The organism is Amycolatopsis nivea, from assembly GCF_004522235.1.
GTDB classification, from domain to species: Bacteria; Actinomycetota; Actinomycetes; order Mycobacteriales; family Pseudonocardiaceae; genus Amycolatopsis; species Amycolatopsis nivea.
Genome location: NZ_SDLT01000001.1, coordinates 56,818 through 168,079, shown reverse-complemented (window position 1 = coordinate 168,079; position 111,262 = coordinate 56,818). Strand labels below are relative to the sequence as shown.

Below are 111,262 nucleotides of genomic sequence, written 5' to 3'. Positions count from 1 at the left end.
CCGGTCTCCCGACAGCCGGAGTCGCCAAAACGCCGTTCACCTTCTCGCACAGCCAACCCGGCCCTCTGCGCGGCGATTGGTCACCACTGCTGGAAGGCACGGAAGTGGTCGGCCGCGCCCTGCGCACGCGCGCGGACGTCAAGCCGGTCTTCGTGTCGGTCGGCCACCGGATCGGCCTGGCCGAGGCTTGCGACGCGACGCTGGCGCTGGCCCCGAAGTACCGCTTGCCGGAGACGACCCGCAGAGCGGATTCCTTGTGCCGACGCGCGCTCGCGGAAGCTCTCCGCGGCGAAGCCTGATGAACAGTCCCGAACGACTCGCGTTCATCGCGGAGCGACCGTGCCCCCTCGCGTTCCGGTAGGTCCGCCAAACCGGCCTCGGCCGCTCCGCGGCACCACGCTGAGCGCCAGTTTTCAGCTTGCCTTCAGCCAGTCGCCGATAACCGCGAAATCCGCCTCCGCAAGACCGCGCCCCGGCTCGACGCGGTGCAGCAGCGCACGGCCGGGATGCCGAGCGCGCACCCACTCCCGGTCGCCGTCGGTGATCTCGTCGTCCACCCAGACAAACGGACGCCCGTCCGCCCAGGCGACCAAGGTACGGGTCTTCCAGTGCATGCCGAACCACTGGTCTTCGCGCTCCTCCGCCGGCGAGGGCTCCGGCCAGCGCACGACCGGCAGCGGCGACAGCCCGAGCCGCGCCGCGATCTCGGTGTTGGCCTCGTCTTCCCACGTCGTCGCCCACACCAGTTCGACCGGCAGCGAGGCGAGCCGGATCCCCCACCGGGAATCGAGCCGCCGCAGCGGATCCGCCTCACGCTGCTCGCAGCCCGGTCCGAAGGGAAGCAGCGTTCCGTCGACGTCAAGGAAGAGCACCGAACGGCGATCCAGGGAAGATTTCATCGCGGTGCCAGCTTATCCAGTTGAACCGGCATCACCGTCGCAGCTACGTTCACCGGCGAACGGAGGGATGCCCGTGACGGTCATCGACAAGATCGCCTGGATCCGGTTCGACGCGGGCCGGATCCTCAGCACCCGCTCCCGAGGCAAGGACGTCTATTACCTCCCCGGCGGCAAACGCGAGCCCGGCGAGACCGACCTCCAGACTCTCGTCCGCGAAATCGACGAGGAACTCGCTGTCGCCATCACGCCCGAGAGCGCGAGGCATTTCGGCACTTTCCAAGCCCAGGCGCACGGTCACGCAGCAGGCACCCCTGTCCGGATGACCTGCTACACCGCCGACTACCGCGGCACCTTGACCCCCAGCAGCGAGATCGAGGAAATCGTCTGGCTGACCTACGCCGACCGGAGCCGGGTGTCCCCGGTCGACCAGGTCATCTTCGACCACCTGCGCGAGACCGGCCTGCTAGCAGACGCTCCACATTAGACACTCATCGCGCGCGCCTGGAGCGAAAAGCGCCCGTTAAACCTCCGGCACCCCGTACCCCCCTCCCCCGCCAGACTCGCACCGCAGCACGTCCCCGCGCCGCACGCGAAGGCTGTTCACCTTCAACATCTCCCGCGCCTCCGGCGTCCCCGGATTCAGCACCACTCGCGGCGGCGCGCCCGACGACCCGCCGAACAGGCCCCACGCGGGGGTCACCGAGCGCTCCCACCACAGCGACAGGTCCTGATCCGCTTCCATCACGTACTCCCGGATCACCCCGTCCCCGCCGCGCCAGCGGCCCGCGCCTCCCGAGCCCGTGCGGATGCGGTATTCGTTCACCCGCACCGGATACAGCGTTTCGACCACCTCCACCGGCAGGTCGCGCAGCGAGCCGTTGACGTTGTTGATCAGCGCTGTCTCCCCTTCGCCGCCTTCCCAGGCGCCCCAGCCGCCGACGGTCGCTTCCAGGGTCACGAACGGCTCGCCCGTCCGCGGGTGGTCGCCGGCGAACTGCACGATCATCGAATCGCCGTAGCTGGCCGCGGCGACGCGGTCCGGCATCGCGGGCGCGAGCGCGGCCACCACGAGATCGATCAGCATGCCGAGGCTCGAGTAGTAGTACTGGCACGCCGCCGGTTCCCGCGCGCCGAGCATTGACCCGTCGCGGACCTGGACGTCCAGCGGCGCGAACGAACCGCCGTTCAGGCTCACCTGCGGCGAGATCAGCAGCTTGTACCCGACCCGCGCGGCGGAAATCGCCTGGGAGCGGCCGCAGTTGACCGGGCCGGTCGCCTGGTCGGCGCAGTCGGTGAGGTCGATCGTCATCGATTCGCCCTCGACGACGACCCGCACGCGCACCTTCAGCGGCGTGTCCGGGTCGATCGCGTCGTTGTCCAGGTATCCGGTCGCCTCGTATTCGCCGTCCGGGATCGCCGCGATCCGTTCGCGTTCCAGCCGTTCGGTCTGGGCGAAGATCTGCTCGCGCGCGGCGTCGACGGTTTCCGCGCCATAGCGGGCGAACAACTCGCCGAGGCGCCGCACGCCCATCCGGGCACAGGCGATCTGCGCGCGCATGTCCCCCAGGGTCACGTACGGAAACCGCACGTTCGTCTCGATCAATCGCAGGATGTCCATGCATTCGACGCCGCCCGCGACGATTCGCGTCGGACCCATCCGGAGGCCCTCTTGGTAGATGTTCGTCGAATCCATCGAACCGCCGGGATCCTTGGAACCCATGTCGATCCAGTGCGCCCGGGAAGCCGCGAAGCCGACCAGTTCGTCGCCGACGAAAATCGGCGCGTACACGGTGCAGTCGTTGAGATGGGTGCCGCCGATGTAGGAGTCGTTGAGCACCCACACGTCGCCGGGCTGCCAGACGTCCGGGCCGAACAGATCCTCGGTGTGGCTGGTGCAGATCTCCAGGTTCCCCAGGAAAATCGGCAGGCCCGAGGACTGGCCGAGGACGCGGTGATTCCGGTCCAGCAGCGCGACGGCGCAGTCTTTGCCCTCGTAGATCGTCGGCGTGTAGGACGACCGGATCAGGGTCATGTTCATGTCCTCGGCTGCCTGGATCAGCGCCGAGCGGATGATTTCGGTGGTGACGGGGCTGATGCTCACGCGTGTTCCTCCTGCAGGTGGCCGGCGGCCGCGAGGGTGACGACCAGGAAGCCGCGGTCGTCGACGGCGAGTTCGGCGTCCGGCGGTACGACCGTGGTGGCGGTTTCCTCGTGCACGATCGCGGGTCCGGCCAACCGGCTGCCGGGCGCGAGCGACGAGCGCGCCACGATCGTGGTGGGCACTGGCTGTCCGGCGAAGACGACGTCGCGGACCACCGGATCCGGCCGTTCGGCGCTCGCTTCGGCAGCCGCCGCAGAACGGTCGACGACGCCGTGTCCGGTGGTGCGGAGCGCGACGAACTGCACGGGCGCGCCGGGGGTCGCGTGGCCGTACCGCTGGTGGTGGATTTCGGCGAACCGCGCTTCGACGGCGGGCAGGAAATCGGGGCTGTCGACCGGATCGTCGTCCAGGATCGGCACAGTCAGGGTGTAGTCCTGGCTCTCGTACCGCATGTCGACGCCGTGCGTCACCGAGCGGCGGTCCTCGGGGATCCCCTGCTCCTGCAACGCTTCCAGCGCCTGATCGCGCAGCGAATCGAGCGCCACCCGCAACGCGCGCGTGTCGAGTTCGGCTCCGTTGGCGAAGAACTGCATGGTGAAGTCCCGCCGGACGTCCGCCTCCAGCATTCCCCACGCCGAGAACGCGCCGGGAAACCGCGGCACGATCACCTCGGTGATGCCGATTTCCTGCGCGATGAACGCCGCGTGCATCGGCCCGGCACCGCCGAACGCGAGCAGCGCGAACTGGCCCGGCTCGCGACCGTGCTCGACGGTCAGAGTGCGGATCGCCTGCGCCATCTTGGCGTTTCCGACGTCGCAAATCCCGGACGCCAGCTCGATCGGGTCCATGCTCAACTGCTGCGCCAGCGTCGAGACGGCGGTGCGCGCGGCGTCCAGGTCGAGCGGCATTCCGCCGCCGGCGAACGACTCGGGATCGACGCGGCCGAGCACGCAGTTCGCGTCGGTGACCGTCGCCTGCGTGCCACCGCGGCCGTAGCACGCAGGACCGGGCACCGCGCCCGCCGACTCGGGGCCGACCCGCAGCGCGTCGCCCTCGGCGTAGGCGAGCGAACCGCCGCCCGCGCCGACGGTATGCAGGTTGACCAGCGGCATCAGCAGCGGGAAACCCTCCGCCTCGCCGTCCGGCGAAACGTCGGCGGCGTAGTCCATGACCAGGGAGACGTCGAACGAAGTCCCGCCCATGTCGACGCAGATCAGGTCCGGGCGGCCGAGCAGCTTTGCCGCCGCGACGCCGCCCATCGTGCCGCCGACGGGGCCGGACAGCAGTGTCTGCAAGGGATGCCGCCGCGCGAACCCGGCGTTCACCAGACCGCCGGAGGACTGCATGACGTGCACTGGGACGTGCAGGCCCTTCTCGGTGAACCGCGCTTCGATGCGGTCGAGGTAGCGGTGCACCGACGGGCCGGTGTAGGCCTCGAGCACCGCCGTCGACGTCCGCTCGTACTCCCGCCATTCCGGCGCGACCTCGTGGGAGAGCACGACCAGCGCGTCGTCGCCGAGCTCGTCCCGCAGGATCTCCCCGGCCCGGCGTTCGTGCCCGGAATCCAGGTAGGAGAACAGGAAACACACCGCGACGGCCTCGAAACCCTCTTCGCGCACGCGTTTCGCGACCAGCCGCACGGCGTCCTCGTCGAGCGGTTCGAGCTCCGCGCCGGTGGCGTCGAGCCGTCCGGCGACCTCCGCGACCGCTTCCGGGCCGACGAGCGGCGCGGGCTTGCGGTAATGCAGGTCGAACAGCCGGTTCCGGTTGCCGCGCGCGATCCGGTAGACGTCGCCGATCCCCTTCGTGGTCAGGATCAGCACCTTCGCGCCGCGCCGTTCGAGCAGCGCGTTCAGGCCTTGCGTGGTGCCGTGCACGAAGAACTCGATCTCCGCGAACGGCAGGTCGAACCCTTCCAGCGCGCCGAAAACGCCGCGCGCGAGGTCGTCGGGGGTGGTGAGCACCTTGCCCGCGCGCAGCCGCTGCGTCGCGCCGTCGTGGACGACCACGTCGGTGAAGGTGCCGCCGATGTCCATGGCGACCCGGTAGGTCATGGGAACTCCTTGTCGGATAAGGGAACTCAGGTGAGCGCGCGACCCTCGGTCTCGGGCAGCGGAAGGACGGCGAGCAGCGCCACGACGAGGAAGGCGACGATCGACGCGACGGTCAGCGAGGACGCCACCCCGTGGTCCATCATCGCGCCGATCACCGGCACCGAAACGGTGTTCGCCAGCAGGATCGCCGAGGTGGACCAGGAGTAGCCGACGCCGCGCAGCCCGGTCGGCAGCACCTCGGCCGACCAGGTGTTCCAGATGCCCCAGGCGCCGAGCGAGAAGAACGCGAGGATCAGGTTGCCCGCGTACAGCTGCGTGGAACCGGTGGCGAGGCCGAAGAGCACCCCGCCGATCGCCGAGGCCAGCGCGAAGAGCAGGAAGATCCGCTTGCGCCCGTGCCGTCGGGTCAGCCACGCGGCGAGCAGGTAGCCGGGCACGGACACCACCTGCGTCACCGCGACGAACCACAGCGCGCCGGACACGCTCAGCCCGCGGTTCTGCAGCAGGACCGGCAGCCAGGTCTGCAAACCCCAATAACCCCAGCTGAACGTGAACGACGTGAGCAGCAACGGCAGGAACCGCCGCCGCACCGGAGACCGGAACAGGTTCCGCACCGCACCCGCCTTGCGGTCGGCATCCTCGACGGAAAACGTTGTGTCAGCCGGAATTTCCGCGCCGAGACCACGCAAGACCGCGGCGGCCTCCGCGTGCCGCCCGCGCCGCGCGAGCCAGTACGGCGATTCGGGCACCCAGCGCAGCACGGCGAACGCCCACAGCCCGGCCAGCGCGGCGACAACGGCGACCGCACGCCAGCTGATCGTGCCGAGCGACTGGCTCACGCCGATGCACAGCAGCGTGCCGATCGGAAACCCGATGCTGAGCGCGACCGCGCCTTGGCCGCGGCGAGCGGTCGGCAGCAGTTCGAGGAAGTACGGGAACGTGACCGCGTAAACCCCGCCGAACGCGACGCCGGACAGGAACCGCAGCACGACAAACGGCCAGAACGCCGGCGAAAGCCCCGCCGCCAGCGCGAGGACCGCGTAAATCAGCAGGCTCGCGACCGTCACGCGGCGGCGGCCGAGCCGGTCGATCAGCCCGCCCCACAGCAGCGCGCCGGGGACCATGCCGAACGCGACCGCGGACAGGGCCCAGCCCAGTTTCGTGTTGTCCACGCCGAATTCGCCCGCGATCCCGTTCGAGACGTAGACCAGCCCGACCTGTTCCCAGGCCTCGACGACGAACGCGAAGAACAGCACCGATCCGGCGAGCCAATGCCGTCGGGTCAGCCCCATCCCGGTGCAGACGTCGCCGACGGTCGGCGCGGCGGCGGTGGGCGGGGCGGGCTCGTGCGGGGCGGCCATGGCGCCTCCTATCATCATCAAAACGTTTTGATGAGCTTTCGCGGCATCAAACCCGCGCGCCGGTGCGGTGTCAAGACCTCCTGGGCCGGCCGGTGGGCGATACTGGGCCGTCCGGAGGCAGCGCGAAGGGGAACGACGGTGGAGACCGAGGGCGGCAAACGGCCGGTGACGATCCGGGAGGTCGCCGAGCGCGCCGGGGTTTCGATCAGCACGGTTTCGCACGCGCTTTCCGGGCGCAGGCCCATTTCCGCGGCGACCAAGGCGCGGGTGCGCGAGGCCGCGGCGGAGCTGGGCTACGACCCGAACCCGAACGCGCGCTCGCTGCGCACCGGCCGGTCCGGGCTGGTGGGGCTCATCCTGCGGCCGCGCTACGCGGTGGCCGGCACGCCCGACCGCGCCGAGACGTTCAACAGGCTCGTCGGCTCGATCGCGACCGAGATGCTGCGGCACAAGACCGGCCTGATCCACGTCCCCGACCTGCACGACCCGGCGGTGGCGAGCGTGCCCATGGACGGCTGCATCGTGGCCCACCCCTACGGCGGCGACACCGCTCTGGCCGAATTGCTCGGCCGCGGCCTGCCGGTGGTGACCGTCGAGGAGGACCCGGAGCACCCGGACCTGCCGTGGGCGGTGCGGCTGGACTACCCGCCGGTGGTCGAAGCGCTGCTGGACCACCTCTACGACCAGGGCGCGCGCGACGTGCTGCTGCTGTCCGGCACCGAGGACAACGCCTGGAACCGACGGCCGCGCGAAACCTATCTCGCGTGGTGCAAACGGCGCGCGCTGCCGCCGCGGACCGCCTTGCTCAGCGAGGGCTTGACGCCCGGGGACGTGCCCGAACTGGTGCAGCCCTTGCTGTCCGGCCCGGACCGACCGGACGCGATCGTGGTCGCGACCAGCGATTTCGCCCCGCTCATCGCCGACGCCGCGGCCGCACAGGGCCTGCGCATCCCGGACGATCTGCTGCTCGCCGCACTGACCGACAGCGAACACGCCCGCACGAGCACCCCGCCGATCACCGCGATGGACCTGACGCACGAAGCTTTGGCCGAACGCGCGGTCGACCTGATGCTGGCTCGGTTGTCGGGTGCCGAAACGCCTGCGGGGCCGGTGTTCCTGACTCCGGAACTGCGACTGCGGGGGTCGACTCGGCGCGAGGGCTGACTCCCGACGGGATGCACCGCGCTTTTCGCCGCGCGTCCAGCACTCACGAGACTGGCGGCCACCCGTTCCCGCTGCCGAGATGAGCCGCGCTTTCGCCGCACCTCCAACACCCGCGAACCCGGCGGCCGCCCGTTCCCGCCGCCGAGACGAGCCGCGCTTTCCCAGGCGCGTCCAGCACTCGCCAGGTCGAGCCCGGCGGCCGCCAGTTCCCACCGCCGTTTTCGCAGCACCTCCAGCACGCGCGAACCCGGCGGCCGCCAGTTCCCCCTGCCGACATGAGCGGCGCTTCCCCAGGCGCGTCCAGCACTCGCCAGGTCGAACCTGGCAGCCGCCAGTTCCCACCGCCGTTTTCGCAGCACCTCCAGCACTCGCCAGGTCAAGCCTGGCGGCCGCCTTCCCGCTGCCGGTCCGGGACCCGCGCGCACCCCATCAGCCGCAGCCGCCCCCACGGCGAACCGCGCCAGCCCAACGCTGTTCCCCGCCAAGCCAGTACTTGCCCAAGAGGAAAGTGGCAGTGTACTTTCTCCTCAGGCAAGTACTCTCGGACAGACAAGGAGGCGGCCATGGCTGAGCAACCCTCCCCGGAAGAGGCGGCCCGCGCGTTGCGGGACGTCGACCACCGCAGGGATCAGGCGCTGGACGAACTGCAGGGCGCGAAGTGGGTCGACGTCGTCTTCGCGCTCGTCGTCTTCCTGTATCTGGCTTCGGCAGACTTCCTGCCCAGCGCCGCCGAGTGGAAGGGCCTCGTCCTCGCCGTGCTCGTCGTGGGCTACGTGCTGATGCTGCGCACCCGCCGAGGCTCGGCGGTACTGGGTCACCGCGTGCGAATGGACAAGTCCGCGATCCGGCCGAGGTTCGCCATCGCGCTCGTCTTCGTCCTCGTGTGCGTGGCGGCGGCCGTCGCGCTGGCGCTGCTGCACGTGCAGATCCCTTACGGGAACACAATCCTGGGCGCAGTACTGGCGATCGTGCTGATCGGGTTCGGGCAGCACCTGCGACGAGGGCTGGCCGCGCTGATCCGGCGCAGCCGTTCGGGAGGCGCGCCGCATGGCCATGCCTGATCTGGATCCGCTCCTCCTCGACCCCACCCGGCTGTCCATCGCGGCGTTGCTGTCCGGGACCGAGTGGGCGGAGTTCAGCTGGGTCCGCGACTCGGCCGGGCTATCGGATTCCGCGCTGTCCAAGCAGATCGCGAACCTGGCCAACGCCGGATACGTCGAAGTCAAAAAGGGATACGTGGGCAAACGGCCGCGAACTTGGCTCAACCTCAGCGGTTCCGGGCACCAGGCGCTGCGCACGCATGTCGCGGCCCTGAATCAGATCGTCGAGCAGTCGCAGCGGGCGGAACGCCGCGGCTGAGTCTCCCTGAAGTGTCCACTGTGGAGTAAACGGCCGATCGCGGCGACCTGCTGGCCACCGCGATCGGCCGTCCGGCTAGTCCACCGGCGTGACCTCGGCCATTTCCGACCAGGCCGCACCGTCGAGGTTCTGGTAGTTGATCTCGGGCTTCTTCGCGACGACCGTCGACATGAACGGGAAGAACTCCTGCGCGTGCTGGGTCGCGACGTGCGCGTCCCCGGCGGCGCTGTCGGCGAAGACCTCGACCATGACGAACTCGTTCTCGTCGCCGCCGTTCTGGTAGTAGTCAAACGAGACGTTGCCCGGTTCGCTCCGCACGTTCGCGGTGTAGCGCTCGATGCCTTCCAGCCACTCGGCTCGCTTCTCGGGACGGATCTGTGCTTTGAGGACGATCAAGATCATGCCCCGAGTATCGCAAGCGACCGGCTACCCAGCGAGCGCTGCGGCGCGAATCACCCGTGCCCCGGCCAAAGCCGTCGCCAGCAGCACCACTCCTCCCCCGAACACCGCGCTCGCCAGGAACGGCCAGCCGCTGAACGCGGCCGCCGGACCGCCCGTCTTGACGATCGAGAACGGCAGCACGCACAGCACCGAGCCCACGACCGCGACGACGATCGCCAGCACGGCCGCGGCGGCGGTTTCGCGCAGGAGCATGCCGCGGACCTGCCGGACGGTCGAGCCGATCAGCGACAGCGTCGCGAACTCCGTCCGCCGGTCGCCGATCGCGGCCACCAGGTTGTTGGTCAGCGCGATCGCCATGAAGAGCGAAATCAGGACGACCACCAGGTAGTTGATCGACGCCAGCACCTCGCCGGTGCTGCCCGGGACGCTGTGCTGGTTTTCGATGCCCTGCATGGCGAGCGTGCCCGCGGAAACGCCGACCAGCAGGGTTAGGAAAGTGACGATCGGACGGGCGCGTTCCGGAGCCGCGCGCAGGTTCACGCCCGCCAGGTGCGCCTCGGCGTTCTTCGCCCCGTGCGAGAGCCGGCCGACGATCCGGTTGGCCGCGGCGATCAGTTCCGGGGCAAGAATCGCGAACCCGATCGAGCAAAGCACTACGGCCGGACCGGTCAGGCCGGTGGTCGCGATGCTGTCGGCAGGCAGGGCGAGTACCGCACTTGCCGAGCCGAAACCCGCTGCCAGCAACACCATTGCGGAGATCCGCCGCGGCCGCGCCGACCTGGCCCGGCGCGGGCCGGACGACGCCTCTTCCACCGGGCTCCGCCGAGCCGGGCCGCGGCTGCCGATCCACGCGGCGAGAACTCCGGCCAGCAGCACCACCGCGACGCCGAGCAGCGGCAGCCCGATGCCGGGTGCGTACGACGTACGCGGCGAAGTGAGCCCAGTCGACCGCACGCCGGTCAGCAGCAGGAGCCCGAGCAGGTAGCCGAGCCCCAGCCCGGGCAGCGCGGCCACGGCGGTGATCGCGAGGGTTTCCATCGAAACGAGCACGCGGATCTGCCGCGGCGCCGCACCGATCAGCCGCAATCCGCCGATCTCGCCGGACCGCCCGGCGAGCGTGACGCCGATCGTCGACACCATCGCGAACACGACGATCGCCACCACCCAGCCGCCCAGGATCAGCGGGAACTGGGTGAGGAAGCCCCGATCGGCAGCGGCGGTGCCGCCGGAAAGGCCGGTCCCGAGCAGGGCGGTCATCGCGACCACGAGCGCCATCCCGACGAGCGCGACCAGACCGGTGGCCACCGCGGCGGCCCGATGGTGGCCGAAGAGCCGTAGAGCCAGTCTCAGCATGTCAATCCCCCTTCGATCTTGCTGTGGTCACCGGACATTCGCGCCGGATCACCGAGCACCCACGGCATTCGCCGCCCGCTCCGCGGACTCGACCAGCACCGCCATCCGGTTCGCCACCGCCGCCGCGGTGGGCCGGGCCAACTGGTCGACCACCAGGCCGTCGGCCAGGAACAGGACCGCGTCGGCATAAGACGCGGCCACCGGGTCGTGCGTCACCATCACGATCGTCTGCCCCCGGTCCGCCAGATGCCGCAGCAGGCCCAGAACTTCCCGCGCGCTGCGGATGTCCAGCGCGCCGGTCGGTTCGTCGGCGAACACCACCTCCGGGTCCGTCACCAGCGCCCGGGCCACGGCCACCCGTTGCTGCTGACCGCCGGAAAGCTGTCCCGGCCGGTGTCCCCCGCGCTGCGCGAGGCCGACCTGTGCCAGCAACGCCGCAGTGCGCCGCGGGTCCGGAGCACGGCCGTCCAACCGCAGCGGCAGTTCGATGTTCTCCTCCGCGGTCAGTGCGGGCAGCAGGTTGAACTGCTGGAACACGAAACCGATCCGCTGGCGGCGCAGTTCCGCCAGCCGCGGTTCATCCAAAGTGGACAGATCCGTGCCGTCCAGTTCGACGGTCCCCTCGGTCGGGGTGCGCAGACCGGCCGCACAGTGCAGCAACGTGGTTTTCCCTGAGCCCGACGGGCCCATGATCGCGGCGAAAGCACCGCGCGGAACGTCCAGGTCCACGCCCCGCAGTGCGTCGACCGGACCGCCTTCGCCGTCGAAGCGGCAGCGCAGCCGCCGGGTGCGGATCGCGGGTGCGGTCATCTCGAGTCCTCCCAGAGTTATGAACGATCGTTTAAAACGAACGTTTACCTGATACGGTAGCACGCGTGGGACACCGCGAGAACCTGATCACCGCCGCCCGGGAATGCCTCCTCAAGGCCGGTTACGCGCGCACTACGGTGCGCGACCTCGTCGCCGCCTCCGGAGCGAACCAGGCGTCGATCAACTACCACTTCGGGTCGAAAGAACAGCTGCTCACGCAGGCGCTGCAGGACCTCAACGCGGAGTGGGGCGAGCTGCTGTTCGCCGTCCTCTCCGACCCGGACGACGAGAAAGCCGGTCCGGAGCGGCGCTGGGCGCGGATCATCGAGTCCATTCAGGAGCACCGCGAACTGTGGTTCGTGAACTTCGAGAGCGTCAGCTACTTACAGCACGACGAGACGATCCGGAAGATCAACGCGGAGGGCCAGCAACAGGCGCGCGTCTCGCTCGCGAAGGCCTTCGGCGACCTCGGACCGGACGCCGATCCGAAGGACGTCCACGCGATCGGCGCGCACTACTACTCGCTGCTCGTCGGGACCGCGCTGCAGTGGCTGACCGATCCGGAGAACGCTCCCTCGGCGGCGGACGTCGTCCGCGCCGACTGGCGATCGGTCTAAACCGGAGCAAGCGCGGATCTCGTCGGCGACCAGCAAGGCGAACAACCCGAACTGGCCGAGGAAATCCCGCCGTCCGCAGCCGAGTTCGTCCCGCGCGGAGCCGCGGCCGACCGTCGCGCCGCCACACCGGCACACATCACGCTGACGTCACGGATCCCCGGCCCCCGCGGCAGCTCCGTTGACACGTCAGCCATCCGGGTGACATGATTCCGCCACCGCTTGGAAACGTTTCCAAACTAACCAGAGCGTAGCTTGGAAACGTTTCCAACAGCGGTTTCCGCCGCTGTTGCTGTGTCCGACTGGGAGGGACGATGACGTCAACCCGAGCCACGCTGATCCAGGTGGCCGAGCGCGCCGGCGTGTCGCTGGCTTCGACCTCGCGCGCGCTGCACGGGTCCGGCGCGAGCAAGGCGATGGTCGAGCGCGTGCGGGCCGCCGCGGCGGAGCTCGGGTACAGCGCGGACGCGATCGGGCGGTCGTTGCGGCTGAAGAAGACGTCGCAGATCGCGTTCGCGGTGGCGGACATCGGCAACCCGGTCTACGTCGAGATCATGCGCGGCATCCACGAGGTCCTGGCGCCGCACGGGTACCGGGTCGTGGTGATGTCCACCGGGGACACCGCGGCGTCGACCGCCGAGCTCATGCACAGCCTGCACGGCGGGTTCGTCGACGGGATGATCGTGATCCCGCTGCGCACCGACGACGAGCTGATCGAGCAGATCGGCCGGGCCCCGGTGCCGGTCGTGGTGATCGGCCGGGCGATGAGCGACCGCGGGATCAGTTCGGTCTCCACCGATTCCGCGGCCGGGATCGGCGCGGCGGTGCAGCACGTGGTTTCGCTGGGCCGCCGCCGGATCGGGTTCCTCAACGGGCCGCTCGACACCACACCGGGCTCCTCGCGCCAGCGCGGGTTCGACGAGGCAGTGTCCGCAAAGGACTTCTCCGCGCAGACGGACGTCGAGGTCGCCGCCGATTTCACTGTCGCAGCGGGGATCGAGGCGGCGCGGAAGCTGCTCGACCGTCCACAACGGCCGGACGCCATCGTCGCCGCCAACGACCTGCTCGCCATCGGAGCCATCCGCGCCGCCCACGAACTCGGGCTCAGCATCCCGCGCGACGTCGCCGTCACCGGGATGGACGACACCGAGCTCGGGCAGGTTTTCCTGCCCCGGCTGACCAGCGTGTCCCTCGGTTCGGCCGAGCGCGGGCGCGCCGCCGCCCGGCTCATGCTCGGGCTCACCGACGACGCGGAGGCTCCGGCGCAGCAGATCTCGGTCGGGACCGAGCTGTTCGTCCGGGAATCCACCCGGGAATCCACTCCGGACCAGACCGCGGAGGACGCAGAATGACCACCGCGACGCAGCCGCGGGTCGCCCCCGCTCCCCCGCCGCGCCCGAAGAAGACCACCCAGGCCCGCACCCGCCGGCGCGAGGCGATCGCGCTGGTGATGCCGTCGCTGATCCCGATCCTGGTGCTGTCGGTGGCCCCGCTGGTGATCGGCATCGTGCTCGCCTTCACCGACACCCGCCTGGTGCGGCATCCGGACTTCGGCTTCGCCGGGATCGACAACTTCGTCCGCCTCGGCGGGAACTCGCTGTTCTGGGACTCGCTCCGGATCGGTCTGATTTGGACGGTCGGGGTGACAGTCCTGCAGCTGGCCGCCGCGATGGGTCTCGCGCTGCTGCTCAATTCCGGTCTCAAACTCCAGGGCCTCACGCGGGTGCTCGCGCTCATTCCGTGGGCAATGCCGCCGGTGGTCGTCGCGATCATGTGGCAAATGATTTACTCGGCCAACGGCGGTCCGCTCAACGCGTTCCTCGGCAGTATCGGATTGCCGGACGGAATCAACTGGCTCGGCGATTTCAACACCGCGCTGCCCGCGGTGATCGTGGTCGGCGTCTGGGTCGGCATGCCGCAGACCACCGTGACGCTTCTCGCTGGCCTGCAACAGATCCCGGCCGAACTCCACGAGGCGGCAGCAGTGGACGGAGCCGGGGCGTGGCGACGGTTCACCGCGGTGACCTGGCCGAGCATGCGCCCGATCGTCAGTTCCATTACTTCTCTCAATTTTATTTGGAATTTCAATTCCTTCTCGCTCGTTTACGTGCTCACCGCGGGCGGCCCGGGCGGAAAAACCATGGTTCCGGTGCTGTTCGTTTACCTCGAAGCGTTCAAGAACCGCGAAATCGGCTACGCCGCCGCGATGGGGCTGGTCCTCGTGATCGTGGTCGTCGTGCTGCTCGCGATCTATCTGCGGTCGCAGTTCCGCGGCGACCGCCCGGAAAGGGGGCGGTGATCCATGCGCTGGTCCGTGCGCCCCGCGCAGTACCTGGCTCTCGTGCTGTACCTGCTGTTCCTCGGTTTTCCGCTGCTGTGGCTGATTTCCGCGTCGGTGAAGTCGTCGGCGGAGCTGAACTCGCTGTCGGTCAACCTGATCCCGAGCGAATGGCATTGGGACAACTACGGCGAGGCGCTCTCCCGCCAGGGCCTGCTGCATTCGGCGTTCAACAGCCTGCTGGTCGCGCTGGCCAGCACCGTGCTCGCGATCCTGATCTCGGTGCCCGCGGCCTACGTGCTGGCGCGGCTCAAGGGCAAGCTGCGCGTCGCGGGCGTCACCTGGATCCTGGTCAGCCAGGTGTTCCCGGTGGTGCTGGTGATCCTGCCGCTGTTCCTCGTGCTGCGGACGCTCGGTCTCGCCGACAGCCTCGTCGGGCTGACGCTCGTGCACACCACCTACATCCTCCCGTTCGCGCTGTGGATGCTGCAGGGCTACGTCGCGGCGATCCCGGTGGAACTCGAGGAGGCCGGGGCGATGGACGGCGCGAACCGGTTCACCGTGCTGCGCACCATCGTGTTCCCGCTGCTGGCCCCCGGTGTGGTCGCGACGGCGATGTTCAGCTTCGTGTCGTCGTGGAACGAGTTCTTCTTCGCGCTGGTGCTGCTGCAGTCGCCGGAGAACTACACGCTGCCGATCACGCTGACCATGTTCATCGGCGGCGAGGGCAAGGTCGCCCTCGGTCCGCTGGCCGCGGGCGCGGTGCTCGCGGCGATCCCGAGCATCGCCTTCTTCAGCCTGCTGCGGAAGCGGCTCACCGGCGGCCTCATGGCCGGGGCGGTGAAGGGATGAGCCCCAACCCCATCGGAAACAGTTCGAAAGGTCGGTCGATGAAGACACGACGCGCGGCAGTCGCCGCCAGCCTCGCCCTCACCAGCCTGCTCGCGGCCGCGTGCGGCGGCAGCGGCGGGGACAGCGGGGACGGCGGCCCGGTCACCCTCACGTTCCAGTCCCTGTCGGACCAGCCCGCCGCGATCGCCGCCACGAACAAGATCGTCGGGGCGTGGAACCAGGCGCATCCGGACACGCAGGTGAAGGTCGTCCAGGCCGGCTGGGACAGCGCCTACGACAAGCTGATCACCCAGTTCAACGCGGGCACCGCGCCGGACATCGTGCACTACGAGGCGGCCGGGATCGGCCCGTTCGCGACCGACGGCTACCTCGCCGACCTCTCCCCGTATCTGTCCGAGCAGAAGCGCGCGGACATCCCGAAGGGCGTGCTCGACTCGGTGACGGTCGACGGCAAGGTCGTCGCCTACCCGACCGAGCTGCAGTCTTATGTGGTCTTCGCGAACAAGAAGCTGCTGGAGCAGTCCGGCGCGCAGCTCCCGACCGGCGAGACGATGACCTGGGACCAGCTGCGCCAGATGGCCAAGACCGCCACGAAGGACGGCAAGTACGGCCTGGGCTGGGGCCTGTCGAGCCCGACCGCGACGTTCGTGGCGATGGCCCCGGCGTTCGGCGGCAAGTACTTCGAGGGCACCGGCGATCAGGCGCAGATCACTGTCGGCCAGGGCGAAATGGCGCTGCCGCAGCTGGTGCACGACATGAACGCGACGGACCACTCGATCCTGCCGGTGACGCTGACCCAGTCCGGCGGCAAGGCGCTGGCCCCGTTCTACGCGGGCCAGGTCGCGATGACCGTCCAGGGCTCCTACCAGGCGGCGAACATCGAGAAGGACGCGCCGAAGGATCTCGACTGGGTCGCGCTGCCGCCCATCGCGGGCCCGGCCGGACCGGCGCAGGCAGCGAACCCGCAGACGCTGTCGGTCAACAAGGACTCGAAGCACGTCGAGCAGGCCGCGAAGTTCCTGGACTTCTTCACCAGCACCGAGAACCTCGCCGCGCTCAACGAGGCCGACACGCTGATCCCGGCGAGCAACTCCGCTCGCGAAGCGCTGGACAAGAAGCTCGGCGCCAAGAAGGGCTGGAGCACCATCCTGGCCTCGGGCAAGTACCTGACCTCGGCGCCGTATCTGTTCGCCGGCAAGTACGCGCAGTGGAAGGACACCGTCGCGACGCCCGCCTACCAGCGCTTCCTGGCGAACCAGATCGACGCGAACACGCTGGCGCAGCAGCTGAAGGACGGCTGGAAGAGCGTCGGCAAGTGACCGCCGCGCCGGGGCTGGGCGCTTGCTCCGGTCCCGGCGCGCACGACAGGCGCGGGCCGCATGCCCGTGCCGGGGAATGAAGGGACAAGCCGGTGACCTGGCTGGAGGACCGCGCGGTGGCAGTGATCACCGGCGCGGCAGTGGGGGACGCGCTCGGCGGCGCGACCGAAGGGTGGACGCCCGAGCAGATCGAGGAGCGCCACGGCGGCCGGGTGACCGGGATCGTCCCGCCGTGGTACCCGAACTGGCGGGACGCGCGCCCGATCGCGCCGTACCACAAGGGCGACGGGCACATCACCGACGACACCTTGATGACCCGCGCGATCGTGGAGGTGTACGCGAAGCGCCGCGCGCACCTCGACGCGTACTCGATGGCCGAGGACCTGGTGCCGCTGATGATCGGCGAACCGCGCTGGGTGCCGGAGCTGGAGTCGACGGCGCTGTTGCTGCAGCGGGTTTTCCTCGCTGAGAAGTGGATCGTCGCGAAGCTGCATTACGGGCATGTGGACCCGCGTGAGGCGGGCGTCGGCAACATCGTGAACTGCGGTGCGGCGATGTACATCGCACCGGTCGGGGTGGTGAACCCGGGCGATCCGCAGGCCGCGTACGCCGAGGCGATCGACCTGACCGCGCCGCACCAGTCGAGCTACGGCCGGGAGGCCGCCGGGGTGCTGGCCGCGATGGTCGCCGCTGCGGTCGCGCCGGGTGCCTCGATCGACGACGTCGTGCAGGCTGCGCTCGCGGTGTCGCACGACGGGACGTTGGCGGCGATGCGGGCGGTGGTCGACGCCTTCCAGGGGTGGAACGCCGCGCCCAAGACCGACGACGAAGAGCGTGCGCTCGCGCGGAAGATCCGCGAGGTGGTCGCGCCGTTCGATTCGGTCGGGCCGGAGTACCGGCAGATGTCGATGGACGCGCGGCGGCCGTCGCGGACCAAGGCGATCGAGGAATTGCCTGCCGCGCTGGGGTTTGTGCTGGGCCATCAGGGCGATTACCGCGGTGCGGTGCTGGCTTCGGTGAACTACGGCCGGGACGCCGATTCGATCGCGTCGATGGCGGGTGCGCTCTGCGCCGGTCTCGGCGGGGCGGCCTCGGTGCCGGACGAGTGGATCGACCCGATCGGCGAGGCCAGCAAGATGGACCTGCGCGAGACCGGGCGGCTGCTCGCTTCGGCCGCGGCGGACATCGTCAAGGCCGACCGCGCGCGGGTCCAGGCGCGGCTCGCCGCTCTCGACGCGCTGGCCGCGGCATGAGGCTGACCTGGGCGCAGCCCGAAGACCTGCTCGCGCACGAGTTCGTCCAGTCCACTGTGGAGGGCAAGGACGTGACCTCGGTGCGGGAGCGCTGGATCGCCGCCGGCGGTGATCCGGTGCCCGCGGTGAGCGGGGCAGGACCGCGGCCGGCGCCCCCAGCGTTGCGGGCGCTGGCCCGGACGCTGCTGGACGAACTGGCCGCGCTCCCCTGCCCGCCCGCGCCGCACGAGCCGGACGGATGGGACGAGATCGTGGCGCTGCTCCCGCCCGCGCCGGTGCTCCCGGCCCCCGCCGCGGACCGCGCGCTCGGCGCGTGGACCGGCCGGGCGGCGGGATGCCTGCTCGGCAAGCCGGTGGAGAAGATCCCGCGAGAGGGCATCGAGGAGATCCTGCGCGCGACCGGACGCTGGCCGCTGGACCGCTGGTTCACCGCGGTCGGCCTGCCGGACGACGTTGCGGCGCGGTGGCCGTGGAACCGGCGGTCCGCGCCGACTTCGCTGGAGGAGAACATCTCCGGGATGCCGGAGGACGACGACCTCAACTACCCGATCCTCGCGCTCACGCTGCTGGAACGGCACGGCCGCGAGTTCACCGCGGACGACGTCGCGCAGCTCTGGCTGGAGCAGCTTCCGGCCGGGCGGGTGTTCACCGCCGAGCGCGCCGCGTACCGGAATCTGCTGGACGCGCGACCGGTGCCGGAGACCGCGACGCACCTCAACCCGTTCCGCGAGTGGATCGGCGCGTTGATCCGGACCGACGTCTTCGGCTGGGTCTCCCCCGGCGACGTCCGCGGTGCCGCGCGGCTCGCGTGGGCGGACGCGCGGCTCAGCCATACCCGGAACGGCATTTACGGCGCGATGTGGGCGGCTGCGCTCGCGTCGGCGGCGATGGTGTGCGACTCCGTCCACAGTGTCCTCGATGCGGCGGAAACCGTTCTGCCGCCGGACAGTCGGCTGGCCGAAGCGGTGCGGTTCGGGCGAGAAGCCGCGGCTTACGACGACGGGCTGGACCGGTTGCATGCCCGGTACGGCGGCCTGCACTGGGTGCACGTGCTGAACAACGCGGCGGTGATCGCGTACGCGCTGGCCTGCGGCGATGGCGACTTTGGGCAGAGCATCTCGCTCGCCGTCACGGCTGGATGGGACACGGATTCCGCGGCCGCGACGGTCGGCGGCGTGGTCGGTGCGCTGGTGGGGCTCGACGGGATCGGCGAGCAGTGGACGAAGCCGCTCGACAACCGGATCGCGACGTCGTTGCCCGGCGGCGAGCAGCGGATCACCGACCTCGCGGCACGAACGGCCGGGGTGCCGAGATGACTGGGCGAGTGGTGGTGGTCGGGTCGGCGAATGTCGATCTGGTGGTCGACGTTCCGCGGCATCCGGGCGCGGGCGAGACCGTCCTCGGCGGCGATTTGCGGCGCAGTCCGGGTGGCAAGGGAGCCAATCAGGCAGTCGCCGCTTCGCTCGCCGGTGGCGCGGAGACGACCTTCCTCGGCGCGTTCGGGCCGGACGACGGCGCGGACTTTCTGCTGGCGTCATTGACGGACGCCGGGGTACGGACGGACCTGGTGTCGCGAGTGGACAGTGCGACCGGGACCGCGTTCATCATGGTCTCGCCGGACGGCGAGAACTCCATTGTGGTCGCGCCCGGGGCCAACTCGCGGCTCTCGCTTGCCGGGCAGCAGTTGGAGCGGATCGCCGCGGCGGACGTCGTGCTCGCGCAACTGGAGATTCCGATCGAAGCCGTGACCGCTGCCGCCGCGGCCCGGCGAGCTGGCGCCCGGATGGTGCTCAACGCCGCGCCGTCCCGGCCGCTGCCGGATCTCGACCTCGACGTGCTGGTGGTCAACGAGCACGAGGCGGCCGACCTGGCGGGTGCGTCCGGTGCGCCAGAGGAATTGGCCCGGATGCTGCAACAGCGCGCACCCGCCGTGGTGATCACGCTCGGCGCGGCCGGTTGTGTTGTCGCTGAGCAGGACATCGTGCACCTGCCCGGCTTCCGAGTGTCCCCGGTGGACACCACCGGTGCCGGGGACACGTTCTGCGGCGTGCTCGCGGCGGCGCTCGCCGAGGGGCGTCCGCTCCGCGAAGCCGCCGAACGCGCCGGGGCCGCCGCAGCGCTCGCCGTCACCCGGCCCGGCGCGCAATCCGCTGTCCCGACCGTCGCAGAGGTCGCCGAGTTCGCGGCCGGAGGAAACGCCCGATGACCTACGTGTTCGACCCGCTCGTCCCGCGCCCGATCGACCGGCCGACCGAGGTCCCGCTCGGCGCGCCGCTCTCCCCCGAGCAGCTCGCGGCGCTGGACGAGGCCAAGATCTTCGTCGGCCCGGCGGATCCCGCCGACCGGCCGGAATGGCGGGCCCGGCTGCGGCAGTGGCGTGCCGACGCGCACGAGCGGCACAGCTACCACGGCCGCGCCTACGACCGGCCGGAAGCCGCGTGGGCCGCCGGATGCCACACGGTCGCGCAGGTATGGCTGTGGGACGAGTTGCTGTATTCGTTCGAGGAGCACCGGTTCACGCCGGAGCGGTTCCTCGCCGACGCGCACCAGCGGTTCGGCGGCCTCGACGCGGTCGTGCTGTGGCACGCGTACCCGGTGATCGGTCTCGACGACCGAAACCAGTGGGACTTCTACCGCGACGTGCCCGGTCTCCGCGAACTGGTCGAGGTGTTCCACTCGGCGGGCGTGCGGGTGTTCGTGGACTACAACCCGTGGGACGTCGGCACGCGCCGCGGCGAGGACGACGCCGCGGAACTGGCCGCGGTGCTGGCCGATTTAGGCGCGGACGGCGTCTTCCTGGACACCTTGAAGAAGGCTGACCCCGCGCTGGTCGAGCAGCTCGAACGCGCGCGGCCCGGGGTCGTGCTGGAGGGCGAATCGAAGCTGCCGGTCGAGCGGATCGAGGACCATTCGGCGTCGTGGGCGCAGTTCTTCGCCGATTCACCGGTGCCGGGCGTGCTGCGTTCGCACTGGTACGAGCGGCGGCACATGCAGCACCACGTGCGGCGATGGCACCGCGACCACACCGAGGAGCTGCAGTCGGCGTGGCTGAACGGCGTCGGCGTGATGGTGTGGGAAGTCGTGTTCGGCGTGTGGGTCGGCTGGTCGCAGCGAGACGCGGCGACGGTGCGCCGGATGGTGTCTGTGCAGCGTGCGGCGGGTGAGCTGCTGCGCGAGGGCGAGTGGACGCCGTTGGCGCCGCTGACGCCCGAGGCCGAAGCCGCCGGGGTTTACGCGTCGCGCTGGGAACTCGGCGACTGGACACTGTGGACGGTCGTGAACCGCTCTGACTCGGACTATCTCGGGTCCGTTGTGGACGGTCCGGTGATCGATCTGTTCGCCGACGGACGTGTGCCCGCGCGCGGGATTTCGGCGTTGCTGCGGGTCACCGATGGCGCGGCGGAGCCGTCGTGGCTGTCTCAGGTGGCGACGCTCCCCCACGATCCGCACGCGCGTTTCCCGCATCGGCTCGCGACGCGGGTCCGGCCGCAGCCGACGAACGGCACGCCCGACGACGACGCGGTCGTGGTGCCTGCCGGGCACTACGCGCTGACGGTCCGGTACCGCGGCCGCGAGACCGGGATGTACCAGGGCGCGCCGTATGTGGACGAGTGGAAGCCGCTGCCGCCTCGGCTGCACGACGCCCGGACGCTGCAACGCGACGGTTCGCTGGCGTCGCCGGTCGCGGTCGCCGCTGCCGAGGTGACGAACGGCGATTTCGCGGAATTCCTTGCCGCTACCGGGTATCAGCCGGTCGAGCCGCATCGGTTCCTCGCGCACTGGGCCGACGGCCGTCCGCTCGCCCCGGACGAGCCGGTGACCTTTGTGGACCTCGACGACGCACGGGCGTACTGCGCGTGGCGCGGCGGCCGGTTGCCGACCGAGGACGAATGGCAGCTCGCCGGGGAGACCGGCGGGCTGCGGCGCGGCACGCCCGCGGTGTGGAACTGGACCGAAAGCGAACACTCCGACGGGAGGACCCGGTTCGTGATGCTCAAGGGCGGCAGCGATTACCGCGCCGAGGGTTCCGAGTGGTATGTCGAGGGCGGACGGCACGCGCCGGACTACAGCGTGAAGCTGCTGCTGCCCGGGTTCGGGCTGGCGCGCGGCGCGACGGTCGGCTTCCGCTGTGCGTGGGACGTGACGCGATGACCGTGTCGAGGGAGGCGTCCGCCGGGGCGCTGGCCGGGTTGCGGGTGGTCGACGCGTCGACGTTGTTCGCCGGTCCGATGGCCGCGATGCACCTCGGCGACATGGGCGCCGAGGTGATCAAGGTCGAGCATCCGTCGCGACCGGACCCGTCGCGCACGCACGGGGTGGCCAAGGGCGACGTCAACCTGTGGTGGAAGACGTTGGGGCGCAACAAGCGAACCGTCACGGCGAACCTGAGCAGCGACGGCGGGCGCGGGGTGTTCCTGGCGCTCGCCGAGACCGCGGACGTGGTGATCGAGAACTTCCGGCCGGGCACGCTCGAACGCTGGGGGCTCGGCTACGAGGAGCTGTCCGCGCGCAACCCCGGGCTGGTTCTCGCGCGGGTGACCGGTTTCGGCCAGTTCGGGCCGTACTCGCCGCGTCCCGGTTTCGGCACGCTCGCCGAGGCAATGAGCGGATTCGCCGCGGCCACCGGCGAACCGGACGGGCCGCCGACGCTGCCGCCGTTCGGGCTCGCCGACGGGGTCGCGTCGCTGGCCACCGCGTACGCGATCATGGTCGCGCTCGCCGGGCGGACCGCCAGCGGCCGCGGCCAGGTCGTGGACGTCGCGATCATCGAGCCGATTCTCGCCATGCTCGGACCGCAGATCACGCGATGGGACCAGCTCGGCACGGTCCAGCCGCGCACCGGCAACCGGTCCACGAACAACGCGCCGCGCAACACCTACCGCACGAGCGACGGGCAATGGGTGGCGGTGTCGACGTCGGCGCAGTCGATCGCGGAACGCGTGGTGCGGCTGGTCGGCCGTCCGGAACTCGCGGACGAGCCGTGGTTCGCGACCGGCGCGGACCGGGCGGCGCACGCGGACGTGCTGGACGAGGCTGTCGGCGGCTGGATCGCGCAGCACACCCGGGACGAGGTCGTGGCGGCCTTCGAGGAGGCGCAGGCGGCCGTGGCACCGATCTACGACGCGGCCGACATCGTCGCGGATCCGCAGTTCCGCGCGCTGGGCACGATCCACGAGATCGAGGACCCGGAACTGGGCACGACGTTGATGCAGGGGCCGCTGTTCCGGTTGTCGGACAACGACGGCGTCATCGGCTTCACCGGACGTCCGCACGGCGCGGACACCGACGAGGTGCTCGGTTCGCTGGGCTTCACGGCGTCGCGGATCGCTGAGCTTCGGGCGGAGGGAGCGGTATGACACCCGCGCTGACCCTGCTTTACGTCCCCGCCGACCGGCCCGACCGCGTGGCCAAAGCCCTCGCCTCGGACGCCGACGTCGTGCTGGTCGACCTCGAAGACGCCGTCGCTCCCGCGCAGAAGGACGCCGCACGGGACAACGCGATGCGGCTGTTGGCCGAGGTGCCCGCGTCGCGGCCGGTGCAGGTGCGGATCAACCACCCGGACACGCCGTGGCACGCGGCGGACGTGGCCGCGGTCGCCGCACTGCCGGCGTGGGTGGGCGCGCGGCTGCCGAAGGTCGAGAGTTCGCTCGACGTCCGGTCGCACGCCGATGCCTTGCCGGGGCGGGAATTGCACCCGCTGATCGAGTCGGCGCTCGGGGTGGAGCGGGCGCTGGAGATCGCGCTCACTTCCCCGCAGACGGCGTCGCTGGGGCTCGGCGAGGCGGATCTGCGGTCCGACCTGCGGCTCGCCGACGAAGCCGGGCTCACCTGGGCGCGCAGCCGGATCGTGAACGCCGCCCGCGCCGCGCGGCTGCCCCCGCCGGCGATGTCGGTGTACGCGAACGTCCGCGACCTCGACGGCTTGGCGGAAAGCTGCCGGGCCGGGCGAGCGCTCGGCTTCCGCGGCCGCACGGCGATCCACCCGATGCAGCTGCCGACAATCCGCGCGGCTTTCCTGCCGACGGCGGAGGAGGTCGCGCGGGCGCGGGAGGTGCTGTCCCGAATGGACGGTGCCACTCAGGCCGGGGTGGGCGCGATCGCACTCGCCGACGGGACGTTCCTGGACGTCGCGATGCGGGACCAGGCCCTGGCGGTGCTGGCGCTCGTCTCCGACTAGGCCTTGTCCGCGGAAACCAAGCGCAGCAACGGGTCGAAGCGGGCCGGGCCCTCGGTCGTCAGCTGCACCGGTTCCGCGACCGGCTGATATCCGGTCACGACGACGGTGTACTCGCCGGGGAACAGGTCCTCGACGGTGTAGTGGCCCGCCTCGTCTGTCACGGTGACGCGCTGGACCTGGCCCTTCGCGTCCAGCACCGCGACCTGCGCGCCCGGGAACGGACCCCGGACCGCGTGCACGGTGCCGGTGAGCCGGACCGACCGCGCCAGTTCGACGTTCTCGCGCACCGGCTCGGCGCCCACCTGGACATGGCGAGCCACCGGCTCCCGGCCGCCCGCCTGGACCAGCAGCAGATACGAGCCCGCCGGAGCGTCCAGGGCGAACGTGTTGTCCGCGCCGGTGGTGGTGCGGCGTACTTCGTGGGTCTCCAGGGACGTCAACGAAACAGACGCGGTTTCCGCGGGCGCGAGGCCGCTGACCGCACCCGAAATCGCCGCGGGCGGCGCGCTTTGCGTTGTGCTGCGGCGTTTGCGCGTCCGCGACAGCAGGATGTCCACGACGCCGAACAGCAACGCGAGCCCGACCAGCGCGGTCGACCCGATCAGCCCGAGCGCGGTCGCGGAGTGGTAGTCCCCGTGCGAACGCCCGAGCTCGCCGAAGAACAGCGACCCGCCGAGCGCGGTGCCGACCGCGGAACCGATCCGCTGGCCGGTCTGCAGCACGCCGGCCGCGGTGCCGCCTTCCGCGGGCGGGACTTCTTCCAAGGCGAGCGTCGAGTTCGGCGAAATCACCAGCCCGCTGCCGAACCCGCCGACGAACAACGGCGCGGCCAGCACGAACGCGGTGTTCGCGCCGGAGTAGTCGCGGACGAGCCACGCGGTCGCGGCGAGCCCGACCGCGACGAGCAGCGTGCCGAGCACGACCATCGGCCTGCCGAACCGGTGCACGAGCCGCCCGCCGATGGTCGGCGAGATCGCCGAGCCGATCGCGAACGCGAGCATCGCCGCGCCGGCCTGCAGCGCCGTGTAGCCGAGGCCCTGCTGGAAGAAGAGCGTCAGGACCAGGAAAATCCCGGTGAATCCGGCGAAATAGACCATGCCGAGCGCGGAACCCATCGAGTAGCTGCGCACGGTCAGCAGCTTCAGGTTCACCAGCGGCTGCTTGCCGCGGTTGCCGAGCCAGCGCTCCCAGAGCACGAACAGCACGAGCAGCCCGGCCGCGACGCCCATCAGCCACCAGCGCGGCGCGGCCGCCTGTTCCTCTTCCTCGATCAGCGGCAGCATCACCAGCACGACCGCCACGCCGAGCAGCACGCTGCCGACCAGGTCCGGCGTCCGTTTCCGGCCGCTGCGCGCGTCCTTGGGCAGCAGGCGCAGCCCGAACAGGATCGCGAGAATCCCGATCGGCAGGTTGACGTAGAAGACCCAGCGCCACCCCTGGTTGACGCCGATGCCCTGGATCAGCAACCCACCGAGCACCGGCCCGATCGCGGTGGAAAGCCCGACCGTCGCCCCGAACGCGCCGAACGCCTTACCGCGCTCGCGCCCGGAGAACAGCTGCTGCATCAGGCCGATGATCTGCGGATTCAGCAACCCGCCCGCGACGCCCTGCCCCAGCCGCGCGACGACGAGCCAGGTGGCGTTCGGGGCCGCCCCGCAGAGCACGCTGGTCGCCACGAACAACGCCAGCCCGAGCAGGAACATCCGGCGGCGCCCGTAGTCGTCGCCGAGCCGCCCCGACGGCACCAGCGCGAGCCCGAACGTGAGCGCGTAGCCGGACACGACCCACGAGACATCCGCGGGCGTCGCGCCGATCCCGTGCTCCATCGAGGGCAGCGCGACGTTGACGATGCTGACGTCGAGCAGCGTCATGAACCCCGCGATGAGGCACACCCACAAGGCGCGCCAGCGCTGCGGATCGGGCTCGGATGAAGGCGAAGCGTGCACGGACCGTCCTGATTCGAGACCGGTAAGATAATTACTGGTGTTAGAATACTCGCCCATGCCAGCGGAGCGGGACCACGTCGACGGAGTCATGGCGCAGATCACCGGCGTGCGCGAGGAAGACCGGGTGAGCAAGGCGCTGAGCTTCCGCCTGCTGCGCGCCGCCCGGCTGCTGGAAACGGAACTGCGCCGCGAATTCGACGCCTTCGGGGTCGGCCTGTGGGAAGTGGAACTGCTGGGCGCCCTCAAACGAGCCGGTCCCCCGTACCGGCTCTCGGCCGGGCAACTGCTGGACAGCATGCGCCTGACGTCCGGCGGGGTCACCAAACGCGTCGCCGGACTCGAACGCAAAGGCTGGGTCCGCCGCGACATCGACCCGGCCGACCGACGGCAGATCCTGGTGAGCCTCACCGACGAGGGACTGGCGCGGGCGCAGGAGGTGTTCGGGATGAAGACGCAGACGGAGGCACGGTTGCTGGGGGTTTTGCCGCGCGCGGAGCAGGAGCGGATGAATGCCGGGCTGCGGGAGTTGCTGCTGGACTGGGAAGGACCTGACGGGCGGGGGTGATCGGTTGGGGGCCGCAGCCATCGTCGCCACGGCGGATGCGCCGTCACGCGCGCTCACCTGCACCCGGTGCCGCGAAGCTCCCAGCCGGGCAGACTTCCGCACGCCGCGGCAGCCATCGCCGCCACGCGCACTCCCCTGCACACGATGGCAGCGCACCCGCTAGCGCGAAGTCCCTCACCCGGCAGGCTTCCGCACGCGGCGGCAGCCATCGCCGCCACGGCAGACTCGCCGCCACCCGCACGCGACGGCAACTCACCCCGCCACGGCCAACCTCCCGACCCGGCAGACTCCGCACGCGACAGCCGCCATCGCCGCCACGACAGACTCGCCGCCACCCGCACGCCACGGCAACTCACCCCGCCACGGCCAACCTCCCGACCCGGCAGACTCCGCACGCGACAGCCGCCATCGCCGCCACGACAGACTCGCCGCCACCCGCACGCCACGGCAACTCACCCCGCCACGGCCAACCTCCCGACCCGGCAGACTCCGCACGCGACAGCCGCCATCGCCGCCACGACAGACTCGCCGCCACCCGCACGCCACGGCAACCCGCCCCGCCACGGCCACTTCGCACGCGGCAGCCGCCATCACCGTCACGACAGACTCATCGTCACGCGCACGCGGCCACAGCCCGCCTGCCGCGGCGCGCTTCCGTGTCCCGCAGACTCCCCGCACGCGGCTCTCGGCACCCGGCAGACTCGCCGCGCACGGGACCGGCCAACGCCACCGCGGTCTCGCGCGCGGACTGTGTCAGCCTCGCCGTCAGACAGGTTCCCCGCACACGGCAGCAACCAAGTCGGCGACGGCTCGTCGTCCGGCAGACGCCCGTCGGCGCCCGCGAACTCCCGGTAGACAGCTCCGCCGACGACACCCGCCGCGGGATCGGGCCGCGGGCTCAAGCTCCGGCGAACTCCCAGCACGTCGCTCCGTGTGGTTCCTCCGAAGCGACTCCCACCGCGCGGCGCAGGGTGAGCCGGTACAGGTGCCACGGCGGCGGGCCTGCGCTCGGAGCGCTGAAGGGTGCCGTCAGAGCATCCCCGGACGCCGTCGCTGGCCAGCCGCCGGAGCGGTAGACCTCGGCTAGGTGCGCCACGGTGTCGGTGTCCACCACGCGGTGGGCGTCGCCCTCGAGGACCAGGTCCAGGCCGCGCAGGCGTACCGAGATGCTGCACGCCGGGTTGGCCGCGAGGTTCCGCGAGCGGCGCGTGCCCGGGCCGCCGACGAAATACAGGGCGTCGTCCACCCAGACCGCGCCTACGCCCGCCGAGTGGGGGCGGCCGTCTGGGCGGACGGTCGCGACGAAGAACGTCAGGTCGGCGGTCGGGGTGTCGGTGGCCAGGACGTCGCGGGCGCGGCTCCACGGCAGCGGGGCGTTCCCGTAGCGGTCGAGGTTGCGGGTCGAGGTCGGTTCGTAGTCAGTCATGCCTATGCGTCGAACGGAGCGGCATCGAATCGACACGGCCCCGCGAGCAGAGACTCAGGCGGCTCCTAACGGGGCGGGGTGGTAGCGGAAACCGTCGCCGGTGCGGTCGATTCGTCCAGGTCCGAAGTGAGCGGGCAGGAGAAGGGCATCCCGTTCGACGGCCAGTTCGCACAGGGTCCGCCGGGACTCCGCGGCAGCGACTGGGTCTACGTCGCCGCCCTGGGCCAGCGTCAGGTCCGAGAACTGGAACGGGTGGTGCAGCACATCCCCGCTCACCAGCGCGTGCTGACCGCCGCCGCTGAGTTCCGCGATCAGGTGGGCGGTGGTGTGCCCGGGCAGGGAACGCAGGGTGATGCCGTCCGTTACCTCGTACGGGAGGTCGATCAGTTCGACCAGGCCTGCCTCCACTACCGGGAGGACGCTGTCTTCGAACGTCCTCGCCAGGTCGGCTGCCACCCCGCCTTCGGGGGCCGCGGCGTGTACCTCTTGCAGCCAGGCGTATTCGTCGGCCGCGATCAGGTACCGGGCGCGTGGGAAGGTCGGGTCCCACGAACCGTCGACCAGCTGGGTGAAGCCGCCGCAGTGGTCTGGGTGCAGGTGGGTCGCGATGACGACGTCGACGTCCTCCGGCATGACACCCGTCGCGGCCAGGCGGTCCAGGTACGGCGTGTCGAACTGGTGATGCGCCAGCAGGACCGGGCGTTCCTTCGCGTTGCCGTTCCCGGCGTCGAAAAGCACCGTCTGGTCCGGCGTGCGCACCAGGTACGTGGTGATCGACAGGTCGAGGTCGCCGCGGTGGTCCCCCAACTGTTCGGGCGTGACAGCCGGGAACAGCTCAGCGGGGGCGAACGGCCAGTGGTCCAGTTCGGTGACCGCATCGATTCGCAGCGGCCCGAGCGTGACGGTCATCGGGGCACCGCGGCCATCGCCTCGATTTCCACGGCCAGCTCCGGTTTCGCGAGCGCGGACACCACGATCAGCGACTGCGTCGGCCAGTCGCTCTCCGGGAACCAGCGGCTGAACACGTCCCCCGTCGCGGCGCGGAAACCGGGCAGGTGCTCGGTGCCGGCGACCATGCTGAAAACCTTCACCAGATGCTCCGGCCCGGCGCCTGCCGCGGCGAGCACGCGTTCGATGTTCGCCAGCGCCTCGCGCGTCTGTGCTTCCGCGTCCGGCCCGGCGAGCGTGCCGTCCGGTCGTGCGCCGATCTGCCCGGCCACCACGACCAGCTCGTGATCAGCAGGAATCTGCGCGAGGTGGCTGTAGCGGCCGACCGGGCCCGCGACCGTCTCGGGATTCCAGCGCTTGCTCATCAGGGTTCCCCTCCCTTGGTTCGTGCCCACAGTTCACCACGAGGCACCGACAAAAACGGCCGAGGTCAGCCGATCGCGACCACCAGCTTGCCGAACTGGTCCCCCGACGCCAGATCTGCCAGCGCACGCGGCCCGTCGGCCAGGTCGTAGACGTGGTGCACCACCGGACGCACTCGGTGTTCCGCGACCAGCGCGACCATCTGCGCGAACTCCCGCGCGCTGCCCATCGACGTGCCCAGCAGGCTGATCTGCCGGAAGAAAAGATTGCGCAGCGACAGCTCGACGTCCGGGCCGGTGGTCGCGCCGAGCGTCACCATCCGGCCGCCGGAGCGGAGGACGGAGAGACAGGCGTCGAAGGTCGCCGAACCGATGCTGTCCACGACCAGGTCCACTGGTGCGCCGAGTTCAGCGGCCCAGTCGCCGCCGCTGCCGATCGCGCGGTCGGCGCCCAGTTCCGTTGCCCTGGCGAGCTTTTCGGGGCTGCGGGAGGTGACGCTGACCGTCGCGCCCGCAGCTTTCGCCATGGCGAGGGCGAACGTCGCGACTCCGCTGCCGATGCCCGGCAGCAGCACGTGTTCCCCTGCGGTCAGCCCGCCGCGAGTGAACAGCGCCCGGTACGCGGTGAGCGCAGCCAACGGGAGTGCGGCGGCTTCGGTCCAGCTCAGATGTTCGGGTTTCGGCACGACGTTGCCCGCCGGGACGACGACGTATTCGGCCAGCGTGCCGTTCGTCGGCACTCCGAGAATGGCGGGGACTTCCGGGACCGCGTCCGGCTCGGCCCAGTCGAGGGACGGGTTGATGACGACCTCGGTGCCGACCTCGACGGCGGCGTCCGATCCCGCGGCGGCCACCACTCCGGCGCCGTCCGAGCCCAGCACGGTCCAAGGGTCAGCCGGGCCGCGACTGTCCACGATGAACAGATCCCGGTGGTTCAGTCCGGCCGCCTTCAGCCGGACCAGCACTTCACCCGGACCGGGCGCCGGTGCCGGAACCTCCGCGACCCGCACCCCGCCGACTCCCGCCGCGCCCTCGTGGACGACTGCCCGCATCGCGTTTGTTGTCACGTCCGCGAACCTAACAGCCGCCCGCGCCCGCTGCCGACCTGGCGCGAATCCCGTCACAGCAGGGAATTTTCCGCCCCAGGTACGCCGACCATTCCGCGCCGTTATTTTTCACTAGGCTAACTTGGATCTATGACTCCTCGCACCGCCGCCGCGGCCCCGTTCGCCGTGCTCGGCCTCGGGTGCGCGATCGCTGGCGGGCTGGCGTCCGCGGTCATCGCCCCGCAGCCGACCCCGCATGGTGCGTGGGCGGTCGCTTATCTGGTCCTCGTTGGCGGGATCGCCCAGGTCGGCCTCGGGATCGGGCAGGCATTGCTCGCCCCGGCGCTGCCGTCCCGCCGGCTTGTCGTCGCTCAGGTCGCGGCTTGGAATCTCGGAAATGCCGCCGTACTAGGCGGAACGCTCTCCGGGGTGACGCCCGTAGTGGACGTCGGCGGCGCGGTTCTGGTCGTCGGCTTGGCACTGCTGGTTCTCGGCGTGCGCGGCAGTTCGCCGGACGGTCGCGCCCGGTGGGTCCGGCACGGTTTCCAGGCGCTCGTCGTGCTGCTGCTCGTCAGCATCCCGGTCGGGCTCGTCCTCGCGCGGATCGGCCCGACCTGAGTCCCAGGTCACGCCCGCAAGCCCGTCCTTTTGCACTAGTATTCTCGTAAATACTCTTTCCGGGAGGTTCCCGTGACCGGCTCGTCCGAGGTGTACATCAGCGGCACCAGCACCGACCCCGCGTTCCGCGCCAGCGAAGCCCTCCGCGCCGAATCCGGACGCGTGCTGGCTCAATACCGGGAAAAAGCCGCCGTGGTCACGGAACTTCAGCTCGACGGCAGCGCCCGCGAGGAGGCCAACGCCCGGCTGATCGAGTTCGCGACGGGCCGGTTGACCGAGTACCTGTCCGCCGCGGACCGCGTCCTCAACGCGACCGCCGCCGGCGCGCCCGCGACGCGCCTGCTGGTCCGCGCCTTGCGACGGATTCAGGACGCCGTGCTCCGCACCGTCGAGGAACTGCGGGAATCCGACACCTCGGCCCAGGTCAGCCATGCCGCGCAGGCATTGGACGCGCTCCTCGGCGCTTATCTCGACGCCGAAACCAGCGTCCTGCTGCCCGCGCTGGCCGATCTCCCCGGTGCGGACGTCCCCATCCTGGTCGACGACCTCCGCACGCTCCTCGACGGCGGCGAACTGGACCGCGCGGAAGTCCTCGACGTCCGCGAAATCCCGCACGGCACCCGGCATCCGCGCATCTTCGGCCGCTACGCGCGGCTCGCGCCCGGGGAATCGTTCGTGCTCGTCAACAACCACGACCCGAAGCCGCTGCGCCGCGAGTTCACCGCCACGCACGGCGAGGATTTCACGTGGGAGTACGTGGAATCCGGGCCGGAGAAGTGGCAGGTCCGGATCGGCCGCGCCGCGGTCCCGGCCTGACCCCCGATACCCGCGCCGACCCCCCTTCGGCGCGCCTCCCCGCGGCGGCCGGTCTCCCCCGCCCCGGCCGCCGCGGACCGGCTTGCTGTGCAATGGGAAACGCGCACCCGGCTGCTGCGCTTTGCGGGCGGAATTGCCTTGGCCGCCGCGAATCCACGCCCCATGCCTAACCCGCAGCCTCAGACGGATTGCTGGTGCATCAGAAACCCCCGCCCAGCCACGAAACTCGCGGAAGGAAAGCCCATGGCCATCGCGAACTGATTGCCGTGCAACAGAAAACGGTCATCCGGCCACCACTGTTCGCAGGGGGCTCGTCGGCCGCCTCGAATCCGCTCTCTGCGCGTAGCCGTTGCATCTCGCTGGCAGAGTTTCACTTGGTCACCGCGAATCTGCGACCCGCCAGGAATATCCAGCGCCGCGGGGAGCAATGCGCATGGTCAGCGACGACGCTTACCAACAGGCTTCAAATGCGCCAAACACAACGACGGCTCGACAAACGCCTCCAACCGCTCCGCCGTCAGCGGTGCTCGTACCTCCTCCAGCACCCCGCGCATCAGCCCGAGATGCAGGCCGCACACCACGTCCCGGCGTTCTTCCGCGATCTCGCGGAACGGGCAGTGCCGCAACCGGATCACCGGCTGCTCTGGAGAACCCGACGGGTCCGGAGCGAAACCGGCGTCGCTCAGCACGGTGGACAGTCGGCGGATCCCTTCGGCCTCGTCGACGCGGCGGGTCGGGGGCGGGCGGTCGGCCAGGTAGCGGCCCCACGCTTCGCCTGCGGATTCCGCGGCTTTCCCGGGATCGGCGACGTTTTCCGCGATCAGGCCGGTCAGCATTTCGGCGAGCAGGCGGTAGCTGCGGCGGCCCTCGGCTGCTTCCTCGGCGATCGCGGCGTAGACCGTCCGCGGGCGGCCGGGGCGGGTGCGGTCTTCCGTTCGGCGTTCGGCGAGGCCGGATTCGACGAGGCCGTCCAGGTGGAACCGCGCGGTGTTGGCGTGCAGGCCGACCTGCTCGGCGACGTCCTGCACCGCTACCGGAGCGTCCGCCGACCGCAGTGCGGCCAGCACCCGGGCCCGGCTCTCGCCCAGTGCGCGGGAGGCGGGCGGATCGGTCAGCGTCTGCTCGCTCATGCGGACCAGTTTAACCGAGTTGAATGAGGTTTTCTCCGCCATCCGAAGCGGGGTACAGCGGGTGCGCGCTCGTGGAAGTGCGTGGGGCGAGCTACTGCTGCGCGGAAACGTCCGGTCGCGGCTGCCCGGCGACCAAGGGCGTGTCCACCCCGAGGTCGCCGAGCTTCACCGCGCCGCCGGGGCTGTCGAGGGGCGCGTCGCGGCCGGGCAGGGTTTCGCTGAAGAACCGGGCGTTGTCCTCGGCGTAAATCCGCCAGCGGTCCGGAAGGTCGTCTTCGTAATAGATCGCCTCGACCGGGCACACCGGTTCGCACGCGCCGCAGTCGACGCACTCGTCCGGATGGATGTACAGCGAGCGTTCGCCGACGTAGATGCAGTCCACCGGGCACTCGTCCACGCACGCCCGGTCCATCACGTCCACGCACGGCTCCGCGATCACATACGCCACGGCCCGCCTCCTTCCGCCGTCTTTTTCACCAATGTACTCGGCAAAAAGGTCAGCCCAGCGGAATGGCGCGGAAAACCCCGTCCGGGTCGTAGCGGTGTTTAACGTCCCGCAGCCGGGCCGAGTTGGGGCCGAAGACGTTCGCCGAAGGGACGTCCGGGCCCAGCAGGTTCGCGTATGCGCCGGGCAACGCATAGGGGGCCAAGGCCGCCGACGTGGCATCCGCCCAGGCGCGGTCGTCGTTGCCCTCCCCCAGCCCGAGGATCTCGACCATCAGATGGTCCTCCCGCACGGGGAACGCCGTGTCCGCGGCCGGAATCCGGGCGGCCAGGCCGTGGAAGTGGTGGATCGACAGTCCGGACATCGGCGAGGTCCGGCCTTCCGCAGCCGAGGCGAGCACCGACGCGGCCTCGGGCGTGAACGCCGGAAGCGACCGCGTGCGGATGGTGACTGAACGGCCGTTGGGGAACATCGCATCCCGCCGGGCGATCTCCGCCGCGTAGGACGACACCGGCTCGATTTGCGAGGCGAGCGGGGGTCCGAGGCGGGCGAGGAAGCCCTCGGGATCAGCGGCGCCGCACCAGGTGGGCCAGACCAGCACGCACAGCGAGCCGTCGGCACCGGCGAGGATGCCAGTCTGCACGGTGAGTTGGTCCGGCGCGTCGGCCTGGATTTCGGCTACCGCAGCGAAAACCCGGGCCGCGTCCGATGCCGGATACCAGACCGGGCCGGTCGTGATCTGCGGCGCCTCGTGCAAGCGCACGCCGAGCGCGGTCACCACGCCAAAATTCCCGCCGCCGCCCCGCAACGCCCACCACAGGTCCGGCAGCCGCGAAGCGTTGGCGACCACAACCTCGCCGTCCGCGAGCACGACCTCGGCGCCGAGCAGGTTGTCCGAGGCGAGCCCATACTTGCCCAGAAAAGGACCGTATCCGCCGCCGAGCGCGAGCCCGGCGAACCCGACCGTGCCGATCGTGCCCACGACGGCGGTCAGGCCGTGCGCCTCCGCTCCCGCCAGCACATCGTTCGCCCGGGCGCCGCCGCCGACCACCGCGGCGCGCCGTCCTGGATCGACCGAGACCCGGTTCAGCGGACGCAGATCGAGCGTGATCCCGCCGTCCGCGATCGCGCGTCCGGCCCAGTCGTGCCCGCCGCTGCGCACCGACAGCGGCAGACCCAGTTCGCGCGCGGCACGCACCGAAGCCTGGACATCCGCCGTGCGCCGGCATTCAACCACCACGGCCGGACGCGCGACGACGGCGGCGTTCCAGACCGCCGCCGCCGATTCGTACTGAGGGCCGGACGTGTGCACCTGCCCGGCGGGCAGTCGGTCCCGCAAGGCACGGGCGGCATCCTCGGCAGTCATGGGCGGCTCCCCTGCTCGTCGATTCCGACTCTAGGGCCGAACCGGCCGGAAAAGGCAGCCGCGCACCGAGATTCAGCGGTTCACATAAGCCGCCGACGCCTCGCCGAGCGCCTCCAGCGCCGCCCGGACCCCGCCGTGCGCCTCCTCGCCGGACCGGCACGCGGCGATGATCGTGCGGTTCAGCACCGGCCGCGTCGCGAGCATCCGGACGCCGTCCGGCACCGGTCCGCGGGCGAGCCGCGGGACGAGCGCGGCGCCGACGTTGCCCGCGACGAGCGCCAGCTGCGTCACGTAACTCCCGATGGTGCAACTGATCCGCGGCTCCAGGTCCTGCGAACGGAGCACGTGCACGAGCCATTCGTAGCAGCCGGAACGGCCGGTCCAGCTGATCCACGACACGTCGTCCACCTCGGAGAGATCGACCGTGCGACGGTGCGCGAGCCGGTGCCCGGCGGGCAGCGCGAGATCGGCGACGTCGGAGAACAGCGTGACCTGCGTGATCCCCGCCGGCACCACGGTCGGCCGGTCCGCCCAGCTTTCGAACACCGCCACGTCGAGGTCCCCGGCGAGCACCTTCGGCAGCGTCTGTTCGGCTTCGCCCTCGCCCAGCGTCACGTTCAGCCGCGGGTGCTGTTCGGTGAGCATGGCGAGCGCGGGCGGTAGCAGCGCGTGCACGCACGTCGCGATCGACCCGATCCGCAACGGCCCGAAGACGTCCTCGCGCAGCCGCTCGAGATCCGTGCGCGCTTCGGCCAGCTGAGCCAGCACGCGTTCGGCATGCCCGACCAGCACCTGCCCGGCGCGCGTGAGCCGCACGGTCCGGCCGCGCGGCTCCAAAAGCGCCAGCCCCGCTTCCCGTTCGAGTTTCGCCAGTTGCTGCGACACCCCGGATGGCGTGACGTGCAGCGCGGCCGCCGCGCGGGCGACCGAGCCGTGCTGCGCGACCGCGTGCAGGGCGCGCATCCGATCCACACTGAACACGGTAGCGATGCTACCGGATTTTCCGCAGGAACATTCACTTGTCCTTGATAGTTAGCGCCCCCACCATAGAAGGCATGACCACCGAATCCGCCTCGTTGCCTGCCGCCGGCCCGATCGCCGCGCTCACCGGCCGCGCCGACCCCCGGCTGCTGGCCGCGGCGGGCTGCCTCTGCATCGCGCTGACCTCGGTGCTCATCAAGGTTTCCGGGGCCAGCGGCGCGACCAGCGCGTTCTGGCGCTGCGCCCTCGCGCTGCCGCTGCTCGCGATCCTCGCGTTCAGCGAGGCGCGGCGGACCCGCAAGCGCGCGAAGATCCTGCTGCCGCTGCTGGCCGGGCTCGGCCTCGGGCTCGACTTCGTCCTGTGGGGCGAGGCGATCCCGCGCGTTGGCGCGGGCGTCGCGACCATGCTGCTTTCGGTGCAGGTGGTGATCGTGCCGCTGCTGGCGTTCGTGTTCCTCAAGGAGCGGCCGGACCCGCGGTTCAAGTTCGTCGCGCCGACGCTCATCGGCGGGATCGTGCTCGCCGGCGGCGTGTTCGGCTCGTCGATGACCGGCTCGAACCCGGTGCTGGGCATGGTTTTCGCGCTCGCCGCGGGAGCGGGCTACTCGGCGTACCTGCTGTTGCTCCGGCTCAGCAGCACCCCGGCGACGCAGGTCCGTTCGCTGTCGCTGGCCACCGTGTCGGCGGGCTTCGTCTCCGTCGTGCTCGGGCTGCCGTTCGGCCGCCTCGACCTGGCGCCGAGCCTGCCCTCGCTCGGCTGGTTCGCCGCGCTCGCCCTCGTGGGCCAGGTCGTCGGGTGGCTGCTGATCGCCGGGGCGCTGCCGCGGCTGGCGGCCTCGACCGGCGCGACGATGATGCTGCTGCAGCCGGTCGGCGCGGTCGCGTTCGGCTTCCTGCTGCTGAGCGAACGGCCGGGCCCGCTGCAGCTCGTCGGCTGCGTGATCGTGCTCGGCGCGGTGTGCTTCGCCGGCCGCGGCGCGGGCAAGAAGCCCGCGGTTCAGCCGTCGGCCAAGCTCAGCCCGGCCGAGTCGAGCAGCCCGCGCGCCATGTCCCTGAACTCGTCGCGGCGGTGATCGACCAGGCCGTCGCCGCCGAGCAGGTCCGCCGCCAGCTCGTCGACCGGCCAGCAGACCAGCTTGCCGTGCCGCCCGAGCAGCAGCCCGACCTCCCGGATCCGGTAGAGGTCGGCGACGTCGAGCCAGGCATACAGCAGGATCTGCCACAGCCAGCGCCCGGCGCGGTCCGGATCGCCGACGGTCAGCACGGTTTTCACGTCCAGCAGCGTGCCCTCGGCGATCCCCGCTTCGGCGTCGAGCGTCCCGAGCAGGAGGTCGCCGTCGGCCCAGCCGGGCACGATGGTCGGCCCGGCGATCCCGAGCGGATAGCCCTCCGGCGGGGCGCCGCCGAGCCGCCGCAGTTCCCACAGCGCGCCGTTGTCGTGTAAGCGTTTCGCGAGTTCCGCCAGCTCGGTCACCTGTGCGTCGGCGGGCAGGGCGCGCAGGTCCGCGATCGTGCCGCCGCCGTCGACGACCCGGGCGAGGCGAGGGTCGATGCGGCCGGAGCGGTAGATGTCCTCGCACGCCGACAGCACCCAGTTCGTCCGCGCCAGTCCGGCTTCCGCGCCCGGTCCGCCGAGCATGCCGGGCGGGGCGTGCTGCGCCTGGTAGCGGCGCGCGCGTCCCAGCAGTTCGCCCCACAGCTCCTCGGCGCCCGGGAGCGCACCGCCGTCCGGCAGCCCGTCGCCGAGGTCGAGCCAGGTCGCCGCCGCCGGACGGATCCCGAGCGCCCGCGCCTGGTACTCCGGCGGAAGCTCGTCGTGCGTCGGGTACTGGGCGGCTTGCGCGTGCGCCCACGGGCCGCTGCCCCACTGCGCCCGCACCATGCCGAGCAGCGCGTAGTACGGCGGCGCGGGCTGCACGAGATCCGCGATCCGCTGGCCGAACGCACCGCCGATCTCGGCCCAGTGCTGCCGCGGCGGCCGCGCGAGCGCCGGACGGACCGGGCGGACGCCGTTCGTCGCCTCCTCGACCCGGCGCGCGGCCGCTGCGGTGCCGGTGAAGACGCGGGCGCACCAACGCGAGAGTTTCCCGCGCGGGTCGGCCAGTTCGGACGTCAACGACACCCGGCCAGTATCTCCCGGGACAGGAACGGCAGCAGGAGATCGAGGAACTCGCGCGGACGGTCCAGCGGAATCAGGTGCCCGCAGTCCGCCAGCACGTGCCCGGTGAGGTCGTCGGCGATCGGGCGCAACTGCTGCTCCAGCGCATCGCCCACGGGGTTCGCGCCGATCGCCATCGTCGGGACGGTCAGCCGCTTGGCTGCCGCTTCGGTCAGCTGCCGGGCGCTTTCCGGCATCGCGCGGTAGTACTCGAAGGCGCAACGGAGCGCGTCGGTGCCGGTGTACGCCTCGGCGAAGGCCGCTTGGACCTCCGCCGGAACACCGCGGCCGAGCGTGCCCTGCTCGAGAAACCAGCCGACGTACTCCGCCTCGTGTCCATTAAGGACAGTCTCGGCCAGTCCCGGCACCGCGTGGAAACCGAACCACCACGGCGGGCTCGCCGGGAAACCCCAGGGCAGCGACTCCATCAGCACCAGACGGCGCACTCGCTCCGGCTGCCGCAACGCCAGCAGCAACGCGCTCGAAACCGCCAGATCGATGGCCACCACCTCGGCATCCGGCTCCCCCAGCGCGTCGAGCAGGCCCGCGACGTCAGCGGCGACCGCCCCAGCGTCGAAGCCGCTCTCGGGACGGCTGCTCGCACCCAGCCCGCGCAGGTCCGGCGCGAGCACCCGGTACCGCTCGGCGAGGGTCGGGATGACCTTGCTCCAGAGCTGCCAGGTGTGCGGGAATCCGTGCACCAGCACCAGCGCTGGCCCGCTCCCGGCGACGGCGACGTTCAGCCGGACCCCGTTCGCTTCGACCTGCCGCACCGCGTTCATCGTGCCTCCTGTGGTTACCATTGGTTACCAGCACACGGTAGGTAACTCCAAGGATGCCGCCAAGACGGCACTTTCCCGACAGGTGGTGAGCCCGAGGTGACCCCCTCCGCCCGCGGCGATCTGTTCGACCCGGCCTGCCCGACGCGGCGGCTGCTCGACCGGATCGGGACGAAGTGGACGTCGATGACGGTCAAGATCCTCGCCGAGGCCGCGCCGGACGAGGTGCGCTTCGCGGATCTTCGCCGCCGCATCCCCGGGGTGTCGCAGAAAATGCTCTCGGTGACGCTGCAAAGCCTCGTCCGCGACGGCCTCGCCACGCGGCGGGTCGAGGACACGGTGCCGCCGCGGGTGCATTACCGGCTTACCGCCCTGGGCACGTCGCTGGAATCCGCGCTCGCGGCGCTGCGCACGTGGGCGGAGGAACACATGGCCGAGGTCGACGAGGCCAATCGGAAATCAGAGCGGTAATTTTCCGCACACCGGCGAGTCGGTCGGCCACCGCGAAGCGGATACGGCACACACTCGCGCAAGTGGAATCGCCAACCGAACGGGACCGCAAACCGGCACGGCATGCAATCGGGCAGTTTTTCGCGCATCCGCTCGCGTCGTTCCGCATCATCGTCGGAATCTGGGCGCTGCTGACGCTGCTCGGCGCGGTGATGGCGCTGTCGTCCTCCCCTGCCCCCGGAACCGGGGTGTACCAAGCCTTCTTCCGGCATTTGACGTTCGTCGCGTTCGGCGTGGTCGCCTTCGTGCTCGGACTGCGCGTCCCGTTTTCCCGGCTGCGCAAGGCCGCCACCCCGGCGCTCGCCGCCGCGGTGGTGCTGCTGCTACTGGTACTGACCCCGCTGGGTTCCGACCACGGCGGCGCGCAACGCTGGCTTTCCGCCGGGCCGTTCACCCTGCAGCCAGTGGAAATCGCGAAGGTCGCGCTGGTGTTCTGGGGCGCGCATTTGCTGGTGTCGAAACAGAAGGTGCTGCACCATTGGCGGCATCTGCTGGTGCCGCTGATCCCGGTGACGCTCGCGTTGTGCGCGCTGCTGCTGGCCCAGCCGAATCTCAGCGGCACGGTCACGCTCGCGCTGATCACCTTGGGCTTGCTGTGGTTCGCCGACGCGCCGAAGCGGTTGTTCGCCGCCATTCTCGCCGGCGGGGTCGCCGGAATCGTCGCACTCGCCCTTTTCGCCAGTTATCGTCTCGCGCGCATCCTTTCTTTTCTTTCGCCGAATCCCGACGCGAGCGGCAGCGGCTACCAGGCACAGCAGGCGCAATACGCCCTGGCCGACGGCGGCTGGTTCGGCGTCGGTCTCGGCCGCGGCGCGGCGAAGTGGAGCTATCTGCCGGACGTCCAGAACGACTTTGTGTTCGCGCTCGTCGGGGAGGAACTCGGGTTCGCCGGGTGTCTCGTGGTGCTGGGCCTGTTCGGCTACCTGGCTGTGATCGGCCTGCGCACCGCCGCGCGGGTCGCCGATCCGTGGGTGCGGCTCGTCGCCGGGACCACCACCCTGCTGCTGGTCGCGCAGGCGCTGATCAACATCGGCTACGTCGCGGGCGCGCTGCCGGTGACCGGCGTGACGCTGCCGCTGGTGTCCGCTGGCGGCACGTCGCTCGTGGTCACCATGCTGCAGTTCGGCATCCTCGCCCAGGCCGCGCGGGAGGAACCGGCCGCGCGGACGTTCCTCGCCGGGCTGCGGAAAAAGGGCTCCGGTACAGTCCCAGCGTGATCACCAAGGCACTCTCCGCCACCTGCGCGGCCGTCGCGCTCGCCGGGCTGGCCGCGTGCTCCAACCCGACCGGCAAGTCGTGGGCGATCACCTACGAGATCACCTCCGACCAGCAGACCACGGCCACCGGCGTCGCCTACGGCGAGTCCGGCAACCGCTACGAGGACAAGGTCGCGCCGCACCAGCTCACCGGTCCGCTCGGGCTGCCGTGGAAACAGGACGTCGTGGTCAGCGCCGGACAGAAAGCCTCGGTCACCGCCACGCCGTCGACCGCCGCGACGCTGCGCTGCCGGATCCTGCTGGACAAGACGAAGGAACTCGCCAAGGCGAGCGCTCCCGGTCCCGGCAAGCCGGTGACCTGCGAGCACACCACCGACTCCTGACCTGTCCCGGAGCGTCCCCGCGGACTCGCGGGGCGTCGCCGGCTCCCCTCCGCCGCTCGGTACGCTCGTGACCTTCGGGTGAACGCGAGATGGCCGCCAGGCGAACCGGCGGACCGGAGAGGGGTTGTATGGCGACCACGGCCGGAGCTTCCAGCAGCGAGACGTACGACGCGATCACCCATTTCGCCCACGCCATGCCGGGCTGGGTGCAGTCTCTCGTGCTGGCGTACACGCACTACGGCCTGGTCCTCGTGGCCCCGTTCTTCGCGTGGCTCTGGTGGCGGGCGCGCGGGACCGGCTCGCCCGAGCGGATGGCCGCGGCGCTGCTCGTTCCGGCGGCCACCGTGGTCGCTTACGTGCTCAGCGAGATCATCAAGGCCTTCGTCCACGAGCAGCGGCCCTGCCGGGGACTTCCGCCGGACGCGATCGTCGGCGCCTGCCCGCCGCCGGGCGACTGGTCGTTCCCGAGCAACCACTCCACCATCGCGGCCGCGGTCGCGCTCGGCGGGGCTTTCGCGTGGCACAAGGGCGCGCCGTGGCTCGCGGCCTTCGCGGCGACGATGGGCTTTTCGCGGGTGTTCGTGGGGGCGCACTATCCGCACGACGTCCTGATCGGGCTCGCGCTCGGGGCCGGGATGGCGTTGCTGCTGCAGCGATACGCGCTGGGTCCGGCCGCCGGACTCGTGCGGCGGTTCGCGGGCAAGGTGCCGTTCGGGTTGCTGGGCGTGGCACCGGAAGGCGCGGAGGCTGCGACCGCTCGGCCCGATCCGGACGGCGATGCTTCGCCAGGCCAGGCCGCCGGCGCTCGGCCGGGTGCTCGCGACGCGGGTGCGCCTCCCACTCGCCGCGTCGGGCCGCCCGAAGCCCGCGACGCCAGCGGTCGCCCCGTCCGGCCGCCCCGGCGGCAGAATTCGCAGCCCCTCCGCACCGCCGCGCCACAACCGGGTGCGGCGGACGAACCGGCACCACGACGGCAGAACTCCCAGCCGATCCGCACGGCCGCGCCCCAGCCCCGCGCGGCGGACGCCCCGGCTCCCGGACGGCAAAACCCCCAGCCGCCCCGCATGACGCCGCCTCGCGGAGCGGACGCACCCGCTCCGGGCCGACAGAACTCGCAGCCGATGCCCCAGGCCCGGCCCGTCGACGGCCCGCCGCAGAACCGTCCGCCCGCGCAGCCGCCGGTCCGTCCGGCTCGGCAGCAGCCGCGTCCGGCCGGTCCGCCGCAGGGCCGCGCCGCGGGTTCGCCGCCGCCGCGTCCGTCGAACCAGGCCCAGGCCGGTCCGCCGCCGGAGGTCAGCCCGGGAGATCGCCCGTCGCGGCGAACTCCAGGCGCTTCGCGACCGACACCGCCTGGTCGGCGAAACGCTCGTAGAAACGGGTGAGCAGGCTCAGCGCGACCGCGATCCGCTGGTCCTGCGTCCAGTCCGGGGCGGTGACCGTCGCCATCACGCGGGCGTGCAGTTCGTCCACGCGCTCGTCGGCGCGGCTCAGTTCGGCGTAGCCGCCGCGGGCCTCGCCGTGCACGAGGTCGGCGAGCCGCTCGGCCATCGCCGAGGTGACCTCGCCCAGTTCCGCGAACACCGCCTCCAGATCGGCGGGAACGGTCGGCTCCGGGTGGCCGCGGCGCGCGGTGCCCGCGATGTGCGCGGCGAGATCGCCCATCCGCTCGAGCTTCTCCGCGCAGTACACCGCGGCCAGCACGGCGCGCAGGTCGCCGGCCACCGGGGCTTGCAGGGCGAGCAGCGAATACGCCTCGTCCTCGCAGGTCGCGCGCTGGTCGTCGAGGTCGGCGTCGCCGCTGAGCACCTGCTCGGCCAGCGGCAGGTCCATGGTCAGCAGCGCCCGGGTGGCCCGGCGCATCGCCTCCGCCGCCGCCTCGGCCATCGCCGCCAGACGCCCTTCGAGCTGTTTCAGGTCGTCCTGGAAGCCTTCGCGCATGTCGAGCGACTTTACCGGCGGCCGGCGAACAGGCCCGCGTCGGCCAGCGGCCAGGCCTCCTCGGGCTCGGCCAGCTCGTAGCTGTGGCTGCCCTCGTGCCCGCCGGGAACCCGGCAGAAAACGCCCTCGTCGGACTCCGCGCCGCATCGCGCGCGGGTCTCCAGCACGCGGCGGCCGGGCCACCAGCGCAGCCACATCAGCGGCTCCTCGCCGCGTCCGCCGACGGGCGTCGCGTGCTCGTGGCCGTGCCCGGCCTCCAGCTCGCAGAACAGCTCGGGCTCCGTCCCGCGGACCGCGACGCTCCGCAGGACCGAGCGCTCGCGCCCGGTCAGCTCCACCGGTTCGCGGCACAGCGCACCTTCGGCCATGCGGCCAGCGTAAACGGCCGCCGCCGATTCCGCGCGCAGGGCCCGGCCGCGCGCGCGTCCCGCGTGCCGGGCCCTGCTCTTCCGCAGGTCAGCGCACCCGCTCCAGGAGCGCGAACAGGTTCTCCCAGTGCCGCTTCTCGCCCTCCTCGTGATACGCCGCCGTGTCCGACATCGTGAACCCGTGCGACGCGCCCTCGTACACCTCCGAGCGGTAGGTCACCCCGGCCTCGTCGAGCGCGTGCTCGAGCGTCTTGATCTGCTCGGCGGTGGCCGACGGGTCCTGGTCGGCGTGCCCGAAGTACACCTCGCCGGTGATCGAGCCGACCCGCAGGTGCGGGCTGTCCGGCTGGTCGGTGGCGAGGCGTCCGCCGTGGAACGACGCGATCGCCTTGACCCGGTCCGGGAACGCCTCGATCACGCGCAGCGCGTTCGTGCCGCCCATGCAGTACCCGGTGATCACGACCGGCCCCGGCGCGACGCCGTCCTGCGCGGCGAACCAGTCCAGGTACTTCTCCGCGTCGCGAGTGATCGCCTCGGTGTCCAAGGCCTCGATCATGGGCATCAGCTTGCCGAAGACCTCGCCCCGTCGCTCCGGGTCTTCCAGAGCGGCGAAGTCCACCAGCGGCGTCCGGCCGCCGCGGTAGAGCAGGTTCGGCGCGAGCACGGCATAGCCCTTCTCGGCGATGCGGTCGGCCATCTCCTCGATCCGCGGCCGCAGCCCGAACGCGTCCGGGAAGAGCAGCACCCCGGGATGCGGCCCGCCGTCCGGCACGGCCAAGTACGCGTCCGCGGTCCCGTCAGCGGCCGGAACGTCTGGCTTTTCCTTGCGCATCCGCTTTGTCCTCCATTGATTGCAGTGCGTACGAGATCAATCTATCCCTGCGCCCGCGCCGCGCGAATGTCCCGTTTCCTGTCCGGTTATTGGACTGAACCACTGCGGTCGGCGGATTGACGGAGTCCGGTTTGCCCGGTCAGGATCACCGGGCCCGCTCCGGGCCGCCCTCCGCAGAACGGACTGTCGATGGCCAGACCTCCACGTTCCCCGCGCGCCCGGAACCGGGTCGCGCTCGCCGCGCTCGTCCTCCTGGGCGGGCTCGTCCCCGCCCAGGCCGCCCAGGCCGCCCCTCCCCCGCGCCAGCCGGAGATCGGCCGTCCCGCGCTCGACCGCAACGGGTGCGCCCGCATCGAAGACTCGCTGCCCCAGCTGGCCGACTGGCCCAAGGTGCGCAGCGCGATGCCGAAGAACCCGGTCGACGAATGGCGGATCAGGCAGATCGTCTCCGGCATGTCGCTGGAGGAAAAGGTCGGGCAGATGACCCAGCCCGAGATCGCCGCGATCACGCCGGCCGAGGTGACCCAGTACTCGATCGGGTCGGTGCTCAACGGCGGCGGCTCGTGGCCGGGCGGGAACAAGCACGCCGGCCAGCAGGACTGGCTCAAGCTCGCGGATTCCTATTGGGACGCGGCCAAGGCCACGAGGACAAAGATTCCGGTAATTTGGGGCATAGATGCCGTGCACGGGAATAACAATGTGTACGGCTCCACTGTTTTCCCGCAGAACATCGCGCTCGGCGCGGCGCACGATCCGTGCCTGGTGCGCGATGTCGAGAACTCGACCGCACGGCAGATCCGCGCGACCGGCCAGGACTGGGCGTTCGCGCCGACTCTCGCCGTCGTGCAGGACGACCGCTGGGGCCGTACGTACGAAGGCTTCTCCGAGGACCCGCGCATCACCCGCGCCTACGGGTACGAGGCCATGAACGGTCTGCAAGCCGGGGCCCGCCTGCGCATCGGCGCGAACGGCGTGATCGGCACCGCCAAGCACTTCATCGGCGACGGCGGCACGACCAACGGCCAGGACCAGGGCGTGAACGCTTCGTCGGAAGCGGACATGATCAACCTGCACGGCCAGGGCTACTACGGCGCGCTCGCCGCGGGCGCGCAGACGGTCATGGCGTCGTTCAACAGCTGGACCAACCCCGACCTCGGCATCAACGAGGGCAAGATCCACGGCAGCGACAAGGTCCTCAACCAGATCCTCAAGGGCAAGATGGGCTTCGACGGCCTCGTCGTGTCCGACTGGAACGGCATCGGCCAGGTGACCGGCTGCACCAACTCCAGCTGCCCGCGCGCGATCAACGCGGGCATCGACGTCGTGATGGTCCCGAACGACTGGAAAGACTTCATCGCCAACACGGTCGCGCAGGTGCGCGGGGGCGAGATCCCGATGTCCCGCATCGACGACGCGGTCACCCGGATCCTGCGGGTCAAGATGCGCGCCGGGCTGTTCGAGGAGCGCAAGCCTTCGCAGCGCTGGTACGCCGGTTCGCCGGACGCGTTGACGGACAAGGCACTCGCGCGCGACGCGGTGCGGAAGTCGCAGACGCTGCTGAAGAACAACGGCAACGTGCTTCCCTTGGCGCGCAACGCGAAGGTGCTCGTGGTCGGCAAGAGCGCGGACAGCATCTCGAACCAGACCGGCGGCTGGACGCTGACCTGGCAGGGCACCGGGAACACCAACGCGGACTTCCCCGGAGCGACCTCGATCCTCGCTGGGCTCAAGGAGGATCTCGCCAACGTCACCTTCGATCCGACTGGCACCGTCGATCCCAAGGGCTATGACGCGGTCATCGCGGTCGTCGGCGAGACTCCGTACGCGGAAGGCGTCGGCGATCTGCAGCGGAAGAGCCTTGAAGCGGCGAAGCTGTATCCGGAAGACCTTGCGGTGCTGGACAAAGTCAGCGGCAAGGGCACTCCGGTGGTGACGGTGTACGTCAGCGGCCGCCCGCTGTACGTCAACAAGGAACTCAACCGTTCCGACGCGTTCGTCGCCGCCTGGCTGCCCGGCACCGAAGGCGGCGGCGTCGCGGACATGCTGGTGCGCGGCAAGGACCACGGCGGATACCGCGGCAAGCTGTCCTACTCGTGGCCGAAGAGTGCCTGCCAGACGCCGCTCAACCCGTGGAGTCCCGGCTACGACCCGCTGTTCAAGCTCGGCTACGGCCTCACCTCGAACCAGCGGACCACCGTCGGCAAACTCGACGAGACCGAGGGCCCGGCCCGCTGCGGGGCAACCGACGGCGGCGGCACCGCGACCGAGGACCTGCCGATCTACGACCGCACGGATGTCGCGCCGTACAAGAGTTTCATCGGTTCGGCGTCGAACTGGGGCGGCACCGAGATCGGCGCGGACGGCACTGCTTCGCATCCGGAGATCACCGTGGTCCCGGCCGACGTCAACGTCCAGGGCGACGGCCTGAAGGCGACGTGGACCGGCACCGGCGCGGCACAGCTGTATTCGCAGCATCCCGGCGGCACTGACGATCTGCGCGGATATCCCAACGCCGACGGCGCGCTCGAGTTCGACGTGATCGTGCATTCGCCGCCGGTGAACCGGACGGTCGTCAGCCTGCACTGCGTCTATCCGTGCTCGTCGGAGGTCAACGCGACGAAGCTGTTCGGCGATCTGCCCGCCGGGCAGAAGTCGACGGTGAAGATCCCGTTGTCCTGCTTCGCGAGCGGGCTGGACTTCGAGAGCATCGACACCCCGTTCCTCGTCTACACCGACGGCCCGTTCTCCGCGTCGTTCGCGAACGTGCGGTGGTCGCCCGGCGGGGCGAAGGATCCGGACGCGCGGAAGTGCTCCGACCTCACCGGATAGCCCGCGCCAGCTCGACGACCCGGGACCTGGCCGCCTCGCGCGACGCGGCGGCCAGGTCCTCGAGCCCGTCCAGCGCGGGGACGTCGCCGACCCGGGTGAACTCCTGGGACACGAACGTCAGCCGCTCCACGCCCTTGTCGGCGAGGTAGGCGCGCAGATACGACTCCTGGAACTCGAACGCCTCGCGCGGCGTGCCGGGACCGTATCCGCCGCCGCGGGCGTTGACGATCACGAAGTCCTTGTCCGCCAGCAGTTTCCGGCCGGTTTCCGGATCGGCGAACACGCCGGGGAAGCTGATCCGGTCGATCCACGCCTTGAGCGTCGCGGGCACGCCGAAGTTGTACATCGGCACCCCGATCAGCACGGCGCGGGCTTCGCGCACCTCGTTCACCAGCGGCAGCGTCAGGTCCCATTCGCGCTGTTCGTCGTCGTCCGCGATCAGCGTCGCGATGTCTTCCAGCGACAGCACTCCCTTGCGTTCCACCCGGCGGCCGAGCCGCGCGTACGCCTCGCGCAGCGGCGGCACCGGTTCGGCGGACACGTCGCGGTGCCGCACGGTCCCGCCGCCGCTCCGCCACTCGTCGGCGAACAACGCGCCCAGCTGCCTGCTCACCGACGCCTCGCGGTCGGCGCTCGAATCGACGTGCAGCAAGGGCGCTAGCATGACGGTCATCCGGTTCCTCTCCTCGTCCTTGGTCCTCGGGCCGGCACTCCCATGACGGATCGAGACGGGAAAAGGTGACCGATGGACGACGCACTGGCGCGGCGCTTCGAGGACGAGCGCCCGCGGCTGCACGCGCTGGCCTACCGCATGCTGGGTTCCGCGGCCGAGGCCGAGGACGTCGTGCAGGAGTCGTGGCTGCGGCTGAATCGCACGTCCGGCGTCGACAACCTCGGCGGCTGGCTCACCACGGCGGTGTCCCGGCTGTGCCTGGACGCCCTGCGCGCCCGCCGCGAAACGCCCGTCTCCGCGGTGCCTGACGCCGCCGGCGGCGCTGTGCCCGAGGACGAGATCCTGCTGGCCGGCGAGGTCGGGCGGGCGCTGCTGGTGGTGCTGGACCGGCTCGCCCCGCCCGAACGGGTGGCGTTCGTGCTGCACGACCTGTTCGCGGTGCCGTTCGACGCGGTCGGCCCGATCCTCGACCGGACGCCCGCGACCGCCAAGAAACTCGCCAGCCGCGCGCGATTGCGGGTGCGCGGCGAACCGGTCGTGCCGGTCGCGGAGCTGGCCGAGCACCGGAAAGTGGTGACGGCGTTCTTGGCAGCGGCCCGGGGCGGGGACATGGCGACGTTGCTGACCGTGCTCGCTCCGGATGTCGTGCGGCGCACCGATCCGGCGATGCTGCCGCCGGGAGCTGCCGCGGTGTTGCGCGGGGCGGACGAGGTCGCGCAGGGGACGAAGCTGTTCGCCGGGACTGCGCGGTTGGCTGAACTCGCGCTGATCGACGGGGATGTCGGGCTGGTGCTCGCTCCCGCCGGACGGTTGGTAGGGGTGCTGAGGATCGAGGTTCGCGCGGGTCTTCTCTGCGCGTATGAGGTAGTGGTGAGCGCCGAGCGGTTGGCGGGGATGGAGATCGCTACGCTCTCCTGCGATGGCGTATAGGGCGTTATACGACTTGGGTGTCGAACGGTTCGTAGCAGTCGAAGGTCTCGATCGAGGTGATCAGGCCGTCGGCGGTCTCGACGAACTGGGCGATGTGCGCGACGAGTTCGTCGCCGCGACGGAACGGGCCCGCGGCACGCGCGATCACCCCGCTCCAGGTGAGGCGAAGGATCGCGGTGTCCCCCACCGCCGCGGCCGAGCGCACGTCGTACCGCTGGCTCGACATCAATCCGGCACCGAACTCCGACGCCGCGAGCATCTGATCCAGGGTGGCGCGAGCGCCCGCGGGCCTGAGCAGGTTCGGATGCTCGACGGTCGACGCCGTCGGGGCGAAGTACTTCCGAAGATTCTCGCCGCACTGCCCGGCCTCGAGCGCCCGCAGCAGGGACGTCGCCAGGGCAACCGGGTCGCGGTCCATAAGAACAACTATAGTTGTACAACCTTGGTTGTCAATTGCATGGTAGGCACCGTGACTCCCCTGGACCTGGCCGATCTCGACTTCGCCACCCTCGCCTGGCTGGCGGGCAGTTCCGCGAACCGGGCGATCCTGACGGAGCTGCACGAGGCGGGCCACGTCGGCGTGCGCAACTCCCACGGGTACGTGATCCAGCACCTGATCGACCGGGCACCCACCGTTTCCGAACTCGCCGGTCTTCTCGGCGTCACCCAGCAGGCGGCCTCGAAGCACCTTCTCGAACTGGAGCGGCTCGGCTATGTCGCGAGGGTGCCGGATCCCGCCGACAGCCGGGTGCGCCGGGCCCAGCTCACCGACCGCGGTTGGCGGCTCGTCGACGACAGCCGCCGGATACGGCAGCAACTCGATGCGCGGCTGACGAAATCGGCGGGCAAGGACGCTGCCGAAGCGGCTCGGCTAGTCCTGGCTCGCGTGCTCGAAGCGACAGGCGGAACCGCGGACGTGATCGCGCGTCGCGCCGCCCTGCCCAGCGAATAAACCTGCCGTCATCACCGCGTATCAGCGGTGCCCTCATCGCGACGGTGCATCGCGCGATAACGACCGGGAGCCTGGCCGACGACCCGTTTGAAAGCACGCGCGAACGCGAATTCCGAGTCGTAACCCACCTTCCGAGCGATCTGCCGCAGCGGGGCTTGGCCCTCGCGCAGCAGGCGGGCAGCCACGGTCATCCGCCAGATGCCGAGGTACTCCATCGGGGTGTGCCCGGTAGTCGACGTGAACCGGCGGCTGAACCGGGCCCGCGGGACGCCGACGGAGTGCGCGAGTGCCTCCACGGTCCAGGGTTTGCCGGGATCGTCGTGCAAGAGCGCGAGCGCGGGGCCGACCGCCGGGTCGTGGAGCGCGCGGGCCCACCCGGCCAGCTGGTCGGGCTGGCCGAGGAACCAGGACCTCAGGGTGTAGGTGAACAGCAGGTCGAGCAACGAGGCCACCACGGCGGGCGTGCCGCGGCCGGCGTGGTCGACCTCGGTAGTGAGCAGGTGGACGGCGGCGGCGAGCGAGGTGCCGCGCATCTGGCTCGCCGTGACGCGCACGACGTCGGGCAAAGATGCCAGGAACGGGTGCTGCGGCGAAGGTTCGAGCAGGTACGCACCGCAGACCAGAACGGTCTCGGGACCGTCGCCCTCGATGACGAGGTCGGTGGCCGACAGCTCCTCCAGGTCGGCGCCGAACAGTTCGCGCACGGTGCGGGCTGACCGGCCTGGAGTGTCGGCCGCGACGTGTCCAGCGCCGGACGGCAGCAACGCGACATCCCCTTGGGCGAGATGCAGCGCCTCTCCGCCGTCGGGGACGAGCACGCAGGAACCGGCGATCACGACGTAGATCGTGGCGATCGAGCGCGACTCGAACGCGAGGCCCCAAGGGGCCCGCAGCAGCGCCCGGCCGTAGACGACGCCGCCGCGCCGGAGGGCGGCAACGATGTCGCCCACGACGTCCGCCACATGGTCACGGCCGACCGCTTTCACCGGCATCGCCATACCCGATTCACTCCGCCATCGCGCTGAACGGATATGAATCTGTCGAGAGCTGTCATGGCGCGCGTCGATAACCCGTTCATACGGTGAAGTGGTTGCCGATTCGACCTTACCTTGCGAGGAACGCGTGCCTACCACAGTTCTTGTCCTCGGCGCGGCCGGCCGCACCGGACGCCGGGTGGTGTCGTTGCTGGCCGAGCAGGGGCACACGGTCCGGGTCCCGGGGAGACCGGAGGGTTCGGCGACGCCGGTCCGGTTCGACTGGAGCGACCCGGCGACCTACCCGCCCGCGCTGGACGGCGTGGACGCGATCTACCAGTGGCTTCCGATCAGCCCCGACCCCACGACGGAGGTCGCGGCGCTGCTGGACGACGCCAAGAGCGCCGGGGTTCGCCGGGTGGTCCACCTGTCCACCACGACGGCGCGGCTGGCCGGCGAGGGCTTCCCGCTGGACGAGGCCGAGCGGCTCCTCGAAACGGGACCGGTGCCCGCGACCATTCTGCGCCCCAACGTCTTCGCCGAGAACTTCTCCGAACACCCCGCGATCCTGCGCGGAATCCGCACCGGGGTAGTCGCGGTTCCCGCGGGCGACGGCCGGGTCGCGCCGATCTCCGTCGAGGACATCGCCGCCGCGGCCGCGGCCGCACTGACCGAGGACGGGCATCAGCACAAGACCTACTCGCTGACCGGACCCGATTCACTGTCCTTTTCGGACATGACCGCGATCGTGGGCGAGGCTGCGGGAAAACCGGTGCGGTACCAGGCGATGGACCCGGCCGAGTTCCGCGACGCCTTGCTCCACGGGGGCACGGCCGGTCCGGTCGCCGACTTCTACGCCGCCATGTACGAAGGCATCCGCAACGACTGGGCCGCCGACGTGACCGACGACGTCCAGCGGATCACCGGCCGGCCGCCGGTCTCCTTCGCCGATTACGCCCGTGCCGCGGCGGCCTTGTGGCGTTGATTCGGCGAGTCCGGCCCGCGTCGATGAGGCCTGCCCCAGCCCAGGGGAGGTGGCGTGCCGCGCCAGGCTGGGGCAGGCATAACGGTGCGGTGAGCGATGGGCGGGACGCTCCTAACCGCACCGAGCTCTATCGGGTTTCTCCCCTTTTCGCGGGCTGTCGGCCTCCCGCGGGACGGTGTCGTCGACTTTCGGGATGACGTCGGTGTCCTCGCCGGCGCGTTCGGCGGCGGCCTCCTCGGCCGTCCGGCGGAATTCGGCCAGCCGGGCTTGTTCGATCTCGGCCTGGACCTCGTAGTCGAGCCGGGCCTGGAGGTCGCGGACGGTCAGCTTCCCGCGCGGGGGCGCGACCGGCCGGCGCGCGTGCCAGAGCCACATCGAGAGCAGTACCAGCAGCAAGAGCACGCAACACCCGATGACCACCGCCGGATGGCCGGTGCGGGCCGCCTCGCCGAGCGTCGCTGCCGCCTTCATGCGATCCACCTCTCAGCTGCGGAAGTGTCTTCGCGGTGCCTCCCCACCATGGGGCCGGCCAGTGGCCTGGACCAGCCAGCAAACCGGGCGAAAAGCGGGCGGCAACCGAGCGAATCGTCTTGCCCCGCACACGGTGACCTGCGGTAATCTAGCGACCCCGCGTTGTTGCGAAGGGGTGTCGCCCATGGGCGAACGGCGAGAAGGACTTGTCCGGGCACGCAAAGCGGCGAACCTGACGCAAGAAAAGCTCGCCGCGCTGCTGCCCGCCGACGAAAAAAGCATCCGCGCCTGGGAATCCGGCCGGTCCGAGCCGCGTCCGCACCGCCGCGACCGGCTCGCCCGGCTGCTGCGCATCAGCCCCGCCCGGCTGGAGGAACTGCTCCGGGAAGGCACCCCGGCGGACCTCCGCAGGCCGCCGGGAGCGCCGAGCGTCCTGCTGCCCGTCGTCGTGGACGGGCGTCCGGTCGCGCTGCCGCTGGACCGGGCGACCGTCGCGGCCAGCGTCCTCGCCCGGCTCGTGCCCGCACCCGGCGACGCGGCCCCGCCAGCGGTTCCGACCACAGAATGGGACGCCATGAGCCCGCTCAGTCGCCGCTCACTGCTCAAGAACGGCCTGCCGGTCGCGGCGTTGCCCGCGCTGGGAATAGGCGGCGCCGAGCACGTCGCGCGAGCGCTGGAGAATCCCCGGCGGTACATGGACAAAACCGTCACGCACTATTTCCGGCGGCAGCTCGACCAGTACAAATACGAGGACGGCGAACGCGGTCCGGCCAAAACGCTCCCGATGACGCTAGGCGTGCTGGACATCATCGACCGCATCGCCCGCGACGCGGCGCCCGAGGATCAGCGCGACCTGCTGCGAATCGGTTCGGAGGGCGCGGAGTTCGCCGGCTGGCTCTACCGCGACCGCAGGCAAATGGAAGATTCGCTGTACTGGCACGACCGCGCGATGGAATGGGCGCAGGCGGCGGGCGACGGCACGATGCAGGGCTACATTCTGCTCAAAAAGGCCCAGGTCGCCTACGACGAACGCGATCCGCGGCGGATGCTGATCCTCACCAGGGCGGTGCGCAACGGCCCCTGGTCGCTCCCCCGGCGGCTGCAGGCTGAAGCCGCCCAGCAGGAAGCCCGCGCGGAGGCGATGCTCGGCGCGTCGGCCGATCAGGTCAACCGCACCCTCGACGTCGCGTGGAAACTGCTGGACGACGCCGGACCGGCCGAATCGCCCCTCGGCGCGCACTTCAACGCGACTCTCCTGAATATGCAGACCGCGATCTGCTACACCGAAGCGGGCGAACCGCGCCGGTCGGTCGAGCTGTACGAGAAAACGTTGAAGGAAACCCAATTCTCCCGGCGCGACTACGGTTTCTTCCTGTCCCTCATGGCAAACTCGCTGGCCCTTTCCGGCGAACCGGACCAAGCAGCCAAAACCGGCCTCGTCTCCGCTCAGCGAGCCGCGGAAACGAACTCCCGGCGCACCAAGGAGGAACTCCGCCGGGTCGTGGAAGTGCTGAAGCCGTGGCACAACCGCCCGGACGTCCGGGAATTGCGCGAGGCGCTCAACGGCTGACCCGTCAGCGAAGCCATTCCCGGACTTCGCCGATCACCTGCCGTTGCCAGGCTTGGGTCTGCGGATCGGCGTACCCGGGATCGTCGTGTACCGCGAAGCCGTGCTGTGCCCCGTCGAGCTGGAGCAGCCGGTGTTCGCAGGTCAGCTCCCGATCCGCGGCCCGCGACGACTCGACCGGGACGAACGTGTCCTCGGTGCCGTGCACAATCAGCGTCGGCGCGGTGATGCGCGGCAGGTTTTCGCGCGCCTCGAACCAGAACGCTTCGTTGAGCAGCGCGCGGCCGAGCCGGAACCCAGGCCCGTGACCGAGATAATTCTGGCGTTTGAGGTCGGCGGCGCCGTTGTCGTCGAGGTAGCCGTCCGCCGACCACGCGGACTTCTCCTCGATGAACCGCGCGCGGTAGTCGATGAGGGGGTTGAACAGGACGAGCCGCTCGACGTCGTCCGGTCGCTTGGCCGCGTAGTACGCCGCGACGCCGCCGGAGAAACTGGCCGCTGCGAGCGACGTCCGCACGCCCGGGACAGCGGTGGAAAGGTGCTCGATGCTGGCCCGGATCACGTTGAGCAGCGCGAAAAGCGTCAGATCTTCCTGGCGGCCTTCGCTTTCGCCATGCCCGGGAAGGTCGACTCTCAGCGACGCTATGCCGGCCTCGGCCAGGTGGTCGGCAAGGCGAGTGAAGAACCCGCCTTCCTCGCGGGTGACGCTCGCCCCTTGCACGAGCAACACAGCCCGGCGCGCTCTGCCGTCCGGCTCGGTGAGGGTGCTGGCCAGGGTGAGGCCGTCCGGTGTACGAACTGTCCGATAGCTGTCGCGCGACATGGACACTCCCGGAGTTGTCGTCACCTCCCAGTGTGTCAGGTTCGCGCGTTCGGGGGATGAAATTCTCCGACGGTGTAACGAAGTCGACAGTTGCCGTGATCAGCTGCGACGGGTGAATAGGCGGGCAGCATGACGGAGAACGAAGTGGCCACCGCGTTCGCGGCGTGGCTCGAACGCGACGGCTGGACGATCAGCCCCGGCCCGGATCGCTACCTGGACCTCTACGCCATCCGCGCCGGCGACCGGCTGCATGTCGAAGCGAAGGGCGCCACTCAGGACAAGGGCATCGACGCCGACATCCTCTGGGGCCAAATCCTGCGTCGGATGAGCGAGTTCGGCACGCCTGGCGCACGGTATGCGATCGTCGTGCCGGACAGCGTCAAGTGGCACACCCTTCGGGTTCCCGCGAGGGTGCGCGCCCTGCTCGGCATCGAGGTGTACGCCGTGACCGACAACGGCTCGGTCGCCCGCGCGGACGCATAAGACGCATCCGCGCTTCTCCAGCCGCCTACTTCTTCAGCCTCCTGCTCCCGCCATGCCAATCCTGTTCCCTCCCAGCCTCCCCCGCCCCCACCCCGAACGACGGCAGCTGCGGCATCTCCCGCAAACTCCGCTTCAGCTCGGCGAAGCCCGGGAACGCCGCCAACCCCACCACGTGGTCCCACAGTTCCACCGCCTCCTCGTCCGACGGCAAGCGGCTGATCACCGGCCCGAAGAACGCGACTCCCTCTGGCGGCTGGAAGTGCAGGATCGGCGTCCCGACGTCCTTCCCGGTCAGCGAAAGCGCTTCATCCGTCTCCCTCTGGATCTCCGCGTCCCACGCAGCATCGTCGACCGCGTCCGCGAGGTCCGTCGGAAGGCCAGCGCGCGCAAGGGCCGTCGCAGCCGCCGAGCGGGTGCTGTGCGCGGCGCGGGCCTCGGCGGTGTGCTCGACCAGACCGCTTTCGAAGTTCTGCTCCCCCAGCGCCTCGTAGAGCAGACCGACCGCCTCGCGGCCTTGCGAGGCGCGCACCGCGGCTGCCAGGCGGAGCAACCGCAGGCCCGACGTGTGCGAAGCGTCGTACTCCGGCGGGAAGTGCGTCGAGTAGTCCAGATGGGCGTTCAGCAACCGCAGGGAAATGAACCGCCAGTCCACCGAGTACGAGCGCTGGCGGGCGACTTGGCGGACCCACTTGCTGGTCATCCACGCGAACGGGCACACCGGATCGAAGTAGAAGTTCAGCTCGGCCATGGCCCGACTCTACGTCCCGGAGAGCTCAAGCGCCTTTGCTGCGCCGCCCGGCCTCGCCGGACAGTTCCTGGTGATGCTGCACCGCCAGCTGGACGATGTGCCGCACGTGCGGATCGTCGAGCACATAGACCTGCCGCTTCCCCTCGCGACGGGCGCGGACGAGGCCGGCGAGTTTGAGTTTGCCCAGGTGGTGGCTGGCGGTCGGCACGGTCTGGCCGGTCTCCTCGGCGAGCGTGCCGACGTCGCGCTCCCCGTGCGACAGCAGCCACAGCAGGTGCAGCCGCACGGTCGCGGAGAGCAGGCCGAACGTCGCGGCGGCGTCTTGCAGCAGGTCGGCGGGGAGCGGTTCCAGCGGGGGCTGGGATGGGGTGGACACGACGGACATCCTCTCGGGTGGGCCCACAGCGTGACTTAGCCCCCATCACTTGCACAAGTGTTTGACTGTTTTCGTGATCTGCGCTCTACTGGTCCCCGGTCGGCGCGCTGACGCCGGCCGATGAGTCTTGCGGAGGAGGTGAGCCGGGTGACCGGCGAAGGAAGTAGTCGGCACGACCGTGCGGGAATCCCGGCAGCCATCTAGGTCCGGACGAACCCCGCGCGGTCCGCTGCCGCCCAGCAGACCTCGAGGGGACGACCGATGACCCGCTTTCCCGCCCTGCGCGCCCACGGCGACGCGCCGGTGCTCACTCTGTTCCGGAATCTCGACAGCTCGCCCAAAGGCCTCACCGAAAACGAGGCGGCCGAACGGTTGCACCGCTTCGGCGAGAACCGCATCGACGGCACGGACCGCGCGCCCGTCCGAATCTGGGCCGCCGCGCGGAGCCCGTTCGTCGCGTTGCTGACCGCGCTCGGCGTGGTTTTCGCTGGCGTCGGCGACATTCGCGGCGCGGTGACCGTCGGCGTGATGGTCGTGCTCAGCATCGGCCTCCGCTTCTGGCAGCAGTCCCGGTCCGAGCGCGCGATCAGCGCGGTTCGCGATCAGATCACCACCACTGTCACCGTGCGTCGGCGCGCGGCGGCGGAGTTTCCCGGCAGCGAGCGCGAGGTGCCCACGGGGGACCTCGTCCCGGGGGACGTCGTGCTGCTCGGGCCCGGCGACGTGATCCCGGCTGACGTGCGCATTGTCGCTGCCAAAGACTTCGTGGTCGACCAGTCCGCGCTGTCCGGCGAGGCACTGCCGGTCGCGAAGCGGGCGCCCGAGCTCGGTAAGCACGAGGAGCACGAACTCGTTGAGACGCCCGCGCTCGGCTTCGCGGGCACGTCGGTGGTCGGCGGAACGGCGACCGCGGTCGTCGCCGCAACGGGCAGCGAGACCTACTTCGGCGCGCTCGCCCAGCAATCCGCCGAGCCGCGCGCGGAATCCAGCTTCGACGCCGGCGTGCGCCGCGTCGGGTGGACGCTCGTGCGGTTCATGCTGGTGATGGTGCCGATCGTGCTCGTCGTCAACGGCACGGTCACCGGGGACTGGGCACAGGCCGGGATGTTCGCGGTCGCCGTCGCGGTCGGTCTCACGCCGGAGATGCTGCCGGTCATCGTGACCACGAACCTCGCGCGAGGCGCGGCCGCGCTGTCCCGGCGGCAGGTGATTGTCAAGCGGCTCAACGCCATCCAGGATCTCGCCGCGATGGACGTGCTGTGCGTCGACAAGACCGGCACCCTCACCGAGGACCGGATCGCCTACGCGCACAGCGTCGACTACTCCGGCAGCCCGGACGGCGAAGCGGCCGAGTACGCGGGCGTCGCGGTGCGCTTCCAGACCGACCGGCACGACCGGCTGGACGAGGCGATCGAGACGCTGTTCGACGGTGAAGACGATCTGGTCGCCGACGCGCTGTTCACCGGCGTCGCCGAGATCGGCTTCGACCACGCGCGCCGCCGGGCCAGCGTCGTGGTCCGGCGCGGCAGCGAGCACCTCCTGATCAGCAAGGGCGACCCGGACGAGATCCTGCCGCGCTGCAGCCACGCGCGCCGCGACGGTGTCGTCGCCGAATTCGACGACGCCGCCCGCATCGGCGCGGAAGAACTGGTGCGCGCGTACGCCGAACACGGCATGCGGGTGCTCGCGGTGGCCGCGCGGGAAGTCGAACCCAGGCTCGGCGGATTTGACGAAACTGACGAGAACGAGATGATCCTCGTCGGTTTCGTGGGATTCGTCGACCCGGTCCGCGACGGCGTCGTCAACGCGGTGAAAACCCTTGGCGAGCAAGGCGTCGCGCTGAAAGTGCTGACCGGCGACAACCGGCACGTGGCCGCGCGCGTCGCGGATTCGGCGGGCATCCCGGTCGGAGAGGTCGTGCTCGGCCGCCAGGTCGAAGCGGCAGACGACGCCGAACTGCGCGAAATCGTCAAGGACACCACCGTCTTCGCGAAGCTCACGCCAGCGCACAAGGCCCGCGTGGTCACCGCGTTGCGCGAGAACGGCCGGGCGGTCGGTTTTGTCGGCGACGGCGTCAACGACGTCACCGCGCTGCGCACCGCCGACGTCGGGATCGCTCCGGACACCGCCACCGACGCGGCGAAGGACGCGGCGGACCTGGTGCTGCTGGAACGCGACCTCGGCGTGCTCGCCCGCGGCGTGGCCGAAGGACGGCGGACGCTCGGCAACACGCTGAAGTACGTCAACATCACCGCCGCGTCGAACTTCGGCAACGTGCTGTCGGTGCTCGCCGCGAGCGCGTTCCTGCCGTTCCTGCCCATCCTGCCGATCCAGCTCGTGGTGTCGAACCTGCTCTACGACCTGGCTCAGCTCGCGCTCGCGTGGGACCGGGTGGACGAGGACTACCTCAGCGAACCGCGCCGCTGGGACGCTCGCGGGCTGACCGGCTTCATGCTCGTGTTCGGTCCGCTGTCGTCGCTGTTCGACCTCGCGACGTTCGCCGTGCTGTGGCACGTCTTCGGCGCGGGCGCGGACCCGCTGCTCTTCCAGACCGGCTGGTTCGTCGAGGGGCTGCTCTCGCAGCTGCTGGTCGTGCTCGTCCTGCGCGGACGCGGCACTCCCCTGCGCGCCAGCCGCCCGGTCGTGCTGGCGACGGCAGCCGCCGCGCTCGTCGGTTTGCTGGTGCCGCTGTCGCCGCTCGCCGGACCGTTGCGCATGCAGGCGCTGCCCGCCAGCTACCTGCTGTGGCTGGTGCTCGTGCTGGCCGGGTACGCGCTGGCCGCCCAAGTAGCGAAACGCGGTTACGCACGCCAGCGTGCGTGGTGGTAACCGTCCTTTTTCCGGTTTTTCCCGACTATTTCTGAACTTTTCGCACCAACCAGTGGGAGCGCAGATGACGACTGCGGAGATGTTGCTGCGCCTTGGCGCCGGAGTGGGCCTCGGCACAGTGATCGGATTTGAACGCCAATACCGTGCCCGGATGGCCGGCTTGCGGACGAACGCGCTGGTCGCGGCCGGTGCGACGCTGTTCGTGCTGCTGTCCGCGCACGGTTTCAGCGGAGCGAGCGCCGACCCCACCCGGGTTGCCGCGCAAATTGTTTCCGGAATCGGTTTTCTCGGCGCGGGCGTGATTCTACGCGAAGGATTGACCGTGCGCGGGCTCAACACAGCGGCGACATTGTGGTGCTCCGCCGCGGTGGGCGCGCTCGCCGGAGCCGGGCTGTACACAGCCGCTGGCGCGGGCACCGCCGTGGTGATGGCGGTGAACATCGCGCTGCGCCCGCTCGGCCGCGTGGTCGACCGTCGTCCGGCGACCGGCCGCGAAACCCCGACGTCGTACACCTTCCTGGCGGTGACCAAGGACGATTCCGAAGCGCACGTGCGCGCGTTGCTCGTGCAGGCGTTGGCACGCACTGATTTCGCGCTGCAATCGGTCACCAGCACCAATACCGACACCGCCGGGCAGGTGCAGGTGCGCGCCGAACTGTCCGCCGATCAGCGCGACGACAAGCAAATGGAGTCGGCGGTGAGCCGGCTGTCCATGGAGCCGTCGGTGACCAGCGTGCGCTGGCAAGCCGAACTCTCCTACACCGACCAGGACAGCGAGAACTAGACCAATGCTGCGTACCTTCCCCACCCGCGGCGCGCTCGTCCGGCCGCGCCGCACGGTCGCCGACGTGGCGGTGTTCCTCGGCGCCGCCGCGGCGTTGTGGCTGATCGTGCGGCTCGCGCACGGTGCCGCCACGGCGTGGACTCCGGCGACCGCACCGTCCACAGTGTCCACTGATCCGGCCGAACTCCCTTACTACGCCGGACGTTCGCTGCTGCGGATGTTCGTCGCGCTCGTGCTGTCGGTCGGATTCACCTTCGTCTACGCGACCGCGGCGGCCCGGCTGCGGCGCACGGAAAAGATCCTGCTTCCCGCACTCGACATCCTGCAGTCGGTGCCGGTGCTCGGGTTCCTGTCGGTGACGATCACCGGGTTCATCGCGCTGTTCCCCGGCTCGCAACTGGGCCTGGAATGCGCGTCGATCTTCGCGATCTTCACCTCGCAGGCGTGGAACATGACCTTCGCGTTCCACCATTCGCTGGTGTCGCAGCCGCGCGACCTCGACGAGGCGTCCCGGCTGCTGCGGCTGTCCCGCTGGCAGCGGTTCTGGCGCGTCGACGTGCCGAGCGGCATGATCCCGCTGGTCTGGAACGGCATGATGAGCTTCGGCGGCGGCTGGTTCTTCCTCACCGCCTCCGAAGCGCTCAGCGTCAACAACCAGAAGTTCGCGCTGCCCGGAATCGGCGCGTACGTCGCGACCGCTTCCGAAGAGGGCGATCTCGGCAAGGTGCTGCTGGCCGTCGGTGCGATGGTGGTCCTGGTCGTCGGCGTGAACGTGCTGTTCTGGCGACCGCTCACCGCGTGGTCGGAGCGGTTCCGCATCGAGAACTCCGAATCCGCCGAAGCACCCCGCAGCCTGGTGCTCGACCTGCTGCGCCGCTCGCGGATCCCGGCGCTGCTCGGCCGGGTGCTCGGCAAACTGGTGTTCCCGCTCGACCGCGCGCTGGCGGTCTTCGGGCTCGCCGAGTACCCGCTGCGGTTCTCCCCCGCCCGCCGGCGCGCCGCGGACATCGTGTTCAGCGTCGTGGTTTTCGGGTTGATCCTCTACGGCGCGGTGCGCATGGTGCTGTTCATCGGCGAGACCACGGGGTACGGCGAGATCGGCCACGTGCTGCTGCTCGGCCTGATCACGTTCGCGCGGGTAGTGACGCTGGTGGTCGTCGGCACGCTCGTGTGGGTGCCGATCGGCGTGTGGATCGGGATGAACCCGCGGGTGTCGCGGCTGGCCCAGCCGGTCGTGCAGGTGCTCGCGTCGTTCCCGGCGAACTTCCTGTTCCCGCTGATCACCGCCGTGCTCGTGGCGACCGGGATTTCCCTGGACTGGGGCGGCATCCTGCTGATGAGCCTCGGTGCGCAGTGGTACATCCTCTTCAACGTCATCGCCGGTGCCTCGGCTATTCCGCACGACCTGCGCGAGGCGTCGGCGAACCTGCGGCTGCCGCGAGCGCTGTGGTGGCGCCGGCTCGTGCTGCCCGCGATTTTCCCGAGCTACGTCACCGGCGGGATCACCGCGGCGGGCGGCGCGTGGAACGCCTCCATCGTCGCGGAAATCGTGTCCTACAACGGGGTCACGCTCACCGCGACCGGCCTCGGCGCGTACATCGCCGACGCCACCGGCGCCGGCGACTCCGGGCGGATCCTGCTCGGCGTCGCGGTGATGAGCCTGTACGTCGTCGGCCTCAACCGGCTCTTCTGGCGGCGGCTGTACCGCATCGCCGAACGCCGGTTCTCCCTGTCCTGAAAGGTATCCTCATGTCCGAAGTCCTCGTTTCCGTCGAGCACGTCAGCAAGAGCTTCCCCGGTTCGGCGGGCGACGAACTGCGCGTCCTCGACGACCTCACGCTCGACCTGCGCGCGGGCGAGATCGTCGCGCTGCTCGGCCGGTCCGGCAGCGGGAAATCGACGCTGCTGCGCACGATCGCCGGGCTGATCGGCCCGACCCGCGGCACCGTGCGTTATCGCGGCGAAGAACTCGACGGCGCCAATCCGGGTACCGCGATGGTGTTCCAGACGTTCGCGCTGATGCCGTGGCTGACCGTGCAGGACAACGTCGAACTCGGCCTCGCCGCGCGCGGCATCCCGCCGAAATCGCGCCGCGACCGTGCGTTGCAGGCGATCGACCTGATCGGCCTCGACGGTTTCGAATCCGCTTACCCCAAGGAACTTTCCGGCGGGATGCGGCAGCGCGTCGGCTTCGCCCGTGCGCTTGTGCTCGAACCGGACGTCCTGCTGATGGACGAACCGTTCTCCGCGCTCGACGTGCTGACCGCGGAAAACCTGCGCACCGAACTGATGAGCCTGTGGCAGCGCGACGATTTCCCGACGAAAGCCGTCTGCATCGTCACGCATAACATCGAGGAGGCAGTACTGCTCGCCGACCGGGTGCTGGTCCTCGGCGCCAACCCCGGGAAGCTGCGTGCGGAGGTGGAGATCGACCTCGCCCGGCCGCGCGACCGCAAATCCCCCGCGTTCGCCGCGCTGGTCGAACGGCTCTACGACCTGCTGACCGGACGCGATCCGGCGGCCGTCGAACCCGCGCAGGCCACGCCCACCGCACGGCCGCTGCCGCCCGCGTCGGTCGGCGGCCTCGCCGGGCTCGTGGAACTGGTGCACGCCCGCGGCGGACACGCCGACCTGCCGGATCTCGCCGCCGAACTGAGCTTCGAGGTCGACGACCTGCTGCCGCTCGTCGACGCGGCAGCCCTGCTCGACCTCCTGTTCGTGGCGGGCGGCGACCTGCACCTGACCCCGGTCGGCACCGCCTTCACCACCGCGGACATCCAGACCAGCAAGAAGATCTTCGCCGGTCAGGTCCGCGACCGGGCACCGCTGGTCCGCACGATCGTCAACGCGCTCACCGCCAGTTCGGACGGCACGCTGCGCGCGGAGTTCTTCCTCGACCTGCTCCGCCGCGGTTTCTCCGCCGCCGACGCCCGGCAGCAACTGGACACGGCGATCGACTGGGGCCGGTACGCCGAGCTCTTCGACTACGACACCGACAGCGACCGGATCGCCCAGACGACCGCCGAATAGCTCAGCTCTCCGGAGCCGTCTCCACGCGCGGCGCCGGGCTGTCCGCCGGGGCGTCCGGAGCCGGGTCCCGGTTCACCGCCGCGATCGCGAGCGCCCCCATCACCGCCACCGCCGCGAACAGGTAGAAGCCCCACGGATACGCCAGCCCCGCCGACAGCAGCAGCCCGGTCACCAGCGGCCCGGACATCGCGCCGAACCGGCCGATCCCGCTCGCCGCGCCGAGCCCGGTGCCGCGTGCTTCGGCGGGGTACACGCGGGCGATGTACACGTAGACCAGCACCTGCGAGCTGAAGGTGAAGATCCCGGCCAGCAGCACGCCGGCGTACACGCTCGCCCCGGGCAGCTTGATGCTCAGCAGCGCCAGGAACACCGCCGCCGCGGCGAACCACAGGATGGTCGAACGGCGGTAGCCGATCTTGTCCGCGACCCGGCCGCCGACCAGTAGGCCGATGACCGCGCCGACGTTCAGCACCAGCAGCAGCGCCAGCGCCGCGCCGAGTTCGTAGCCCGCCGCGCGCATGATCTGCGGCAGCCAGGTGTTCAGGCCGTAGACCAGCAGCAGCCCCATGAACGACGTCACCCAGAACGCGATGGTCGCGCGGCCGTAGCCGTGCCGGAACAGGACGCCGAGCGGGTTGCGGTTGCGCCGGGCTTCCTTCGCCCGTTCCAGCGCCTTCGATTCGGGCAGGAACTTCATCATCAGCGGCACGAGGATCAGTGCGGGCGCGGCCCCGATGACGAACATCCACTGCCAGCCGAGCCGTTGCAGCACCAGGATTCCGAGCAGCGCGGTGAGCACTGCGCCGACGTGGTAGCCGGTCATCAGCACGGTGGTCGCACTGCCGCCGCGGCCGATCCGCGCGTACTCGGTGATCAGCGCCAGCGCGGTCGGCAGCACGCCGCCGAGCCCGAGCCCGGCCAGGAACCGCAGCACGCCGAACAGCCACGGCCCGTTCGCGAACGCGCAGAGCAGCGTGCAGACCGAGAAGCTGGCCACGGTCAGCAGCATCATTCCCCGCCGGCCGAACAGGTCGCTGAGCGGGCCGATCGAGAACGCGCCGACCGCCACGCCGAGCAGCCCGACCGCGGAGATCAGCGACGCCGTGTTGGGGTCGAGCCCCCACGCTTTGTCCTTGAGCAGCGCGGGCAGCACGACGCCCAGCACCACCAGGTCGAACCCTTCGAGCGCCACCGCCGTCCAGCACAGCGGGGCCACCCAGCGGGCGTGGCGCGCCCGGGGATCAGTCGAGACCGTCATGTCATCACCTGCGTCGTCGGAGGGGACCTGGGCCGGATTGCTTCTAGAACGGGTACTGCGGAAGGTCGCCGCGCACGGTGACCCACTGGGTTTCGGTGAACGCCTCCAGGTTGGCCTGCGCGCCGCCGTGCCGGGAGCCGGTTCCCGAATCCCCCACCCCGCCGAACGGGGCGAGGGCCTCGTCGTTGACCGTCTGGTCGTTGACGTGCACCAGACCGGACGGGATCCGCTCGGCCAGTGCCAGCCCCCGCGCGGCGTCCCGGGTCAGGATGCCCAGCGACAGCCCGTACTCGGTACCGCCGGCCAGGCGCACTGCTTCGTCCACTGTGGAGAACGGCACGACCGGCGCGACCGGGCCGAACACCTCCTGGGCGTAGGCGGGCGCGGCGAGCGGGACGTCGGTGAGGACGGTCGGGCGGTAGAACAGGTCCTCGTAGGTGCCGCCGGTCGCGATCTTCGCGCCAGCCTCCGCGCTCCCGGTGACCACCGAGTGCACGCGGTCGCGTTGTCCCGCGTCGATCAGCGGGCCGAGCGCGACGTCGCCGGTCGCCGGGTTGCCGACGGTCAGCTTGGCCGCGTGCTCGGCGAGCGCGGCCGCGTAGTCGTCGGCGATTTCGGCGGCGACCAGGTGGCGTCCGGTCGCCATGCAGATCTGCCCGGAGTGGTTGAACGAACCGAACGCGCCGACCGACGCGGCCTGTTCGACGTCCGCGTCCGCGAGCACGACGAGCGCCGAGTTGCCGCCGAGTTCGAGGTGCACGCGCTTGAGCCGCTCCCCCGCCGCCGCGGCGATCTTGCGGCCCGCGTTCGTGGAACCGGTGAACGCGATGACGCGCACCAGCGGGTCCTCGACCAGCGCGGCGCCGACGTCCGCGCCGCCGGGCAGCAGGTGGAACAGGCCTTCGGGCAGACCGGCTTCCTCGAAGATCCGGGCCAGCACGACACCGCCGCACACCGCCGTGCGCGGGTCGGGCTTCGCCAGCACCGCGTTGCCGAGCGCCAAGGCGGGCGCGATCGCGCGGATGGAGAGGATCACCGGCGCGTTGAACGGCGAGATCACGCCGACCACCCCGGCCGGAACCCGGCGCGCCATCGACAGCCGAGGCTGGCTGGAACGCAACAGTTCCCCGTACGGATGTGCGGCGAGCGCCGCCGCCTCGTGGCATTCCTCGGCCGCGACCGCGCGGGTCTGGAACTGCGCGAACGCCCGCGTGGCACCGGATTCGCGGACAAGCCAGTCGTCGATCTCGTCGCCGTGGTCCTCGAAAAGCCGCGCAGCCCGGCGCAGCACCCGCGCCCGCTGGTCGTATGGCTTCGCAGCCCACTCCCGCTGTGCTTCCTGCGCCGCCGCCGCTGCCTTGGCGACGTCTTCCGGAGCCGCCGCACCCACTCGGACCAGGGTGTTCCCGGTCGCGGGCTCGACCGCGTCGTATTCCCCGCCCGCGCCGGGGATCCAGCCGCCGGAGAAGATCCGGCCCTGCCATCCGGTTCCGAGCAACGTCATGCCGTCACCGCCACTTCCAGCACCAGCGGCTCCGTGCGCGCGGCCAGCGTCGGCAGCACCTCGTTCAACACCGACTCCAGTTCCTCGTAGGTTTCCGCGCGCCGCGCCGGGCAGCCGAGCGATTTCGCGAGCCCGCTCACGCTGACCTCGTCGAACCCGGGCCACGGCGCTTTTCCGCCCCCGGCCGTGCGTTCGCCGTGCCGCACGGCGAGTTTGTCCATGATCGCGTAGCCGCCGTTGGACAGCACGATCACGAGAACGCCGACGCCGTAATGCGCGGCACTCCACAACGACTGGATCGAGTACAGCGACGAGCCGTCCCCGATCACCGCGACCACCGGACGCTTCAGCCCGCCCATGCGCAGCCCGATCGCCGCCGGAATGCCGAAGCCCAGCCCGCCCATGGCCGCGCTGAGGAACCCGAGCGGTTCGCGCGCCGGGACGTACGCGTGCAGCAGCGGACGGCTCGACGGCGATTCCTCGACCAGCACCGTGTCCTGGGGCAATCGGCGCGCGAGCAGGCCGAACACGTGGTCGGGGCCCAGCGGCGCACCCGCCTCCGGCGCCCCGGGCAACTCGACCGTCCGGCCGATCTTTTCGGTGCCCGCTTCCCGTGCGGGAATCAGCTCCGCCAACGGCCCGCACACCGCCGACGGCCGCGCCAGCACGGCGAGGTCGACCGGGCTGCGGTGCGCTTCGTTCGGATCGTCGGTGACCACGGCGATGCGCGTGCCCGGTTCGGTCAACTGTCCCGGCTCCCGCGGGTACTGACGGAAAACCGGTGCGCCGACCGACAGCACCGCGTCGTGTCCGGACAACGCTTTCCGCAGCCCTTCCCGGCCCGGCGGCAGATGTCCGGCGAACTGCGGATGGTCCTGCGGGAATCCGGCGCGCGCCCCGAACGCCTCCTGCCACACCGGGCACGCGAGCTTCTCCGCCAGCGCGGTCAGGCCGCGCCACGATTCGGCGTCGTCGGCCCCGGCACCCGTCACGATTACCGGATTGCTTGCGGTACCGAGGAATTCCGCCAGCTCGGCCAGCACCGCGGGCTCGGCGGCGTTCGCGCGGACCAGCTTCGCCGGGGCGGGCAGCGGCTCGTCCACGCCCGCCAGCTCCGACCAGTCGTCCATCGGCACGATCACCAGCGCCGGGCCGCGGTGCTCGCGCGCCTCGTGCCAGGCGCGGGCGAGCGCGCCCGGAACGTCCTGCGCCCGCGGCGGTTCCGCGATCCACACCGGCGTGGGCCGGGCAAGATCGTCGAGCCGATGGCCGGTGAGGAACGGCTCCAGCGCGAGGTGGCGGCGGTCCTGCTGCCCGACGAGCACGACCAGCGGCGCACGGTTGACCCGCGCGGTCGCGAGCGCGCCGACCGCGTTCCCGAGCCCCGCGGTGGTGTGCAGGATCGCGACCGCGGGCCGGTCGTTCGCGAGCGCCCAGCCGGTCGCCATGCCGACCACCGAACCCTCGTGCAGCGCCAGCACGAACTCGAGGTCGTCGGGCAGGTCGGTGAGCAGCGCGATCTCGGTCGACCCGGGATTGGCGAACACCGTCGTGGCGCCGAACCGGCGCAGCACGTCGAACGCGGCGTCGCGAACGGTCGGGGCAGGGCTCACGGACTTCTCCTCGGCAGTGACGGCAACGAGCGGTCCGGAGTCTCCCGGCTCGATCTTCCGCCGCCCAGCCCCTCTTCCACTCAGCGGAAAAGTTCCTCAGCCTTGCAACGCCCGCGTGACCCCCAGCGCGGCCATCCGGACCACCGGCACGAGCGGCGACAGATTCGGCGTGCAACTGGGCACCACCACGGAAATCGCCGCGACGACCTGATCGCCGGGCCCGCGCACCGGAGCCGCGACCGACGACGCGCCCTCGGTCATCTCGTTGCGGGAGATGCAGAACCCCTGCAGCCGGACCTCCGCCAGCACCTGCCGCAGCCGCGCCGGGTCCGTGATCGTCCCGCTGGCCCTGCGCTCCAGCCCGCCGGCGAGAATGCTCTCGAGACATTCCGGCGGCGCGTGCGCGAGCAGCACCTTGCCCGGCCCCGCCGCGTGCAACGGAAGCCGCAGCCCGACCCGCGAGGTCACCACGACATCCGGATGCGCCTCGAGCTTTTCCAGATACAGCGCACGGTCCCCGTCCAGCACGACCAGATGGACGACCTCGTGCGTCACCTGCAGCAGATCCTGCAGAAACGGTAGCGCGACGTCCCGCAGCTCCCGCCCGCCCGGCGCCTGCGCCCCGAGCTGCCACAACCGAAGCCCGATCCGGTACCGCCCTCGGCCGGTGCGCTCCAACGCGCCCCACCCGGTCAACTCGGCCAGCAGCCGATGCACCGTGGCAGGCGCGAGCCCGGTCGCCCGGGTGATCTCGCCGTGAGTCTGCTCGGGTCGGCCGGAAAGAAAGGAATCCAGCACCGCGAACGCGCGGCTCAAGACCGTGCGCCCGGGTTCGGCGGCGTTGCCGGCGATCGCGTGCCTCCGGGGCTGCGGTGGAACAGGACGGGGACTGGCCGCCCATCATCCGCCAGTCCCGCGAACACGGCAACCCAACTTCCCCCGGACCGTCCACACTGGACGCGAGCCCGGCGCTCCCCGCCCCGAGGTCCGTGAGGGCCACCCTCATTGACTCTGATTCCCTCAGGGTTCCCCTCACGACCAGCCGCCGGGCGTGAGGGGCCCCTTCACGGACTTGGATTCCCTCAAGGAGCCCTTCACGGACCCGCCCGGCTGGCCCGCCGCTCGGATGCCGCCCCAATGCGGCATTGGGTGCATCTCACGCACCGAACGCCACATTGGGTGCGTCGGATGCACCCAATGTGGCGTTGGGGCGCTAGCCCCGACCACCCACGAGACCGATGCACCCGCTATCGAGGCACCCAGCCCCTCCCCCACACCCCGATACGAAGCCTCCCTGCGGTTCGGGGGTGCTTGTCAAGGCATCTTTCCAGCCTTGACAAGCACCCCCGAACCGTCAGCACAATCAACCTTCGGGGTGCCCCACGCAACCCCTCAAAGCAATGTCGCCGGAGGCGACGAGCCGAATCACCCCCCAAACGTCCGAACCTCCGGACTCACCTCCAAAGCATCCCGATTGAACGTCACCTCCACCCCTCGCCCCCGCAACCGAGACGCCCCCTGATCAAGCTTCCACCCATCCACCCGAACCCCAACCCGCGGATGCCGCCGAACCTGCCCCTCATCCAACCGAACCCGAACACTCGCCGCGTCCCCGCCGACCAAATTCAAATAATTGTCACTGAACGTCGCAGGAAGAACCCGCTCCCCAGTCCGCACGTCATAAACCTGCAAATGCACCATCAACGCCACCGACTCGCCGACATTCCGCACATCCACCGCCACCTCAGCCCCGTCGGCCCCGCGCGAAACCCCGGCGATCACGGAAACAGCCGCCCCTGGCATCCCCTCCAACCCGGCAAACCCGGCCTCCAGCCCAGGCTTCTCCACCCAATAGAAGCTCCGAACCACCTCCGACCCGCGCAAATCCCGAAGCACCAACCGAACAAAAGCAACCTCAGACGGCGCACCACCAACCTTCGAAGCCACCCGCCCAACCACAGCACGATCAGCCCCAGCCACCCCGCCCACCGGCATCGAGGCACGAGCGAACTCCACCCCGTCGACCCCGTAAAACGAGGCTTCAACACTCCCCCGAACCACAGCCCGGGAATGATTAGCCACAATCACATCGAAGTTCCGCGCATCCAGCACCACATTAACCCGCCGACAAGCATGCTGAACCGCATAGAACGACGAATGCGCCTCCAAATCATGACTGTACATCTGCCAGACAAAACTAGGCTGCGCTGGATTAGTCATCCACATGATGACCCCAGTACGCGGATAAGGCCCCACACTCCGCATATAAGCAACCGGAGCCTCGTAAATAGCCCGAATGCACTCGTAATTCATCAACTGCGACTTACGCGCGAAATCCGCAAGATTCCGCACGGCCCCATACCGCTCGCCAGTCAGCCGAAGATACCCCGCACCACCCCCATTCCCGCCGTTCCCGTTGACATCCCGATCAGCCCAGAAATCATCCGGATGCTCCCACGAAGACTCCGGAAGCATCTTCCGCATGAACTCCAACGTAGGAATAGAATAAGAGCCGACCTCATTATGGAACGGCGGCCACTGCGTACCGTCATTCAACGCGAAATGCTTGGCAGGCGGCACCCAGTGATACGGCCCGCCAGACCGGTACCCGTCAACCGGGTTCTCCCCGGTATCCCCAGCAGAACTGGTCAACACCACCCGCTGCGGATCCAACTCGGCAACCAACGCGTCCAACCCGTCGATCAACGGCTGCGGCGGCGGCCCCTCGTTGCCACCACACCACAACAGGATCGACGGATGATTGCGAAACCGCACAATGCAATCCCGGATATTGGCGAGATCCCGCTCAATATTCTCCGCAGGCGGCCCCTCAGTGGAACAGAAGAAGTCCTGCCAGACCAGGATGCCGTGCTCGTCACAGGCAGCAAAGAAGTCCTCGGTACTGCTCTGCCCGTTCCAGTTCCGGATCAAGTTGAGATTAGCGTCCCGATGCAACCGGACCTGCGCCCGCAACCGCTCCCGAGGGATCCGCTTGAGCGCCTCGTCCAGCCCCCAGTTCCCGCCCATCACCAGGATCGGCTGATTGTTGACCGTGATCGCCAGACACTGCGTCACCGCCCCGGACGGCGACCGCATCGGCGTCGTGTACTCGATCCGCCGGATCCCGAAGTCCACCGTCCGTTCGTCGTGCACCTGCCCGCCGGACTCGACCCCGACCGTCAGCCGGTACCGATACGGCTCCCCATACCCGTTGGGCCACCACAGCTTCGGCCGATCCACCCGCAGGCAGGCGATCTCCTTCGACGTAAGCTTCACCGACGACGCCCCCGCCGGAACACTGACCGTCCGCCGGAACCCCCGCCCGTCAAGGGACCCCGTCACCACCACGGACTTCCCGGCAGCACTGTCCAGCGCGAGCGAGACCGAGACCTCCGCCGTCCGCAAATCCTGCGACAGCGTCGAGGTGACATGCACGTCAGCCACCCGCACCGGCCCCGTGGTACGCCAGGTGACCGGCTGCCAGATCCCCAGATCCCGGTCCGGAATGGTGGGCAGCCAGTCCCACCCGGCGGTGCAGAAGAACGTCGGCCCGTTCTTCAGCGTGATCCCGGTCGGACCGCCGTTGCGCCCGCCGCGCGTCACCCCGCTGGCGTAACTCGGCAACGCGGGCGGATCCGTGTAGTCGAGCTTCCCGACCAGCACCGCCAGCCAAGCGACCCCGTCCGCCTCGGCCACGATGTCCGTGACCTCGAAGACCGCGCGCTTGAACGCGCCCTCGACCGTGCCGACCCTGGTCCCGTTGAGCCACACAGTGCCGAGGTAGTTGATCCCGTCGAACTGCAGCCAGAACCGCTGCCCGGGCGCCAGCCGCGGCACCCGGAACGCGACCCGGTACCAGTAGCCGGTGCCCTTGAGGGTGTCCGGAACGGTGTCGGTCACGATGTGGCCGTACAACGGATCGGGATACTCGCCGTTGGCGATCATGCTTGTCAGCGGCGTCCCCGGGACAACGGCGGGCTTCAGCCCAGCAACGTCCTTCGCGCTGGCGAGCACACTCCCGTCCGCAGCCGTGCCGTCGGCCGCGACAAACGTCCAGCCGCTGCCGATCTCGCCGCCGCCGACCTGAGGCGGACGCGCGTCCGGAGCTGCCTCGGCGGTGCCGGACACCCCGAACGCGCCGAGCACACCGCCGCCCGCGACAGCAATCCCGCCGGACAGAAACCGCCTGCGATTCACCTGGGTCACGTCGCTCCCATAGCCTCTGACATCGTTGTCACCCGCACTTGAACCCTATTATTCGGCCGCTCGCGGGCCCGATGTCAAGCGGCGTAAGGAGGTTTCCGCGCCGCCGCAAGGTTTCTGTCGGGCGGACAACCGGCGGCGGCGCCCCAGCGTGACCGTCGCTGCGCCATAGGAAGGAACCTTTATAAAGTCGGCGGGAAAATCGGCCCGCGCCCCTGGCGACCGGCCGCCGCGCGCTTTTAGGGTGACGGCGTTCGGGGCGGGGACCACTGCCCCGCTCACCGGTGCACCACCGAAGGAAAGCGAGTTTCCCATGCCCGAACCCGTCGAGATGTGGACCGCGCCCGACTTCGTCGAGTACGAAACCCCGATGGAGGTCACCGCCTACGCGGCCCGCCGGGAGGAGTGACCCGCCGGACGGGACCGGTCCGCCGCGGTCCCGTCCGTCCCGGAAAACCTTACCGCTGAGCGAGAATCCCGGAGTACGCGAATGTCCACTGTGCACCCGATGAGTCCGGCGGAGTTCACCGGAGCCCTGCGCGGCCTCGCCGATCGATATTGGGGCAGCCATCCGTTCCACCGGCGGATGCACGCCGGCGAACTGACCGAGCGCGAATTGCGGCTCTGGGCCGCGAACCGCTGGTACTACCAATGTGTCCTGCCGCAGAAAGACGCGGCCATCATCAGCAATTGCCCGATTCCGGAAATCCGCCGGATTTGGCTCGACCGGATCGTCTACCACGACGGTGCCGTCGAGGGCGAAGGCGGAGCCGAACGCTGGCTGCGACTGTGCGCCGCGGTCGGCCTGGACCGCGCCGAAGTCCTCGACGAGCGACACGTCGCCCCCGGTGTCCGGTTCGCCGTCGACGCCTACGTCACCTTCGCACGCACCAAACCCTGGGTGGAAGCCGTCGCCTCCGGCTTGACCGAGATGTTCGCCGGACACCTGATGCAGCAGCGGGTGGTCGACGTCCTGGCGAATTATTCGTGGATTTCCCGGGCCGACCTGGCGTACTTCACCAACCGGATCGACAAGGTTTCCGGTGAGGGCAAGGACACTTTGGACATTGTCGTACAGCACTGCGTCACGCGCGAACAGCAGGAGAAAGCGGTGGCCGCGCTGTCGTTCAAGTGCGATGTCCTGTGGTCGATGCTCGACGCCATCGAACGCGCCGCGGCCGAGGAGTGAGCCGATGGACACCATCACGACCGCGTCGGTGCCGAAACTGCGCGTCGGCGTGCGCCTGACGTTCGATCACGTGCGCGGGACGCATGTGCTGCTGTTCCCGGAAGGCGTGCTGGTACCGAATTCCACCGCCGCCGCGGTCCTCGAACTTTGCGACGGTGCCACCTCGGTGTCCGGCATCGTCGCCACGTTGCGCAGCCGCTACCAAGGCGTCCAGGAGAGTGACGTCCTCACCGTATTGGCCCGGTTCGGACAACGGCGGGTGATCGAATGGACGTGATCGCGCCGCTCGGGTTGCTCGCCGAACTGACGCACCGCTGCCCCCTGCACTGCTCGTACTGCTCGAATCCGGTGGAACTCGTCAGCCGGTCCGCGGAAATGTCCACCGCTGAATGGACCGGCGCGCTGACCCAGGCCCGGGAACTGGGCGTGCTCCAGGTCCACCTCTCCGGCGGGGAACCGTTGGCGCGCCCCGACCTTCCGCATCTCGTCACGCACGCGAGCGACCTCGGCTGCTACGTCAACCTCGTCACCTCCGGCCTGGGCCTGACCGAGTCCCGGCTGACCGATCTCGTCGACCGAGGTCTCGCGCACGTCCAGCTCTCGGCCCAAGCCGCGACCCCGGACCGGGCGAACCTGCTCGCCGGCGCGAAAGCCTTCGACCGGAAGCTGGCCGCCGCCGAGCTCGTGAAAGCCTCGGGCCTGCCGCTGACCGTCAACGTGGTGCTGCACCGGCAGAACCACGACCAGCTGGCCGACATCATCGCGCTCGCCGAGTCGATGGGCGCGGACCGGCTCGAACTGGCCAACACCCAGTACTACGGCTGGGCCCTGCGCAACCGCGACGCGCTGATGCCGACCCGCGCGCAACTCGCCGCCGCGGAACCCATCGTCCGCGCAGCCGTCGAACGCCTCCGCGGCACGATGGAAATCATCTACGTCGTCGCCGACTACTACGAGCCGTTCCCCAAACCGTGCATGCACGGCTGGGGCGCGCGGCAACTCACCATCGCGCCCGACGGCACCGTCCTGCCCTGCCCCGCCGCCAGCGCAATCACCACGCTCACGCTCGACAACGTCCGCGAGACCGCCTTGGCCGACATCTGGTACCGCTCGGAGTCCTTCAACGCCTACCGCGGCGAGGACTGGATGCGCGACCCGTGCCGCACCTGCGACCGCCGCGCCACCGACTTCGGCGGCTGCCGCTGCCAGGCATTCCAGCTCACCGGCGACGCGGCGAACGCCGACCCCGTGTGCTCCCGCTCCCCGCACCGCGGCATGGTCGACCTCATTCTCACCGCACCGTCCACTCCGGACCTGATTATGCGTGGCGCAGCCCGATGAAAGTCATCCTCCTGGGCACCGCGGCCGGCGGCGGCTTTCCCCAGTGGAATTGCGCCTGCTCGCAATGCACCTCCGGCTCGCCTTCGCGTACGCAGGACAGCGTCGCCTTCAGCGCGGACGGCCGTGCCTGGCACCTCCTCAACGCCTCACCGGACATCCGCGCGCAAATCCTTGCCACGCCAGCGTTGCGAGCCGGACCGGGCCCGCGCGAGACGCCCCTGCGCACGGTCCTGCTCACCGACGCCGAACTGGACCACGCACTCGGCCTGCTCATGCTCCGCGAGGCGAGGACCCTGACCGTCCACGCCCCCGCCGCCGCCCTGCACGCGCTGACCGACCACTTCCCGGCCCGCCCCATCATCGGCGAGTACCACGACTGGACCTGGCACGCCTCCACCGAAACGACCCTCGACGGCCTCGTGATCACTTCCTTCCCGATCAGCGACAAACAACCGAAATACGCCCGCGCCTCCGCCCGTCCCGGCCCGTGGGTCGTCGCCTACCGCGTCCACGACCCGGCAACCGGCGGCACGCTCGTCTACGCGCCCTGCCTGCGCACCTGGCCGCCTGGCTTCGACGAGTTCACCGACGGCGCGAGCCTCGTCCTCCTGGACGGCACCTTCCACAGCAGCAGCGAATTCACGACGGCCACCGACAGCGCCAACCCAGCCGCCCAGCAGGCGATGGGCCACGTGCCGATCACCACGACGCTGCCGATGCTCACGAACCGCCCGGGGGTCGGCCGGTGGGCTTACACGCATCTGAACAACACGAACCCCGTCGTGGACCCGCACGGCGCGGAGCACGCTGCGGTGGTGGGTGCTGGTGCGGAAGTGCCGCCGGATGGAGCCGAGTTCACGCTCTGAACCGTGCGCAAGCCTCACGACGGGCGGATCGAGCCCGCGCACGAACGAAACGCAGAAGATGTCCTGCAGCGGCCCGTAATCATCCAGCCATGCCAACTCGGTCAGTAAGTCCGTCATCACGCCTCCAAGATCGACTGCGGCCATGATGACAGGCACCACCGACAAAAACCGGATCCGCGACCAAAGCAGTCCATTGTGGACAGCAGAGGGTCAATGATGCGGCGGCTCCGCCTGCAAAGTCCCGGCAGGCAGCCGATCCGCGCCCCAGCTGCGCTCGAGATACCCGATGATCCGCGCGACGTCCTCCGCGGGCACCTTCTCCGGCTCGCCGTGTTCCCGAGGATCGACGTGGAAGATGTAGAGCCGGGACGCGAACTGGTCGAACGGCAGCGAGGCCTCGCCGAACCGCTCGCCGTTGCCAGCGGTCGAAACCACCACGCCGTCGCCCCAGTCCTGGCCGCTGTCGTTGTTCGGGTTGTAGAAGTACACCCGCATGACGTCGTCGGGATCGGGAGCGGTGCGCAGGATCGTGATCGCGTGCCAGCCGACGTAGCGGGCGGCGCTGTCGGTGACCGCGACCCCGGCCGGCTGCGGGTGGATCAGCGGCTGCTCGCCGTTGTAGGACGGGTGGTAGCTCGCGTGGAACTGCCGCAGGAAGTCGTCGAGGTCGATCAGTTTTCCGGTGGCGACGTCGACGTTGATCCGGAAGCCCCGCGAGGCCCACCAGCCGTGGAATTCGGGGTTGACCCAGCGGTGCGGATCGCCCGGCCGGTCGGCGCAGCGGCGGCCCATCTCGGCGTAGATCCGGTCGAGATGGGGCACCACGAGCGACGACACCGGGTCCAGGTCGGCGGGCAGCGACTCGGAGAGCCCGGCCCCGCTTTCCTTCGACGACACCGGCTGTCCTTCGAAGTGCATGACGACCTCGTCGTCGCGCGCCGCCCACACCACGACCTGCAGCAGGTAGTCCGGGTCGTTGTAGGCCCACATCGACAGCGCCCGCGCCGACTGGCAGGTCGGGTTGTCGCCCTGTCCGACTCCGAGCGGCTGGCCCAGCATCGACAGCACGCCCGCGAGCAGCCGCGCCTCGGGCCTCGGCTGGTCGCCGAACACGAGCGCGAGCCGTTCCCGGGCGGCGGTGGACAGCTCCAGCGCCAGCTGTCGCCACAGCGCAGGCACGACCGGCGGTTCGTAGAGGATGCCGCGGTCGAGCAGCAGCGCCAGCCCGTAGACGCACTGCGCGGTCTGCGGGTGCACGGCTTCCTCGATCAGCCGGTGGACCAGGTCGTGGTAGCGCATGAGGCAGTTCCGGCCCACGTCGGACAGGCCGAGCGCCTCGCCGAGGAGGTAGTCGCTCTCGTGCGCCAGGTACCGCAGCAGTTCGGCGTGGTACGGCGACACCAGGCCGGTGTCGTGCATGGCCCGGGCGAACCCGGTCGCCTCGTACTGCAGGCTCGCCGCGTCCATCGCCTCGAGCCGCGCCCGGAAGACGTCGACGCCCGGGTCCTCCCGGCACGCCTCGGTGGTCCCGAACAGGCTGGTGATGAGCCGGTCGAGGCCCTGCACCGACGAACCGCCCAGGTCGACGTCCGGGTCGCCGCGGTAGATCGAGATCCGCGTGATCAGCGATTTGACCTGGTCGACCTGGATCGGGCGCTGGCGCAGGATCCGCCAGATCTCCTCGACGACCTTGTCCAGGATGCTGTCGTAGCCGATCTGGTCGGCGAGGTACCGCAGCAGGTCGCGGATCAGCTGCGCGGTCCGGCCCTGCCGGGTCCGCTCCGCCTCGCTGGGCGGCGTGAACAGCAGCTCCAGGTTCGCCCCGAGCACCTGCGACAGGAACACGCGGGCGTCCTCGGCCGGCAGCGTCGGATGCTCGTAGTCGCCGCACGCGACCGCGAGCATCCGCAGTTCGCTGGTCGCCTCGATCACCACGGTGTCGGAGTTCCCGCTGTGCAGCCCGGGGCCGACCAGCGCGGGGATCAGGATCTCCGGGGTGTCCCAGTCGGTGCCCTGGAAAACCCCGGCCTCCTCCAGCGCCCGCGCCCTCGCCCGGACCGCGGCCGCGCCGTCCGGCTGGAGCAGCACCCGCCGCAGCGCCTCCAGCACCCGGCGCAGCTTCGTGTGCTTGCCGAAGTCGCGGGTCGCGGCCATGGCCGCGACCGCGTCGTCGAGCGACGCCACGCGTTTGGCCAGCGTCGCAGTCGTGCCGGTGACGTCGGCGTTCGGCTCCAAGTGCGTCCTTCGGTCGGGGTGGCGGACTCGTCCGTGCTCAGACGTAGAAGTCCAGTTCTTCCTGTTCCTTCAGCAGGTCGCGCATCCGGTAGGCGTCGTCCCCGAAGAAGTACAGCAGACCCCAGTGCGTGCCGAACGCGGTCCTCTTCGTGACCGTCTCCTCCAGCGGCGCGGTCAGGTCGTGCGACTCGTAGTAGTCGTCGTCCTCGGTCTGCTGGGGGATCCGCAGCTCGCTGACCACCCGACGGCGAGGGTACACACCGAAACAGCCCGCGACGCCGGTCGCGTCGACGACCTCCCGCGGGAAGAAGGCGTCGATCTCCTCCTCCGTCGTTTTCGGGTCGAAGGACAGGACGAGCGCCTGGTAGGCGTTGAAGCCGTAGGCCCGTTCGAGCAGCTCGAAGACCTTGAACCCGGGCGGCCGGTAGGCGACCTCGCCGAAGTACATCTCGCCGTCGCTGGTGACGAAGTACTCCGGGTGCACGAAGCCGAACTCGATGTCGAAGGTCTTGACGAGCTTCTCGATCTGGGCGGTGATCTGCGGCCGGTACCGCTCCAGCTCAGGGGTCGCCGGCACGAACACCGAGTAGCCGAGCGTGACGTACTCCGAGATGTTCAGGAACTTGACCTTGCCGTTGTGGATCCACGCCTCGACCGCGAACTCCCAGCCGTCGAGGTGCGATTCCATCAGGACCGGGAACTCCTCGTCCGGGATCGAGTCGATCTCGTCCGGGGTCCGGATGACGCGGTGGCCGAGGCAGCCCGCCTTGTCGAACGCCTTCAGGTGGATGGGGTCGTTCGGGTCGCCGTCGAGCTTGAGCAGCGTCTGGTTGACCCGCTTGAGGAACCGGACGACGTCTTCGCGGTCGTGCGCCTCCTCGAAGATCCCCACCCGGATGCCGCCGAGCTGCGCGCGCCGCTTCATCAGCGCCTTGTCCCGCAGCAGCATCGCCTGGCCGAACAGGCGCGGGTTGTCCATCAGCACCGAGTTGATCGCGCCCGCCCATTCGACGGTCTCCTCGAACAGCGGGATGGCAACGTCGACGCCTTCCTCGTGCAGGATCTCGGCGATCTCCATCGACCGGTCGTTGAGCCGCTCGAAATTCCACGACACGTACGGGATGTCGTGTTCCACGCAGTATTTCTCCGCCCAGTCCGGGGCGACCACGACGTAGCGGCGGTCGAACCGGTCGAGCGCCTCGACCGCGTTGAGCGACCAGCCGAGCAGCGCTACGTATCCCTTGTCCGGGTCCTTCGCGACCGGCTCGGACTCTGGCATAGGGCGTTCCTCCGTTCAGCACGTGCGGCTCGCCACGGCGTGGCGGCCACGGCCGTGCTGCGGTCATATACCCGAAACCGGCGAAATGAAACGGATCCGTGCCGTACGGCGAGGTTTGGCGAGCGGAAACCGTTGCGCCATCAGGGTTTTCCGGGTTACGCGGCTCCGCCCGCCTGACCGAGCAACGCGCACGCGGTCGCGAACGCCCCCGGCAGGTCGTGCCCCATCCCCGCCACCACGTCGTCCAGTGCGCGCAAACCCGCCCGTTCCAGCAAGGTTTTCTCGTTCGTCACCCACTCTCCCTTCGCGGCCAGCACCGCGTGCCCGGTCTGCATCGCCGCCACGCCGACCGACGCCGCGGCCTCCGCGACCCGGCCGTGCCGCACGTACGCGGCCTTCGCGTACTCCAACGTCCGCGCCGCCGAAGCGCGCCAGAACTTGGGGGCGTTTTCCCGCAACAGCTCCGGATACTCTGGCCTCGGCAGTTCCCCGCGCACGACCCGGTTCAGCGCCAGCTCCGCCACCACCAGGTAACTCGGGATCCCGGCCAGGTGGAACGCCAGCGGCTCCCAATGGAACCGGCCCTTCTCCGCCTCGGCCAGCTCGTGCTCGACCACGTCCAGGTCGCGGTAGTGCACGTCCACCGGCCGTCCCTGCACGGTCAGCCACGCGCCGCCGTTGAAGACCCCGCCGCCCCATTCGCCCAGGCCGGACACCTCGCCCGGCAGGCCGAGCGCGCGCAGGTCGTCCGGATCGAACGCGCCGCGGTAGTACACCGCGTAGTCCCAGTCGCTGTCCGGCCGATGGGTGCCGCGCGCCCGCGAACCGCCCAGCGCCACCGCTTCGACTCCGGGCAAATCGGACAACAGCTCGGCGACGTGCTCGGCGAAGGTTTCCTCGTCGTTTTCCTGCATCCCCAGAACATGCCATGAATCTCTGCCAAGATCGCCAGTATTTCGCCGGTTGTCCAGCCGACCTGGGGGTTTGAATGCACCGATTACGCACCATCGCGCTCACCGCTGCCGCCGTCACCGCGCTCGGCGCCGCGCCCGCGAACGCCGCGCAGCCCTTCTCCGACACCGTCTTCGCCGCGACGCACAACAGCTACTCCGGCAACGTCGACGGAGCGAAGGGGTCCATCTCCTACCAGCTCGACCACGGTGTCCGGTTCATCGAATTCGACATCCACGACAACGGTTACGCCACCCGGCACGACTACGGGATCGGCCACAGCTCGCCCGGCGACCTGGTCGACCACGCGGGCAACCCCGCGTCCGACAGCCTCCGCGACTGGCTCGGCGTGGTGAACAGCTGGTCGGCCGCGCACCCGGACGCGGCGCCGATCGTCGTCATGCTGGACCTGAAGGACGACCTCACCGACAACGACTCGTTCGCCGCCGGAAACCTGGCCGCGGTCAACGCCGAACTGAGTGCCGCGTTCGGTCCGCGGCTGCTCTCCCCCGCCGCCTACCGCACCGGAGCGACCACGGATTCCTTGCGCGGCAGGGTCCTTCCGCTGCTGTCGGGCGACGGCGGCACGCGCGCCGCGTACCGCCGGGACGTCGGGTACCACCCCGCGGTCGCGATCAACAGCCGCGGCCAGGTCGTCGAGGTGCACGATTCCGGCGGCGGCGCGCTCTGGTACTGGACCGGACAGCTCGGCGCCGACGGACGCGTCGCCTGGCAGCGCCACGGCCGTTACGACAGCGGCCAGACCCCGGCGGTCGCGCTGGACGGCTCCGGCCGGATCGTCGAGGTGCACCAGTCGCCGAGCGCCACCACCCTCTGGTACCACACCGGCCAGCTGGGCGCGGACGGTGAAATCCGCTGGTCGGCAAGCCATCAGTACGACAACGGCGTGCTGCCGACCGTCGCGTTCACCAGCTCCGGGCTCCGCGAAATCCACCGCAGCCAGTCGAGCGACCAGAACTGGCAGTGGCGCGGCACCCTCTCCGGCGAGACCGTGACCTGGACCGGCAACGCGAAAACGTCCGATCCGCGTTACGACAAGGCGAACGCTGGGCGAATCTCTGTCGCCACCGGCGCCGACGGTTCCACCCCGGCGCAAACCCTGCGGTACTCCACGGATCTCGTCACCGGCGGCCGCGTGCAGTACCAGCAGGTGGCGTTCGACGAATACCAGCAGGGCGACCCGGCCGAACTCCAGGACGGGCTGTTCTACGGGGCTCCGGCGAAGGATTCAGCGTTTTTGGTCGCTGCGCGCAAGAGCGGGCACGTCGTCCGCGGCTGGGACTTCGACAACGCGGGCCTGGCCACCGATCCGCTGGTCAACTACCCGGCGACCAACCACCCGTACGACGACTGGTACCGGCAGCTCACCCAGGACGCCGCGCGCTAGGTTTTCGCCGGAACCGGTTCCGGGCCTGAAGAAAAAGGGGCCCGCGCTCTCCCACCCCGACGGGGAGAGCGCGGGCCTCGCCCGCAGGCTGGAGGGTCGGTGTTCCTCCCAAGAACACCGGCCCCTCCGGCCCGTGGGCGGTCAGGCGGTCCGCTGCCTGAGCCGAGCCGCCCCGACGGCTACGACCGGCATCGACGCTTCCCGAAGCGCCGCCCGTTCGACCGGCCGGCGGACCGCCCCGCCCGGAGTCCGCAGGCAATGTCGCTCCACGGATTCCATGAGCACGGCGGCGACCATCACGACCACGGGGGTAGCCAGCGCGAACCACATGTGGCCTTTGGTACCCAGCCGCGCGGAAAACCAATCGCCCGGTTTCCGGGAGGGCGGTCGCTAGACTGGCGGCGTGCGCACGCGACCGACGCTGACCTGGGCCGGACCTGGCGAACCGCTGCCGCGCACGGGCACGGTCGCGGACGTGGCCGAGATCGTCGCCGGGCGGCGGGTGCTCGTGCTCAGCGGCGCGGGCCTCTCCACCGAATCCGGCATACCTGACTACCGCGGCGAAACCGGCAGTCTCCGCAACCACACGCCCATGACGTACGGCGAATTCGTCGCCAGCGAGGCGGGCCGCCAGCGTTACTGGGCGCGCAGCCACCTCGGCTGGCGCACCATCGCACGGGCCGCGCCGAACGACGGGCACCGAGCCGTTTCCGCACTGCGCGCGGGCGGCTGGGTCTCCGGCGTCATCACCCAGAACGTCGACGGCCTGCACCGCGCGGCCGGCACTCCCGGCGTGGTCGAACTGCACGGCAACCTCGACCGCGTCGTCTGCCTCGACTGCCGCCGCACCACCGCGCGCGAAGACCTCGACGCCCGGCTGCGCGCGGCGAACCCGGATTTCGGCGCCGTGGCAACGCGGATCAATCCGGACGGCGACGTCGAGCTCGCCCAGGAGGTCGTCCGCACCTTTCGCACCGTGCCCTGCACCAGTTGCTCCGGCGTGCTGAAACCGGACGTGGTGTTCTTCGGCGAGAACGTGCCGCGCGCACGTGTGGAGCGGTGCTATCGGATGGTCGACGAGGCATCCGCCGTGCTGGTGCTCGGATCTTCGCTCACGGTCATGTCCGGCCTGCGGTTTGTCCGGCGGGCCGCGAAAGCCGGCAAACCCGTGGTGATCGTCAACCGCGGCCAGACCCGCGGCGACGAGCACGCGACCGTCCGCGCGGACCTGCCGCTCGGCCCCGCGCTCACCGAGCTGCTGGCCGTGCTGGAAAACGCGTTGCACAGCCCGAGCGCCGCCGGATAAGCTGCGGGCACTCCGATGGAACGGTCCCCGGAAGTACGCCGCAGAGCGGACCGGCCAGCCTGAAGACATCCAGGTCCAGGAGCGGGCGGCAACCCTGTAGTTGTCGACCCGTTTTACCGGAGGTTCTCCGATGTCTCTCGGCATTGGCCTGCCCGTCAGCGACCCCGCCGTCCTGCTCGACTGGGCGCGCCGCGCGGACGCCGGCCCGTTCAGCACGCTCGGGCTGCTCGACCGCCTCGTCTACGACAATCCCGAGCCGCTCACCGCGCTCGCCGTGCTGGCCGGCGCGACTACCCGTATCCGGCTGCAGACCGAGGTCCTGCTCGCCCCGCTGCGCGAGACCGCGCTGCTCGCCAAGCAGACCGCCACGCTCGACCGGATGAGCGGCGGCCGGTTCGTGCTCGGCGTCGGCGTCGGCGGCCGCGAGGACGACCACCACGCCGCCGGCACCCCGCTGCGCGAACGCGGCCGCCGTCTCGACCGGCAGCTCGCCGACCTGTACCGGCTGTGGTCCGGCGCGCCGTACAGCGCCGAAGCCGGTCCGATCGGCCCGGCACCGGCCCGCGAAGGCGGCCCGGAGCTGCTGATCGGCGCGTTCAAACCCCAGGCGCTGGCCCGCGTCGCCCGCTGGGGCGACGGGCTGCTCGCCGCCGCTCCCCCGTCGTGGGTCGGCGGGCTGTTCGACGCCGTGCGCCGCGACTGGCGGGACCACGGCCGCAAGGGCGAACCGCGGCTCGTCGCGCAGGTGAACGTCGCGGTCGGCCCGGATTCCGTCGCGGACGAAGCGAAAACGGCAATGCACGCGTACTACGCGTTCACCGAAATGGCGGAGCACATGGTGAGCGGAATGCTCACCACGCCCGGCGACATCCGCGCCGCGATCCGCGCGTACCGCGATCTCGGCGCGGACGAGGTGATGCTCTACTGCTGGGGCAGCGATCCCGGCCAGGTCGACCGGCTCGCCGACCTCTGCTGAACAGCTGACCTTTTCTGAACAGCACGGGAAGTAAGCTCGCGCCCATGCACGCGTCGACGCTTTCCGGCGGATCTTCCGCGCCCCGTCCCGGAATCGCCCGTCGGCGGGGATGACGGACGAACCTTCCGGGCGGGCCCCCTGGCTCGCCGCGCACCCCCGGCGAGGTTTCCTGCTCGGGGCCGGCGCGGTGCTCGCCGGATCGGGCGCGCTCGCGGCCGCGCTTTCCCGTCCCGCGCCCCCGGTGGCGCGGGACGGGTTCGGCGCGGACTGGCTTTTCGGGCCGTACACCGCGGGCAGCACCGATCCGGACTTCGACGACAGCGCGATGGCGCTGGTTTCGGTGCCGCACTGCGTGGTTCCGCTGTCCTGGCAGGACTGGGACCCGTCGGACTGGCAGCACGTCTGGGTGTACCGGCAACATTTCCTCGCGCCCGCGCAGCTGCGCCGGAACCGGGCGTTCCTCCAGTTCGACGGGGTGCTCAGCGCGGCGACCGTGTACCTCAACGGCCGCCGCGTCGCGATGCGCAGCGGCGGTTACCTGCCGCTGCGCTGCGAGGTCACCGGCCTGCTGACCGACAAGGACAACGTGCTCGCGGTGGTCGTCGACGGCCGCTGGCAGCAGAACACGCCGCCGGATCTGCCGGAATTCCCGCACCCGACGGCCATCGATTTCTATCAGCCGGCCGGGCTGTACCGCGAAGTCCGGCTGACCGGCGTGCCGCAGACGTATCTGTCCGATGTGTACGCGCAGCAGATCGCCGTGCTGACGCCGAACCGCGAGGTGCTGCTGCACTGCACGGTGGATTCGGCCAAGGCGGTCAAAGGCCCCGTTCGGCTTACCGCCACGCTCAGCCAGCACGGTGCGGAAGTCGCGTCCTCCTACACCGATCTCACCGGCCTGCCGAAGGGCGACACCCAGGTCACGGTGTCGTTGCAGGGCCTCGACGCGGTGCAGCTGTGGGACCTGGACGATCCGGCGTTGTGCGACATTCTCGTCACGCTCGCGGTCGACGGCCGGAAAGTGCACACCTACCCCGTGCGCACCGGATTGCGCGACGCTCAGTTCACTGTGGACGGTTTCCGGCTGAACGGGCGGCCGCTCAAGCTGTTCGGGCTCAACCGGCACCAGTGGTACCCGTTCGTCGGCGGCGCGATGCCGGACCGGGTGCAGCGCCGGGACGCTCAGCTGCTGAAAGAAGAGCTGAACTGCACGATGGTGCGCTGCTCGCACTATCCGCAGGCGACCGCGTTCCTCGACGCCTGCGACGAACTCGGCGTCCTGGTGTGGGAGGAACTGCCGGGCTGGGACCACGTCGGCGACACCGCGTGGCAGGAGCTGGCGGTGCGCGACGTGCACGACATGATCGTGCGCGACCGCAACCATCCGTCGATCATCGTGTGGGGCACCCGGGTGAACGAGACGCTCGGCCAATACGCGCTGTACGGGAGAACCGACCAGCTCGCCGCGGAACTCGACCCGATGCGGCCGTGCACCGGCGCGGTCGCGGGCGAGCGCGGTTACGTTTCGCCGCTGTACCCGGTGAAAGCGGCCGGCGGGGTGTTCTCGTTCAACGACTACAGCCGCCCGCGTCCGCCGGGTTCGCCGCCTCCGCTGCGCCCGCCGCGGCGAGGGGTTCCGTACCTGGTCAGCGAAGCGATCGGCACGCTCGTCGGCTCCGCGTACTTCCGGCGGACGGATCCCCCGGCGGTGCAACGGGAACAGAGCATGCTGCACGCCTGGGTGCACGACCACGCCGCGTCCGATCCGCACTACAGCGGCCTGCTGGGCTGGTGCGGTTTCGACTATCCCTCCGGCTGGTACCACCACTATCGCGGCGTGAAATACCCCGGCGTGATGGACTTCTTCCGGATCCCCAAACTGGGCGCGGCGTTCTACCGGGCGCAACGCGATCCGTCCCGCGGCGCGGTGATCGAACCGGCCTTCTACTGGGATTTCGGCCCGGGCTCCCCGCCGGGCGGGCCGGGTCGCGACGCGATCATCTGGTCGAACTGCGAGGTGCTGGTGGTGACTGTCGCGGGCAAGCGTCCGGTCACCGTGCACCCTGATCGCGCCCGGTTTCCGCACCTGGCGTATCCGCCGTTCTCCGTGGATCTGCGGGTGAACGGCCGAACGCGCCCGGAGCTGACCGTCGAAGGCCGGATCGGCGGGCAAACCGTGCTGCGCAGGCGATTCAGCGCGGATCCGGCGTACGACACGATCGCGGTGACCGCCGACGACGACCAGCTCGTCGCCGACGGCGCGGACACCACCCGGGTCGCGTTGCGCTTGCTCGATCGCTACGGCGCTCCGCGGCCGCATGCGCGCGGAGTGCTGGCGGTCTCGGCGACGGGGCCCGGCGTGCTGATCGGTGACCCCTACCTGGACTTCGGCGCGCTCGGCGGTGCGGCCGCGGTGTGGGTCCGCTCGATGCGCGGCACCCCCGGCACGATCACCGTGAGTGCCACGCATCCGTTCGTCAACACCGGAAGCGCCACGATCGAGTTAGTCTGAGGTCACCACACGACCGGGACCTGCGAAACCCCGCCGGTGAGCCGGTTGGAGCGCACTTCCAGCTCGTCCGCGGGCACGGCGAGGCGGAGGTTCGGGAAGCGGCGGAACAACGTCGTGAACACCACGCGCAGCTCCGTGCGGGCGAGGCTGGCTCCGATGCAGAAGTAGCCGCCGTAGCCGAAAGCGATGTGGGAGTTGGGTTTGCGGTCCGCGTCGAACTCGTGCGCGTCGGCGAACACCGCCGGGTCGCGGTTGGCCGACGCGGTCGAGATCATCACCGCGTCGCCGCGCGGGATCCGGACGCCGCCGATCTCCACGTCCTCGTGCGCGTACCGGAGCAGCCCGAGCCCGCCAGGCGCGGACATCCGCAGGATCTCCTCGACGGTGGCGTGCACGCGCGCATCGGGGTCGGCGGCCAGCGCGTCGCGGCGGGCGAGGTCGGTGAGCAGGAACAACACGCCGAGGTCGATCCGGTTCGACGTGGTCTCGTGGCCGGCGAACAGCAATCCGGCGGCGAGCCTGCCGAGGTCGTCGTCGGTGAACGTCGGGTCGTCGGCCTGCGCGGCGACCAGGTCCGAGACGACGTCCTGGCCCGGGTCGGCGCGTTTCGCGTCGGCGAGGCCGGACATGTAGGCGGTGAACTCGGTCATCGCCACCTCGGCGTCGCCGCCGCTGTCGAGCACGCCGATGCGGTCGGAGAGGTCGCGGAACTTCTCGCGGTCTTCGTACGGGACGCCGAGGAGTTCGCAGATCACCAGCACCGGCAAGGGGAACGACAGGTGCTCGTGCAGATTCGCCGGCGAGCCCGCGGCTTCCATCCCGTCGAGGCAGCGATCGGTCAGTTCCTGGATCCGGCTGCCGAGGCGGCGCATCCGGTTCGCCGAGAACGCCGGGACGAGCAGGCGGCGCAGCCGGGCGTGCTCCCGCTCCTCGGTCTCGAAATCGCCCTGCGGCCCGTTGAGCACCGCGGCGTCGGAGACCGTCGAGGCGTCCTCGGGATGCGGGTGGGAACGGCCGAAGCGGTTGTCCGCGAACACTTCCCGGGCCTGCTCGTACGCGGTGACGAGCCAGGCCGGGTCGCCCGCCGGGGTCGTCACCGGGACGATCGGGCCTTCGCGGCGCAGGACTTCGTACAGCGGCGCGATGTCCAGGACGTTCGGCCTCGCGAACGGCAGCTGGGTGGGGGTAGACATGCGGGGTCCTCCTCGGGTCAGCCCGCCCGCGTGCGCAACGACGCGAGCCAGTCCTGTTCGTTCTCGGCGCGACGCTGCACCTCGGCCAGCACGAGCCGGCTCCACGGATCGGCCTGCCCCGCGCCGAGCTTGGCGAGCCGGTCCCGCTGCGCCGCGACGGCGGCCTGGCGGGCGTCCAGCACGCGCAGCCGTTCCTCCGGGGTGAGCCTGCCGAATCCCGCCAGCCGCGCCAGGAACTCGGCCGGATCGCCCGCCAGCTCCGGCGGCAGGTCGGCGAGCAGATCGTGCAGCAGCTCCCGCCCGACGTCGGTGATCGTGTACACGTGCCGCGGCGGACGGCCCTCCTGCGGCTCGGCGGTCCGGGTCACCGCGCCTGCCTCGGCGAAGCGCCGCAGCGCTGGGTAAAGCGAGTTGTTCGACAGCGTGCGGCCGCTGGATTCCTCGATCTGCTTGCGCAGTTCGTAGCCGTGCCACGGCCGCTCGGCGAGCTTCGCGAGCAGGAGCACGTCGGTCCACACATAGGTCACCGTAACCTAGGGTCCGGTGAGCGGGCAACGTCCGAACGGCGGATGCCGGAAGAAGATCTCCGGCCCGTTTTTTGTCGGTGTCTCCCGATACGGTGCTGTTCGACCGATCCGGAGGGGGATCTCCTGTGACCGACCACGTCCGCTACGGCCTCTACTTGCCGCCTTTCGGCCCGTTCGGCGATCCGGCCGCCTTGGTCGACCTGGCCGTCCGAGCCGAAGCCGCCGGCTGGGACGGAGTGTTCCTGTGGGACCACGTGGTGCCCGCGATGCCACCGATCGCCGACACGTGGACCACCCTCGCCGCCATCGCCCAGGCGACCAGCACGGTCCTGCTGGGCCCGATGGTCACGCCGCCGAGCCGCCGCCGCCCGTGGCTCCTGGCCCGGCAAGCCGCGACGCTCGCCCGCCTGTCCCGCGGCCGGTTGATCCTGGGAACCGGCATCGGCTCCGACGAAACCGGCGACTTCAGCCGCTTCGGCGATCCGTCCTCGCCCGCCGAACTGTCGTCGCGGACGGACGAGGCGATGGAGATCATCCGCGCGATGTGGGCCGGGGAGGCTTTGCGGCACGAGGGCTCGCATTACCGGGTGTCCCTCGATGCCGCTGACCCGGAGCCGTACCCCATTCCGGTGTGGACTGCCAGCACGACCCAGCATGAGCGCGTTCTCCGGCGTGCCGCGGGGAGCGACGGGATTTTCCCGCTTCCTGGGCCTCAGCCGTTGCCTCCTGTGGAGCTGGCCAGCCTGGTTGCTCGAGTACAGCCGTCGGACCGTCCCTACGAGGTTGCGGTGTCCGGCAACGCGAGCCCGGCGTGGGAGGAACCGGCCACGGTGGATCTCGCGGCGCTCGCGGAGGCGGGGATGACGTGGTGGATGGAATCGCTGATCCACTTCGATCCGCTGGACCTTTCGCTGAAGATCGTGGACGCCGGACCGCCTCGGATCGGGGGTTGACCGGGCAGAGCTTTGCTTGCGGCGGCGGGGTTCGCGCTGTGCGGGTGCCTGTCGGATCGAGGTGTGGCCGAGCCAGTTGAGCTCTCCCGCAACGGCCGCCCGACCACACCCACGGGAGCGCAGCAACCGCCTCGAGGCGCGGCCGAGCCAGGTGGGCTCGCCCGCAGCAACCAAGCCCGCCCCGCCTGACCACACCCACCGACCGCAGCAGCCGCATCGAGGCGTGGCCGAGCCAGCCGGGCTCGCGCGCAAGCAGTCGAACCGGCGCCGCCGGACCGGGCGCGAGTAACCGGGCCGGAACAGAGGTGTTGCGGTAGAGCCGAGCCGGTTGAGCTTGCGCGCGGTCGCCGAATCCCGCGCCACGACAGCCGGACCGAGGCGCAGCCGAGCCAGTTGGGCTGCGCACGGTAACCGGATCCGTGCCGTCGGGGAATGCCCGCGCGGGCAGCGACAGATCGGGGCCATCCGAGCCAGCCGGGCGCGGAAGCGCTTTCCACCGCGCCGAGGGACAACCGCGCCCCTCGGTTGAGGCACAGCCGAACTCGGCAGCGAGTGTCCTCGTGCGCGGCAACGAAATCCGCTCAGCACCTCTCCCACCCGACCCCCGCCACTGCCGCTGCCAGCGAGAAACTCCCCCGCCGCCGCCGAATTATCTTTCCCGCCACCGTTCCCGGCCCGCACACCAGCGATCCCCCGCAGTTGCCTGATCGTTCAACCACCGCCCGCCCGCCGGTCGTCCCCCTTCGGCGGCTTCCCTCGGCCGCTCGGGAGAGCTACGGTGGAGGGTGGTTGAGCCTCCAGCCACCGTGTGATTCGTCCCGCGCGCCGGGATGCCCGGTGCCGGCCGGTCCGGCATTCCGCCGCAGCCCTGTGCGCGGCTCAGAGAGAGTGCCGTGATGACCGCCGCGCACATTGCCCGACTGCCCGCGCTTCCCTCGGACCCGACGGGGATGCTTCGGCTGCGCGTGGGCCACCCCGCTCCGGGGACCGCCGTCGTCGAGGTTTCCGGGGAGGTCGACCTGGCCACCGCGCCCCGGCTGGCCGAGGTCGTCGAGGCGCGGCTGCGGAGCACCGTCAGCCTGGTGATCGTCGACCTGCGCCGGACGACCTTCCTCGGCGTCGCGGGGCTGCGCGTCCTGATCCGGTTGAAGCTGCTGGCCGCGGGAGCGGACAAGGACTTCTACGTCGACCCGGGCACCGCCCCCACGGTCCGGCGGCTGTTCTCACTCTTCCCCCTGGACTGCGTGCGGTCCGGCGCCGCCGAGGGGCTCACCGAGATCCCGCTGCCCCGGCCCGCCGGGACGGCTTGACCGTCCACTGAGGACACAGTGAGCCACGGGCCGAGGCACACGCGCCCGGACCGCACAAAAACTCCGGGCTCACGTCGCCCAGCAGATCCCGGAATCGGCGGACAACGAACCACGGACGTCCGCGGAAAGACTCCGCGCTCACGTCATCCAGCAGGTCCCGCAAGCGGCGGACAGCGGACCGAAGCTCACGCGTCCGCGTCGCGGCGAACCACAGGCCGAGACTCACGCGTCCGGGTCGCGGAAGTCCTCCGGGCTCACGTCGTCCAGCAAGTCCCGGAAGCGGCGGATCTCGTCCTCGGTCGCCTCGGCCGGTTCCTCCAGGTCGGCAGCCGCGTCGAGAGCGGTTTCGTCGCCCGCCGCCACCGTCACGTCGACCGCTGCCTCGTCGAGCACCGCTTCCGCGACTTCCAGCGGGGCATGCGTGCGCAGGCCGATCGCGATCGCGTCGCTCGGGCGGGCCGAGACGCGCGCGCCGCCGGACAGGACGAGGTCCGCGTGGAAGATGCTGTCCAGCAGCTGGGTGATCTCGACCCGTTCCACGCTCTGGCCCAGCGCCGCCAGCACCTCGATGATCAGCTCGACCGTCCCCGGCCGCGCGGACACGACGTGCTCCTGCGCGGCGGCCAGTTCCTGCGCTTCCGGCGCGCCGATGGTGATGGCGAGCCAGCGGCGCGAGCCGGATTCCTCGCGCAGCAGCACGACCGGCGCCGACTCCTGCGCCACCACGGCCAGTCCCTGCACGCGCACCTGCACCATGGGGGTCACCCCGCTTCCGAAAAGGTCCTCCCTGCTGACTACCCAACGTCCGGCGTTTTGTCACGCGAAATCGCCGCGCGCATCACGCCGGATTCACCCGGGCAGCCGGCGCGGACCGGCACGAGCCCGCCGTAAACGTGCCGCGGCGCACAAACCGGAATCCCTGGCGCACGTGTCGATCGGGCCTCGTCTGGGTATGCGGGAGCCATGAACGACGAGGGACCCGGCAGCCGCGCCAGCGGCGGCATGCCAGCCGTGGACCGTTTGCTCGACGAGGTGATCGAGCTGCGGCTTCCGGCGGAGACTTACCAGATCCCGCTTGTCCGCATGCTCGCGCAGGCGGTCGCCGCGCGGGCCGATTACGGGCTCGACGCCATCGCCGACGCCAAGATGGCGGTCGACGAGGCGTGCGCCCAGGTTGTTTCGACGGCCGCCCCCGGGGCGGCGATGACCTGCCAGTTCACTGTCTCGCCCGAAGGGATCCGGTTCACCGTCAAGACGCGCACCCAGCAGCCGGAGCCGCCGAGCGAGCGAAGTTTCGGCTGGCACGTGCTGACCACGCTGGCCGCGAACGTGTCCGCGCGCTGCGTGCCGGACGCCGCCGACGACGGGTACGCGCTGACCCTCGACCTCGACCTGCACCGGGAGGCGAGCGGGTGAACCAGCAGCCCGTCACCCGCCACCGTGACGAATACGCGCACACCGCGCCGCTGTTCGAGGAGCTCGCCGCTCTGCCCGCCGACGACGGGCAGCGGCCGCGGCTGCGCGAACAGCTCGTCACCGAATTCCTGCCGGTCGCCGAGCACATCGCGACCCGGTTCACCGGACGCGGCGAACCCCGCGAGGACCTCGTCCAGGTCGCCCGGATCGGCCTGATCAACGCGATCGACCGGTTCACCCCGGACCGCGGCCCGGACTTCCTGTCCTTCGCCGTGCCCACGATCATGGGCGAGATCCGCCGGTACTTCCGCGACACCGGCTGGTCGGTCCGCGTGCCGCGGCGGCTCAAGGAACTGCACCTCGCGCTCAGCCGGGGTTCGGCGACCCTGTCGCAGACGCTCGGCCGCGCGCCGACGCCCACCGAACTGGCCGAGCACCTCGGCCTCGAGCTCTCCGAGGTCCACGAAGGGCTGGTCGCGGGCCACGCGTACCAGACCTTGTCGGTGGACAAGCCGGTGCACGACGACGCCGAACCGCTGCTGCTCGCCGACACGCTCGGCAGCGACGACCCGGAGATCGAGCACATCGAGAACCACGAGGCCCTCCAGCCGCTGCTGCGCGAACTGCCGAAGCGGGAGCGCGCGATCCTGGTGATGCGGTTCTTCGGCGGTCTCACCCAGACCCAGATCGCCGAGCAGGTCGGCATCTCCCAGATGCACGTGTCCCGGCTGCTGTCGCAGACTCTCGAACAACTGCGCGACAAGCTCACCGGCGACCCCTGAGCACGCCCGCGACGGGGGTCGCCCGACCGGGCTGGATCCCGTTGTCGCGCCCCTTCGGAGCTGCGACGATACGAGTCCGTCCAGCACTGAGGAGGGCCCGATGGCCTCGAGACTCAACCCGTACATCAGCTTCGCGGGCAACGCACGGGAGGCGATGGAGTACTACCACGACCTGTTCGGCGGCGACCTGGCGCTGAACACCTTCGGAGAGTCCGGCGCACCCGCGGACTCCGGCTACGCGAACAACATCATGCACGCGATGCTGGAGGGCGAGAACGGCTTCACGCTCATGGGCTCCGACGTGCCGCCCGGCATGGAGCACAACCCGGGCACGAACATCTCGATCAGCCTCAGCGGCGACGACGGCGACCTGCTGCGCCGCTGCTGGGAAAAGCTGTCCGACGGCGGAACGGTGGCGGTTCCGCTCGAAAAGCAGATGTGGGGCGACGAATTCGGCGCCTGCACCGACCGGTTCGGCATCTCCTGGATGGTCAACATCGGCCAGGCGGGCTGAGCCGGCCGGTCAGCTGTCCACCTCGACCTCGGCCCCCACCGGCAGCCGGTCGAAGAACAGCGCCGCGTCCTCGTCGGCGAGGTGGATGCAGCCGTGCGAGGGACGGTCGAGCGGCCCGGCGTGGAACGCGATGCCGCCCGGGGTGAAGAACACCGAGTTCGGCATCTCGTCGCCGTACTCGTCGCTGCGGTGGACGCGGTCCTTCCACGCCACCCGGAACGTCCCGACCGGAGTCGGCTGGCCAGGCCCGCCCGGCTCCATCGGGACCGACCGCACCGCCCTGCCGTTCTCCATCAGCCACGCGCGCCGCAGCGAGAGGCTCGCGCACGCACCGGTGACCACTGAGCACGAGGGGCTCGGCGGGGTGTGCCGCACCGGCGGCGTCGGCAGCTCCGGCGACGGCGCCAGCGGCAGCCCGGCAGCCTGGGCCTCCGGTTCCGCCGGCGCTCCGCACCCGGCCGCGACCACAGCCGCCCCGGCCAGCACGATCGCGACGATCTTCCCGCGCATCCGTCCGCTCCCGCCTTTCGCTCCCCTCTCCTCTACGGGCGAGCGGAGCGAAAGGTTGCGAACGACGACGAACTCGCGGTGGACGGATTTCGCGTCCGTCGCCACAGGCTGCCGGGGCCAGTGCGGATCGGCCTGCCCGGTCCGCGGTGAGCAGCCACGGGCTTCGTAGTATCGACGGCATGGCTGACGATGATGCGAGCGATCCCGCCGCTCGTCGCGGATGCGCTCACACAGGCACGCTCAACGCGCTTCGCGAAGACCAGGTCGACCTCCGAGAAGAGATGCGACAGGGCTTCGCCTCGGTGAACGCCTCGCTCGGCCGGATCATCGAACTCCTCGACCGCGACAGCCAGTAGCCGCCGACCGGTCCCCACTGTCCATTCAGGACGCTTTACCTCCCAGAACCTTCTGCAGCGCCGCCCCGTCCGGCACCCCGAGCCCGGTGCACGCGTCCCAGCCGGCGGCGGCCGAGTACGCGCCGTTGCTGCCCTCGGTGATGTCGCGGAATCCCGGCTGCACCTTGCCCGCGCCGACTCCGGCGTACAGCTTGCTGTGCACCAGTCCGAAGCCGCTCCCGGCCGACTGCGCCAGCCTCGCCAGCAGCGCTGACCACAGCGGCGAAACCGCGCTCGTGCCGCCGACGACGATCTGCTGTCCGTCGACCAGGACCTGGTACCCCGTCGCCGGATCCGCGTTGCCCGCCACGTCCGGGACGCCGCGACCCGGTTTTCCGTCGCCTGCCCGAGCGGGCACGCCCGCGGCTTGCTGGTAGTCCGGCACCGGGAACGCGTCGCTCACGCCGCCGCCGGTCGACCCGCCGCCGGAGGTGTTCCAGACCGTTTCCGAGTTCACTGTGGACGGTGGGGTCCCGTCGAGTTTGGTGCCGCCGCAGGCGAGCGCGTGCGGGCTCGACGCGGGGAAATCGACGTGCTGTGCCCCGTCGGTCTGCCCGTCGGCGCTGCCGTTGTCGCCGGACGCGCAGCACACCGTCACGCCGAGCGCCGCGGCGTCGGCGAACGCCTGGTCCATCGCGGTGCGGGCCTGCGGCGTCCACTGGTCCTCGGACTGGCCCCAGCTGATGCTGACCGCGACCGGGGTCGGCGTCGCGTGCACCGCGGTGCTCACCGCGTCCAGGAAGCCCTGGTCGGTGTTCGGCGCGAAGTACACGACCTGCGCGGCTCCCGGGGCGAGCGCGCCGATCACCTCGATGTCGAGCAGCACTTCCCCGTCGGCCGAATTCGGGTCGCCGGTCGGCGCGTTCTTGCCGCCGTCGACCCCGGCCGCGGTCACCTTCGGTTCGGTGATCTTCAAGCCGGCGAAGTACTTCTGGAGATCCTCCGGCTTGTATCCCCCGCCGAGTTCGATGACCGCGACGGTCTGCCCGGTGCCGTCGGCGTCGGCCGGGAACCCGTACAGCTGGCCGACTTGGTCCGGGGTGTAGCCCTGTCCGGCGGCTTCCTTGTGCAGCCGGAACATCGCCCGCGCCTGCGGCCGTTCGTCGAGGCCGAGCACGGCGACGACGACGTCCCCGAGCGAGGCGGGCACTTCCAGTTCGCCGGTGCGCGCGGCGAATTCGCCAGCCTCGCCGTGGCGGACCCGGTTCAGTTCGGTCTTGAACGCGGCCGTCATCGCCCGCGCCGGGCCCCGGACCGAGACGCGGCGCGATCCGGCGTGCGTGTCGGTGACGGTGAGCCCGGCATCGGTGAGGACGGTGCGCACCAGGTCGAGATCGTCGGCGCTGGCCCCGTAGCGGTCGGCGAAGTCCTCCGGGGCGAGCGGCTCGCTCAGCGCGGCCACATCCAGTTCGGCGCGGCGCCGCAGGACGACGGTCGCGGTGACGGTGGCGTCCGCGTCGAGCGGGCCGAGCACCTCGGCTTCGGCCAGTGCGGGACGCAGACTTCCGGACAACGATACCCATTGTGATTCTGTCATCACTCAATGGTGAACCCCTTTCGGCTGGTCCACCACCGTCGTATCCCCCGTCCGGAGGCAAAACCTGTCCGGTTTTCTGTCGACCCGATGACCGGGACCGCGGATGCCGCGGCGCGCGGGCGCGCGCACAGTGTCTCCATGAAACGGATCCTGATTCTGGGCACGGCCGCCGTGCTCACGCTGGGCGCGGTCACCGCGTCGAGCAGCGCCGAGGGCGACCTGGCCGCGCACGGCTGGGTCGGCACGTGGGCGGCGTCGCCCGCGGCCGCGGTGGCGAACACGCCGCAGGGGTATCCGAACTACTCGATCCGCAACGTCGTGCACACCAGCGCCGGCGGGAATCAGGCCAGGGTAAGGCTTTCCAACGCCTTCGGCACCGCGCCGCTCACCTTCGGCCACGTGACGCTCGCCGTCGCCGCCGACGGTCCGCGCGCGGCCGGCGGCACGATGCGCACGCTGACGTTCGGCGGACAGTCCACTGTGGTCGTTCCGCCCGGGGCCGAGGTGCTGAGCGATCCGGCCTGGCTGCGCGTTCCGGCCGACGCCGACCTCCTCGTGACCACGTACGTGCCGACGCCGTCCGGTCCGGTCACCTACCATCCGCTCGCCCAGCAGACGTCGTTCTTCACCCGCGCCGGCGACTTCGCGGCCGAGGAGTCCGGCGCGTCCTTCACCGAGCAAACCGCGGTGTGGCACTACGTCAGCGAGGTCGACGTCCGCGGGCCCGCGCGCGGCACCGTCGTGACGCTCGGCGATTCGATCACCGACGGCGCGCACTCCACGCCCGGCGCGAACCGCCGCTGGCCGGACCTGCTGAGCGACCGGCTGCACGGGCGGCTCGGCGTCCTCAACGCCGGGATCAGCGGCAACCGGCTGCTGCTCGACGGCGGCACCTCGGGGCGCAACGCCCTCTCCCGGCTCGCCGGCGACGTGCTGACCAGCGGAGACGTCCGTACGCTGATCGTGCTCGAAGGCATCAACGACATCCAGCAGAACCCGCACCAGACCGATCCGGCGATGATCGTCTCCGCGCTGCGGCAGGTCGTCGCGCAGGCCAAGGCGCAGGGCATCCGGGTCATCGGCGGCACGCTGACGCCGTTCAAGGGCTGGAAGATCTACGACCCGACGCTGGAGAAGACCCGGCAGGCGGTGAACGCGTTCATCCGGACCAGCGGGATCTACGACGGCGTCGTCGACTTCGACGCTGCCGTGCGCGATCCCGCCGATCCGCTCGCGATGCTCCCCGCCTACGACTCCGGCGACCACCTGCACCCGAACGACGCCGGGTACCAGCGGATGGCCGACGCGGTGCCGCTCACTCTGCTGTGACCGGCACCAGAGGTTTGCGCGGGAACGCCAGCACCGCAAGGAGACTGAGCACGCCGACGCCCACCATGTAGAGCGACACGTACAACGACGTCCCGGTCGAACTCTGGAGCGCGGCCGCGATCAGCGGGGCGAACCCGCCGCCCAGCACCGCGCCCACGGCGTAGGCGAACGACGATCCGCTGTAGCGGAACCGGGATTCGAACAGCTCCGAGAACAGCGCCGACTGCGGTCCGTACGTCGCGCCGAGGCCGACGTTCAGCACCACCACCGCGACGATCAGCAGCCACGGCTGTGCGGTGTCCACGAGCAGGAAGAACGGGATCGACCACACGACCAGCAGCACGGAACCGGCGAGGTAGACGGGTTTCCGCCCGACCGAGTCCGACCAGATCGCCGCCGCGACGATGCTCACCAGCCACACGACGCTGCCGACGATCACCACGACCAGCATCGTCGTGCTGGGCAGCTTCAGCACCGAAGTGCCGTACGACAGCAGGTAAGCGAAGAAGATGTAGCCCAGCGCGGTGTTCGCGATGAAGCTGACCGCCGCGGCGAGCACCTGCTTCGGCCGCGCGCGCAGCACCTCCACGATCGGCAGCCGGCTCCGCTCGCCGCTGCTGCGCAGCTTCGCGAACACCGGGCTTTCCTCCACGCGCAGCCGGATCACCAGCCCGACCGCCACCAGCACGAGGCTGACCAGGAACGGGATCCGCCAGCCCCACGACCGGAAGTCGTCCGGAGACAGCGAGTTGTTCACCGCGAAGAACACCAGCTGCGCCAGAATCAGCCCGGCCGGGACACCGATCTGCGAGAAGGACCCGTACCGGCCGCGTTTGCCCTCGGGCGCGTGCTCGACCGCCATGAGCGCCGCGCCGCCCCATTCGCCGCCCGCCGAAACCCCTTGCAGCACCCGGAGAACGACGAGCAGCACCGGCGCGATGACGCCGGCCTGGTGGTAGGTCGGCAACACGCCGACGCCCGCGGTCGCGAGCCCCATCAGCACCAGCGAGGCGACCAGCATCGCCTTGCGCCCCACGCGGTCGCCGAAGTGGCCCCAGACGATCCCGCCCAGCGGCCGCGCGACGAACCCGACCCCGAGCGTCGCGAACGCGGCGAGCGTGCCGGACGCCGGGGAAAGCGACGGGAAGAACAGCTTGTTGAAGACCAGGGCGGTCGCCGTGCTGTAGGCGAAATAGTCGTACCACTCGATGGTCGTCCCGATCGCGCTGGCGAGCGCCACCCGCCGGATCCGCCCCGCCGTGTTCACTTCCTGCTCAAGCACCACTGCCGAGCCCCCTTCTCGTTCAGGCGCGTCATCTTGGCACGGCGGATCCCCTCCGGTCGACCACCGGAAGGCGGGCGCTTCAGCCGCCAAGCAGGGTCAACGACAACCGCGAGTCCGCGACCGCTTCCACCGCGTGCGGCATCGACGGCGGAAGGTGCACCAGCCCGCCCGGCCGCAGGTCGACGGTCTGGCCGACGGCGGTGAGCCGGAGATGCCCGTCGAGGGCCTGCAACAGGAGCGCGCGGGGTGCGCGGTGTTCTTTGAGGACGTGGCCCTGCTCGAACGCGAGCACGATGACCCGGACGCCGTCGGCGTCGAGCACCGTGTGGTGGCCGAGTTTTCCCTCCTCGACCGGGGCGAGGGCCAGCAGATCGTCGAGCACCTTCGGTGCGGGTTCGCTCATGGGGCCATTCTCGCGGAAACTCGGTTCCTCCCGTGGACGGAACGTGGACGCCGGACCGGGCCGGCAGCGAACCCGAACCCGTTCCGGCGCCCACGGCCGCCTGGCTGAGCTGGCAGCTTCGGCTCCAGCGAGCCGCCCGCTGAGAAACCGCCTAGCCTGCCTTTGCGATCAACTCGTCCGCCACCCACTGCGCGACCCCGGCCGGGTACGGCGTGGACAGCCCCAGCACGACGTGACTGAACCCGGCCTCCAGCGCCTCCCCGATCGCCGCCCGGGTGAGAGCGGGGTCGTCGTAGGACACCGGCAGGTGGATCGAGCGCGTGATCTCCGCCGGGTCGCGGCCGATTTCCGTGCAGTACTCGTTCAGCATCGCGTTGCGTTCGACGGCGTCCGCGATGTCCCCGCCCGGGATGTTCCAGACGTCGGCATGCTCGGCGACCACCCGCAGCGTCGCACGGGCCCGGCCGCCGATGACGAACGGCGGATGCGGGCGCTGCACCGGCTTCGGGTTGCCGAACGCACCGGTCAATTGGACGTGTTCGCCGGCGAAATCGAACGGCTTGTCCTCGGTCCACAGCTTCCGGATCACGGTGCACGCCTCGGCGAACCGGCCCACCGCGTCGCCGGTTTCCAGGTACGGCAGGCCGTGCGCTTCGTACTCCCGGCGAGCCAGCGGATGGCTCGGCCGGGAGCCGACGCCGATGCCGAAGTCGAGCCGTCCGCCGGACACGACGTCGACGGTCGCGGCGATCTTCGCCAGCATCGCCGGCGGGCGGAATCGGTTGCTGGTCACCAAAAGCCCGAGCCTGAGCCGTTCGGTCTGCGCGGCCAGCGCCGAAAGCAGCGTCCAGCCTTCGAAAATCGGGCCGTCCAGTTCTCCGGCGATCGGCAGGAGATGGTCGAACAGCCAGGCGTGCTCGATAGCCGGGATCGCGTCCGCCTCACGCCAGACCTGCTGGAGCGCGGCGTAGCTGGTCTGCATCGGCGCGGTCATGATGCCGAACTGCGGCTTCGTGGTCATCGCGGGAAGTCCTTTCACTCGTGTGATTCGACGCGGCCGAGCGGGCTGGCTTCGACGCCGGTCCAGCTGTCGTCGCCGGGAATGAGCGCGCTGCGGAGATACGCCGTGGTCAGCCGCTGTTGCAGCGCGACGCGTTCGGGGTGTTCGTCGGTGGTTTCCTTGGCCTCGTAGCCGGAGATGCCGCCGAGCGAGTGCTCCGCGCCGAAGAGCGTCAGCAGGCTCTTCTCCCCCGGGCTGAGCCGGTACGCGTCGGTGAACCAGTCCGGGCCGCGCACGGACAGCATCGAGTCGTCCTGGTCGCCCGCGACGATCAGCGCGGGCGCCTTCAGTCCGGTGAAATCCGGGCTCATGAACGGGAAATGCTCGGCAGCGAACGGCGACAGGTCCGCGCCGCCGACGCCGGTGACGGCGAACAGCACCCCGGCAGACACCCGCGAATCGGACAGATCCTCGCCGACGCTGCCGTCCGCCTCGACGATGCGCGCGCCCAGCAGCATGCTCGCCGACTGCGCGCCCCAGGAGTGCCCGGCGACGGCGATCCGGCTGTGGTCGACCCGCCCCGCCAGCCCGGGCAGCGCCGCTTCGACGGTGTCGAGCTGGTCGATGACGTGCCGCAGATCCTCGACCCGCAACCGCCAGATGACCGGCGTGCGCGGGTCGTCCGCGGGCAGCGCGCGGGTCCGCGAATCGAGGTGAGTCGGTTGCACGACAACGAATCCGTGCGCGGCCCAGTAGTCGGCGAGCGGGCCGTAACCGTCCAGGGACGAGCCGAAACCGTGCGAGAACACGATCACCGGCAGGTCCTGCCCGGCAGCCGGGGCGGACACGCGCACCAGCAGGTCCTCGCCGCGGCCCGGCGCGTCGAGCCGCACCGGCTTCACCGAGACGGCCGGAGCCGGGAGCTGTACAGCGGACATGGGAATACCTTCTTTCGCCATCCGGGCACGAAAGGGTGTGGTGGCCGAGGGCCCGGTCTGGCATCATGAGCAAACGGAACGTTGCTCCGGTAACTATACGGAACACTGTTCCGCTTGTCTACCGGCGGCATGCGGAGGGAGCGGCACGTGGGCGAGAACGCGGGGGCCCGGGCGAAACGGGCGGACGCCCGGCGCAACGAGAAAACCCTGCTCGACGCGGCGGCGGCGGTGTTCGTCGAGTCCGGAGTGGACGCGCCGGTGCGCGACGTCGCGACCAGGGCGGGCGTCGGCGTGGGCACGATCTACCGGCACTTCCCCACCCGCGCGGACCTGATCATCGCGGTCTACCGGCACCAGGTCGAAGCGTGCGCCGACGCGGGGCCGAAGCTGCTGGCGGACAACGCGTCCCCGCACGCCGCGCTCGCGCAGTGGATCGACCTGTTCGTCGACTTCCTCATCACGAAGCACGGGCTGGCCGGGATCATGCAGTCCGACCACAGCGGGTTCGAGGCACTGCATGCGTACTTCCTCGAGCGGCTGGTCCCGGTGTGCACCGAACTTCTCGACGCCGCCACGAAGGCCGGGGAAATCCAGACCGACCTGGAGGCAGTGCACCTGATGCGCGGCGTCGGGAACCTGTGCATCGGCGCGGAAGCCGACGACAGCTACGACGCGCGCCGGCTGGCGGGGCTGTTGATCACCGGCCTGCGCAACGCCGGGTGACCGCTACCGTGCCGGAATCTTGACCTCGTCCGGACGCCGTTCCGGCCGCAACCCCCGCCACGCCGTGTGCCGCAACCGCCCGTCCCCCGGGGTGAGGCGGCGGTACACCACCTCGCCGACCACCTCCGGGTTCAGCCAGTGCGCGCCGCGCGCCCGGTCCCGCGGCACCTGGTCGGCGAACGGGCTTGTCTTGCGCTCCAAGGGAACCAGCTGCGCCTGAAGGTCTTTGAGCATCGCGTCGGTGAAGCCGGTGCCGACGTCGCCCAGGTACCGCAGCTCCCCCGACTCCGGGTCGTGCGCGCCCAGCAGCAGCGCGCCGATCGTGCCCTCGCGCCTGCCCTGGCCCGCGCGCCAGCCGCCGACGATCACCTCGGTCGTCTGCACCAGCGGATGCTTGAGCCAGTCCGGACTGCGCCGTCCCGGGTGATACCGCGACGTGCGGGCCTTCACCATCAAGCCTTCGAGCATCATTTTCCGCGCGACGTCCAGCAGACCGGCCGGGGTCATGCCGTCGGCGGCGAGATCGCGGTGCCGGTACCAGGGCGTGATCGCGACCAGCTGCCGGTCCGGCGGTTCGATCTCGGCGAGCCGCTCGCGGCGTTCCTCGTACGGCGCGTCGAGCAGGCTTTCGCCGCCGAGGCTCAGAAGGTCGAAGGCGAAGTACGCGACCGCCTGCCAGGTGCGGTTCTGCAGGAGCCCGAAGTCGGGGCGGCCGTGCTCGTCGAGCGCGACGATCTCGCCGTCCAGCACCGCGGGCCGTCCCCCGAGCGCGTCGCCGAGCGCGCCGGCCAGCTGCGGGAACCTGGTGGTGAAGTCGTTGTCGTTGCGGCTGGTCAGCAGGGTGCTTCCGTCCGGGGCGACGCGCATGGTCGCCCGGTAACCGTCCCATTTGAACTCGTACGCGTACGCCGGGCCGTCGCGCAGCGTGCCGCCGTCGGGCGACGCCAGCATCGGCTCGATCGCGGGCGGCATGCCGCCGGCCACTTCGGACATTCGGGCACCTCCGCGCACCACCGTAAGCCGAACCGCGCGGATCCGCCGCCGTAAGATGGCCGGGTCCACGACGGAGGGGGCCGGGACCGGTGCCGAGCAAGGATTTCGAACGGATCATCCGCAAGCTGCGCGAGGTCGAACGCGGCAGCGGCCGCGACTACACGTCGTTCAGCGTGCGCGGAAAGCGCTTCGGCTACCACTGGCCGCGCACGGACACGGTCGGGCTCAAGCAGACCATCGCGGAACAGCAGGCGCTCGTCGCCGAACGGCCGGACGTGTTCGAGGAGCAGTTCACGTCCGGCGGATTCGGCTGGGTGGTGGTGCAACTGAGCGGCATCGAGGCCGACGAACTGGCCGAACTCGTGTACGAGGCGTGGCGGCTGTCGGCTCCCGAGGACCTGGCGGCCGAGGTTCCGCTGCCGCAGCTCTGACTATCCGGCATGCCCGGTAACACGGCACCGGGCCACGGCGATCTTCTTCGTGTTCAGGCGGAGGGGGTCTGCGGTGTCGCGGCGGTCAGTGCAGGTGCTGGTGGCGTTCGGCGTGCTGGCCGTGGGGGTGTTCCTGGTGTGGCAGCCGCTTTTCGCCGCCGGACCCCGTCGCGAGTGCGTCCCGGGCCAGGACTCGCCCCCTTCGTGCGGCCCGGCCTACGCCGACCCGGCGGAGTGGGGCAAGGCGCTGGTCGGCGGCGCGGTGCTGGCGCTGCTGTACCTGCGCTATCTGGCCGACCGCAAACAGGTTCTCTGACCTCGGCGTCCACATCGGACAGTCCACACAGGACAGTGCGCGGGTCTTGACGTGCGTGAGGGGAACCCTGAAGGAATCTGATTCCCTGAGGGTTCCCCTCACGAACGTCTGCGCACCTAAGCGCCAGGACTCACCAGGGGTTGTTGTCCTGCTCGTCCGGGTCGATGCCGCCCGGACGGCGGCCCGGCGGCGGCGCAGCGGGCCCGCCCGGTGCGGGCGGCGACGCGGGCGGACGGGCCGCTCCGCCTGCCGGGGGCGGCGACGCGGGCGGCTCCGGCTGCTCGTCCGGGGCGTCGGTTTGGTCGGCCGGGTCCGGGTCGGGGTCCGGGAAGCGGTTGCGGAGCGAATCGAGCATGACGGCGCGCGTGTCCGGGTCCTCGTCGCCGAGGCTGCGGCCCATGACCTCGGCCACCCGGTCGGTGATGCCCGACTGCGCCTTGCGCATCGTCTCGAGCACCATCCTGGAGAGCTCCTCCGGCGGGATGGTGCGCGTGCGGGAACTGAACACCAGGTCCGACACGACCCCGTCGGCCCCGACGGTGACCTTGACGGTCCCGTCCGGGCTCGTCGCGGTCAGCCGCAGCTGCTCGGTTTCCTGCTGGGCCGCCGCGTAGCGCTCCGCTTTGCGGGCGAACCCGGCCGCCCATTCGTCCATTCGCCGGATTGCGTCGTCGGGGTCCCTGATCAGGTCGCCCAGCCCACCCGCGCTGGTCATGCTTTTCGTTCTCCTCGAATCCCGTCACCCGCGCCGCTGCGGGCGGGTCTAGTCCTCGCCGCGACGGGCGGGGCCGTCCGTTGACGGTACCCGCCCGCCGCCGCGCCGCGAGAGCGCCACCGTTTCGTTACGTCTCGTCCGGCGCGACGTCGACCCGTTCCTTCGGCTGCAACGGTTCCGCGCTCTCGTACCGCGCCTCCGCGGGCATGGCGTCCCGGGTGAACGGCACGTTCTGCCCGGTCGGGGCCTGCACGCCGCCGACCCGGAAGCGCTCCTTGACCTCCCCGCTGTCGGTCTTGCTGAGCATCCCCTCGGTCGCCACCTTCTTGAAGGGCTTCGACTGGCCTTCGTCGCCCTCCTGGTAGGACTTCGCGGCCGTCCGCACGTTGTCCGCGGTCGCCTGGACGCCCTCGATCGCCCCGCTGATGGCTTCCTTCGCCTTCTCGCCGGTCGGGTTGATGATCGGCGGCAGGAACGCGCACAGCAGCCCGTACGCGTCGTCGGACATCGCGTAGTCCGCCGCCTGCGCCGCGGTGTTCAGCCGGTCCACCAGGCCGTCCAGGTGGCTCGCGTGCGCCACGAGGTCGTCGGGTTCTACGCGGAACCCCTGTGCGCCTCCGCTCATCGCCGCCTCACTTCCAGTCCTTGTTCTTCCAGTCGCCGATCACCGGCGGGGCGACGACCTCGTCGGGTGCGAAGAACGACGGGTCGTCCGCCTCGACGAAGCTCGCGACCTTGTGTTCCTTGTCCTCCGGGCCCTTGCCGCCCTTGCCGCCGCCCATGGCTCCCATGCCGGGAGCGCCGGCCGCGCCCTTGCCGCCCGCGGCTCCCGAACCGGAACCGCCGCGCCCGGCGACGCCCTCCTCGGCCGGGCCGGAACCGCCCGCGCCGCTGAACGCGCCTCCGGAGCCCGGGCCGCCCTTCGCGCCGCCGAGCCCGCCCGCGCCGCCGCCGAGCCTGCTGCTGATGCTCTCGCCGTTGACGCCGCCGACCTTGCCGATGCCGCCGAGCTTCTCCCCGCTCGGCCCGGTGCCGCCGCCCGGGAACAGCGGTTTGCCGTCCGGGCCGATCTTGCCGGGGTTGAACGGCTTGATCCCGCCGGGGCCCTCGGGGATCGAGGGCTTGAACGGCTGCGGCTTGTACGGGTTCGACTTGTACGGGTCGCCGTCCTTGCCGGTCGGCACGGTCGGCATGGTCGGGATGGGCGGCTGGGTGAAGGCCGGGCCGCCGCCCGGGTTGCCGCCGCCGGGGATCGGCGGGATGTTCGGCGGGGTGAAGGTCGAGCCGCCGGGCCCGCCGCCGCCCGGGATGGGCGGGATGTTCGGCGGGGTGAAGCCCTGCGCCTTCGTCGAACCGGGGTCGCCCGAACCCGGGATCGGCGGGAACGACCCGCCGGGGCCGCCGCCGCCCGGGCTTCCGCCGCCGGGGCCGCCCTCCGGGATCTTCAGCGACGCCGGGTCGAACCTGTGCTCGGGCTGCTGCCCGCCGGGTCCGCCGGTGACGCTGCCCGGGCCGCCGCTTCCGCCGCCGTACGGCTTGCCGTCCGGTCCGATCGGCCGTCCGTCGGGACCGATCGGCTGCCCGTTCGGGCCCACTGTGGTCCCCGCCGGGCCGATCGGCTTGCCGTCGGGGCCCAGCGGGCGCCCGTCCGGTCCGATGAGCTGCCCGTTCGGGCCGACCGTGGTCCCGGGCGGGCCGATCGGGTTGCCGTCCGGGCCGATCGGACGCCCGTCCGGGCCGACCCGCATCCCGCCCGGAGCGCCCGCGCCCCCGCCGGGCTTCATCGGGGTGCCCTGGATCGTGGGCCGAAACCGCTCCGTCTCGGCGGGCAGCTTCGGCGGTTCGGCGAACCGCGGCGTCGCCACCGCGCCGCCGATGGTCTGGTCGTACCGCGTCATGATCTGCGCGGCCTGCTCGCGGGCGGCCTGCTGGTCGGTGAAGGTCTTCATCGCCGAGGAGTAGGCCAGGACGTACGCGGTCGGGTCCTTGATCGTCATCAGGACCTTGTTCGCGTCCTGCGCCGAGAACTGCACCGGCGGGTTGGCGTTCATCGCCTTCTGCGTCTCGTTGAGCGCCTGCGAGTGCACCTCCTGCTGGCGCCCGGTGAGCGTCGCGCCCTGCGCGGTGGTGCCGAGCCACTTGCCCACGTTCGCGAGGTGCACGCGCGCCGCGTCGCCGGCGTCGCCCTTCCAGTTCGAGGTGCTCGCGTTGATCGCGTCGCCGAGGTTCTTCTGGTGCGTCGCCAGTTCGTTGCCGAGGCTCACCCACGCCTCCGACGACTCGGCCACCGCGGCCGGGTCCGCGTCCGTGGTGATGGCCTGGATCATCTGCTCGTGCGTCGCGTTCTTCCAGTCGGTGCTCGGCGCGGCGCCCGGATCGCGCATCTCGAGGTCTTTGCCGAGATGTTTCTTCGATTCTTCCAGGTTCCGCTGGTACATCGCCTGGATCAGCTGGTCGCGCGCCTTGCCCTGGACGTTCGGCAGCAGCCAGCCGTTGAAAATGGCGTCGATCTTGGTCGTCGCGTCCTCGCGCAGCTGGTCGCCCGAGGCCACGTCGTCCGGGCGGACCGGGCCGATGTAGTACTTCGACGACGGGTCCAGCGTCGGGTTGTAGAGCGCGGTGTTGCCCGGGTCGTAGTCCGTCGAGGACGGATCGGAGACCGACTCGGCGGTCGGTGCTTTCTTGTCGGCCACTGGTCTTCCCTTCAGCCCTGTTCCTCGACGGTGCGGTGGATGCGCTCGAAGGCCTCCCGCGAGCTGTGCTCCCGCTCCTTGTAGTTCTTCTTCGCGAGCTTGATCGCCTCGACGTAGGTCGGGAACTCCCGGTGCGCCGCCTGCAGCTGGGTGACCAGGCCCTGCTGGTCGCGCGCGGTCTCGGCCATGTGCTTGCTGACGAACATCCCCGCCGGGCTCTTCGACATCGCCGGGACCCCGGCGATCTTCTCGATCAGGTGCACGTGCGCCTCGAGCGCGTCGAGCACGCCCTGGAGCGCGGCGATCATCTTGTCGCCGGTGCTGTCGTCCACCGCGAACGATCCGCGCTCGGCCAGCGTCTTCAGCTGGCGCGCGGGCAGCGAGAAGCCCACCGGGGCCACGGGGGCCGTCCTCGCTTCCATCGCCATCGGTGCCTCGTCGGTCATCGGGACCTCGTTCTCCTCGTGAACTGTCGCCGCTTGCAAGGGGGGAATGATCAGTAAACCTCGGAAACCGCCTGCTGCACGGCGCGCTTGAGCTCGCGGCTCCCGGCGGGCACGTACTCCGCGGTCAGGTCGCCCGCCTCGCTGACGGCCGACTTGATCAGGTAGCGGCCGTCGGCGGTGTCGAGCCACCCGATCGGGGCGCCGCCGCGCCGCTCGCCGTGGCGGCCCCAGCCGCTCACCGCGATGTGCCCGCCGCCGAGCCGCGGCTGCGCCAGCACGCGTTCGAGCACCTCGACCCCGCCGGGGGCGGTGCGGGAGACCCGCGGGTCCGGGCGGCGCGGCTGCACGCGCCCGCTGACCTCGATCATCCCGAACGCGTCGGTCTCTTCCTCGTCCTCGGCCGCCTCGGCCCGCCGGCGCGCGGTCATCGCGGAGACCTCCTGCGAGGCCGCCTGGCGGATCGTGTGCGCGCCGGTGCTCGCCGGGCGCGCCTGGGGCAGCACGCCGGCGATCACCTCGACGAGCTCCTCGTCGTCGAAGAGGGAGAACAGCAGCTCGTCGGTCTTCGGGTCCTGGGTGATCCCGAGCGCCTGCCTGCCGTCGGTGAGCGCGACCACCGCGATGTCCGCGCCGAGCCCGTCGATCCCGCTGACCGCGACCGACACCCGCGGCTTCGCGAGCAGGTCGAAGGCGGTGCGCACGTAGGGGCTCAGCTCGTCTCCGCTGGAGAGCCTGCGCGCCTCGATCGCGTCGTTGACCACCTTCGCGACCTGGACGTACCGGTCCGGTTCCGCGGGCACGGTACCGATCCGCAGCGGGAACTGGCGGATGTTCCCGCCGGTCGCCTCCCCGATCACCAAAGCTTCGACGACGTCGAGAACGAACTCGAACCTGTCCGCCATCCCGAGGGCATCCTTCCCACAGCCGGGTCGGGCACGGCCGCTCCGGCACCCTTGCGAGTGACGCCGAATTGCGTTGCCGTGCCTGGGATTCGCAATGGGGAAAGACTATCAGTCCGGCAGGGGGCGGTGATCACCACGGGGACGGCTGCCCCAATGTACCGAGGGCCATGTCCGAAGAGACACGACCTGCGGTTTCGCCACGCGCGCCGCTTGACGCGCGACCCGGAAGCGGCGGAAATTCCTTGATGCGAGAAAGCTGACAAAAGGCCGCCGCGGATCGCGGCGGCCCCTTGCGGTGCCCGGTTTTACCGAGTTGTTCGCCTGTTCTTCGCCCTCGTTTCGCCGGGCCGTCGCTCCACAGTGGACACGGGGTCAGGAGACTCCGCGCGCCCGTTCGATGTCCGGCGAGCGGTACATCCGCTCCGGGATGCGCGCGAGCGTCGACTCGTGCACTTGCGGCCCCAGTCCGTACAGCTTCTGGAAGCTCATGATCAGCGGCCGCCACGCGTCCGGGTCGACGTGGTCGTCGGTGCCCGGCGTGCGGATGTCGTCGTGCACGAACACCCGCTGCACGCGCACTTCCAGCCCGACGATGCCGCCGCGCTGCGCCTCGTCGTCCTCGGCGAACGGGTGCACGGATTCCAGCACCGCTTCCATCGCGACCGGGCACTCGGCGACCCGCGGCGGCGCGACCGTCTCGGACGGCACCGGCGTGAGCCCCGCGCGGCCGAACTTGTCCGCGACGTGGAAGTAGCCGCGCTCTTCCTTGCGCGGCGGCACCGGATCGGACCCGGTGGTCAGCGCCAGCCGGTCCACCGCGGCGGCCATCGCCGAGGACGGCAGGTTCAGCACGCATTCGCGCGTGCGCAGGAGGTTGAGCGTGGTCTTCGAGCGGGCGCCGAGGCCGAGCATCGCGCGCCAGCCGAGCCAGAACGCCGACGACATCGGGGCCAGGTTGGCCGAACCGTCCTCATTGGACGTCGAGAGCAGCACCACCGGGGTGCCGAAGTAGAGGATGCCGGGCTCGATCGCTGTGTGCGCGGGAAAAGTCGTGTTCACAGCGCCCAGTCTGGCCACCGCCGCCGGTCCGTCGCTGGCGGAAATCAGCCGTCGCTTTCCCGGCCCGGAAAAGCCGTGAAGGACTCCTTGGGGGAATCAGATTCCCGCAAGGAGTCCTTCACGGACGGTCAGGCGATTCCGGCGGCAGCGAGAGCGCGGCCGGTGAGGACGCGCGCGAGGTGCCGGCGGTACTCGGCCGTGGCGTGCGGTTCGTCCGGCGGCGAGGTGTCCTCCGCGGCCAGTTTCGCCGCCTCCGCCGCGGTCGCCCCGTCGGCCAGCGCGCGTTCGGTCGCCGACGCCCGCAGCGGCGTGCCGCCCATGTTGATCAGGCCGACCGAACGCCCGGCGACCGCGACGCCGACGATCGCCCAGTCGATGGCCCGGCGGGTGAACTTCTCGAAGCCCCAGCCCAGCCCGGCCTGGCTCGGCAGCCGGATCTCGGTGAGCAGTTCGTCCGGCTCCAGCGGCGTGGTGAACGGCCCGAGGAAGAACTCCGCGGCCGGGATCCGCCGCTCCCCCCGCGGTCCGCGCGCGACGAGCGTGCCGTCCGCCGCGAGCACCGCCGCGGGCAGGTCGGCCGCCGAGTCGGCGTGCACCAGCGACCCGCCGATCGTCCCGCGATGGCGCACCTGCGGGTCGCCGACCGAACCGGACACGTGCGCGATCAGCGGCGCGTGCTCGGCGAGCACCGGGTCGTGCTCGAGATCGTGGTACCGGGACAGCGCCCCGATCACCACCTCGTCGCCGTCGGTCCGGACGAACTTCAGCTCCCGCAGCGGCGCGATGTCCACCACGACCTCCGGCGCGGCGAACCGGAGTTTCATCAGCGGCAGCAGCGAATGCCCGCCCGCGAGCAGTTTCGCGTCCTCGCCGTGCTCGGCGAGCAGTGCGAGCGCCTCGTCCACAGTGGACGCGCGCCGGTAGGCGAACCCGGCCGGGATCACTGCGCCACCTCCTGTCCGGACGCGTCGATCACGGCGCTCACGATGTTGTGGTAGCCGGTGCAGCGGCAGAGGTTGCCCTCCAGCGCCGCGCGGGCCTCGTCGCGCGTCGGCTTCGGGTTTTCCTTCAGCAGCGACACGGTCGCCATCATCATGCCGGGCGTGCAGAACCCGCACTGCAGGCCGTGCTGCTCGCGGAACGCGCGCTGCACCGGGTGCAGCCCCTCGTCCCCGGCGAGACCCTCCACAGTGGTCACTTCGTGCCCGTCCGCCTGCGCGGCCAGCACCGTGCAGGACTTCACCGATTCGCCGTCGAGCAGCACCGTGCACGCCCCGCAGGACGTGGTGTCGCAGCCGATGTTCGTGCCGGTGAGGCCCGCGGTGTCCCGCAGGTAGTGCACGAGCAGGGTGCGGTCCGGCACCTCCTGCTCGACCGTCTTCCCGTTCACCTCGATCGAGACCCGCACGTCAGTTCGCCTTCCTAGCGTCGTTCAGGGCCGTCCACACCCGCAGCGGGGTGGTCGGCATGTCCAGGTGCGCCACGCCGAGGTGGGCGAGCGCGTCCACCACCGCGTTGTGCACCGCGGGCGTCGACCCGATGGTCGCCGCCTCGCCGATCCCCTTGACCCCCAGCAGGTTCCGGGTCGTCGGCGTCTCCATGTCCACCAGTTCGAAATCGGGCAGCTCGGGCGCGGTGACGAACGAGTAGTCGGCCAGCGTCGCCGTCGTCGGGTTGCCGTCCGCGTCGTAGCTCATCACCTCGAGCAGCGCCTGCGCGATGCCCTGGCCGAGCCCGCCGTGCCGCTGGCCGCGGAAGGTCAGCGGGTTCACGATCGGGCCCGCGTCGTCGAGCGCGACCAGCCGGCGGACCTCGACCTTGCCGGTCTCGGTGTCGACCTCGACGACCGCGAGGTGCGCGCCGAACGGGAACGTCGGCGCGCCGTCGCCGAACCAGACGTCCGCGGTGAACCCGTCGGCCTCGGCGGCGACGCGCGCCCAGTCGAGCGTCGTGCTGGACGGCGCGCCGCGGACCTGCCACACGCCGCGTTCGGCGTCCAGCTCCAGGTCGTCCGGCGCGGCTTCGAGCAGTTCGGCCGCGACCTGGCGGGCCTGCGCCACGACCTCCTCGGCCGCCTGCCGGATCGCCGAACCGCCGAGCTGCAGCGACCGCGAACCGAACGTGCCGATCGCGCGCGGGACCTCGTCGGTGTCGCCGTGCCGGACGGTGATCTTGTCCAGCGGCACGCCCAGCTGGTCCGACAGCAGCATCCCCAGCGACGTCCCGAGCCCCTGCCCGTGCGGGGAACTGCCGGTCCACGCGGTGACCGAACCGTCCGGGTGCACGTCGACCCGGCCGCTCTCGCCCGACGCGTCGCCGCCGGTGATCTCCACGTACGCGGCGATGCCGAGCCCCAGCGCCACCGGATCCCCGGCGGCCCGGCGCTTCTGCTGTTCCTCCCGCAGCTGCGCGTATCCCGCCGCGTCGAGCACCTTGTCGAGCGCCGCGGCGTACTCGCCGGTGTCGTAGGAGCCGCCAGTCGGTGTCTGGTAAGGGAATTCCTCGGGACGGATGAAGTTGACCCGCCGCACGTCGGCCGGGTCCATGCCGATTTCCGCGGCGAACAGGTCGATCGCGCGCTCGACCGCCGCCGTCGCTTCCGGACGGCCCGCGCCGCGGTAGGCCGCGATCGGCGTGGTCGTGGTGACCACGCCGCGGCTGCGCGTCTGCACGACCGGGAACCGGTAGACGCCCGGGGCCATCATCTCGGTGAGCGCCGGCAGGAACAGCGCCCGCGGGTACGCACCGGTGTCCTGGAGGACGTCGAGCCGGTACGCCAGCACGGTTCCGTCGCGTTTGCCGCCGATGGTGACGGTGTTGCGCTGCGCGCGGCCGTGCGTCATCGAGGTGAGGTTCTCGCTGCGCGATTCGGCCCACCGCACCGCGCGTCCGGCCTGCTTGGCCGCCCAGGCGAGCAGCACCGCTTCCGGATCCGCGCCGATCTTCGCGCCGAACCCGCCGCCGACGTCCGGCGTGATCACGCGCACCAGGTCCTCGCCGACGCCGAGCCCGCCGGCCACCATGCTCCGGCCGATCTGCGCGTTCTGCGTGGACAGCCACAGCGTGACCCGCCCGTCCTCGCCCCACGCGACCGCCGCCCCGCGCGGCTCGACCGGGGCCGGGGCCACGCGCTGGTTGAGGATTTCCTCGGTGACGACGACTTCGCAGCCCTCGAACGCCGAATCGTCGAACTCCTCCGGGCCGTTCGTGTGGACCACGTTGGTGCCGTGGTCCGGGAACACCAGCGTCTCGTCGGCGAGCGCGGTGTCGAAGTCCGCGACCGCGTCCAGCGGGTCGTAGTCCACATCGACCAGTTCGGCGGCGTCGGCGAGCTGGTACCGCTCCTCGGTGAGCACCAGCGCGACCGCCTCGCCGACGTACCGCACGACGTCCTTCGCCAGGTACGGCTCGGCGACGGGCCCGGCCTTGCCCGGTCCGAGATCGAGATCGGCCGCGGTGTAGACCCCGACCACGCCCGGTGCGGTGCGTGCTTCCTCGACGTCGATGCCGACGATCCGCGCGTGCGCGATCGGGCTGCGCACGAAGACCGCGTGCACGGCGCCGTCCAGCGCTTCTTCCTTGAGGTCGTCGACGTACGTTCCGCCCGCGGTGATCAGCTTCTCGTCTTCGACGCGCACCACCCGGGTGCCGACAATGCTCATCTGTCCTCCTGCTCGGGTACCCCGCCGACTATGCCCGCATGTGCCGCCCCGCGTCAGCCCGAACGGGTCTGCCACGCCGAAACCGCGGTGCGGGAGAGTCTGCGGCGGCGTGGCGGAAGATAGCGCACGGGCCGGACCGGGTCGGCGGCTGAGGCAGTTCGGTGATCACCGGGGCGCGGCAAGCGACTTCCGCGTCACCGCGGGTCCGCCGCTGGGAGTCGCTCCTCGAACCAGGTCCGGAGCGACTTCAGCGTGCCCGCGATGTTCTGACCGGCGAGGTGCTCCAAATAGGCTCTGCGCAGCG

Annotated in this window: 108 protein-coding genes and 2 pseudogenes (2 of these 110 running past the window's edge); 53 read left to right on the top strand and 57 right to left on the bottom strand. The window is 70.6% G+C overall.

Annotated features, from left to right (window positions below; genetic code table 11):
* Positions 1-299 (top strand): annotated as a pseudogene (locus tag EIZ44_RS00815) (endonuclease V); its annotated part reaches 34 nt to the left of the window's first position; the annotation flags it as partial.
* Positions 300-413: 114 nt separating this feature from the next.
* Here the strand turns inward: EIZ44_RS00815 and EIZ44_RS00810 are convergent.
* Entirely contained in the window at positions 414-899 is a 486-nt protein-coding gene (locus tag EIZ44_RS00810) for an HAD domain-containing protein (protein WP_134727390.1), read from the bottom strand.
* Positions 900-972: 73 nt separating this feature from the next.
* Between EIZ44_RS00810 and EIZ44_RS00805 the strand changes: the two genes are divergently transcribed.
* Complete coding sequence (locus EIZ44_RS00805) at positions 973-1,383, top strand: NUDIX hydrolase (protein WP_167753929.1); 411 nt, start codon at positions 973-975, stop codon at positions 1,381-1,383.
* A 36-nt stretch (positions 1,384-1,419) separates the two neighbouring features.
* Here EIZ44_RS00805 and EIZ44_RS00800 read toward each other — a convergent pair whose 3' ends face one another.
* The 3 genes from EIZ44_RS00800 to EIZ44_RS00790 are packed head-to-tail and all read right to left on the bottom strand — an operon-like array spanning position 1,420 to position 6,415.
* Positions 1,420-3,000, bottom strand: a complete 1,581-nt coding sequence (locus EIZ44_RS00800; RefSeq protein ID WP_134727388.1) for a hydantoinase B/oxoprolinase family protein — start codon at positions 2,998-3,000, stop codon at positions 1,420-1,422.
* A complete protein-coding gene (locus EIZ44_RS00795) occupies positions 2,997-5,054 on the bottom strand; it encodes a hydantoinase/oxoprolinase family protein (protein ID WP_134727387.1) in 2,058 nt (685 codons plus the stop codon). The genes EIZ44_RS00800 and EIZ44_RS00795 overlap by 4 nt, the downstream gene beginning before the upstream one ends.
* A 26-nt stretch (positions 5,055-5,080) precedes the next feature.
* On the bottom strand, positions 5,081-6,415 hold the full coding sequence (locus EIZ44_RS00790; protein WP_205673001.1) for an MFS transporter: 1,335 nt from the start codon (positions 6,413-6,415) through the stop codon (positions 5,081-5,083).
* A 138-nt stretch (positions 6,416-6,553) separates the two neighbouring features.
* Between EIZ44_RS00790 and EIZ44_RS00785 the strand changes: the two genes are divergently transcribed.
* The 3 genes from EIZ44_RS00785 (at position 6,554) to EIZ44_RS00775 (ending at position 8,938) form a co-directional block, all read left to right on the top strand.
* Entirely contained in the window at positions 6,554-7,579 is a 1,026-nt protein-coding gene (locus tag EIZ44_RS00785; RefSeq protein ID WP_240691189.1) for a LacI family DNA-binding transcriptional regulator, read from the top strand.
* A 563-nt stretch (positions 7,580-8,142) separates the two neighbouring features.
* The gene (locus EIZ44_RS00780; protein WP_134727384.1) at positions 8,143-8,640 is read left to right on the top strand and encodes a hypothetical protein; all 498 of its coding nucleotides are present in this window, start codon (positions 8,143-8,145) and stop codon (positions 8,638-8,640) included.
* On the top strand, positions 8,627-8,938 hold the full coding sequence (locus EIZ44_RS00775) for a transcriptional regulator (protein ID WP_134727383.1): 312 nt from the start codon (positions 8,627-8,629) through the stop codon (positions 8,936-8,938). Before EIZ44_RS00780 ends, EIZ44_RS00775 begins: the two co-directional genes overlap by 14 nt.
* 75 nt (positions 8,939-9,013) lie before the next feature.
* Here the strand turns inward: EIZ44_RS00775 and EIZ44_RS00770 are convergent, their stop codons facing one another.
* From EIZ44_RS00770 to EIZ44_RS00760, 3 genes are read right to left on the bottom strand one after another with little or no spacing between them, the layout of a single operon-like run.
* Positions 9,014-9,340 carry a putative quinol monooxygenase gene (locus tag EIZ44_RS00770; protein ID WP_037811504.1) on the bottom strand — a complete coding sequence of 109 codons (327 nt, stop codon included), beginning with the start codon at positions 9,338-9,340 and terminating at the stop codon, positions 9,014-9,016.
* Between the two features lie 24 nt (positions 9,341-9,364).
* Positions 9,365-10,693, bottom strand: a complete 1,329-nt coding sequence (locus tag EIZ44_RS00765; protein ID WP_134727382.1) for an FtsX-like permease family protein — start codon at positions 10,691-10,693, stop codon at positions 9,365-9,367.
* Positions 10,694-10,741: 48 nt separating this feature from the next.
* The gene (locus EIZ44_RS00760; RefSeq protein WP_134661718.1) at positions 10,742-11,503 is read right to left on the bottom strand and encodes an ABC transporter ATP-binding protein; all 762 of its coding nucleotides are present in this window, start codon (positions 11,501-11,503) and stop codon (positions 10,742-10,744) included.
* Positions 11,504-11,568: 65 nt separating this feature from the next.
* Here EIZ44_RS00760 and EIZ44_RS00755 point away from each other — a divergent pair, with 65 nt between their 5' ends.
* From EIZ44_RS00755 to EIZ44_RS00705, 11 genes are all read left to right on the top strand, one after another.
* Complete coding sequence (locus tag EIZ44_RS00755) at positions 11,569-12,120, top strand: TetR/AcrR family transcriptional regulator (RefSeq protein ID WP_134661719.1); 552 nt, start codon at positions 11,569-11,571, stop codon at positions 12,118-12,120.
* Between the two features lie 311 nt (positions 12,121-12,431).
* Positions 12,432-13,469 carry a LacI family DNA-binding transcriptional regulator gene (locus EIZ44_RS00750; protein WP_134727381.1) on the top strand — a complete coding sequence of 346 codons (1,038 nt, stop codon included), beginning with the start codon at positions 12,432-12,434 and terminating at the stop codon, positions 13,467-13,469.
* Entirely contained in the window at positions 13,466-14,416 is a 951-nt protein-coding gene (locus tag EIZ44_RS00745; RefSeq protein WP_134727380.1) for a carbohydrate ABC transporter permease, read from the top strand. Before EIZ44_RS00750 ends, EIZ44_RS00745 begins: the two co-directional genes overlap by 4 nt.
* 3 nt (positions 14,417-14,419) lie before the next feature.
* A complete protein-coding gene (locus EIZ44_RS00740) occupies positions 14,420-15,247 on the top strand; it encodes a carbohydrate ABC transporter permease (RefSeq protein WP_043828767.1) in 828 nt (275 codons plus the stop codon).
* A 38-nt stretch (positions 15,248-15,285) separates the two neighbouring features.
* Positions 15,286-16,566, top strand: a complete 1,281-nt coding sequence (locus EIZ44_RS00735) for an ABC transporter substrate-binding protein (RefSeq protein WP_037811492.1) — start codon at positions 15,286-15,288, stop codon at positions 16,564-16,566.
* Positions 16,567-16,658: 92 nt separating this feature from the next.
* Complete coding sequence (locus EIZ44_RS00730; protein ID WP_134727379.1) at positions 16,659-17,819, top strand: ADP-ribosylglycohydrolase family protein; 1,161 nt, start codon at positions 16,659-16,661, stop codon at positions 17,817-17,819.
* A complete protein-coding gene (locus tag EIZ44_RS00725) occupies positions 17,816-19,135 on the top strand; it encodes an ADP-ribosylglycohydrolase family protein (RefSeq protein WP_037811489.1) in 1,320 nt (439 codons plus the stop codon). Before EIZ44_RS00730 ends, EIZ44_RS00725 begins: the two co-directional genes overlap by 4 nt.
* Entirely contained in the window at positions 19,132-20,025 is an 894-nt protein-coding gene (locus EIZ44_RS00720; RefSeq protein ID WP_037811488.1) for a ribokinase, read from the top strand. The genes EIZ44_RS00725 and EIZ44_RS00720 overlap by 4 nt, the downstream gene beginning before the upstream one ends.
* Entirely contained in the window at positions 20,022-21,971 is a 1,950-nt protein-coding gene (locus tag EIZ44_RS00715; RefSeq protein ID WP_134727378.1) for an SUMF1/EgtB/PvdO family nonheme iron enzyme, read from the top strand. The genes EIZ44_RS00720 and EIZ44_RS00715 overlap by 4 nt, the downstream gene beginning before the upstream one ends.
* The gene (locus EIZ44_RS00710; RefSeq protein ID WP_134727377.1) at positions 21,968-23,176 is read left to right on the top strand and encodes a CaiB/BaiF CoA transferase family protein; all 1,209 of its coding nucleotides are present in this window, start codon (positions 21,968-21,970) and stop codon (positions 23,174-23,176) included. Before EIZ44_RS00715 ends, EIZ44_RS00710 begins: the two co-directional genes overlap by 4 nt.
* Positions 23,173-23,997, top strand: a complete 825-nt coding sequence (locus EIZ44_RS00705) for an HpcH/HpaI aldolase/citrate lyase family protein (RefSeq protein WP_134727376.1) — start codon at positions 23,173-23,175, stop codon at positions 23,995-23,997. The genes EIZ44_RS00710 and EIZ44_RS00705 overlap by 4 nt, the downstream gene beginning before the upstream one ends.
* On the opposite strand, the gene EIZ44_RS00700 is transcribed toward EIZ44_RS00705, so the two are convergent.
* Positions 23,994-25,943: an MFS transporter gene (locus tag EIZ44_RS00700; RefSeq protein ID WP_037811480.1), complete on the bottom strand. Its 1,950-nt coding sequence runs from the start codon at positions 25,941-25,943 to the stop codon at positions 23,994-23,996. The two genes, EIZ44_RS00705 and EIZ44_RS00700, sit on opposite strands and share 4 nt — an antisense overlap.
* A 55-nt stretch (positions 25,944-25,998) precedes the next feature.
* On the opposite strand from EIZ44_RS00700, the gene EIZ44_RS00695 reads away from it, so the two are divergent.
* Positions 25,999-26,508, top strand: coding sequence for a MarR family winged helix-turn-helix transcriptional regulator (locus EIZ44_RS00695; RefSeq protein ID WP_037811479.1), 510 nt, complete (start codon positions 25,999-26,001; stop codon positions 26,506-26,508).
* Positions 26,509-27,406: 898 nt separating this feature from the next.
* Here the strand turns inward: EIZ44_RS00695 and EIZ44_RS00690 are convergent.
* The 4 genes from EIZ44_RS00690 to EIZ44_RS00675 form a co-directional block, all read right to left on the bottom strand.
* Entirely contained in the window at positions 27,407-27,934 is a 528-nt protein-coding gene (locus EIZ44_RS00690; protein WP_134727375.1) for a pyridoxamine 5'-phosphate oxidase family protein, read from the bottom strand.
* A gap of 54 nt (positions 27,935-27,988) precedes the next feature.
* Positions 27,989-28,843: an MBL fold metallo-hydrolase gene (locus tag EIZ44_RS00685; RefSeq protein ID WP_134727374.1), complete on the bottom strand. Its 855-nt coding sequence runs from the start codon at positions 28,841-28,843 to the stop codon at positions 27,989-27,991.
* A complete protein-coding gene (locus tag EIZ44_RS00680; protein WP_043828757.1) occupies positions 28,840-29,247 on the bottom strand; it encodes a RidA family protein in 408 nt (135 codons plus the stop codon). Before EIZ44_RS00680 ends, EIZ44_RS00685 begins: the two co-directional genes overlap by 4 nt.
* Positions 29,248-29,312: 65 nt before the next feature.
* The gene (locus EIZ44_RS00675; RefSeq protein WP_240691188.1) at positions 29,313-30,311 is read right to left on the bottom strand and encodes a zinc-binding dehydrogenase; all 999 of its coding nucleotides are present in this window, start codon (positions 30,309-30,311) and stop codon (positions 29,313-29,315) included.
* Between the two features lie 129 nt (positions 30,312-30,440).
* On the opposite strand from EIZ44_RS00675, the gene EIZ44_RS00670 reads away from it, so the two are divergent.
* The gene (locus EIZ44_RS00670; protein WP_134727373.1) at positions 30,441-30,908 is read left to right on the top strand and encodes a hypothetical protein; all 468 of its coding nucleotides are present in this window, start codon (positions 30,441-30,443) and stop codon (positions 30,906-30,908) included.
* 72 nt (positions 30,909-30,980) lie between these two features.
* Positions 30,981-31,724: a DUF2249 domain-containing protein gene (locus tag EIZ44_RS00665; protein WP_134727372.1), complete on the top strand. Its 744-nt coding sequence runs from the start codon at positions 30,981-30,983 to the stop codon at positions 31,722-31,724.
* 437 nt (positions 31,725-32,161) lie between these two features.
* Here the strand turns inward: EIZ44_RS00665 and EIZ44_RS00655 are convergent, their stop codons facing one another.
* The 4 genes from EIZ44_RS00655 to EIZ44_RS00640 form a co-directional block, all read right to left on the bottom strand.
* Positions 32,162-32,854 carry a helix-turn-helix transcriptional regulator gene (locus tag EIZ44_RS00655; protein WP_134727371.1) on the bottom strand — a complete coding sequence of 231 codons (693 nt, stop codon included), beginning with the start codon at positions 32,852-32,854 and terminating at the stop codon, positions 32,162-32,164.
* A gap of 91 nt (positions 32,855-32,945) precedes the next feature.
* Positions 32,946-33,302: a ferredoxin gene (gene fdxA / locus EIZ44_RS00650; RefSeq protein WP_043828753.1), complete on the bottom strand. Its 357-nt coding sequence runs from the start codon at positions 33,300-33,302 to the stop codon at positions 32,946-32,948.
* A 49-nt stretch (positions 33,303-33,351) separates the two neighbouring features.
* Positions 33,352-34,665 (bottom strand): FAD-binding oxidoreductase, encoded by a 1,314-nt coding sequence (locus EIZ44_RS00645; RefSeq protein ID WP_134727370.1) that lies wholly within the window; start codon positions 34,663-34,665, stop codon positions 33,352-33,354.
* 72 nt (positions 34,666-34,737) lie between these two features.
* Complete coding sequence (locus EIZ44_RS00640) at positions 34,738-35,628, bottom strand: LysR family transcriptional regulator (protein ID WP_240015261.1); 891 nt, start codon at positions 35,626-35,628, stop codon at positions 34,738-34,740.
* 92 nt (positions 35,629-35,720) lie between these two features.
* On the opposite strand from EIZ44_RS00640, the gene EIZ44_RS00635 reads away from it, so the two are divergent.
* A complete protein-coding gene (locus EIZ44_RS00635) occupies positions 35,721-36,719 on the top strand; it encodes a DMT family transporter (protein ID WP_037811463.1) in 999 nt (332 codons plus the stop codon).
* Here EIZ44_RS00635 and EIZ44_RS00630 read toward each other — a convergent pair.
* Together EIZ44_RS00630 and EIZ44_RS00625 are read right to left on the bottom strand one after the other, a co-directional pair.
* On the bottom strand, positions 36,644-37,768 hold the full coding sequence (locus tag EIZ44_RS00630) for a hypothetical protein (protein WP_167753928.1): 1,125 nt from the start codon (positions 37,766-37,768) through the stop codon (positions 36,644-36,646). The two genes, EIZ44_RS00635 and EIZ44_RS00630, sit on opposite strands and share 76 nt — an antisense overlap.
* On the bottom strand, positions 37,759-38,586 hold the full coding sequence (locus EIZ44_RS00625) for an alpha/beta fold hydrolase (protein ID WP_134727369.1): 828 nt from the start codon (positions 38,584-38,586) through the stop codon (positions 37,759-37,761). Before EIZ44_RS00625 ends, EIZ44_RS00630 begins: the two co-directional genes overlap by 10 nt.
* A gap of 96 nt (positions 38,587-38,682) precedes the next feature.
* Here EIZ44_RS00625 and EIZ44_RS00620 point away from each other — a divergent pair, with 96 nt between their 5' ends.
* The 4 genes from EIZ44_RS00620 to EIZ44_RS00605 all read left to right on the top strand — a co-directional run bounded on the left by EIZ44_RS00620 (position 38,683) and on the right by EIZ44_RS00605 (position 42,075).
* Complete coding sequence (locus tag EIZ44_RS00620) at positions 38,683-39,054, top strand: winged helix-turn-helix transcriptional regulator (protein WP_134727368.1); 372 nt, start codon at positions 38,683-38,685, stop codon at positions 39,052-39,054.
* Between the two features lie 62 nt (positions 39,055-39,116).
* Positions 39,117-40,310: a putative lipid II flippase FtsW gene (ftsW, locus tag EIZ44_RS00615; RefSeq protein WP_134727367.1), complete on the top strand. Its 1,194-nt coding sequence runs from the start codon at positions 39,117-39,119 to the stop codon at positions 40,308-40,310.
* On the top strand, positions 40,307-40,693 hold the full coding sequence (locus tag EIZ44_RS00610) for a hypothetical protein (RefSeq protein WP_037811455.1): 387 nt from the start codon (positions 40,307-40,309) through the stop codon (positions 40,691-40,693). Before ftsW ends, EIZ44_RS00610 begins: the two co-directional genes overlap by 4 nt.
* Before the next feature lie 128 nt (positions 40,694-40,821).
* The gene (locus EIZ44_RS00605) at positions 40,822-42,075 is read left to right on the top strand and encodes a phosphatase PAP2 family protein (protein ID WP_134727366.1); all 1,254 of its coding nucleotides are present in this window, start codon (positions 40,822-40,824) and stop codon (positions 42,073-42,075) included.
* Here EIZ44_RS00605 and phoU read toward each other — a convergent pair.
* From phoU to EIZ44_RS00590, 3 genes are all read right to left on the bottom strand, one after another.
* Positions 41,987-42,631 (bottom strand): phosphate signaling complex protein PhoU, encoded by a 645-nt coding sequence (phoU, locus tag EIZ44_RS00600; protein ID WP_037811453.1) that lies wholly within the window; start codon positions 42,629-42,631, stop codon positions 41,987-41,989. The two genes, EIZ44_RS00605 and phoU, sit on opposite strands and share 89 nt — an antisense overlap.
* Positions 42,632-42,642: 11 nt before the next feature.
* On the bottom strand, positions 42,643-42,999 hold the full coding sequence (locus EIZ44_RS00595; RefSeq protein ID WP_037811451.1) for a hypothetical protein: 357 nt from the start codon (positions 42,997-42,999) through the stop codon (positions 42,643-42,645).
* 88 nt (positions 43,000-43,087) lie between these two features.
* Complete coding sequence (locus EIZ44_RS00590) at positions 43,088-43,831, bottom strand: dienelactone hydrolase family protein (RefSeq protein ID WP_134727365.1); 744 nt, start codon at positions 43,829-43,831, stop codon at positions 43,088-43,090.
* Positions 43,832-44,020: 189 nt separating this feature from the next.
* On the opposite strand from EIZ44_RS00590, the gene EIZ44_RS00585 reads away from it, so the two are divergent.
* Positions 44,021-46,660, top strand: coding sequence for a glycoside hydrolase family 3 protein (locus EIZ44_RS00585; RefSeq protein WP_134661743.1), 2,640 nt, complete (start codon positions 44,021-44,023; stop codon positions 46,658-46,660).
* Here the strand turns inward: EIZ44_RS00585 and EIZ44_RS00580 are convergent.
* The gene (locus tag EIZ44_RS00580; RefSeq protein WP_240691187.1) at positions 46,650-47,333 is read right to left on the bottom strand and encodes an FMN-dependent NADH-azoreductase; all 684 of its coding nucleotides are present in this window, start codon (positions 47,331-47,333) and stop codon (positions 46,650-46,652) included. The two genes, EIZ44_RS00585 and EIZ44_RS00580, sit on opposite strands and share 11 nt — an antisense overlap.
* A gap of 72 nt (positions 47,334-47,405) precedes the next feature.
* On the opposite strand from EIZ44_RS00580, the gene EIZ44_RS00575 reads away from it, so the two are divergent.
* Positions 47,406-48,263 carry a sigma-70 family RNA polymerase sigma factor gene (locus tag EIZ44_RS00575; RefSeq protein ID WP_134727364.1) on the top strand — a complete coding sequence of 286 codons (858 nt, stop codon included), beginning with the start codon at positions 47,406-47,408 and terminating at the stop codon, positions 48,261-48,263.
* Between the two features lie 4 nt (positions 48,264-48,267).
* Here the strand turns inward: EIZ44_RS00575 and EIZ44_RS44550 are convergent, their stop codons facing one another.
* Complete coding sequence (locus EIZ44_RS44550; protein WP_167753927.1) at positions 48,268-48,681, bottom strand: nuclear transport factor 2 family protein; 414 nt, start codon at positions 48,679-48,681, stop codon at positions 48,268-48,270.
* Between the two features lie 51 nt (positions 48,682-48,732).
* On the opposite strand from EIZ44_RS44550, the gene EIZ44_RS44545 reads away from it, so the two are divergent.
* Complete coding sequence (locus tag EIZ44_RS44545; RefSeq protein WP_167753926.1) at positions 48,733-49,215, top strand: MarR family winged helix-turn-helix transcriptional regulator; 483 nt, start codon at positions 48,733-48,735, stop codon at positions 49,213-49,215.
* Between the two features lie 11 nt (positions 49,216-49,226).
* Here EIZ44_RS44545 and EIZ44_RS00565 read toward each other — a convergent pair whose 3' ends face one another.
* Positions 49,227-50,207: an AraC family transcriptional regulator gene (locus EIZ44_RS00565; RefSeq protein ID WP_240691186.1), complete on the bottom strand. Its 981-nt coding sequence runs from the start codon at positions 50,205-50,207 to the stop codon at positions 49,227-49,229.
* A gap of 130 nt (positions 50,208-50,337) precedes the next feature.
* Here EIZ44_RS00565 and EIZ44_RS00560 point away from each other — a divergent pair, with 130 nt between their 5' ends.
* Positions 50,338-51,174 (top strand): NmrA family NAD(P)-binding protein, encoded by an 837-nt coding sequence (locus EIZ44_RS00560; RefSeq protein WP_134727361.1) that lies wholly within the window; start codon positions 50,338-50,340, stop codon positions 51,172-51,174.
* 111 nt (positions 51,175-51,285) lie between these two features.
* Here EIZ44_RS00560 and EIZ44_RS00555 read toward each other — a convergent pair whose 3' ends face one another.
* Complete coding sequence (locus EIZ44_RS00555; RefSeq protein ID WP_134727360.1) at positions 51,286-51,645, bottom strand: hypothetical protein; 360 nt, start codon at positions 51,643-51,645, stop codon at positions 51,286-51,288.
* 184 nt (positions 51,646-51,829) lie between these two features.
* Between EIZ44_RS00555 and EIZ44_RS00550 the strand changes: the two genes are divergently transcribed.
* Positions 51,830-53,215 (top strand): helix-turn-helix domain-containing protein, encoded by a 1,386-nt coding sequence (locus EIZ44_RS00550; protein ID WP_134727359.1) that lies wholly within the window; start codon positions 51,830-51,832, stop codon positions 53,213-53,215.
* Positions 53,216-53,219: 4 nt separating this feature from the next.
* On the opposite strand, the gene EIZ44_RS00545 is transcribed toward EIZ44_RS00550, so the two are convergent.
* Complete coding sequence (locus EIZ44_RS00545; RefSeq protein ID WP_167753925.1) at positions 53,220-54,035, bottom strand: alpha/beta hydrolase; 816 nt, start codon at positions 54,033-54,035, stop codon at positions 53,220-53,222.
* 129 nt (positions 54,036-54,164) lie between these two features.
* Here EIZ44_RS00545 and EIZ44_RS00540 point away from each other — a divergent pair, with 129 nt between their 5' ends.
* On the top strand, positions 54,165-54,518 hold the full coding sequence (locus EIZ44_RS00540; protein ID WP_134727358.1) for a hypothetical protein: 354 nt from the start codon (positions 54,165-54,167) through the stop codon (positions 54,516-54,518).
* A 25-nt stretch (positions 54,519-54,543) separates the two neighbouring features.
* Here the strand turns inward: EIZ44_RS00540 and EIZ44_RS00535 are convergent, their stop codons facing one another.
* A complete protein-coding gene (locus EIZ44_RS00535) occupies positions 54,544-55,266 on the bottom strand; it encodes a DsbA family protein (RefSeq protein ID WP_134727357.1) in 723 nt (240 codons plus the stop codon).
* Between the two features lie 25 nt (positions 55,267-55,291).
* A complete protein-coding gene (locus EIZ44_RS00530; protein ID WP_051171745.1) occupies positions 55,292-55,651 on the bottom strand; it encodes an ArsR/SmtB family transcription factor in 360 nt (119 codons plus the stop codon).
* Between the two features lie 252 nt (positions 55,652-55,903).
* Here EIZ44_RS00530 and mgtA point away from each other — a divergent pair, with 252 nt between their 5' ends.
* The 4 genes from mgtA (at position 55,904) to EIZ44_RS00510 (ending at position 62,285) form a co-directional block, all read left to right on the top strand.
* On the top strand, positions 55,904-58,471 hold the full coding sequence (gene mgtA, locus EIZ44_RS00525; protein WP_134727356.1) for a magnesium-translocating P-type ATPase: 2,568 nt from the start codon (positions 55,904-55,906) through the stop codon (positions 58,469-58,471).
* 64 nt (positions 58,472-58,535) lie between these two features.
* The gene (locus tag EIZ44_RS00520; RefSeq protein WP_037811423.1) at positions 58,536-59,255 is read left to right on the top strand and encodes an MgtC/SapB family protein; all 720 of its coding nucleotides are present in this window, start codon (positions 58,536-58,538) and stop codon (positions 59,253-59,255) included.
* A 4-nt stretch (positions 59,256-59,259) separates the two neighbouring features.
* Entirely contained in the window at positions 59,260-60,993 is a 1,734-nt protein-coding gene (locus tag EIZ44_RS00515) for an ABC transporter permease (protein ID WP_134727355.1), read from the top strand.
* An 11-nt stretch (positions 60,994-61,004) separates the two neighbouring features.
* Positions 61,005-62,285: an ABC transporter ATP-binding protein gene (locus EIZ44_RS00510; RefSeq protein ID WP_134727354.1), complete on the top strand. Its 1,281-nt coding sequence runs from the start codon at positions 61,005-61,007 to the stop codon at positions 62,283-62,285.
* Position 62,286: 1 nt separating this feature from the next.
* Here the strand turns inward: EIZ44_RS00510 and EIZ44_RS00505 are convergent, their stop codons facing one another.
* From EIZ44_RS00505 to EIZ44_RS00485, 5 genes are all read right to left on the bottom strand, one after another.
* Entirely contained in the window at positions 62,287-63,543 is a 1,257-nt protein-coding gene (locus tag EIZ44_RS00505) for an MFS transporter (RefSeq protein ID WP_134727353.1), read from the bottom strand.
* A gap of 43 nt (positions 63,544-63,586) precedes the next feature.
* On the bottom strand, positions 63,587-65,047 hold the full coding sequence (locus EIZ44_RS00500) for an aldehyde dehydrogenase family protein (protein WP_134727352.1): 1,461 nt from the start codon (positions 65,045-65,047) through the stop codon (positions 63,587-63,589).
* Entirely contained in the window at positions 65,044-66,660 is a 1,617-nt protein-coding gene (locus EIZ44_RS00495) for a thiamine pyrophosphate-dependent enzyme (RefSeq protein ID WP_134727351.1), read from the bottom strand. Before EIZ44_RS00495 ends, EIZ44_RS00500 begins: the two co-directional genes overlap by 4 nt.
* Positions 66,661-66,756: 96 nt before the next feature.
* A complete protein-coding gene (locus EIZ44_RS00490; RefSeq protein ID WP_078870404.1) occupies positions 66,757-67,476 on the bottom strand; it encodes an IclR family transcriptional regulator in 720 nt (239 codons plus the stop codon).
* A 609-nt stretch (positions 67,477-68,085) separates the two neighbouring features.
* Positions 68,086-70,866 carry a glycoside hydrolase family 2 protein gene (locus EIZ44_RS00485; protein WP_134727350.1) on the bottom strand — a complete coding sequence of 927 codons (2,781 nt, stop codon included), beginning with the start codon at positions 70,864-70,866 and terminating at the stop codon, positions 68,086-68,088.
* 310 nt (positions 70,867-71,176) lie between these two features.
* Here EIZ44_RS00485 and pqqA point away from each other — a divergent pair, with 310 nt between their 5' ends.
* The 5 genes from pqqA (at position 71,177) to pqqB (ending at position 74,259) form a co-directional block, all read left to right on the top strand.
* On the top strand, positions 71,177-71,272 hold the full coding sequence (gene pqqA, locus EIZ44_RS00480; protein WP_037358081.1) for a pyrroloquinoline quinone precursor peptide PqqA: 96 nt from the start codon (positions 71,177-71,179) through the stop codon (positions 71,270-71,272).
* A gap of 81 nt (positions 71,273-71,353) precedes the next feature.
* Complete coding sequence (gene pqqC / locus EIZ44_RS00475; protein WP_037811409.1) at positions 71,354-72,052, top strand: pyrroloquinoline-quinone synthase PqqC; 699 nt, start codon at positions 71,354-71,356, stop codon at positions 72,050-72,052.
* 4 nt (positions 72,053-72,056) lie between these two features.
* On the top strand, positions 72,057-72,329 hold the full coding sequence (gene pqqD, locus EIZ44_RS00470; protein ID WP_134727349.1) for a pyrroloquinoline quinone biosynthesis peptide chaperone PqqD: 273 nt from the start codon (positions 72,057-72,059) through the stop codon (positions 72,327-72,329).
* Entirely contained in the window at positions 72,320-73,393 is a 1,074-nt protein-coding gene (gene pqqE / locus EIZ44_RS00465) for a pyrroloquinoline quinone biosynthesis protein PqqE (protein WP_134727348.1), read from the top strand. Before pqqD ends, pqqE begins: the two co-directional genes overlap by 10 nt.
* Positions 73,390-74,259, top strand: a complete 870-nt coding sequence (gene pqqB / locus EIZ44_RS00460) for a pyrroloquinoline quinone biosynthesis protein PqqB (RefSeq protein WP_134727347.1) — start codon at positions 73,390-73,392, stop codon at positions 74,257-74,259. The genes pqqE and pqqB overlap by 4 nt, the downstream gene beginning before the upstream one ends.
* A 210-nt stretch (positions 74,260-74,469) precedes the next feature.
* Here pqqB and EIZ44_RS00455 read toward each other — a convergent pair whose 3' ends face one another.
* From EIZ44_RS00455 to EIZ44_RS00445, 3 genes are all read right to left on the bottom strand, one after another.
* The gene (locus EIZ44_RS00455; protein WP_134727346.1) at positions 74,470-76,494 is read right to left on the bottom strand and encodes a hypothetical protein; all 2,025 of its coding nucleotides are present in this window, start codon (positions 76,492-76,494) and stop codon (positions 74,470-74,472) included.
* A gap of 37 nt (positions 76,495-76,531) precedes the next feature.
* Positions 76,532-77,773 carry an ATP-grasp domain-containing protein gene (locus EIZ44_RS00450; protein ID WP_134661762.1) on the bottom strand — a complete coding sequence of 414 codons (1,242 nt, stop codon included), beginning with the start codon at positions 77,771-77,773 and terminating at the stop codon, positions 76,532-76,534.
* A gap of 155 nt (positions 77,774-77,928) precedes the next feature.
* Complete coding sequence (locus tag EIZ44_RS00445) at positions 77,929-78,687, bottom strand: nucleotidyltransferase domain-containing protein (RefSeq protein ID WP_134727345.1); 759 nt, start codon at positions 78,685-78,687, stop codon at positions 77,929-77,931.
* Between the two features lie 74 nt (positions 78,688-78,761).
* Between EIZ44_RS00445 and EIZ44_RS00440 the strand changes: the two genes are divergently transcribed.
* Positions 78,762-80,132 carry a PI-PLC domain-containing protein gene (locus EIZ44_RS00440; protein ID WP_037811396.1) on the top strand — a complete coding sequence of 457 codons (1,371 nt, stop codon included), beginning with the start codon at positions 78,762-78,764 and terminating at the stop codon, positions 80,130-80,132.
* A 141-nt stretch (positions 80,133-80,273) separates the two neighbouring features.
* Here EIZ44_RS00440 and EIZ44_RS00435 read toward each other — a convergent pair whose 3' ends face one another.
* Complete coding sequence (locus EIZ44_RS00435) at positions 80,274-80,462, bottom strand: hypothetical protein (RefSeq protein WP_037811394.1); 189 nt, start codon at positions 80,460-80,462, stop codon at positions 80,274-80,276.
* Between the two features lie 73 nt (positions 80,463-80,535).
* On the opposite strand from EIZ44_RS00435, the gene EIZ44_RS00430 reads away from it, so the two are divergent.
* From EIZ44_RS00430 to EIZ44_RS00420, 3 genes are all read left to right on the top strand, one after another.
* On the top strand, positions 80,536-81,438 hold the full coding sequence (locus tag EIZ44_RS00430) for an NAD-dependent protein deacetylase (RefSeq protein ID WP_134727344.1): 903 nt from the start codon (positions 80,536-80,538) through the stop codon (positions 81,436-81,438).
* Between the two features lie 130 nt (positions 81,439-81,568).
* Positions 81,569-82,414: an LLM class flavin-dependent oxidoreductase gene (locus EIZ44_RS00425; protein WP_134661765.1), complete on the top strand. Its 846-nt coding sequence runs from the start codon at positions 81,569-81,571 to the stop codon at positions 82,412-82,414.
* 109 nt (positions 82,415-82,523) lie between these two features.
* Positions 82,524-84,926 (top strand): glycoside hydrolase family 2 protein, encoded by a 2,403-nt coding sequence (locus tag EIZ44_RS00420; protein WP_134727343.1) that lies wholly within the window; start codon positions 82,524-82,526, stop codon positions 84,924-84,926.
* 2 nt (positions 84,927-84,928) lie between these two features.
* Here EIZ44_RS00420 and EIZ44_RS00415 read toward each other — a convergent pair whose 3' ends face one another.
* Both EIZ44_RS00415 and EIZ44_RS00410 read right to left on the bottom strand, forming a co-directional pair.
* Positions 84,929-86,119 (bottom strand): cytochrome P450, encoded by a 1,191-nt coding sequence (locus tag EIZ44_RS00415; protein WP_134661767.1) that lies wholly within the window; start codon positions 86,117-86,119, stop codon positions 84,929-84,931.
* A 17-nt stretch (positions 86,120-86,136) separates the two neighbouring features.
* On the bottom strand, positions 86,137-86,646 hold the full coding sequence (locus tag EIZ44_RS00410; protein ID WP_107051004.1) for a PadR family transcriptional regulator: 510 nt from the start codon (positions 86,644-86,646) through the stop codon (positions 86,137-86,139).
* 125 nt (positions 86,647-86,771) lie between these two features.
* Here EIZ44_RS00410 and EIZ44_RS00405 point away from each other — a divergent pair, with 125 nt between their 5' ends.
* Entirely contained in the window at positions 86,772-87,599 is an 828-nt protein-coding gene (locus tag EIZ44_RS00405; protein WP_134661768.1) for an LLM class flavin-dependent oxidoreductase, read from the top strand.
* 896 nt (positions 87,600-88,495) lie between these two features.
* The gene (locus EIZ44_RS00400; protein WP_240690536.1) at positions 88,496-88,909 is read left to right on the top strand and encodes an STAS domain-containing protein; all 414 of its coding nucleotides are present in this window, start codon (positions 88,496-88,498) and stop codon (positions 88,907-88,909) included.
* Positions 88,910-89,131: 222 nt separating this feature from the next.
* Here EIZ44_RS00400 and EIZ44_RS00395 read toward each other — a convergent pair whose 3' ends face one another.
* Positions 89,132-89,665, bottom strand: a complete 534-nt coding sequence (locus EIZ44_RS00395) for a bifunctional nuclease family protein (protein ID WP_037811381.1) — start codon at positions 89,663-89,665, stop codon at positions 89,132-89,134.
* Positions 89,666-89,872: 207 nt separating this feature from the next.
* Between EIZ44_RS00395 and EIZ44_RS00390 the strand changes: the two genes are divergently transcribed.
* The 3 genes from EIZ44_RS00390 to EIZ44_RS00380 all read left to right on the top strand — a co-directional run bounded on the left by EIZ44_RS00390 (position 89,873) and on the right by EIZ44_RS00380 (position 91,621).
* Positions 89,873-90,325, top strand: a complete 453-nt coding sequence (locus EIZ44_RS00390; RefSeq protein WP_037811379.1) for an ATP-binding protein — start codon at positions 89,873-89,875, stop codon at positions 90,323-90,325.
* Positions 90,322-91,107 carry a SigB/SigF/SigG family RNA polymerase sigma factor gene (locus EIZ44_RS00385; RefSeq protein ID WP_037811378.1) on the top strand — a complete coding sequence of 262 codons (786 nt, stop codon included), beginning with the start codon at positions 90,322-90,324 and terminating at the stop codon, positions 91,105-91,107. The genes EIZ44_RS00390 and EIZ44_RS00385 overlap by 4 nt, the downstream gene beginning before the upstream one ends.
* Before the next feature lie 100 nt (positions 91,108-91,207).
* Entirely contained in the window at positions 91,208-91,621 is a 414-nt protein-coding gene (locus EIZ44_RS00380) for a VOC family protein (protein ID WP_037811377.1), read from the top strand.
* A gap of 9 nt (positions 91,622-91,630) precedes the next feature.
* Here the strand turns inward: EIZ44_RS00380 and EIZ44_RS00375 are convergent, their stop codons facing one another.
* A complete protein-coding gene (locus EIZ44_RS00375) occupies positions 91,631-92,131 on the bottom strand; it encodes a L,D-transpeptidase (RefSeq protein WP_134727342.1) in 501 nt (166 codons plus the stop codon).
* Positions 92,132-92,310: 179 nt separating this feature from the next.
* On the opposite strand from EIZ44_RS00375, the gene EIZ44_RS44540 reads away from it, so the two are divergent.
* The gene (locus EIZ44_RS44540) at positions 92,311-92,487 is read left to right on the top strand and encodes a hypothetical protein (RefSeq protein WP_167753923.1); all 177 of its coding nucleotides are present in this window, start codon (positions 92,311-92,313) and stop codon (positions 92,485-92,487) included.
* A gap of 25 nt (positions 92,488-92,512) precedes the next feature.
* On the opposite strand, the gene EIZ44_RS00370 is transcribed toward EIZ44_RS44540, so the two are convergent.
* Entirely contained in the window at positions 92,513-94,063 is a 1,551-nt protein-coding gene (locus tag EIZ44_RS00370; protein WP_167753922.1) for a S53 family peptidase, read from the bottom strand.
* Positions 94,064-94,201: 138 nt separating this feature from the next.
* Here EIZ44_RS00370 and EIZ44_RS00365 point away from each other — a divergent pair, with 138 nt between their 5' ends.
* Positions 94,202-95,392: an SGNH/GDSL hydrolase family protein gene (locus EIZ44_RS00365; protein ID WP_037811603.1), complete on the top strand. Its 1,191-nt coding sequence runs from the start codon at positions 94,202-94,204 to the stop codon at positions 95,390-95,392.
* Here EIZ44_RS00365 and EIZ44_RS00360 read toward each other — a convergent pair.
* The 4 genes from EIZ44_RS00360 to EIZ44_RS00340 all read right to left on the bottom strand — a co-directional run bounded on the left by EIZ44_RS00360 (position 95,379) and on the right by EIZ44_RS00340 (position 99,018).
* A complete protein-coding gene (locus tag EIZ44_RS00360) occupies positions 95,379-96,677 on the bottom strand; it encodes an MFS transporter (protein WP_134727341.1) in 1,299 nt (432 codons plus the stop codon). The genes EIZ44_RS00365 and EIZ44_RS00360 overlap by 14 nt on opposite strands.
* 79 nt (positions 96,678-96,756) lie before the next feature.
* Positions 96,757-97,080 carry a cupin domain-containing protein gene (locus EIZ44_RS00355; protein WP_134727340.1) on the bottom strand — a complete coding sequence of 108 codons (324 nt, stop codon included), beginning with the start codon at positions 97,078-97,080 and terminating at the stop codon, positions 96,757-96,759.
* Positions 97,081-97,231: 151 nt separating this feature from the next.
* Complete coding sequence (locus EIZ44_RS00345; RefSeq protein ID WP_134727339.1) at positions 97,232-98,101, bottom strand: LLM class flavin-dependent oxidoreductase; 870 nt, start codon at positions 98,099-98,101, stop codon at positions 97,232-97,234.
* A 14-nt stretch (positions 98,102-98,115) separates the two neighbouring features.
* Entirely contained in the window at positions 98,116-99,018 is a 903-nt protein-coding gene (locus tag EIZ44_RS00340; protein WP_134727338.1) for an alpha/beta hydrolase family protein, read from the bottom strand.
* Between the two features lie 129 nt (positions 99,019-99,147).
* On the opposite strand from EIZ44_RS00340, the gene EIZ44_RS00335 reads away from it, so the two are divergent.
* Positions 99,148-99,741, top strand: a complete 594-nt coding sequence (locus EIZ44_RS00335) for a TetR/AcrR family transcriptional regulator (RefSeq protein WP_134727551.1) — start codon at positions 99,148-99,150, stop codon at positions 99,739-99,741.
* 3 nt (positions 99,742-99,744) lie between these two features.
* Here EIZ44_RS00335 and ligD read toward each other — a convergent pair whose 3' ends face one another.
* Positions 99,745-100,734, bottom strand: a complete 990-nt coding sequence (ligD, locus tag EIZ44_RS00330) for a non-homologous end-joining DNA ligase (protein WP_134727337.1) — start codon at positions 100,732-100,734, stop codon at positions 99,745-99,747.
* Between the two features lie 89 nt (positions 100,735-100,823).
* Between ligD and EIZ44_RS00325 the strand changes: the two genes are divergently transcribed.
* Together EIZ44_RS00325 and EIZ44_RS00320 are read left to right on the top strand one after the other, a co-directional pair.
* Positions 100,824-101,165 carry an MmcQ/YjbR family DNA-binding protein gene (locus EIZ44_RS00325; protein ID WP_037811366.1) on the top strand — a complete coding sequence of 114 codons (342 nt, stop codon included), beginning with the start codon at positions 100,824-100,826 and terminating at the stop codon, positions 101,163-101,165.
* Positions 101,166-101,238: 73 nt separating this feature from the next.
* Positions 101,239-101,481 (top strand): hypothetical protein, encoded by a 243-nt coding sequence (locus EIZ44_RS00320; RefSeq protein WP_134727336.1) that lies wholly within the window; start codon positions 101,239-101,241, stop codon positions 101,479-101,481.
* A gap of 130 nt (positions 101,482-101,611) precedes the next feature.
* On the opposite strand, the gene EIZ44_RS00315 is transcribed toward EIZ44_RS00320, so the two are convergent.
* The 10 genes and pseudogenes from EIZ44_RS00315 to EIZ44_RS00270 all read right to left on the bottom strand — a co-directional run.
* Positions 101,612-102,196, bottom strand: coding sequence for a YbaB/EbfC family nucleoid-associated protein (locus EIZ44_RS00315; protein ID WP_037811364.1), 585 nt, complete (start codon positions 102,194-102,196; stop codon positions 101,612-101,614).
* A 325-nt stretch (positions 102,197-102,521) separates the two neighbouring features.
* Positions 102,522-102,821, bottom strand: a pseudogene (locus EIZ44_RS46060) (type VII secretion target); the annotation flags it as partial.
* A gap of 7 nt (positions 102,822-102,828) precedes the next feature.
* The gene (locus EIZ44_RS00305) at positions 102,829-104,889 is read right to left on the bottom strand and encodes a PPE domain-containing protein (protein ID WP_134727334.1); all 2,061 of its coding nucleotides are present in this window, start codon (positions 104,887-104,889) and stop codon (positions 102,829-102,831) included.
* 11 nt (positions 104,890-104,900) lie between these two features.
* The gene (locus tag EIZ44_RS00300) at positions 104,901-105,335 is read right to left on the bottom strand and encodes a hypothetical protein (RefSeq protein WP_037811359.1); all 435 of its coding nucleotides are present in this window, start codon (positions 105,333-105,335) and stop codon (positions 104,901-104,903) included.
* Between the two features lie 50 nt (positions 105,336-105,385).
* A complete protein-coding gene (locus EIZ44_RS00295; RefSeq protein WP_134727333.1) occupies positions 105,386-106,237 on the bottom strand; it encodes an ESX secretion-associated protein EspG in 852 nt (283 codons plus the stop codon).
* A gap of 372 nt (positions 106,238-106,609) precedes the next feature.
* On the bottom strand, positions 106,610-107,296 hold the full coding sequence (locus tag EIZ44_RS00290; RefSeq protein WP_037811602.1) for a flavin reductase family protein: 687 nt from the start codon (positions 107,294-107,296) through the stop codon (positions 106,610-106,612).
* Positions 107,297-107,424: 128 nt separating this feature from the next.
* Positions 107,425-108,240, bottom strand: coding sequence for an FAD binding domain-containing protein (locus EIZ44_RS00285; RefSeq protein WP_037811355.1), 816 nt, complete (start codon positions 108,238-108,240; stop codon positions 107,425-107,427).
* Positions 108,237-108,704 (bottom strand): (2Fe-2S)-binding protein, encoded by a 468-nt coding sequence (locus EIZ44_RS00280; RefSeq protein ID WP_037811353.1) that lies wholly within the window; start codon positions 108,702-108,704, stop codon positions 108,237-108,239. The genes EIZ44_RS00285 and EIZ44_RS00280 overlap by 4 nt, the downstream gene beginning before the upstream one ends.
* 1 nt (position 108,705) lies before the next feature.
* Positions 108,706-110,958, bottom strand: coding sequence for a xanthine dehydrogenase family protein molybdopterin-binding subunit (locus EIZ44_RS00275; RefSeq protein WP_134661782.1), 2,253 nt, complete (start codon positions 110,956-110,958; stop codon positions 108,706-108,708).
* Between the two features lie 194 nt (positions 110,959-111,152).
* Positions 111,153-111,262, bottom strand: the end of a protein-coding gene (locus EIZ44_RS00270; protein ID WP_134661783.1) for a hypothetical protein. It continues 241 nt past the right edge of the window; only the last 110 of its 351 coding nucleotides appear in the window; the start codon falls outside the window, past its right edge; the stop codon is at positions 111,153-111,155.

What these genes read in the sequence shown, in the direction of transcription:
- EIZ44_RS00275 (WP_134661782.1), bottom strand. Translation starts at nt 110,958, where the DNA reads ATGAGCATTGTCGGCACCCGGGTGGTGCGCGTCGAAGACGAGAAGCTG.
- EIZ44_RS00315 (WP_037811364.1), bottom strand. Translation starts at nt 102,196, where the DNA reads ATGACCAGCGCGGGTGGGCTGGGCGACCTGATCAGGGACCCCGACGAC.
- EIZ44_RS00435 (WP_037811394.1), bottom strand. Translation starts at nt 80,462, where the DNA reads ATGTGGTTCGCGCTGGCTACCCCCGTGGTCGTGATGGTCGCCGCCGTG.
- EIZ44_RS00530 (WP_051171745.1), bottom strand. Translation starts at nt 55,651, where the DNA reads ATGTCCGTCGTGTCCACCCCATCCCAGCCCCCGCTGGAACCGCTCCCC.
- EIZ44_RS00595 (WP_037811451.1), bottom strand. Translation starts at nt 42,999, where the DNA reads ATGGCCGAAGGTGCGCTGTGCCGCGAACCGGTGGAGCTGACCGGGCGC.
- EIZ44_RS00535 (WP_134727357.1), bottom strand. Translation starts at nt 55,266, where the DNA reads ATGGCCGAGCTGAACTTCTACTTCGATCCGGTGTGCCCGTTCGCGTGG.
- EIZ44_RS00420 (WP_134727343.1), top strand. Translation starts at nt 82,524, where the DNA reads ATGACGGACGAACCTTCCGGGCGGGCCCCCTGGCTCGCCGCGCACCCC.
- EIZ44_RS00365 (WP_037811603.1), top strand. Translation starts at nt 94,202, where the DNA reads ATGAAACGGATCCTGATTCTGGGCACGGCCGCCGTGCTCACGCTGGGC.
- pqqC (WP_037811409.1), top strand. Translation starts at nt 71,354, where the DNA reads ATGTCCACTGTGCACCCGATGAGTCCGGCGGAGTTCACCGGAGCCCTG.
- EIZ44_RS00695 (WP_037811479.1), top strand. Translation starts at nt 25,999, where the DNA reads ATGCCAGCGGAGCGGGACCACGTCGACGGAGTCATGGCGCAGATCACC.
- EIZ44_RS00340 (WP_134727338.1), bottom strand. Translation starts at nt 99,018, where the DNA reads ATGTCCGCTGTACAGCTCCCGGCTCCGGCCGTCTCGGTGAAGCCGGTG.
- ligD (WP_134727337.1), bottom strand. Translation starts at nt 100,734, where the DNA reads ATGTCCGAAGTGGCCGGCGGCATGCCGCCCGCGATCGAGCCGATGCTG.
- EIZ44_RS00795 (WP_134727387.1), bottom strand. Translation starts at nt 5,054, where the DNA reads ATGACCTACCGGGTCGCCATGGACATCGGCGGCACCTTCACCGACGTG.
- pqqE (WP_134727348.1), top strand. Translation starts at nt 72,320, where the DNA reads ATGGACGTGATCGCGCCGCTCGGGTTGCTCGCCGAACTGACGCACCGC.
- EIZ44_RS00415 (WP_134661767.1), bottom strand. Translation starts at nt 86,119, where the DNA reads ATGTCTACCCCCACCCAGCTGCCGTTCGCGAGGCCGAACGTCCTGGAC.
- EIZ44_RS00550 (WP_134727359.1), top strand. Translation starts at nt 51,830, where the DNA reads ATGGGCGAACGGCGAGAAGGACTTGTCCGGGCACGCAAAGCGGCGAAC.
- EIZ44_RS00545 (WP_167753925.1), bottom strand. Translation starts at nt 54,035, where the DNA reads ATGTCGCGCGACAGCTATCGGACAGTTCGTACACCGGACGGCCTCACC.
- EIZ44_RS00450 (WP_134661762.1), bottom strand. Translation starts at nt 77,773, where the DNA reads ATGCCAGAGTCCGAGCCGGTCGCGAAGGACCCGGACAAGGGATACGTA.
- EIZ44_RS00540 (WP_134727358.1), top strand. Translation starts at nt 54,165, where the DNA reads ATGACGGAGAACGAAGTGGCCACCGCGTTCGCGGCGTGGCTCGAACGC.
- EIZ44_RS00765 (WP_134727382.1), bottom strand. Translation starts at nt 10,693, where the DNA reads ATGCTGAGACTGGCTCTACGGCTCTTCGGCCACCATCGGGCCGCCGCG.
- EIZ44_RS00790 (WP_205673001.1), bottom strand. Translation starts at nt 6,415, where the DNA reads ATGGCCGCCCCGCACGAGCCCGCCCCGCCCACCGCCGCCGCGCCGACC.
- EIZ44_RS00680 (WP_043828757.1), bottom strand. Translation starts at nt 29,247, where the DNA reads ATGAGCAAGCGCTGGAATCCCGAGACGGTCGCGGGCCCGGTCGGCCGC.
- EIZ44_RS44550 (WP_167753927.1), bottom strand. Translation starts at nt 48,681, where the DNA reads ATGGACCGCGACCCGGTTGCCCTGGCGACGTCCCTGCTGCGGGCGCTC.
- EIZ44_RS00445 (WP_134727345.1), bottom strand. Translation starts at nt 78,687, where the DNA reads ATGCAGGAAAACGACGAGGAAACCTTCGCCGAGCACGTCGCCGAGCTG.
- EIZ44_RS00670 (WP_134727373.1), top strand. Translation starts at nt 30,441, where the DNA reads ATGACTCCTCGCACCGCCGCCGCGGCCCCGTTCGCCGTGCTCGGCCTC.
- EIZ44_RS00640 (WP_240015261.1), bottom strand. Translation starts at nt 35,628, where the DNA reads ATGCGCGCCCTGCACGCGGTCGCGCAGCACGGCTCGGTCGCCCGCGCG.
- EIZ44_RS00740 (WP_043828767.1), top strand. Translation starts at nt 14,420, where the DNA reads ATGCGCTGGTCCGTGCGCCCCGCGCAGTACCTGGCTCTCGTGCTGTAC.
- EIZ44_RS00395 (WP_037811381.1), bottom strand. Translation starts at nt 89,665, where the DNA reads ATGGTGCAGGTGCGCGTGCAGGGACTGGCCGTGGTGGCGCAGGAGTCG.
- EIZ44_RS00300 (WP_037811359.1), bottom strand. Translation starts at nt 105,335, where the DNA reads ATGACCGACGAGGCACCGATGGCGATGGAAGCGAGGACGGCCCCCGTG.
- EIZ44_RS00505 (WP_134727353.1), bottom strand. Translation starts at nt 63,543, where the DNA reads ATGACGGTCTCGACTGATCCCCGGGCGCGCCACGCCCGCTGGGTGGCC.
- EIZ44_RS00710 (WP_134727377.1), top strand. Translation starts at nt 21,968, where the DNA reads ATGACCGTGTCGAGGGAGGCGTCCGCCGGGGCGCTGGCCGGGTTGCGG.
- EIZ44_RS00775 (WP_134727383.1), top strand. Translation starts at nt 8,627, where the DNA reads ATGGCCATGCCTGATCTGGATCCGCTCCTCCTCGACCCCACCCGGCTG.
- EIZ44_RS00585 (WP_134661743.1), top strand. Translation starts at nt 44,021, where the DNA reads ATGGCCAGACCTCCACGTTCCCCGCGCGCCCGGAACCGGGTCGCGCTC.
- EIZ44_RS00745 (WP_134727380.1), top strand. Translation starts at nt 13,466, where the DNA reads ATGACCACCGCGACGCAGCCGCGGGTCGCCCCCGCTCCCCCGCCGCGC.
- EIZ44_RS00335 (WP_134727551.1), top strand. Translation starts at nt 99,148, where the DNA reads ATGCGGAGGGAGCGGCACGTGGGCGAGAACGCGGGGGCCCGGGCGAAA.
- EIZ44_RS00580 (WP_240691187.1), bottom strand. Translation starts at nt 47,333, where the DNA reads ATGACCGTCATGCTAGCGCCCTTGCTGCACGTCGATTCGAGCGCCGAC.
- EIZ44_RS00555 (WP_134727360.1), bottom strand. Translation starts at nt 51,645, where the DNA reads ATGAAGGCGGCAGCGACGCTCGGCGAGGCGGCCCGCACCGGCCATCCG.
- EIZ44_RS00370 (WP_167753922.1), bottom strand. Translation starts at nt 94,063, where the DNA reads ATGACAGAATCACAATGGGTATCGTTGTCCGGAAGTCTGCGTCCCGCA.
- EIZ44_RS00735 (WP_037811492.1), top strand. Translation starts at nt 15,286, where the DNA reads ATGAAGACACGACGCGCGGCAGTCGCCGCCAGCCTCGCCCTCACCAGC.
- EIZ44_RS00375 (WP_134727342.1), bottom strand. Translation starts at nt 92,131, where the DNA reads ATGCGCGGGAAGATCGTCGCGATCGTGCTGGCCGGGGCGGCTGTGGTC.
- EIZ44_RS00690 (WP_134727375.1), bottom strand. Translation starts at nt 27,934, where the DNA reads ATGACTGACTACGAACCGACCTCGACCCGCAACCTCGACCGCTACGGG.
- EIZ44_RS00500 (WP_134727352.1), bottom strand. Translation starts at nt 65,047, where the DNA reads ATGACGTTGCTCGGAACCGGATGGCAGGGCCGGATCTTCTCCGGCGGC.
- EIZ44_RS00440 (WP_037811396.1), top strand. Translation starts at nt 78,762, where the DNA reads ATGCACCGATTACGCACCATCGCGCTCACCGCTGCCGCCGTCACCGCG.
- mgtA (WP_134727356.1), top strand. Translation starts at nt 55,904, where the DNA reads ATGACCCGCTTTCCCGCCCTGCGCGCCCACGGCGACGCGCCGGTGCTC.
- EIZ44_RS00705 (WP_134727376.1), top strand. Translation starts at nt 23,173, where the DNA reads ATGACACCCGCGCTGACCCTGCTTTACGTCCCCGCCGACCGGCCCGAC.
- EIZ44_RS00720 (WP_037811488.1), top strand. Translation starts at nt 19,132, where the DNA reads ATGACTGGGCGAGTGGTGGTGGTCGGGTCGGCGAATGTCGATCTGGTG.
- EIZ44_RS00590 (WP_134727365.1), bottom strand. Translation starts at nt 43,831, where the DNA reads ATGCGCAAGGAAAAGCCAGACGTTCCGGCCGCTGACGGGACCGCGGAC.
- EIZ44_RS00750 (WP_134727381.1), top strand. Translation starts at nt 12,432, where the DNA reads ATGACGTCAACCCGAGCCACGCTGATCCAGGTGGCCGAGCGCGCCGGC.
- EIZ44_RS00715 (WP_134727378.1), top strand. Translation starts at nt 20,022, where the DNA reads ATGACCTACGTGTTCGACCCGCTCGTCCCGCGCCCGATCGACCGGCCG.
- EIZ44_RS00645 (WP_134727370.1), bottom strand. Translation starts at nt 34,665, where the DNA reads ATGACTGCCGAGGATGCCGCCCGTGCCTTGCGGGACCGACTGCCCGCC.
- EIZ44_RS00510 (WP_134727354.1), top strand. Translation starts at nt 61,005, where the DNA reads ATGTCCGAAGTCCTCGTTTCCGTCGAGCACGTCAGCAAGAGCTTCCCC.
- EIZ44_RS00355 (WP_134727340.1), bottom strand. Translation starts at nt 97,080, where the DNA reads ATGAGCGAACCCGCACCGAAGGTGCTCGACGATCTGCTGGCCCTCGCC.
- EIZ44_RS00770 (WP_037811504.1), bottom strand. Translation starts at nt 9,340, where the DNA reads ATGATCTTGATCGTCCTCAAAGCACAGATCCGTCCCGAGAAGCGAGCC.
- EIZ44_RS00780 (WP_134727384.1), top strand. Translation starts at nt 8,143, where the DNA reads ATGGCTGAGCAACCCTCCCCGGAAGAGGCGGCCCGCGCGTTGCGGGAC.
- EIZ44_RS00565 (WP_240691186.1), bottom strand. Translation starts at nt 50,207, where the DNA reads ATGCCGGTGAAAGCGGTCGGCCGTGACCATGTGGCGGACGTCGTGGGC.
- EIZ44_RS00425 (WP_134661765.1), top strand. Translation starts at nt 81,569, where the DNA reads ATGTCTCTCGGCATTGGCCTGCCCGTCAGCGACCCCGCCGTCCTGCTC.
- EIZ44_RS00625 (WP_134727369.1), bottom strand. Translation starts at nt 38,586, where the DNA reads ATGAACGCGGTGCGGCAGGTCGAAGCGAACGGGGTCCGGCTGAACGTC.
- pqqA (WP_037358081.1), top strand. Translation starts at nt 71,177, where the DNA reads ATGCCCGAACCCGTCGAGATGTGGACCGCGCCCGACTTCGTCGAGTAC.
- EIZ44_RS00810 (WP_134727390.1), bottom strand. Translation starts at nt 899, where the DNA reads ATGAAATCTTCCCTGGATCGCCGTTCGGTGCTCTTCCTTGACGTCGAC.
- EIZ44_RS00345 (WP_134727339.1), bottom strand. Translation starts at nt 98,101, where the DNA reads ATGACCACGAAGCCGCAGTTCGGCATCATGACCGCGCCGATGCAGACC.
- EIZ44_RS00380 (WP_037811377.1), top strand. Translation starts at nt 91,208, where the DNA reads ATGGCCTCGAGACTCAACCCGTACATCAGCTTCGCGGGCAACGCACGG.
- EIZ44_RS00655 (WP_134727371.1), bottom strand. Translation starts at nt 32,854, where the DNA reads ATGAGCGAGCAGACGCTGACCGATCCGCCCGCCTCCCGCGCACTGGGC.
- pqqB (WP_134727347.1), top strand. Translation starts at nt 73,390, where the DNA reads ATGAAAGTCATCCTCCTGGGCACCGCGGCCGGCGGCGGCTTTCCCCAG.
- EIZ44_RS00605 (WP_134727366.1), top strand. Translation starts at nt 40,822, where the DNA reads ATGGCGACCACGGCCGGAGCTTCCAGCAGCGAGACGTACGACGCGATC.
- EIZ44_RS00515 (WP_134727355.1), top strand. Translation starts at nt 59,260, where the DNA reads ATGCTGCGTACCTTCCCCACCCGCGGCGCGCTCGTCCGGCCGCGCCGC.
- EIZ44_RS00400 (WP_240690536.1), top strand. Translation starts at nt 88,496, where the DNA reads ATGACCGCCGCGCACATTGCCCGACTGCCCGCGCTTCCCTCGGACCCG.
- EIZ44_RS00760 (WP_134661718.1), bottom strand. Translation starts at nt 11,503, where the DNA reads ATGACCGCACCCGCGATCCGCACCCGGCGGCTGCGCTGCCGCTTCGAC.
- EIZ44_RS44540 (WP_167753923.1), top strand. Translation starts at nt 92,311, where the DNA reads ATGGCTGACGATGATGCGAGCGATCCCGCCGCTCGTCGCGGATGCGCT.
- pqqD (WP_134727349.1), top strand. Translation starts at nt 72,057, where the DNA reads ATGGACACCATCACGACCGCGTCGGTGCCGAAACTGCGCGTCGGCGTG.
- phoU (WP_037811453.1), bottom strand. Translation starts at nt 42,631, where the DNA reads ATGCGCGAAGGCTTCCAGGACGACCTGAAACAGCTCGAAGGGCGTCTG.
- EIZ44_RS00575 (WP_134727364.1), top strand. Translation starts at nt 47,406, where the DNA reads ATGGACGACGCACTGGCGCGGCGCTTCGAGGACGAGCGCCCGCGGCTG.
- EIZ44_RS00685 (WP_134727374.1), bottom strand. Translation starts at nt 28,843, where the DNA reads ATGACCGTCACGCTCGGGCCGCTGCGAATCGATGCGGTCACCGAACTG.
- EIZ44_RS00520 (WP_037811423.1), top strand. Translation starts at nt 58,536, where the DNA reads ATGACGACTGCGGAGATGTTGCTGCGCCTTGGCGCCGGAGTGGGCCTC.
- EIZ44_RS00725 (WP_037811489.1), top strand. Translation starts at nt 17,816, where the DNA reads ATGAGGCTGACCTGGGCGCAGCCCGAAGACCTGCTCGCGCACGAGTTC.
- EIZ44_RS00390 (WP_037811379.1), top strand. Translation starts at nt 89,873, where the DNA reads ATGAACGACGAGGGACCCGGCAGCCGCGCCAGCGGCGGCATGCCAGCC.
- EIZ44_RS00635 (WP_037811463.1), top strand. Translation starts at nt 35,721, where the DNA reads ATGACCACCGAATCCGCCTCGTTGCCTGCCGCCGGCCCGATCGCCGCG.
- EIZ44_RS00295 (WP_134727333.1), bottom strand. Translation starts at nt 106,237, where the DNA reads ATGGCGGACAGGTTCGAGTTCGTTCTCGACGTCGTCGAAGCTTTGGTG.